Below are 114,857 nucleotides of genomic sequence, written 5' to 3'. Positions count from 1 at the left end.
TTCCTCGAGATCGTCTTCAAACAGCTCATTGACCTGATCGATTCTCACTTTGCCGTCCATGATGTATTCATGATCGGAGACTTTTTCGATAAGCGGTTTTTCGTCTTCATCGAATTCGTCCCTGATTTCCCCGACGATTTCTTCAAGAATATCCTCGGCCGTCACAAGACCAGATGTCCCGCCGTACTCATCCGTTAAGATCGCCATGTGAATCCGCTCCCGCTGCATTTTGATCAGCAGCTTTTGAACAGGCACGGTTTCAATGACTTCAATAACCGGACGGACATAGGCTTCAAGGGACAATCGCTTTTTCTCAGCCTCTGACATCATGAGCATATCCGTAAACAGCTGTTTCGTATTGATCATGCCGATGACATGATCCTTATCGCCTTTATAGACAGGCCAGCGCGTATACTTTTCCTGCAGCATGACCGAAATGGCCTCATCGATCGGCATATCCACCGGGACGGAGGCGATTTCAGTGCGCGGCACCATAATTTCTTTGGCGATCCGATTGTCGAATTCAAAGATTTTATTAACGTATCTATATTCAGACGGATTGATTTCTCCGCTTTTGTAGCTTTCTGATAACAGGATTCGCAGCTCTTCCTCCGAATGGGATTCATCCTTTTCCGAAGCAGGCTTCAAACCGAATAACCCGGTCAGCACTCTGGCTGAGGCATTCAGCGTCCAAATGAACGGGAACATCACAACATTGAAAAAGTGCAGAGGTCCCGCCAGCCACAGTGTCATCTGTTCGGCTTTTTGAATCGCGATGGTTTTTGGGGCAAGTTCTCCAACCACGACGTTCAGGAATGTAATCACTAAAAATGCAATGGCAACTGAAAGAGCGTGCGATACAGCGCCAGAAACATGCAAGCTTTCAAAGACCGGATGCAGCACCTTTTTAACCGTAGGCTCCCCCATCCAGCCGAGTCCGAGTGCTGTAATCGTAATGCCGAGCTGGCAAGCTGAAAGGTATTCATCCAAATCCGACACCACTTGTTTTGCGCGAACCGCCTTTTTGTTTCCTTCAGCAATCAGCTGATCAATGCGGGAGCTTCTGACTCTGACAATCGCAAATTCCGATGCCACGAAAAAAGCGGTTAATGCAATCAGAATCCCGATGATTATCAGACTAACAATATCGTCCATTTAACCTTATCCTTCACAAAGGACAAGGAGTCACCTCCTGATGAATTCAAATTCCCTTAATAAGGCTGATGTGCGTTCTGTAAAAATGACTATGCAGAGGGCCCCATCTAACCACCTCCAAGCCAAATATATACTATTATCTTACTTTATTAAAAAAGAGTCAGTCAAATGTCTAAACTTTAAATCTAACAATATTTTCTCGAATATTTAGATAAATAAAGGTTTTCGCATCAATTTTACGCCTTTTTTTGATCAATTAACTTGTATAAACAGCTTCTAATATATTAAAATGTTTTATAACTATAACGTGATGGTTGAGGAGGGATGCAGATGGGGCAGAGAAATATCGCATTGGCGAATTAGCAGCTGCTGCAGGCGTAACAAAACGGACTGTCGATTATTATACGAATCTCGGGCTGTTAACGCCTGACAGATCATGTTCAAACTACCGTTATTACGATGAAGCCGCTCTCAAACGGCTGAAGTTTATTATGGACTGCAAGCAGCAGAGATTGGCCCTGTCCGACATTAAAGAAAGGCTGGAAAACCAGTTTCCCTCTTCAACTGTGAATGATGATGAAATTGGAAGCCTGACAACGGAAATCGATCATGTCAATGACAATATCTCCGTGATCATAAACAGATTGAAACGGCTGAATCCCGATGAACGGAAGATTCTGAAAAGCCGTCTTTCTCCTGAAAAAATGACGGTCATCCAGTCATTTTTGCTGCTGCTTTAGTTAATCTTTTACTAAACAGGAGGTGTTACCTTCATTCTCACGCTAGAGTGAAGGTCCTAATTGGAAATAGTTAATTTGATTTTTGTTGCTGTATTAATTGCTTTAACAGCATTTTTCGTAGCGTCTGAGTTTGCGATTATCAGAATCAGAAGCTCGCGGGTTGATCAGCTCATTGCTGAAGGAAACAAAACAGCGATTTCGGTGAAAAAAGTCATTACGCACTTAGACGAATATTTATCGGCCTGCCAGCTCGGCATCACTTTGACGGCTCTCGGTCTCGGATGGCTCGGGGAGCCGACGGTCGCCCGGCTGCTTGAACCGCTATTTGTTAAATGGAGCATTCCGAGCTCTGTATCACACATCGTTTCAGTCGTGATCGCCTTCAGCTTGATTACGTTTTTGCATGTGGTTGTCGGCGAGCTCGCTCCGAAGACGCTTGCAATCCAAAAAGCGGAAGCCGTTTCCTTTCTTTTTGCAAAACCGTTGATCTGGTTCTACCGCATTATGTTCCCATTCATCTGGGCGCTGAACGGATCAGCAAGGCTGTTGACGAAAGCGTTTGGCCTTGAAGCGGTTTCTGAAAATGAAATGGCGCACTCAGAGGAAGAGCTGCGAATTATTCTGTCAGAAAGCTACAAAAGCGGCGAAATCAATCAATCTGAGTTCAAATATGTCAACAAAATTTTTGAATTCGATGACCGTCTTGCCAAGGAAATCATGATCCCGAGAACAGAAGTCGTCAGTTTTCCAAATGATATGAAAATCGCCGAGATGATTGACATCACGAAGGCCGAAGGCTATACCCGCTATCCCGTCGAAGACGGTGATAAGGACAACATCGTCGGCGTCATCAATGTCAAGGAAATACTGACGGCCTGCATCAGCGGAGAATGCTCCAAAGAAGACACGATTGAACAGTTTATCAATCCGATCATTCATGTGATCGAAACCGTTCCGATCCACGATCTGCTTCTGAAAATGCAGAAAGAGCGCGTTCATATGGCGATCCTTTCTGATGAATACGGCGGAACGGCCGGACTCGTGACGGTCGAAGACATCATTGAAGAAATCGTCGGCGAAATCCGCGACGAATTCGATATTGATGAAATTAATGAAATCCGCAAAATCGGCGAAAACCACTACATTCTCGACGGCAAAGTGCTCGTCAACCAGGTCAACGATTTGCTCGGCATTCAGCTCGACAATGAGGAGATTGACACGATCGGCGGATGGTTCCTGACGCAAAAATATGACGTCCAAAAAGGCGACATGATCACCGAGCAGGGATTTGAATTCACGATCAGCGAAATCGACGGCCACCACGTTTCATACGTAGAGGTGAAGAAAGCTGCGGAAACGCTGCTCGAGGAAGCGGAATAACATTGTGAACACACCGGAGGATACAATGAATTGTATCCTCTTTTTTTCGCATTTAAAATATGTAACCACTTGATTACATGGCAAAGTTCAATTATGATGTAATCAATCGGTTACATTTTAGGAGGGACTTATGTCAACACAATCTACAAGGGATCGATTAATCCAAGCGGCGCTTGCCCTTTTTAAAGAAAAAGGATATACAGCCGCATCCACCAGAGAAATTGCCCAAAAGGCAGGAGTCAATCATTTAACCCTTTTTAGACACTTCGGAAATAAACAGAATTTATTTCGGGAAAGTGTTATTCAACATGTTGCATCCGGAGATTTTATTGGAGAACTTAAAGCAATACTGACCGGCGATTTACGAGAAGACCTCTCATTGATAGCAAAAGCGTATTTAAAAGAAAACCTGGAAAAAGGGACTGTTTTTTTACTTTACTTTAATGACGCCGTATCTGATAAAGAAGTTTGCGAATTAATCATGGATATTCCCCGCCGTCTCAACCGCTTTTTAGAGGCTTATTTTGCAAAGCTCTACGCCGAAAAAAAAATTTCAGACGGCAACTTTCAAATGTTAAGCCAAATGTTTTTCGGTTTACTGAATCAATATATTATGTTTCAACATTTGCCCGGATTCAAGGAGTCTTTCAATGATCGGATTGATGACTATGTTGAAGAGTGCGTCGATTTATTTTACACAAAACTTGAAAAGGAAGTGCCGTCTTGATTACCTTGCAACCGGTTTTGCACATACCTGCAGTTTCCAAATGGGATGAAAAAATAAACTTGAAGATAAGCGGACTTCAACCGTTTGACATCATTGATATCATCGTTACAGTGAAAGATGAAGCTGACGCAGAGTGGAGATCACACGCTGTTTTTCAAGCGAATAGATTAGGAGAAGTCGCCCCTGCATCAGCAGCCCCACTAAAAGGAACCTATCAGTCTAAAGATCAAATGGGGCTTTTTTGGTCAATGCAGGCTGTTGAATCTTCCTGCTCATTTTACAAAAAATCGGTTCATCCGTCCGTTTACCGTATTGAAGTGAAGCAAAAAGAACGCATCATCTTGAGTAAAGAAATAAAACGAGTGCTGCTTTCTGAAACAGTTGATAGACTGGAAGTAAACGAAGATGGGTTGTGCGGCACTTTTTTTCGCCCGCTTGCCGTTAACCGCCCTCCCGCAATCATTATATTAGGGGGATCTGACGGCGGCCTTGACGAAACAATGGCAGGCATGTTAGCAAATTACGGATACGCAACACTTGCAATCCCTTATTTTCAATACAAACAGCTGCCTAAAAAACTGGTTGAAATTCCGCTTGAATACTTTCAAAAAGCGATCGATTGGCTCGGTCGCCAGGAAGGACTTCATCATCGTCAGATCGGAATATGCGGACGGTCAAAAGGCGGCGAACTGGCGCTGTTAATAGGTTCTCATTTTCCTGAAATCCGCTTTGTCGTTTCTCATGTAGGCGGCGGAGTCGTCTTTCAAGGGGTTGGATTAAAAAAATTCCGGCAGACATCTTCCTGGAGCCTGAACGGCGCACCGCTCGCCTTTGCACCGCTGCCGATGTTTTCGCTTCCTCAGCTGTGGAATATGATGAAACATAAGCTCACAAGACAGCCTCATGCTTTTCTTGATCTTTACCAAAAGGCTTTACGAAAAGTGAAAGATGATCATCCTGCAATCATTAAAGCGGAACTTATTAAAGGTCCTATACTGTTAACTTCAAGCACTGACGATTTAGTATGGCCCTCTGCCTCAATGAACGAGAAAATCGAAGAACGGCTGAAAAAGAACAGATTCTCTTATTCTGTTAAACATCTGTATTTTGAAAAAGCCGGTCATAATATCAGGCCTCCATACTTTCCGACATCCGGAAGAAAAAGCAGAAAAATAGCCTATGGCGGAAAAACTGAATACGATGCCATTGCAGCTCAAACATTTTGGCAGGAACTGCTTTTGTTTTTAGAAAAAGCAACTGCACCCGGCAATTAAAAAAACCGCCTGTCCTCAGGCGGTTTTCGCTTAGAGCGCTGTCTTCGGGTTCGGCCCGTATTGATTTTCCCCTTTTTCACTGTCTTGACAAAGCATAATGAGCAAAATGATCTTTCCAATGAGAGGAATTAAACCGATAAAGATCCAGAATCCGCTTTTCCCTGTATCATGCAATCTGCGGATCGTGACGGCCAAGCCCGGCACAAGGTTGGCGAGCAAATAAACCATTCCTAAAAATGTCTCTATTTCATATTCCGGAAGATGCAGAATGGCTTTAAAAAAACCGTAGATGACCAGAACCATGTATGAGAAAAGGCAAAACAGCCAAAATTCCTTTCGCCTCGCCCTTCCCGTAAATCCTGCATAGTTTTTTATTGCTTTCAAATACCATTTCATGTATGAGCTCCTCCACCAATAACCATAGTTCTAACATACTGCATAAAAAATAAAAACGCTGCTATTTTATCATAAAAATGGAGTGCAAGGTGAATTTTAGAAAAATAAAAAAAACAGCCTCTCTGTGCATGAGAAGCTGTTTTTCCCTGCGTATGTTTGAATTATAGCTGCTCCAGCTTTTTCTCCAAAGCTTTAATACTGTCATTCAAAGCCTCCGTCATTTTGACCAGCTTTTCTTTTGACGAGTATTGAGCGAAATCTTCCTGATTGAGCGGTTCGCCGATGATCAGTTTCATTTTGCCTCTCTTGAAAAGCTCTTTTCCGTTGGAAGGGCCGCTGTATGCAGCCGGCACAAGCGGCGCTTTTCCCATCTGGGCGATCGTGACAGCCCCTCTTTTCAATGGAACGTCTTCAGATGATCTCGTTCCGCTTGGGAAAATGCCGACGATTTTTCCTTCTTTCAACAGCTTGATCGGGGTTTTGATGCTGCTTGGCCCGGGATTTTCCCTGTCGACGGGAAAAGCGTTGATGCTTGAAAGAAAAGAACCGCTTAATTTATTTTCAAAAAGCTCTTTTTTCGCCATGTAATGAATTTCCATAGGCAAAATGCCGACACCCAGTGCGACGACATCCACCCATCCTGCATGTGTGCAGGCAATAACGAAACCTGTGTCTTTAGGAAGATTTTCTTTATTGTATACTTTAATTCCGCCGCGCAAAGAAAGAATCGCTTTTGCAGCATAACCAGTAAATTGATACATATGGCACTTCCTTTATTGATGTAGTCGAATGAGGTTTCCCTTTATTATTATAACAATTTTTTTTATTACCTGGTACTAAAAAATGATTTTTCACAAAAAAACCGGGGAATTTTCCTCCCCGGTTTCCTGACTTTTTCTTTTGTCGGCGGAGCCGTGAATTTTGGCCCGATCTGTTCCGAAACCGTATGCCGGAGCGGTATTAACCAGGTTGATCTCTTGATCAAGCGCGGCATGAATCGTTTGAATCGGCTTCCTCCCTTGGAGCCTCCGATGGCCGATGTTCCGATGACCGCTGCGCGACGGTTCGAGCGATGTTCCGATATGTTGGTGTATTCCATGGCTCTCCTTCTTTTTGTATATCTGATACCATGAAGCCTATAAAATTGAGACTAGGCACGCTCCATACGCCTATTGCATACGTTGATGTTAATAAAGCTAATGAGGAGACCTAAAAACATATGCATCCATATCAATTTCCTTATCACCTTCCTTCGCCTTACAGCGCCGGACGGTTTCACGGATCAGGGTATGCAGGCGCTTTTCGAACACCCGGCACCGAAGAACGTATCGTGTTAAGAGATTATGGACAAAAACCGTTTGCCTCTAACATCAATGAAGCGGCAAAGCAGAACAAAACGTTTCGCACCGCTTTATGGACAGGAAGGCATTTGCAAGTTACCCTGATGAGCCTCAACCCAGGCGAAGACATCGGATTGGAAATGCATCCTCACGTCGATCAGTTCCTTCGTGTTGAACTAGGCAGGGGAATTGTTCAGATGGGGCCGAGCAAACATCATTTGCCATTTAGAAGAAATGTATATGATGACACCGCTATCGTCGTCCCTGCCGGAACATGGCACAATCTCACCAATACAGGCAATACTCCGCTTAAACTTTATTCGATCTATGCTCCGCCCAACCATCCATTCGGCACCGTCCATCGAACGAAAGCCGATGCGCTGGCCGCGGAAGGACACCGCGCTCATGACCGTTACTTTTGACAGACGATCAAAACAGCTTACCCGCACCTCTTAAATGAAGGATATCCTCAAAAAAATAAGCCTTTTAGCATAAAATAAAGATTCATATGCTAAAGGCTTATTTTGTTGCTGTGTTTTATATTTCGGCCGCTTTACATCATGAAGATTAGTTTTTTTGAACGTGTTCAGTTATTATATAGGGTAGATGATTTTAAAGGTAAGAAATTGGAGGAAAAATGAGCCGTGGGCATATTTAGTGCAACTTCAAACCTTTCTTATGCGTTTATAACATAGAGGGGAGAAAAGGCAGTGACTATCGACGAAATTTACCAAATGTATATGAATGATGTTTACAGGTTCCTGCTCTCCATGACGAAAGATAAACATCTAGCAGAGGATTTGCTTCAGGAAACCTTTATGAGAGCTTACATACACATCCATTCTTACGACCACAGCAAAGTGAAGCCATGGCTTTTTCAAGTGGCACGCAATGCGTTTATCGACTATGTCAGAAAGCATAAAAAGGAAGTGACGATTTCTGACGACATGATCGGAAACCTGTTTCAAAACGCGGTGCAAAGCCCTGCTCACCAGGTCGAAATCAAGGAAGTGTTAACCTTATATATGAACCAGCTCCCCGATAACTACCGGGAAGCGCTTACGCTGTACTATTTAAAAGAATTGAACTACAAGGAAGCGTCAAGCTTGATGAATATCTCAGAGGCTAATTTTAAAAGTGTTTTATTTCGTGCCAGACAGCGGCTGAAAGCACTTTACAACAGAGGTGTTAACGATGAATGAAGATTTTAAAAAACGTTGGGAAAAATATAAAAACGGCGAACTTTCCGAATCGGAAATGCTCCGGGTCGAAGAAGAGCTTGAACAGCTTGAAGAATACCAGGACATGCTGGAACAGGAAATGAAAGACGAAGACTGGGATTTGGCGATCAGTCCTGAAAAGCAAAAAGCGATTTTAAGATACGGAAAAAATAAATCATATATGCGGATCTCCACCCTTGCTGTTATTTCTACGCTTATTATTCTGCCGATCTGCACACTCGGCAGCTATCTATACTACGGGTTGGGCGGGCATGAAAGCAAAGGGAATGAACTGGTGCAAACCGCTTCAATGACAGTTGCCGTCACAAACCCGAATATTCAAGTCGATACTGAAGCCCTTGTCAACAAAGTAAAACTCTTTGGAATCGAAACACAGTTCCCGTTAAAGAAGCAAATCGGAAACGTCACAAAAGTAGTTGGAAATGAAGAAGTGGAAATGTTCTTCGATCAGCTGAAGTCTCCGCAGATTCATCAATACAATCAGGAGCTGTCAAATGAAGAACGGCATTTCGTCTACCCTGACGGCATCAAAGAAAAATCAGTGTCCAAAGCCGAGTCGATTTTAAAACAGCTTCCTGACGGCACCGTAACTGAAGCTTTTCTTTCCTTTGAAAGAGCATATCCGACAAAGGAGCTGTATGATCAATTAAAAGGCTATGACATTCGCGTTCTGTGGAATGCGATCGAGACAGAGGGCGATTTAAAAGATCATCCATACGCAGAGCCGATCGGTTTTCCTGGAAAAGATTCAAACCGGATTTTTGAAATTCAGCACCCTGCCGAAAACGGCGAGGAACAGTTTAAAGCGGCGCTTTCCTATATGATCAAGCACAATAAATGGGCTGAAACCATTTCAGGCAGGAAAGACCTGAAGCTTTCCAAACGGCTTGCCTATGTGGAAAAGAACGGTGTGAACGTGTATGGAGCAGTCATTACCGGACCGTCAAAAGAGGTTGAACGGCTGATCAAAAAAGGGCCTGTCAAAGCAGCTAAAGTAGGTGAGGTGGAATTATGGAACTGGTAAGAATCTTTAAGGAGCACAACGTATTTGGATGGGTGTCTGTCGGCACGGCCATTCTGTCCCTGTTCGTCTTAAACTTGGCCATTTTAAGCGACACGATTGCATATTCGTATAAGATGCTTCCTTTTGCGATGGCCGCCGTTCCGCTCGGAATTATCGAGCTGTTCATAAAAAAAGGACGGACCGGTCTCGGATTTCTCGGCGTCGTCCTGAACATTTTCATTCTCGTTTGCGTATGGACCATCGTCTCCATCGATACGAATCTGCAGCTCGGCTTTTAATAACTCCCCGGTTATACCGGGGAGTTTTTCATTTCAGAGCCTTGCGAAATAGGTAGCTCGCTTTTTCATACCCCATTTTCTCTTCGTAAAAACGGTGAGCGTCTGCCCGCTGCAAGCCTGATGATAAAGCGATTGAAGCCAATCCGTTCCCTTTGGCCCACTCTTCAACAGCGCCTAAAAGCTTCTTTCCATAGCCTTTTGAACGGTGTTTTTCACACGTCACCAGGTCCGCTACCCAAACATGACGGCCTTGGTTCAAAGAAACCCTCGGCAAAAAGCCGGCCAAAGCCACCGGAATATCACCGTCGTACAGCGCAAATAACGTGTAGCTTTCAGCCTCCCGAGCTTCTTTGACGAGCTCCAAAAAAGACGTTTCATCCAAATGGGGCCGGAGCTGTTTCATGATCGGATAGACTTCCTTGAGCTCTGTTTCACAATGCAATTCCCTATAATCAAGCAACATCATCATTCCCTTCTGTTGGTTATGAAACTACTTTAACCCGAAAACTGGGCTTTTTAAAATGACCAGTTTTGATAAAATAAAACATACCAGATGAATTGAAAGGGCTGATCGAATGGATATAACCCCTTTTTTAAACCGCAGCGGCAGCGAGCCGCTTTATCAGCAGCTGTACACGTTTTTCAAACGCAGCATTCATTCGGGACACATAAAGCCTGGAACAAAGCTTCCCTCCAAACGAATGCTTTCCAAACACTTAAATGTCAGCCTGACAACTGTAGAACACGCGTATGAACAGCTGGCTGCAGAAGGATATTTGCTCAGCAAGCCTAGAAAAGGCTGGTTTGCGGCTGAAGCGGAAGGAGACTTTGCACAGACTGCGCCTCCTCCCCCTGCCGAAAAAGAACTGGAAGAACATGAGACGGCGGCTAACATGATCGATTTTCACCACGGCCACGTAGACCTCGCGTCATTTCCTGTTTCCCAATGGAAAAAAACGCTCGCCAAAACCGTTGGTGAATCAGGGTACGACCTTTTTCAAAGCGGCCCGCCGGCCGGAGACATTCCGCTGCGGAAAATGATTGCGGTTTACCTCAGAGAATCGCGCGGCGTGGTCTGTTCCCCCGAGCAAATCATCATCGGAGCCGGCACACCGGTTTTGCTGCAGTTGCTGTGCCATCTGTTTCCTAAAGGCACAACCGTCGGATTTGAAAATCCCGGATTTCATCGCTCAAAAACAGTCCTGAAAACCGGCGGCTTCAATGTGGTTCCAATACCGGTTGACGAAAGCGGGATTTCCGTGCAGGATCTTGAACAATATCAGCCGCAGCTCGCATACACCACTCCGTCCCACCAGTTTCCGCTCGGAATGATCATGCCGGTCGGCCGCAGGCTGCAGTTGCTTGACTGGGCAGCAGCGACCGGAGCTTATATCATTGAAGACGATTATGACGGGGAATTCCGCTATGCGGGACAGCCGATTCCTTCCCTGCAAGGGCTTGACCGGAACGACCGGGTCATCTATTTAGGGACTTTTTCAAAATCGCTGATTCCCTCCCTCAGGATCAGCTATATGGTTCTCCCCTTTCCGCTCGTCAAAGAAGGGCTTAACATGGCATCCTTATTTAAACAAACGGTTTCCCGCCATGTACAGCATGCCATTGCTCTTTTTATGAAAAACGGGGATTATCAAAGGCACTTGAATCGAATGAGAACACTCTACCGAAAAAAGCGAAAAACGCTCCTTGATGCCATCAAGCGTGAATTTGGCGGTCATGCCGCAGTCAGAGGAGAGAACGCCGGTCTTCACATCATCCTTGAGGTGAAAAGCGCCCCGAGTGAAGAGTGGCTGACCCAAAAAGCGCTGGAAAAAGGGGTTAAAGTATATCCAGCCTCAGTCTCGTATATGCCCCCCCCTGATACACACGCGGTCCTCCTCGGGTTTGGCGGACTTTCTGAAAAAAGCATCGCAGACTGCATCAAAAAGCTGAAGACTGCATGGTTTAACGGCGGACAGTCTCAAGATTGACCCTGCACAATCGGGCACGGAAAGTCGGATATGGGGATTCTGCTCCTGCTATATTTGTAAACAGAGGAGGTCATCAAATGGATTTGCTGAAGAACATGAATCAAGCCATGGCGTATATCGAAGAACACCTGACGGACAGTATCGACTTTCAAACGGTTGCGAAGCTTTCTTACTGCTCTGAATATCATTTTAAAAGGATGTTTTCTTTTCTTGCCGGGGTTTCGCTGTCCGAATACATCCGCCGCAGGCGGCTTACCCTTGCAGCGTTTGAACTGAAGAACACAAAAAGAAAAGTGATTGATATTGCGGTGAAATACGGCTATCACTCGCCGGATGCTTTTACGCGCGCATTTCAAAAGCTGCACGGCATTACGCCGACAGAGGCCAGACACGATATCAGCACACTGAAAGCATATCCTCCGATGACCTTCCAGTTAACAATTAGAGGAGGAAACGAAATGAACTACCGTATTGTAGAAAAGAAGGCATTCCGGATCGTCGGAATCAAAAAAAGAGTCCCTGTCGTCTTTCACGGAATCAATCCGGATATCGCCTCGATGTGGAAAACTTTAAGCAGTGAAAACATCGATGAATTAAAGGAGCTTTCAAATGTGGAACCGCTTGGACTGATTCAAGCATCAGCGAACTTCTCCGAAGGCAGGATGGAAGAGCAGGGAGAACTTGACCATTATATCGGTACAGCGACAACGAAAGAATGTCCGGACCAATATGAACAGCTTGAAGTTCCGGCCTCGACATGGGCTGTCTTTGAAGCGGCCGGCCCGTTTCCGGACACCCTTCAAAATGTCTGGGGGCGCATTTATGCTGAATGGTTCCCGTCTTCACATTATGAGCAAACGAAAGGGCCGGAAATCCTCTGGAATCAGGATCAAGATATCAGCTCCCCAACGTTTAAAAGCGAAATATGGATACCGGTTCAAAAAAGAACGGCATGTAAGAACTAAATAAAGAACGGGAGGTTCAAACCTCCTGTTCTTTATTTTATCCAGCCGCTACATCCGACGTTTCAACATGCGCTTTTAAAAAGGCGATATATTGATCAGTTGTATCAACCGTCGTGTAAGGCGAGACACTGTAGAATTTCTGGACATAAAGCGGCACTGGCAAACGGCTGTCAGCAGGATAAACGTATGTTTGCTTTTTCGTGCTGCCGAAATAGGTGTGACTGCGGTACCTTCCCAATGTTTCGGCGATTTTCTCATTGTATTTGTTAATATTCCGCACTTCTTCCTCCGTGATGGCGCCGCTGATTTCTTCGTGATAGCGGACATTTCCCGGATAGAAGCGGAATGTCGTCACAGGTGATACATCATTGGTGACGGCTGCATTCGGAAAAGCCTGCAGCAGTTTTTTTCGAAACGCCAGGTTAACCCTGATGTAATTGGCCAAGATCTCCTGGTAGCCTTCGATTCCAAATGCGAGCAGAGAAGCATAAATCGGTATGCTGCTTCCCATTCGCGAACACTCTAGCGTATAGCTCGTATGATAGCTGCCAAACCCTCTGTTGCCGACATAAGGCGTCTCATCCGGATCCAAATCAACAGCCTGCAATGCCTTGCGGTTTTTCACCAAGAAAAGGCTTGTGATATACGGCGTTTGTCCGAGTTTATGAAAATCAAAGACCAAGCTGTCCGCCAGGTGCAAATGCTGAAAATGTTGTTTGTAGCGGGCAAGCGTCTCAAGCACCTCATCTTCAATATGCAGCGGATTGCCGGAGAAATCGTATCCGTTAAAAAAGCTGTACATCCCGCCCATCGCCGTATCGGCATGAATATAAACAGGCGGCAAACCGTATGCGGCCTCTATTTCTTCAGTCACGTTCTTGATTCCGGCCAAATCATCGATGCCAAATGCGTCGGTTGTGCCAAGCGTTGCCAATACATAAATCGGATGTCCGCCTTTTTCAATCACGGCTTGCATTTTTTCCCGCAAATCGGCCAGATCCATCGAATGATCGTGATTCGTCTTGACCTTGATCAAATGGTCCGTCCCGATTCCGGAAGCTTCCATCGACTTATAAAGGCTGAAATGCGAAAGCTCTGAACAGAACGCGTACAGATGATGCGGCGTTCCTTGCTGATTCGCTTCAGGGTACGCGTTTGCGATCGCCAGCCTGAGCGACTGAAAAACGGCTCCCTGCCCGCCCCAGGTTGTAAAACCGCCGCTCTTGTGCCTGTCATAGCCGACAATATCAGAAAGCATCGCCGTGATCTGCACTTCCGTCCTGGCTGCAGCCGTGCCGTCGACATCCCATAAATTGTTTCCGTTTAAAAGAACCATTAAAAGATTCCCGGCGATGCTGGCGTTGTTCGGCAGAGGCGTCGCGTTGGCCACATAATGCCTGTTTAAAAAGCGGTGGCCGTCAAGCAATTTCAATAGCTCTTCAACGCTTTTTTCCGCCCCGAAGCCTTTTTCCGGCAAGACGGCCTCTTCAATGACGCTTTGATAGTAGTCAGATGAAACTTCAGACTCGCGGCCAAGCGTCAGCCGGCCGGGATCCTTCAGCCTGTCCATTCCGGCCAATACCGCTTCAAGCAATGCCAGCAGCTGATACCGCGCCTCGTGATTGCCATCCTCGCTCGGAAACATCTGTTGAAAGTCTAACACCATATTCACCCATCTCCTGATCTTTTAAAATGAAAACACTCCGATTAAATTTAAAAAAACAAGTACAATCGCAAGCGGAACAAGGAAACGAAGAAGATAAAACCACACGATAAAAAAGCCTTTCCCCGCTTTTGATCCGCTTTTCATCTCTTCATATAGATCGTGTTTGGACAATTTCAGCGGAATAAAAATGGAGATAAAGAGCGCGCCAAGCGGCATCAAAATATTGCTGACGACATAATCCGCCGCATCAAAAAACGTCTTCTTAAAAATGAACGGCTCATCAAGCATCCCGTAAGACAAGCAGGAAGGAATGCCGACGGCAAAAATCAAAAGGCCGATCGTCCACGTCCATTTTCCCCTTTTCGTTTGGTCGCCTTTTGTAATGGCCGCAACAATGATCTCGATCATCGAAAAAGCCGAAGTCAAGGCGGCGAATAAAAAGGCCGTCAAAAATCCGATAAAAAACAGCATCCCGAATGGAAGCCGGTCAAAAACTGCCGGCAGAACCGCAAATAATAAAGTCGGCCCCTGATCCGGCTGAAGGCCGAATGAAAAGACGGCCGGAAAAATCGCCAAGCCGGCAAGCAGCGTGACGGCAAGGTTCATGATCACGATCGACAGCGCCGACTTCGGAAGGTTTTGTGACTTTGACAAATAGGAGCTGTACGTCACCATCACAGATACGCCAAGCGTCAGTGTAAAGAAAGCTTGTCCGAGCGCAAAAAGAATCGCCTGCGGCGTCAGGCTGCCAAAATCGGGCACAAGCAGAAAACGCACGCCGTCGATCGCATGCTCAAGCGTCAGAGCCCTTAAAACGAGCGCAATAAATAAAATAAATAATAGCGGCATCATAATCGAACTGACGCGCTCGATTCCTTTTTGCACACCTTTCGCCACGACGAGGATCGTCATGATGATAAACGCAAGCTGCGCTGCCAGTGTCTGCAGCCGATCTTGGATGATCGAACCGAATAGCTCCCCGTATCCGGCCTGCGTGAGACCCGACAATGAACCGGTTACTGCTTTAATGATATAAAGCAAAATCCAGCCGCCGATCACGCTGTAAAACGACAGGACAAGGAAGCAGGCGGCGATTCCGATCCAGCCTGTGATCACCCAAGGCGTCCCTGGCGCTATTTTTTGATAGGTGCCGATAGCGTCCGATTGGCTTTTTCGGCCTAATACAAATTCCCCCAAAAGCAGGGGGTATCCCAGCAGTATCGTAAATAGGACAAACACAAGGAAAAATGCGCCTCCCCCGCTCGTTCCCGCCACATAGGGAAACTTCCAAATCGCTCCCAGACCGATGGCGGACCCCGCGGCGGCGAGAACAAATCCAAGTTTGGATGCCCACTTTGCTGTCATTCTGCGGTCGCTCATTCATACACATCCTTTCTCTTTCTGTTTCTATTATCTCTTACGGGGCAGCTTTTTTGAAAGTGGTCTTTCAAATTCTTATTTTTCCGAAAAAACAAACAGAAAAAAACCGGCTGCCTTACAATAAGCAGCCGGTTGGGATTATGTCGTCACATATCTTCCGCCGTTGATGTGGATCGTCTGTCCTGTCATATAAGAGGAGTCGTCTGAAGCGAGCAGAACATACACTGCAGCGTGTTCAGAAGGCTGTCCGGGCCTTCCCATCGGCGTATCTGTGCCGTGTTTTTCCGTTTTTTCCGGCGGAAAAGTAGCCGGAATAAGCGGCGTCCAAATGGGACCCGGCGCTACAGCGTTGACGCGTATTCCTTTTTTGACAAGGGATGCAGCCATCGAACGGGTAAACGCGACAATCGCGCCCTTTGTGCTCGAATAGTCAATCAGCGCCGGACTGCCTTCATACGCCGTGATCGATGCGGTATTGATGATCGCGCTGCCTTCCCCTAAATGCGGGAGCGCGGCTTTTGTCATATGGAACATGGAGAAAATATTCGTTCTAAACGTTCTTTCAAGCTGTTCGGTCGAAATATCTTCTATCCCTTTTTGCGGATGCTGTTCTGCAGCATTGTTCACGAGAATGTCAAGCCCGCCAAAGTGATTCACCGTTTTTTCGACAGATGATTTGCAATGCGCCTCATCACCGACATCTCCGGGAATCAAGAGGCATTCTGCTCCTTCCTGTTCGATTCGCTCTTTCGTTTCCTCGGCATCCTTGTGTTCATCCAAGTACATGACGGCAATGTCGGCACCTTCTTTGGCGTATGCAATGGCGGCCGCTCTGCCGATTCCGCTGTCTCCTCCGGTAATAATCGCTGTTTTTCCTTTTAATTTGCCGCTTCCTTTGTAGTCGCGGTCTTCCGAGAGCGGAAGGGGCACCATCTTGTGCTCAGCACCGGGTTGTTTTTCTTGTTTTTGCGCTTTCTGTCCATCTGTCTGTCTGTTTGCCGGATTCATTTGTCTCACCTCTTCACCATTGTTTAGTGCTCAGTTACCACGATTCCGGCATCCTTAAACGCAAACGGGCGAGACAGGTTACTTGTCAGGCAGAGGTACGCGGATGAGCCGATCGTCTGTCTGTTTTTTTTCGCCTCTTCCGTCGCCATTGTTCGTAATGAAATACAGATCATCGCCGATCACTTTCACATCTCTGATTCTGCCGTATCCGCCAAGCCACTTGACTACTTTGGCTTCCGCCGGATCGACCTGGAAAACACCCTCTCCCCGCAGCCCGGCCATATAGAGGACGTCCCCTTTCTGTGCTAAACCGGATGGCGCCCGCGTTTTTTCTCCCGAATGTATGAGCGGCGCCTTCATTCCCTGCTTCTCATCGCTTTCTTCAATCACCGGCCAGCCATAATTGGCTCCGGGTTCTATTTTATTTACTTCATCATGTCCAGACTGCCCGTGTTCGGAGCTGTAAAGCTGTCGGCCGATCCATGCGAGGCCTTGCGGATTCCGGTGCCCGAAACTGTATACATAAGACGAGCTAAAGGGCTGATCAGCCGGTATCGTACCATCAAGCTCCATCCTTAGAATCACACCCGCCATCTTTTCAGGCTGCTGGGCCCATTCCCTTTCCCCTGCATCGCCTGTCGTGATGTACAGCTTTTGATCGGGCCCGATCGCCATCCGGCCGCCGTTATGAATCGCGCCTCCAGGCAAATCGGCAAGCAGTTCATCCGTTTCTGTCCAAGTGAGGCGGTCAAGCGTCAATTTTACGATCCGGTTTTTCAGATGGCTCCCGTCTTTGTATGTATGATAAACGTACGCCTCCTGACTGTTTCTAAAATCCGGATGGAGTACAAATCCGAGCAGCCCGCCCTCCCCTTCTTGATGAACGGGCTTTTTCAGCTGAAGCTGCATGCGCTCCTTTTTGCCGTCAGCAATGGACACAATTCCCCCGTTTCTTTCCGTAATGTAAAAGGTCTCGCCAGTATGAGCGATCGTCCAAGGCACATCCAGGCGATCTGCGATGACTTCGGCGCCGCTTCCGCCTTCTTTCGCGCTTGTCGCTTCATATTCAGCATCAAAATCCCGGCCTTCCGTGCATGCACCTAGAAAAAACAGCATGATCAACATCAGGAATCCTTTTTTCATCGTCTCCCCCTTAAAGGACTTTCTTGATGAATACATTCAAGAGCACCGGCATGATTCCCTACTAAACATTCAAAAAATCCTATTAAAAAACACGCGCTTCGATGAGAAGGCGTGTGTCCGCATTACTGTGAGACCAATTCTCCGACATATTTAGCCGATGGCCTGAAAATCATGTTGTTGTCAGCCTGCTCAAGCACATGGGCGCACCAGCCGACCATTCTCGCTGCCGAAAAAGTAGGGGTGAACAATGCGGCATCAAAATCGATCGCCTTCATCACAGCGGCTGCGTAAAATTCGACATTCGTATAAAGCTTGCGGCCCGGCTTGTATTCTTCCAAAAGGCGGATCGCCGTATTTTCAACATGAAGAGCAAGGTCGATATCCCTGTCGCCCCCGGCAATTTCCTCGGCTTTCACCCTTAAAGCCTTCGCTCTCGGATCATGCGTTTTATAGACGCGGTGTCCAAATCCCATCAGTCTCTCGCCTTTTTCAAGCTTTTCTCTTATATAGCTTTCAGCGTGCTGTTTTTCCCCGATGCCTTCCAGCATATCCGTCACCGCAGACGGCGCTCCGCCGTGCAAAGGTCCTTTCATCGTGCCAAGTGCAGATGTGACGGCAGAAACAAGATCGGATTCCGTAGACACCGTAACCCTTGCCGAAAAGGTTGAAGCGTTCATGCCATGTTCCATCGCAAGAATCATGTACGTTTCAAGCGCTTTTTTCTGAGCTTCTGTCGGACGCTTTCCTTTCAGCATGTAAAAATAATTTTCCACAAAACCTAGCTCATCCAGCGGCTGAACAGGCTCTTCTCCATCAGCCAGCCTCTTTCTGAACGCGATAATTGACGGGACGGCCGCAATCAGCCTGAGGGCCTGCTCCATTGTCGGCTTGAACGCAAACGATATGTCCCCGAATGAAGAGACGGCCGTGCGCAGAACCGCCATATCGTCTAATTCGGCCGGAAGACTGCGGATCAATCGCTCGCATGCTTCTGGAAGCACACGAAATGAAGCGAGCAGCTCATTGAATCTGCTGAGTTCAGCTTCCGTCGGAAATGCCCCGTTGAGAATCAGGTAAGCGACTTCTTCAAATGTGGACGAAAGCGCCAGTTCATCAGCATTGTACCCTCTGTAGATCAGCTTTCCTTTTTCACCGTCAATGCGGCTGATGGCTGTTTCAACACAAGTAATCCCTTTTAACCCATGATAAACCATATCAATTCCTCCTTTTTCCTTTGTAAATATTATTATAGTTGATATAATATTTAAAAAATATTGAATTATATTGATGTCTTTGATTAATAAAATTAATCAGGAGGACTGCAATGGATTTTAAATGGCTTCATACCTTTGTCACTGCCGCAAAATACGAAAATTTCAGAAAGACGGCGGAAACCTTATTTATTTCTCAGCCGACCGTCACCGTCCAAATTAAACTGCTTGAAGAAGAACTCGGGTGCCAGCTGTTCACCCGCAAAGGAAGAAGCATTCATTTAACGAAAGAAGGACGGGCTTACCTTCCTTTTGCCCTTCGCCTGTTGGAAGACTATGAATCGAGCATGGCAGAGCTTCACAGAATCAGACAAGGCTACTCACAGACATTGAACTTAGCGGTTTCGCCGCTTATCGCCGATACGATTCTCCCATTTGTATTAAAAAAATACACAGCGCTGCATCCGAATTCGGAGATCAAAGTAAAGATCGCCGAATCAGCTGAAATCGCTCCCCTGATTTCAGCTGGCCATGCAGATATCGGACTAAGCTGCTTAAACGTGCAATCGTCAAACCTGAACTGCTATTCCATGTACAGCGATCCCGTGATTTTGGTTGCCCCTCATGACGGCCGCGCTGCAGAACAAGCGCCGCCGCTCGATGTCGAGGATTTGCTTGAAGAATATTTGCTGTTGACCCACAATCACCCTGAATACTGGGACGACCTCGTCAGGCAGCTGAGGATCAAGTTTCCGTTTGTCAGAACGATGCTCGTAAGCCAGACGCATATTACGAAACGATTTATTTCAGAAGGACTCGGTATATCATTTTTGCCGCTGTCGACTGTGCGCCGCGAGCTGATGGAAGGAAGATTAATAGAGGTGCCGTGCGATTTCATGAAGCTTCCCGTTGCAGGGGGATATGCGATTAGTCTGAAAGATAATGAGAAGGTCGAGCACTTTTTGGCGTTTTTAGCCGAGTTCCGTTTCTAAACGGAAAAAACCCGTTCATCATGATGAACGGGCTTGTCCCTGCAACATTAGAAGCGTTTTGCTCCAAGATAGCGGGGCTTCCAATAGCTGTTTGTCATATCGCTGATCGTTACGCCGTCAGAACCGGCATGAACGAATTGATTGTTTCCGATGTAAACCCCCATATGCGAAGGTCCCGGCTGATATGTCGTGAAGAATACGAAATCGCCTACTGCCGGGCTTGATACGCTCTTCATTGAATTCCAGTATCCGACTGTATTCGTTCTCGCTACATTTGTCTGTTTGTTGAGGATGTACCAGACAAACCCGCTGCAGTCAAATCCTGATGTAGATGTTCCGCCCCATTTATAAGGCGTTCCGATAAGGGCTTTTGCATCAGAAACAAGTTTTGACGTATTCAGCGTTGAAGATTTCTGCGCAGGTGCGCTTGTTTTGCTTGTCCCGCTTGATGCGGAAGGCTTGGTTGTTGATGCTGCTTTTACGCTTTTCGTCCCTTTGACTTTTAATACTTGTCCAATCCGGATTAAATCTGTTTTTAAACCGTTCAGAGTTTTCAGTTCGTTAACAGTCATGCCGTATGTCCGCGAAATTTTCCAAAGGCTGTCTCCTTTGACCACTTTATGCGTAGCTGATGAAACTTTCGACGCTTTTGCAGACGAAGAACTGCTTCCATTGATCGACAGCCTCTGTCCTATGTAAATGATATCGGATTTCAGCTTGTTTTCCTGTTTAATCTTGCTGACAGTTGTGCCATACTTCTTCGAAAAACCCCATAACGTGTCTCCTTTTTTCACCGTTATGGTTTGCGCGGAAGCGGCTCCCGCAAACAAAGTCGATCCTAAAACAACCGCTGATGCTGCTGTTATTACTTGTTTTTTCATGTTGTCCTCCCAATAGCAGAATATTTTATATTTTCAAAGGCGAAAATTAGCAGTTTCATTTTTTTGAGAACGGCTGCTTCAGCCCTTCCTCTGCTTCTATTATAAGGAGGGAATTCCATCAGGTATAGTCTTGACTTACTATGTCAAATTCCTTAATTATTCGTTTTCAAAAAAAGTTTTTAAGGGTAGATAATATTTCATTTACATTTCAAAGGTAACTTAAATACTACATTTTTACGCTTTCCGGCAGCTAAAATTACAATTTTAGAAATATCATTAAATACTTTATTTTACATTTTTATAATGAAGTCGTAAAACTGGGCAAACGTGCATTAATTTGGCATTTCTTTTGAAAGGACGGACGAGTTGAAATCGTTGCGCTTTAAAAGAAAAAAGGCTGCCAAAATGCAGCCTTTATAAATATCTGCGGTGGACAGCCTTTCCATCATAGGAAAACATGACGGGTTTATCTTCGAGCACGGTCTCGACATGCACGCTTCTTCCCCATAGCTGGTGGAGGTAAGGCAGAACTTTTTCAAGATACTTCAAATCGAGTTCGATCCCTTCATACCAATGCTTGATGTATAATTCATTGTTCTTTAAGTAATCTCCGTCCTCAACTGTCAAATAAGGAAATCCTCCGTTGACTCTCATGCTGACAAGCTGATCGCGCACAGCCTCCCAATCCTTGTCGACGATTTTATAATCCCTTCCCTGTTTTTGAAACAAGTAGAGGTCTTCCCGCATCACAAGATCCTTCGTTAAATAGTTCCTGATAAATGAAATGTCTGATTCGATCTCCCTGACTTCAAATATTTTTTCTCTCCCAGAGTTCGGCTCTACCCCCATCTTTTTCATGTCTTCTGTCGGGTTGTTGTAGCGCTCCTCTATGTCCTCAAATATTTTCAATCCGAGATAATAAGGATTGATTCCCGTTTTGGACGGCTGAACCACTCCCGCGTTCAGCTTGGCGAATTCGATCGCTTCACTTGATGTCAGATCAAGCTCACGGATGATTCGCTGATGCCAATAGGACGCCCAGCCTTCATTCATGATTTTCGTTTCAAGCTGCGGCCAGAAATACAGCATTTCCTCTCTCATCATCGTTAAAATATCGCGCTGCCAAGGCTCCAGCTCCCGCGAATGCTCTTCTATGAACAGCAGAATGTCTTTTTCCGGTTTCGGCGGAAACTTTTTTTTCGTCCTTTTCTTCTTCTCTTTCGATCCTTTATGATCCAGTTCCCAGAGGTCGTCATAAGGAGTGGCCGGCGCGCCGGTTTCTTCTTCCTCTTCATCATCTACGCTCCACGACAGCTTCGGCCTCACGAGCGAAGGGTCAATGTGTTCTTCAATCGCCAGCACCGCATCGAGAAATGCTTCGACTTCTTTTGAACCGTGTACCGTTTCATAATGTTTAATCCGCTCTGCTGTCGCCGACATGCTTTCAACCATATCGCGCTTCGTATTTTGAAAACGGCAGTTATTTTTAAAGAAATCACAATGAGCAAGGACGTGTGCGACAATCAGCTTATTTTGAATCAATGAATTGCTGTCCAGCAAAAACGCATAACACGGATCTGAATTAATGACAAGCTCATATATTTTGCTCAAGCCAAAGTCATAGTGAAGCTTCATTTTGTGAAATTGCTTTCCGAAACTCCAATGGCTGTATCTTGTCGGCATCCCGTATGCACCGAATGTATAAATAATTTCAGCAGGACAAATCTCATATCTCATCGGGTAAAAATCAAGGCCGAATCCTTCCGCGATTTCCGTAATTTCTTCAATCGCCCGCTGCAGCTCTTTTTGCTCCCGTATGCTCAATACTCAAATCCCCCCCGGTTGGACTTCTCTTTATTGTATGAGCCGGGTTTTGAAAAGATGAAAGGCAGCTGTCGGATTGACAGCTGCCTTAGATTGCTGACAAAATCCCAAAACAGCTCTTAGTTTTGGGATTTTGTCATCCTTCTTTCAGCGTGATTGAAAACCCTTGCAGTCTAGGAAGGCCGAGCATCGGAGCGGAGCGAATGTTGGAATTCGTGAGCACCGACGCGCAGGACTGACAACGTATGCGAGGGTTTGTCGACACGCTGAGGCAGCTGTCGGTTTGACAGCTGCCTTCTTGAGGTTAGTTCGCTATTTGCATATCAAGAGATGAAGCAAAGCTCTCATAGCGGATGTTTTCCATCGAAACGCCAAGGTTTTGCAATCCTTCAATCACGCTTTTCATAAATGAAAGCGGACCGCATACATAAAATTCGCCATTTGGATCTATCACGACCGATTTCAAAAGCTCTTCATTCACCCGGCCTTTTACAGTATGCTCTTCCGTCGCTTCAGCACCTCTGCTGTAGACGAACAGGAGACGGTTCGCCGGATTGGCGCCGAGCAGCTTCTCCGTTTCTTCCTTGAAAGCGTGATGCCGTTCAGTTTTCGCGGCATGCACGAATGTGATCTCGCGGCGGCTTTCTTTTTGAGCCAACGTTTGCACCATGCTCATGACAGGCGTGATGCCTGATCCGGCGCTAATGAAATAAACCGGACGATCCGTTCCTTCGGAAAGTGTGAAATCTCCGGCGGGAGCGCTCACTTCCAAGCTGCCGCCGATTTCCATGTTCTCATGCAGATAGCTTGATACCTTTCCCACCGGTTGGCCTTCCTCCGCTTCCAATTTGACTGAAATGCGGTAGTAGTCTTTATTCCAAGCATCTGACAAGCTGTACTGCCTTGTTAAGAAATATGGTTCGCCCGGAATTTTAATGCAGACAGATACGTACTGTCCGGGGCTGAAAGCGGGCAAAGCCGTTCCATCGGCGGGCTTCAAATAAAAGGAGGTTATCGTATCGGATTCGACTCGTTTATCCATGATGACAAACGGTTTAAACCCTTCCCAATTTCCATCCTGCTTTTTGTCTTCCTCATACATTTGTTTTTCGACTTCAATAAATACACGGGCGATCTCTTCATAGGCTTCTGCCCATGCCTGGAGAATGTCCTCTGTCGCAGCTTCGCCGAGCACGATTTCAATTGCTTCCAAAAGGTGCTGACCGACAATAGGATAGTGCTCTGGTTTCACATGCAAACTTTTGTGTTTATGTCCGATCTGCTTGACAACCGGCAGCAGGTCTTCGAGCCGGTCGATGTTTTCAGCCGCCTGCAGCACAGTAAAAGCCAAAGCTTTCGGCTGTCCGCCGGTTTGCTGTCGGGACATGTTGAAAATGTTTTTCAATTCAGGGTGGGCATCAAACATCCGCTTGTAAAAACAAGTGGTGATCTCTGTTCCCTTTTCTTTTAAAACAGGGGCGGTCGATTTGACAATTTGCATGGTTTTTTCAGATAGCATAACGCCTGCTCCTCTCCAGTCACTTTAAAAATGTATTTGAAATACATCTTTAAAGGTGCAATAAGATCTTTTTTAAATAGGACTGTTACTTTTGATTAAAGATGTATTTTAGATACATCTTTATACTAGACTTTTAATGGAATTAAAGCAATATTATCAATGAATGTTTTATATTTTTGTAACAATTTCCGCTCGACCCTCATAATCGAAGGCAAATGTGATAAGATAATGGAAACTTGTTTGATTGAGGTCATGCGATGAAATTAACAAATTATACGGATTACTCATTGAGGGTACTGATTTTTCTAGCAACCAAAAACTCAAACGAGCTTGTCAATATTAAAGACATCGCCGATTCTTATTCCATTTCAAAAAACCACCTTATGAAGGTGATTTACGAGCTTGGCAAGCTTGGCTACGTTGAAACGATCCGCGGCCGCAACGGCGGGATTCGTCTCGGAAAAGCGCCTGAACTGATTAATATCGGTGAAGTCATAAGACATACAGAAGATGATTTTAACCTTGTCGAGTGTTTTAACGGAGAAAAAAACCATTGTATACTTTCTCCGATCTGCGGATTAAAGCATGTTTTAAACAAAGCCCTTTCCGCCTATTTGGACGTATTGGACCAATACACTCTGCAAGATATTATCATGAATCAGGACCATATACGTAAATTATTGAGTTGACGAAGGAAACGGTTTCCTTCGTTTTTTTTGCTATAAGGGAAAAATATTGACATTGATGATCGCATTGGTCACCGGATGAAAATACACCTCGGCGTGCGCCGAAAATGATTTGCCTTCTTGATTGACGGTTACCCTGAAGACATCCTTTGTCTCTTCATCATTTACTTGTGTGCGCCCTAAATATTCATAATCCTCGAGCTTTGCGCCTTTGTATTTTTCTTCAAGCGCGCTCCAGGCGATTCTTTCCCACCGTTCAGGTGCATCGAAAACATCTGTTTGAAAGTGGCCTTTCGCCGGGAATGATAAAAGTGTTAATATGCAAAAAAAGTACGTGCAATATCGTTTTTTCATTTCTATTCGCTCCGCATGTATTGTACATACGTTAGCTTGACCGTAAACGGCGAATGTCATGCAGACATTTTTCGCGGTCTGCATATACCATCCTCATATTTCTAGGCCGCCAAACAAGGGAGACCAAGTTTTGCCCGGAGAAAAAAACACCCCGCCACATAAAATAAGCATGACTCCTCAGAAAGAAGGGAGAGTGGCGAAATTGAATTACGCTGATTATGACAAAGCTTTGTACTATACGCACCGGTCGCAGTGGGACAACCTGCTGATCCTGATGGTGCGGACAGAAGACGATTTATTATCAAAGCGGATCGAACATTTTTTGCACGCCTACAATTTTGAAAGAGATGACGCCATTGTCGAAAAAAGGCTTTATGATCTGCTGCAGTATATTGATCACGCCTCATTTTCCGGACATGAACACGAAAACGGCGTGCTTGTCTTTACGTAAAATAAAATAAGCCTGGCGCTCTGTCGGCGTCAGGCTTTTTGAAATTCGGCAAAGAGCAGAAGCTCTTCCATTACATTTTTAATATTGGCTTTGGCTGCTTCAGTAACCGTTTGGTGCTCCTCATCAATATGAATCGGATCGAGCACAAGCTGCTTTGTGATGACGTTCGCATAAACTCCGCGTGCGACAATGCGCATATTGGCGAGCGCGTTCATCCCGCCTTTGCCGCCCCCTGCACAAGCAAAAAGCGCCACCGGTTTGCCCGAGAACTGCTCATTGCTTAAAAAATCGAGTGCATTTTTCAAAGCGCCGCTCATACCGCTGTGGTATTCGGGAGATAATAAAACGACAGCGTCTGCTTCTTTGACCGAAGCTTTCAATTTTTGAACATTCTCCAGCGAGCTTTGCTCTTCGTCTCCGTTGAAAATCGGAAGGATGAACTCGCTTAGATCGATAAGCTCAGCCTGATAAGCGCGGGCGATATAGGAAGCGGCGATCCGCGTTCTGCCCTGTTTTCTCGCAGTTCCGCTAATTACGGTTATTTTCATTTGGTCATCCTCTCCCGTCATTTTGTTGTAGTCCGTGTTTTACTGCAAAAAGCGCGGCTTGCGTGCGATCGGATAAGCCAAGCTTTGAAAGCAGATTGGATACATGGGTTTTTACCGTTTTTTCGCTGATAAATAAAGATGCTGCAATTTCTTTATTGCTTTTCCCTTTCGTAATTTCCAATAAAACATCTTTTTCTCTATTTGTCAATTGATGTATTTTTTCTTTCTCATCCGCCTGTGACACATGGTGAAAGACGTGGGACATGATGTTCGGATCCAATGAGTATCTCCCGCCATAAACTGCGCGGATCGTCTCGACAAGTTCATCAGGCTCGGCGTCTTTCAGCTGATAGGCACAGGCTCCCGCCTGGATGGCGGGAATCACATAGCTCTCGTCCGCATAGCTTGTCAGCGCTATGACTTTGACAGACGGATATTCCTTTTTTATTCGCTTTGTCGCCTCAATGCCGTCCATATCAGGCATTGATAAATCCATTAATACGATGTCTGCCTCACGTTTTCGCAAGACATCGAGCGCCTCGATACCTGTCGAAGCCTCTCCGATAACATCAAAATCGCTTTTTGTTTTGAAGAAAAACAAGAGCCCTTTTCTGACAATATGATGATCATCGGCAATGATGATTTTCACCTTCTCCATCCTGCCTCCCCCTTCTCCTTCATAGGCAAAACCGCCCGGATTTTTGTCCCCTTACCGATTGCGGAGGTGATCAAAAGCGTGCCGCCCGCTTTTTCCGTCCGCTCCTTCATTCCTTTCAGCCCAAGCGTCGGAATGTCCACATTAGGATCGTACTGAAACCCTTTGCCGTCATCTTCGATTTCCAAGACGGCAGACGACTGGAATACATTGATTTTCACTTGTATGCGGCTTGCACCGGCATGCTTTTTGCAATTGTTGAGGGCTTCCTGGCTCAGCCGCCACATCAATTCCTCAACAGAAGGGGGCAGACGGAGCACATCGCTGAGCTTGAAGATTACTTGAAGGCCGAGCACTTCCGCATATTTTTCAAGAGCCGCCGCTAACCCTTCTTCCAGCCCCTGGGGCCTGAGCTGCCAAATTAACGCCCGCATCTCAAGAAGCGCTTCATGAGAAAGATTTTGCATAAACTTGAGCATTTCCCTGATTTCCGGCTGGTCTGTCATTTCCCCCGCCGCTTTAGCGGTCAAGCTGAGCGAAAAAAGCATTTGATTAACGGAATCATGCAAGTCCTGAGCCAATCTGTTTCTTTCGGTCAGCAGCAGGTGTTTTTGCTGTTGTTCAGCAAGCCTCATCCGTTTGATCGCCATCCCGATTTGCAGAGCAACAGCTTCGAGGAGCGCCAGTTCCCCGCGGCTGAAATGAATTTTGCCCGGTGCCGCAACGTTCAGCAAACCGAACCGCTTCTTTTGGTCACTGAGCGGGACGGTTGCATGATGGGTGATGCCTTCCGGATCTCCTGTCTTCTGTTTCATGGCCGTCGTAATCCGCCGGCAGTGGATGATATTTTTCGCCCTGTCCAGCTTTTCGTCCCTGTATTGTTCAAGACAGTAGCAGCTTCCTTCGCATAGTAAACGGTTTTGCCGGTAAGAAAGGGCTTGAGGCAGGCGGGCCGAAGCAGCCAGTTCAAAGCTCCCCTTTTCATCGATCAGAAAAAGCCATGCCGTTTTGAGTCCCGTTAGGCGGAGCAGCTTCTTTAAAACGGCATGGAGCGTTTCCTTTAGATCGTTCCCTTCGTTTAAAGTTTCCGCTATTTCTTTGAGCGTTTTCAGTTTTTCAAACTGTGTGTCTTCCCGCAAAAGTTTCATCCCCTTAAACCGGAGTTTCTTTCATTATACCGATAGTTGATAAAAAAAAGCCCGCCCTCATGAGATGATCTTTTCTAAGACTTTTGACCGAGAAAGGGCAAAGCTCATCCTTAGGCTTTTTCTTCCCAAAACAAATCGTCAAGCGTTTTGTCTAATGCCTTTGCGATCGCGATGCAGAGCTGCAATGTCGGATTGTATTTATTTTTTTCGATCAGCCCGATCGTCTGCCTTGTCACATTGACCCGCTCGGCGAGCTGGGCTTGTGTCAAAGACTTTTCGATCCGGGCGAGTTTGACCCGGTTAACCATATGCTCACCTGCCGTTTTGATTTAATCATCTAATAGATCTTGATTTTTCCGAAAGGAATTGCGCAACGAGATAAAGTTGATCAGAAAATGAAGGAATGCAAACAACATCACCATACCAATAAAGTCAACCCAACTGCCGGGATGCTCTGGTATGCCGGTAAAGAGAAGCGTTAAAATAGCAAATATGAGGCCGGAAGCGAGGCTGAGGGCTGCGATTTCTTTTCTTTTTTTCCGATACGCCGATTGGCCTGCGATCTCCGGATATTCAAATCCCGACAAAAGATAGCGGAGCAAAATCCAGCCTGCATAGACCGCAAAACCGATGGCACTGATGATGTATTCGGATGCAGGTTTTCCTAAAATAAAGCCGCGGATGATCATATCCAAACATAAAATGGCAGCGACAATCGTACCGGCTTCGCTGAAAAATTGCGTCATTTTCTTTTCTATGTATTCATCCCCGATTTTGATCCATTTCATATCAGTCATTCTCTCCTTTCAATATGCAATTTATATATGACCTAATGTTAAATATATATTACATCATTCATCGTCTCTTCACAATAAAAAAACCCGCCATTTAAAGGCGGGTTTTCAGCGATTACGAATTTGAGGTCGCTTTTACAATATCGTCGATTTTTTTCATCACTTCGTCTGTCAATTGATTGAGAAGCGCTTCGCTTTCTTCATTGGTTCGGCCTTTGACCGCGAAATAAAATTTCACTTTAGGCTCTGTTCCTGATGGACGGAGGCAGAACCATGAGCCGTCTTCAAGGAAATATTTCAAAACATTGGATTTCGGAAGGTCGATCGTTTCCCTTTTGTTTTCCTTTAGCAGCGTCCGCTTCCCTGTCAAATAGTCTTCGGCGGATACGACATCTTTTCCGGCGATGGAAAGAGGCGGCTGTTCTCTGAATGTGCTGAGGATGGCTGCGATTTGCTCCGCTCCCTCTTTTCCTTTTAAGGTCAGGGACTTCAAGCCTTCTCTATAGAAGCCGAACGATTTATACAATTCGAGGAGCCCGTCATAAAGCGATTTTCCCTGCTTTTTATAGAAGGCGCATACTTCAACGGCAAGCAGTGCGGCCTGGACGGCATCCTTGTCCCTTGCGAAGTCGCCGATCAAGTAGCCGTAGCTTTCCTCATAACCGAATTGGAAAGCATATTCGCCCGATGCTTCAAATTGTTTGATTTTTTCTCCGATGAATTTAAAGCCGGTCAGCGTGTCGATCGTGTCCAGTCCGAAAGAAGCGGCGATGTCGCGCCCCATTTCGCTCGTCACAATCGTTTTCAGAACGACGCCGTTATCAGGCAGCATGCCTTTCTGCTGTTTTTGCGACAGCAGATAATGCAGGAGCAGCGCGCCGGTTTGATTTCCTGTCAGCACTACGTAGCGGCCTTCTTGATCCTTTACAGCGACGCCGAGCCGGTCTGCGTCTGGATCGGTTCCGATCAGAATGTCGGCTCCATTTTCTTCTCCTAGTCTGATCGCATATTCAAAAGCGGCGTGCTCTTCCGGATTCGGAGAAGATACGGTCGAAAAGTCAGGGTCAGGGAGCTCCTGTTCGGGGACGACTGTGACATGTTCATACCCGAGAGCTTTCAGGCCCCGTCTGACAGACTTGTTTGCCGTGCCGTGAAGCGGGGTGAAGATGACTTTGACTTCGGTCTCCTTTGCCAGATCAGGGTTGACAGAAATCGATGTCAGTTTATCGAGATACGCTTGATCGATTTCCTCGCCGATTATTTTAATCAGCCCTTTTTCGGTTAAAGCAGCTTCATCTCCGGCTTCGATTTCCAGTTCGTTTTCTATCGCATTGACATAGCCGGTGAGTTTGTCGGCATCAGCAGGCGGAAGCTGCGCGCCGTCCTCTCCGTACACTTTATAGCCGTTGTATTCAGGCGGGTTATGGCTCGCCGTGATGACAATACCTGCAAACGCATTCAGTTCTCTTACCGCAAAGGAAAGTTCAGGTGTCGGGCGCAGTTCGTCAAACACGTACGTTTGAACGCCGTTTTCTGCGAGCGTCTTAGCAGCTTCCATTGCAAATTCAGGCGATTTGTGGCGGGAATCGTACGCGATCACAACGCCGCGCTTTTTTGCTTCGCCGCCGTTCGCTCCTATGTATGCGGCAAGGCCCGCCGATGCTTTGCGAACCGTATAAACGTTCATGCGGTTCGGGCCCGGTCCGATCTCACCGCGCATACCGGCTGTACCAAACTCAAGTTTTTTATAAAAGCAATCCTCTAGTTCTTTTTCATTTCCTTCCGCTTCCAAAAGAAGCGCTTTTAATTCGGAATCTAAGTTTTCTTTGTTTCTCCAGCGTTCATAGCTCGTTCTCCAGCTCATGATTACCTCCAATGTTCTAGCTAAGTAATTGCAGCTTTTCTTTTATCATATCGACAAACCGCCGCTTTGTCCAAATTTAGCATGCCAAATGAAAAAAATGAGGCTGCCTGTTCAAGACAGCCTCACGCCGGGCCATTCGATTGATTATTAACGAAAATTCACCAAGGTTATTTGACCTAATAAATCATTTGCTTTCCAGCGGGACAACAGCATCGTGTAGTAGTCCTTCCAATGCCTTGACATGCCGGGCCTTCGTTTCGCCATCCCAGTTCAGCTTCTCGCTCATGTAGTCCGTAAGGCTCTCTTTGTAAGTGCGGACCCAATTGATGTCAAAGAACAGCGCACCGGTTCTGCGGACGAAGAAGTCTGCCGGGACGGCTGCCATTTCTTCCTCGATCCCGTAATCCATTTCTGCTAGTACATGGACAGGGATGCGGCGTTTTGCTGCTTCATCTTTCAGCGATGGAATACGATCAAACAGGCGGTCTGCGTTCGAACCGTATCGTGCGGCGATTTGTTTGGCCGTCTCTTCGGACAGTCCGGCCTCAATCCCTTCGGCTGCTTTCGCTTGAATAAAAGCCTCCAGATTTTTGGAGCCGCCGATATGGCCGCCTGAAATCGGCATCGTTTTTGTTCTGCAAGGCCCGAAGTCTCTGTCGCCCTCTTCTTTTAATCGGTCTCTGACAAGATCGACGATATGCTCAGCCATTTTTCTGTAGCCTGTCAGCTTTCCGCCGGCGATCGTGATCAGTCCGGATTCAGAAGTCCAGATCTCATCTTTTCGGGAAATCTCGGACGGGTCTTTTCCTTCTTCATGAATCAGCGGTCTGAGGCCAGCCCAGCTTGATTCGACATCTTCGGCTTTGATTCCAAGTTCAGGGAACATATAGTTGATTGCATTGATGACATAATCCCTGTCTGCTGTCGTCATTCGAGGGTGTTCCAAATTCTCGTTGTAGACGGTGTCTGTTGTGCCGACATATGCCTTTCCGTCTCTCGGAATGGCGAACACCATGCGGCCGTCAGGCGTATCAAAATAAACGGCTTGTTTTAAAGGAAAGACCGATTGATCAAAAACAAGATGCACGCCTTTTGTATGCTGAAGGTGTTTGCCTTCTTTTGAATGGTCTTTTTCCCGCAGACGGTCGACCCACGGCCCCGCGGCATTGACAATTTTTTTCGCGTAGACGCGGTACGTTTTTTTCGTGAAGACGTCTTCAATGACCACGCCGGTGACCTTGCCGTTTTCATATATAAAATCGCTTACTTTTGCATAATTGACGGCCTCGGCTCCGAATTTAACGGCTTCTTTCATGACTTCGATCGTCAATCTGGCATCATCCGTCCGGTATTCGACATAATAGCCGCCGCCCTTCAGGCCGTTCTTTTTCACGAGCGGCTCTTTTTGAAGCGTTTCTTCGGCAGTCAGCATGCTCCTCCGCTCAGCTTTTTTGACGCCTGCCAAAAAGTCGTACACCCTCAGTCCGATTGAAGTGCTGAATTTGCCGAAAGTCCCTCCCTTATGCATCGGAAGCAGCATCCATTCGGGCGTTGTAACGTGCGGCCCGTTTTCATAGACGATCGCCCGCTCTTTGCCGACCTCGGCTACCATTTTCACTTCAAATTGCTTTAAATAGCGAAGCCCGCCGTGTACAAGTTTCGTGGAACGGCTTGACGTTCCGGCTGCAAAGTCCTGCATTTCGCAAAGCGCCGTTTTCATTCCGCGCGATGCGGCATCCAATGCCGTCCCTGCCCCAGTAATACCTCCGCCGATAATAAACACGTCATACTTCTGCTTTGTCATATTCTGTAAAATGTCGTCCCGTTTACGGCTTGAAAATAATGATTCCATGTTTCATGTCCTCCCTTGTTGTCACGGTAAAAAATAGAAAAAGAGACCACAAACATCCAAAGCGCTGATACTGCTTTGGTGTCTGCGGTCTCTCCTCTTCTCCAACCGTTTCTATTAACTTAATTAGATTGTAACATACATGCAGCTTATTTAAAAGCCCTAGCTGCATTTACAGCTTTCTTCCACCCGTTGTACAGGCTCTCACGCTCTTTTTCTTCCATTTTCGGTTCAAAACGTTTGTCAAGCTGCCACTGGTCTTTGATCTCGGAACGATCGCTCCAGAAGCCGACAGCAAGGCCCGCTAAATAGGCTGAACCAAGCGCTGTTGTTTCATTGATTTCAGGACGTTCTACAGGGACATCTAAAATGTCGCCCTGAAAATCCATCAGGAAGTTGTTTTTGACAGCTCCGCCGTCGACTCTCAGCGTTTTAACCGGGATCCCGGAGTCTTCCTTCATTGCGTCCAGCACGTCTTTCGTTTGATAGGCAAGCGCTTCAAGCGTTGCTCTGATAAAATGCTCTTTCGTCGTACCCCGGGTCAGTCCGAATACAGCGCCGCGGACATCGCTGTCCCAATAAGGCGTGCCTAAACCTACAAATGCAGGGACCACATAAACACCATCGGCAGATTCTGCTCTTACAGCGTATTTTTCACTTTCTTTGGCGTCTTTAAACATTCTCAGCCCATCACGCAGCCATTGAATAGCGGAACCCGCGACGAAGACGCTGCCTTCCAGCGCATATTCCACCTTTCCGTCGATGCCCCAAGCGATTGTCGTCAGCAGGCCGTGCTCTGATTTAATCGCTTTCTCGCCGGTGTTCATCAGCATAAAGCAGCCTGTTCCATACGTGTTCTTAACCATTCCTTCTTCAAAGCAAGCCTGCCCGAACAATGCTGCCTGCTGGTCGCCGGCTGCACCTGCAATCGGAATGTTTTTGCCGAAGAAATGATAATCGACCGTTTCAGCGTATACATGCGATGAAGGCTTGACTTCCGGAAGCATCGATTTCGGCACGCCGAGAATATCGAGAAGTTCATCATCCCATTTTAGGTCATAGATGTTGAACATCAATGTTCTTGAGGCGTTTGAATAATCTGTCACATGCGCTTTTCCGCCGGACATTTTCCAGATCAGCCAAGAATCGATCGTACCGAAGAGAAGGTCGCCGTTTTCGGCTTTCTCCCTTGCCCCTTCCACATGATCCAGGATCCATTTCACTTTCGTGCCTGAAAAATAAGGATCGATTAAAAGCCCTGTTTTTTCTCTGATCGTCTCTTCATAGCCTTTCTCTTTTAATTCCTGGCATATCTCAGCCGATTGGCGGGACTGCCACACAATCGCGTTGTAGACCGGTTTGCCGGTATGTTTATCCCAAACCACGGTCGTTTCCCGCTGGTTTGTGATCCCGATTCCGGCAATTTGTCCGGCTTCGATCCCCGATTCTGAAAGCGCTGAAGCGATCACCGACAGAACAGAGCCCCAGATTTCGTTTGCATTGTGTTCAACCCAGCCAGGGTTTGGAAAATATTGCCGGAATTCCTTTTGCGCAATATGGACGATTTCGCCTGCTTTGTTGAAAACAATCGCCCTTGTGCTTGTGGTGCCTTGATCAAGAGACAAAATGTACTTTTCCATTTTGAAACTCCCCCTTATATGTCTGTTAAGATTGCGTTTTTTTTAAATGTTGACCGATTGATCAACTGCTTGTTTTTTCATATGAATATAGAAACCTAACAATATCACAACTAGTATAACGCTTACAATCCAAAATGTGTTTGTGATATGCCCTTTGAATACGGCGTTGTAAAAAACGCCTGCAAATGAACCGCCAAGCGCCGGTCCTAAAACAGGGATCCACGCGTACTTCCAGTTTGAACTCCCTTTGCCTGCAATCGGAAGGACAAAATGGGCAATTCTCGGCCCCAGATCGCGGGCAGGGTTAATCGCATAGCCTGTTGTTCCGCCGAGCGAGATACCGATCGCCACGATCAGAAATCCGACAACAAGAGGATTCAGTCCGTCAGTAAACTTGTTTGCACCGATCGTTAAAAGTCCGAGAACGAGAATAAAAGTCCCCAATGTTTCACTGAACAGGTTTGCAAATGTATTTGGAATCGCCGGACCTGTCGAAAATACTCCAAGCTTCGCGCCTTGATCCTCGGTTTCTTTCCAGTGCGGCAAGTAGTGAAGAAAAACGAGCACCGCTCCTAAAAATGCGCCGATCATCTGTCCCAAAATATATGAAGGCACTTCTTCCCAAGGAAAATCTCCGACAAATGCCAGCCCCAATGTAACGGCCGGATTTAAATGCGCTCCGCTGATGCCGCCGACGGCATATACCGCCATGGCCACGCCAAGCCCCCAGCCGAAGACGATCACAATCCATCCGGATTGATGGGACAGCGATTTTTTCAAATTAACTCCTGCACAAACTCCAGCTCCAAAGACGATGAGCAGCATCGTTCCGATAACTTCCCCCCAAAATGCTGTCAAGGCTATCCCTCCTAAAATCTATTATGAAGTATTATTCTAATAGATGAACGCCATAAGTTCACCTTCTCCACTGTGTCTAAAAGACCATAAAAAAACACAGCAAACTTTCTTTACATCATACTGAGTAAAGAACTGCTGTGGTCTCCGGGTCTCCGTCACAATGTATTAACTTAGTAAGATCGTATCGTATAGTGAAAGCGTTGTCAATAATTTTTCACATTTTAAATTTTTAGTTCCAGTATTTTTTCCATAAATCAGTGTCTGAGGTGGTGACTGCGGACGCCCCTGCTGCAAGCGCCTGCTCGACGTCTTTTTCGGTACGGATAAACCCGCCCGCAAAGATCGGAATGCCGGTTATTTCTTTGACTTCCCTGATCAATTCCGGCACTACTCCGGGAAGCACTTCTATATAGTCGGGTCTGTGCTTTTTCACCAATTCAATGCTCTTCTTCATGGCGCTTGTGTCTATTAAAAACATGCGCTGGATCGCATACACTTTCTTCTGCTTTGCTTTGGCGATAACGCTTGATCTCGTAGAAAGAATGCCCGCCGGTTTCATTTCCTGGCAAATGAATTCCGCACCGTATTCATCATGCTTAATTCCTTGGATCAGATCGACGTGAACAAACATTTTTTTCCCATGGGATCTTGCCGCGCTGATCACGCCTCCCAGCTGTCCAAGATGGATGTCAAGCAGCACCCCGTATGAAAAAGGGCTGTCCAGGAATGTATCGAACTGCTTCATATTGCGTACCGCAGGTAAAATATTTTGATCGTGAAAACTCATGTTCCATCTCCTTCACTTGCTAGCTTGCTTCTGTATTACACTAATGGAATTTCCGCCTCATTGCAATCCTTTATAAAACAGAAGGCCTCTAAGCGGCCCCGGGCAAATCATTTTACATTTACCTTCATTCATGTCCATAATTTAACACAACCAACTCGAATGGGGGGAATTTTTTTATGAAAGCGATCATCCATGAAGGAATCAAGGGCCTTTCAGGGCTGAAATATACAGACGTTTCCGACAAAACGCCCGGCCCCGGTGAAGTCAAAATCAGGCTGAAAGCAGCCGGGCTGAACCACCGCGACTTGTTCCTTTTTCAGTCCAGAAAGGCAGGCGATGCCCCGTTTATTCCCGGATCCGACGGAGCAGGTATGATCGAAGAGACAGGTGAAGGCGTTCGGGACCTCGCCGTTCATACAGAGGTGATCATCAATCCGAGCATCGGCTGGGAATATACGGATTCCGTTCCGCAAGTGCCGGACATTCTCGGCGGCCCCTCTGACGGGACTTTCGCAGAGCATGTCATCGTCCCGGCGAAGCACGTGTTGAAAAAGCCGGCGCACCTTTCCTGGGAGGAAGCAGGCGTCCTGCCTTTATCCGCTCTGACCGCTTACAGGGCTTTATTTACGAAAGGACATTTAGAAAAAGGCGAACACATTCTCATACCGGGAGCCGGCGGAGGCGTCGCCACAAATGCGCTGCTCATGGCAAAGGCCGCGGGCGCGCGGGTGATTGTAACCTCCCGAAGCGAAGAAAAAAGAAAAGAAGCGCTCCGCTATGGGGCGGACTTCGCAATTGACAGCCGCGGCCTGTGGAAGGAAAGCTTGGATGGGGAACGGGTCGATTTAATTCTCGACAGCATCGGTCCCGCCACTTTTGCAAATTATTTCGATGTCATTAAACCGAACGGAAGGATCGTCATTTTCGGTGCCAGCTCTGGAGAAAGTATCCAGCTTCCGCTGCGCTCGCTCTTTTTCCCGCAGATCAGCATCATCGGCACTTCGATGGGCAGCCTCGAAGAATTTCGGCAAATGATTGATTTTATCGAACGCCATTCCCTTAAGCCGGTGATCGATCAAGTATTTCCTTTATCAGAAGCGGTTCCGGCCTTTAAACGGATGAAAGACGGGGAGCAGTTTGGAAATATCGCATTGCAAATAGACGGGTAAACTCAGGAAACGGCGGCTTCCCTTGTCATCAGCCGCCGTTTTTTAAGCGGTGCAAGCTTCCCTTTGTTATCGCCAGAAAAAAGGCCGCCTGAAAGAAAAATTCAGGTCAGCCCCATAATGAAAGCAGCCACAGCACCACCGGAAGGGTGGCGATGCTGAGCATTGTACTGATAAAAGTCGCGCTTGAAACGATTTCCGGCTTTGTTTCAAACTGTACGGCCATCAAAGTCGTGTTCGCCGCCGTCGGCATGGCCGCCGCCAACACCATGATCTGTTTGACCAGCCCGTCGACCGGAAGAATCAGCGCAAACCCCAGGGCAATGAGCGGAGACACGAATAATTTCAGCAAAAGCGAGTAAGAAATTTTCCGGTATTCGATATGTTGAAAGGAAATCACCGCAAGCTGCATGCCGAGAATAATCATAATCGTCGGAATCGCGGCATCTCCCACCAATTTAATTCCTGTCATTAACTGTTCGGGAATCGAAATATGCCCCAGCTGAAAGCATATGCCGAGCAGCGCACCGTATGCGACCGGCATCCGGATAACCCTCGTCATCACGATTTTAAATCCGCCCGCTTCTGGGCTTCCTTTCGCTGCGTAATACATGCCAATCGTGCTCATGACAAGCTGCTGAAGAACCATCAGCACAACGGCGATATCAAGCCCGGCCGTGCCGTAGACAAGCAGGACGACGGGAGTTCCGTAGTTTCCGTTATTCATGAAAGCGGATGATAAAACGAGAGCGCACCGCTCCTGATTGGAATATCCGTGAACATATGAAATGAGGTAGACAAATAGAATCAAAGTTAAACAGAGGCCGAGACAATAGACAGACATATAAATATAATCCATCGTCAGCTTGTTCTCATAAAACGTATCAAACGCTAAAAACGGAGACATTAAATACAGGGACATTTTCGATAGGTTCTGAATATCAAAATGAAGCAGCTTTTGTCCGATGAACCCGATCGCAAATATCCCGAAAACCGGCAGTAAAACAAACAGAAACTCCATGATGCACCTTCTTTTTATGTATAACCGTTCTCATTAATACTATCAATCATATAGAAAAACCCGTTTGTTTTCAACGGTGTTTCTCTAGGTATTCATCGGATTTTAAATACAGTAAGAGCTCCCACATACCTAACTCCGCTTGGCTAGGTAAATGCAATCTACTTCATGTTCTGGCATGCGGCTGTGAGGAGCAATTTGGTGATCCAACCGGTCAAGACAGGGCACAGAAATCATGGACATTTCCAGGCGGGACATAGGCATCGGCGAATGTCCATATCCGTTGTTCGGTGGTCTAAGTAAAAACCCCTCCACTTTCCGGATCAGTCGTACTGTAGCTGATCTCGGTTCGAATTCTTACGGATTTTTAAACCGTTTGTTAATCATCATATCGCTCAGCCCCTCTCAAATCCGCTTCAACCGAAGCTGCCGCAGGCAAATAAAAACCGCAGACAAAAGAAGACACCAATGCCTCTACTGCCTGCGGGACATACCGCCAATTTCTATTTTTAATCATCTTTTTATAAAAATGGCGTTTTTATGTTTTATCGAGCGGATTTGCCCTTTGTTCATGATACCTGCTTCATTTCTTTTCTGGAGCGGTCTTTCTTAGGATATGCAATAAAATAAATGAGACCGACAAACACCGCTCCGCCGATGACATTGCCGATAAAAGCAGGAATGATGTTTCCGATAAACTGCCCCCAGGTGAATGAGCCTGCAAAAATGGCTGCGGGAATCACAAACATGTTGGCGACAACGTGCTGAAATCCGATGGCCACAAACGCCATAATTGGGAACCAGATGCCAAGGATTTTCCCTGCTCCGTCTTGTGCGCCGAAAGAAAGCCATACCGCAAGACATACAAGCCAGTTACAGCCGATGCCGGAAATGAGAACCTTGCCGAAGCTCATATCTAGTTTTCCTTGTGCAACGGCGATCGTTTTTTCTAAATAAGGGCCTGTTTCAGTCAATCCAACCAAATGTCCGAAAAAGTAAGCAACAAACAGTGCGCCGATTAAGTTCATAATCGTGACGATTCCCCAGTTAACCGCCAATTGTTTTAGTGATATTTTTCTTGAAAATAAAGCCATCGCAACGGACATCATATTCCCTGTGATCAATTCAGCGCCAGCGAGCACCACCAGTATCAGACCGACAGGAAATACGGCAGCTCCGATCAGGCTGGACAGGCTTCCCCATTCTTTCGGCAGGTCGCCGATTACCCTGATATCAAGCAAATAACCAAGCGCGATAAATGCGCCGCCTAAAAACCCCAATACAAGCAGAGACGGCAGCGGGAGCTGTACTTTTTTCATCCCTGCTTCAATTGCTGCATTCGCTATTTCATCCGGTTTTCGAAAAGCCATACTAACTAAACCCCTCCATTATCCCTTCTTTTCTCACAGTTATGGCAGAAAGACAATAAAAAAAGGCAGCACTCAAATAACCTGTGTCAACAGGCGTTCGAATGCTGCCTAACTTGTATGCATACCCATACAACAAAATCAAGCAGAATTAAAATATTGAAAGAGAATATATACAGTTCGTGCATACATTCCATTGCTTTTGTCTTCTATAACTGTAGCAACATCTTATCAAATGTGATAAAAATGTGTCAACCCTGCTGCCGCTTCTCCCTTGCGAATGTATAGTTTCCTTCATACTTGACGAGTTTCCTGCCGTCAAGCCACCAGATGACATTGAAAAGCCGGTCAAGAAAGTACCTGTCATGCGAAACCGCAATAATCGTCCCTTGAAATTGGCTTAATGCTTCTTCAAGCATCTCCTTAGATTCGATGTCCAAATGGTTTGTCGGCTCATCGAGGATCAGCACATTATGATTTTGGTGAACGAGCTGTGCCAAGCGAAGCCGCATCCGTTCGCCTCCGCTTAAATCTTTCACTTTTCGGAAGACGGATTGGCCGAAAAACAAAAACTTTGCAAGCATCATTCTGGCTTCGCCTTCTGATGCAGAAACATGTTCACGGAATTCGGCTAAAACGGTGCGCTCTTCCTCCATTTCACCGACATGCTGAGTCAGATATGCGGCCGATAAATTGCTGCCAAGCTGCACGTCACCGCTGTCCGGCGTTTCCTTTCCGCTGATGATGTTGAGCAGCGTCGTTTTGCCGCTGCCGTTCTCTCCGACGATGGCGGCGCGCTCCTGAAAACGGACATGCATACTGAGATTGTCAAAAAGCTGCCGCTCACCGAAGCTTTTGCAGACATCCTCAAGCCTGACAACATCTTTTCCGCTTCGTTCATCCATGCTGAAAACTAAGTCGATCTTTTTGCGTTCCAGAACGGGTTTTTTCACCTTCTCCATGCGCTCCAAAGCTTTTTCCATACTTTTCGCTCTTCGGTGCAGGCCGTCATTCGGAGGATTGGCGCGATTCGCCCATTCCTTCAGCCGCTTGATTGTTTCCTTCATTTTTTTGATTTTCTTCTGCTGATCCTGATAGTCATGAAATTCTCTCATAAGGCGCTCTTCCCGTTCATCAGCATAGTGTGTATAGCCGCCTTTTGAAAAGTGAAGCTCTCCTTGGTCGATTTCGAGAATCGAAGTAACCGATTCATCCAGGAAATAGCGATCATGCGACACAATGACCGCAGTACCTTTGTACTGCTTTAAAAAAGACGTCAGCCATTCGATCGATGTTAAATCCAAATGGTTTGTCGGCTCATCCAGCAAAAGCAGATCCGGAGCTGACAGGAGAAGCCTTGCAAGACCCGCTTTCGTCCGTTCGCCTCCGCTTAACTCCCGCCACTCGGCATTGAATAGCCGCTCGATATTCAAGCCGTGCGCCACCCGTTCGATTTGCGCGCTGATGCCGTAGCCGCCTTTTCGCTGAAATTCATCCTGCAAAGCCCCGTACTTTTCCAAAAGGAATCTGAGTTTTTCCGCGTCCTTTTCAACCGCCAATTGACGTTCGATCCGGGAAAGCTTCTGCTGTGTGTTCCATAATGATGAAAAAACATCATACAGCAGCTCTTTTACCGTTTTGCTGCCGTCCCATGCGGGATTCTGCTCCAAGAGCCCTGTTGATAATCCTTTTTTCCATGTCACAAGACCTTCATCAGGTTTCATTTGGCCGCTGATCAGCTTCAACAACGTCGTTTTCCCTTCCCCATTTCGTCCGATCAGACCGACGCGCTCCCCTTGGTGCAGGTCCCATGACAGCCCGTTGAAAATCGTATGTCCTCCGTAAGTTTGACCGACATGTTGCAAACTGCATATAATCATCCATCTTTCCTCCGCATCCCGTGAAGAGACACCGAGCATTAAAAAGACGGCAGAGCTTACACCCCGCCGTCAGCATCAGAAAATCCGATTGTGGGCAGATGTCTCTCACTGGTATTTTTTCCAATTGAATGTGTAAAAAAGGGCAGACTGATCCCGTAATACGCATTCCCCGGAAAAAATCGCGCGACAAATATACAGATGGGCTTGCATATCCGTCATGCGCTTACCAGTTTGATTCATCTTTTCCACCTCCTTTTAATAGTTACAATATATGAAAAATAAAGCTGAAAGTCAACAGGAAAAAGCCGGCCTCAAGCGGCCGGCACCCGAATCTGCTATTTTTTATAATGAATCCTGTAGATGTCATGGCGTCTGTCCTTGAGCTGCCGGACCGTTCCGTCCTGCCGCTGTCTTCTGAGAATTTCCAGGTCGACATCGCCGATGACCACCATCTCAATGTTCGGATTGCATTCGCCGACGATTCCATCCCTTGCAAATTCAAAATCTGAAGGAGCGAAAATCGCGGATTGCGCATATTGAATATCCATATTTTCGGTTTGCGGCAGATTGCCGACCGTTCCGGAAATAACCGTGTACACCTGGTTTTCAACCGCTCTTGCTTGAGCGCAGTACCTGACTCGCAAATAGCCTTGGCGGTCTTCCGTGCAGAAAGGGGTAAAAATAATCTTGGCCCCTTTTTCGGTTGCGATTCTGCCTAGCTCCGGAAACTCGATGTCATAGCAGATCTGGATCGCGATTTTGCCGCAGTCTGTGTCAAAGACGCGCACTTCGTCCCCCCTGCTGATGCCCCACCATTTTCGTTCATTCGGGGTAATATGGAGCTTATATTGCTTTTCGATGGTTCCGTCCCTTCTGAACAAGTAAGCGATATTGTAGATCTTTCCTTCTTCTTCAACGAAGTGGGAACCGCCGATAATGTTGACATTGTATTTAACGGCAAGGTCTGTGAACAGGCTGATATAGTCTTCTGTATATTCGGTAATCCGCTGAACGGCCAGGCTCGGTGAGCGCTCTTCCAGAAACGACATCAGCTGCGTCGTAAAGATTTCCGGATAGACGGCAAAATCCGCTCCTGCGTCTGAAGCCACATCTGCATAGTATTCGACTTGGTTGGCGAACTCCTCGAAGGAATGGATCTGCTTCATTTCATATTGAATCACGCATATTCTCACCGGAAAAGCTGATTTGTAATAGCGCTTCGTCTGCGGCAAGTAGTCGACATTATTCCACTCCATCAATGTCGCATATTTGCTTGATGCTCTGTCATCCGGGAGATAGTTCGGGTTGATCCGCATCATGGTGAATCCGTTCAGCAGCTGGAACGAAAGGACCGGATCATATATCTGGTGGTGGATGACCTGTTCGACATACTCCCTCGGCGTCATCTCGGAAGCGTACTTATGATAGTTCGGAATTCTGCCGCCGATGATAATGCTCTTTAAATTCAAGCGCCTTGCCAGATCTTTTCGCGCTTCATAGAGACGGTGGCCGATCTTCATCCGTCTGTATTCGGGATGAACCATGACCTCGATGCCGTACATGTTTAAGCCGTCGGGATTGTGATTCGTAATATACCCGTCGTCTGTAATATCCTGCCATGTATGTCTGTCGTCATATTCATCAAAGTTGATCAACAGGCTTGAACAGGAACCGATCACTTCTCCGTCAAGCTCTGCGCAAAACTGGCCTTCCGGGAAGTGTTCCAAATGGCTTTCCAGATGCTCCCGTTTCCATGGGATCATTCCCGGAAAACAAAGCTCTTGAAGCCCGATGATGCTGTCGATATCTTTTTCTTCAATATTGCGGATGACGATCTTTTTTTCAAAGCGGGAAAGATCCAGTTTTTCGGACACGTCCCATTCCTCCTCTGGCTTTTATGATGGATCGGAGATTTTTTCGATCAGCTGTTCCAGCTCCATTTCCGCCATTGATTCCAGGCGGTGGTCATAATGCTCGAACAGCAGGCTTTTCGTTACTTTATTCGGTACAATGACACATTTCATTCCGGCTCTTTTCGCGGCGATTGATCCGTTGACAGAGTCTTCGAATGCAATGCACTCCTCAGGCTTCACACCGAGGCATTCCGCCGCTTTCAAATAGAGTTCCGGGTTCGGTTTGACTTCCTCAACATCATCGGCCGTTCTGATGCATTCGAAATCATCGTACAGACCGATTTGTTTTAAATGCTGGGACACCCATTTATAATCTGAGCTTGACGCCAGCCCGATTTTTAAACCGAGCTCTTTCGCCGCGGACAAATAAGCTTCCACACCTGGGCGCGCTTTTTCATTTTCCATTCTTTTCGTAAAACGCTCTTGTCTCAATTTCGTTAGTTGTTCATGGTCCAGTTTTTTTTGCAGCTGTTCCTCCAGATAAGAAAACGGCTGGAATCCGGCGGCCGTGCCGATGACATTTCCCCAAACCGACATTGGCAGCTCTGAGCCGTGCTCTTCAAAAATTTCCTGGAGCACTTCATATTCGTGCGTTTCTGTATCTAAAATAAGACCGTCAAAATCAAAAATCACTGCTTTAATCATTGCGCTTTAGCCCAACTCCTTTTGACTGTTTGCACCATTCATTGTATCCTTCTTACCGCTCCTTGAAAAGAGAAGACACTAAAAACCGGTATGTATAAATGAAGAAGAGCCTGCTGTAAGAGGCAAGCTCTTCCGTTCTTACTGAGTCCGTGCCGGAGTGGAAATGTTCGCAAGCGCCTGTCCGGCAGATTCATTGGACAATTCGTTTACCGCCAGATCCCCGAGCGCCAAAATGCCGACTAAATGGTTGTTTTCGACGATCGGGAGACGGCGGATTTGGCTTTGAGCCATCAGCTGTGATGCTTCTTCAAGGCTCATGTTCGGATTTCCTGAAACAACATTTGTTGTCATGACGTTTGAAACAGGTGTCTGTCCGTCCTGGCCTTCCGCTGTCGTTCTGAGCGTGATATCACGGTCTGTGATCATGCCTTTTAATACGCCTTGATCTACGACCGGAATCGCACCTACATTATGGCGGCTCATCAACTCAGCCGCTTCTTGAACCGTTTGATTGGAAGAAATTGTTGCCACTTGTCTAGACATCGCATTGCTGATTGTCGTCAATAGACTGCACCCCTTTCGGTTGTTAGTATGTACAGGTCATGCACATGCTAAAAAGGAAGTTGGCACCATTTCATTGTGTTTTCCGCTTTTTTCTTATATCATCTTTTCATAAAAAGAAGAGCTTTTTCCGATTTGGAACAAGCTCTTTCACTTCAGTTAGCCGGCTTTTTACATCAGCATTTTATTCTCGGTATTCACGATATGAAAGTCGGCAGATGTTAGAGGGAAGTACAGACCGCAGTCATTCAGCTTGCGGCTATTTTTATCGAACAGATCACGGTCTTTGAGCACCCACTTGCGCTTCGCCTTAGTTAATAATGCATGGATCAATTGCAGGCTTGTCATAATCTGAAACGCTTCATCGAGCGTTCCTTTGTATTCATCCTCTTTCAATTGAAGCGCGCCCTGCTTTTTGAGTTCTTTTATTTTTTGTTTATTCAAGTACAATGGAAATATTTGATACAGCTCTGATACAAGCTCTTCGATATAAATTTCTTGTTCTTCAGTTGCTGCCTTTACAATTCGCAAATCGATCACCCTTCATCCCTTGTTCAAATCTCTTCAAACAGAATAGCATACATAAACAATGGGCTGTGGAGGTAAGTGTTTCCTAATTCCTGAACGCTTTTTACAGAAAGGAGCAGTAAAAATGAACCAAAAAAATCACGGCTTATTCTTCAGTGCAGACATACGGCATCACGGCGAACTTTTATATGCATATTTAAAAAGAGAGGCGAAAGCATCGAAGCCTGTCATTCAATACTGGATCGCAAACGAGAAAGTTAAAGTGAATCATAAATCGGTGAATCATAACGTTCGGCTGGAGAGCGGAGACAGCGTGATGATCGATCTCAGAGAGGAGGAAGAAAGCGGAATCGTCCCTGAATACGGGGAACTTCCCGTCCTGTTTGAAGATGATCACATGCTTATTGTCAATAAGCCGGCGGGAATGGCGACTCATCCGAATGAAGCCGGCCAGACCGGCACGCTGAGCAACCTTGTGGCGTTTTATTTTCAAATGAACGGGGAGGAGCGAAAAGTCCGGCACGTCCACCGTCTGGACAAGGATACGAGCGGCGCTGTCGTTTTTGCAAAGCACCGCCTCGCCCACGCGCTTTTAGACGAACAGCTGCAAAGAAAAGAACTGGCGCGGACATATGTAGCCGTAGCGGAAGGGAAATTCAGAAAAAAAACGGGAACCATTTCGGCGCCAATCGGCAGAGACAAGCACCACCCCGTCAGAAGAAGGGTGTCCCATTCCGGACAGCCCGCTGTCACCCATTTTGAATCGAAAGGATATGACAGCCGTCACGATGTTACACTGTGCAGACTTCAGCTGGAGACAGGCCGAACCCACCAAATACGCGTTCACCTTGCAAGCATCGGTCATCCTTTGTCAGGCGACACCTTATACGGCGGTTCAAAGGGGCTTTTTCAGAGACAGGCTCTTCACGCAATCGAGATCAATGTCACCCATCCGATCACAAAAGAACGTGTCACTGTCGCGGCACCGCTTCCGGATGATTTAAAAGACGAAATCGGACGACTGTTCGGCACGGTTGATTAAACGGTAAAAAAGCTGTCCTCGATGGGACAGCCTTACAGATTGTTGACAAAATCCCAAAACGGCTTTTTGTTTTGGGATTTTGTCATCCTTTCAGCGGCTTTGCATAAATAATATAGCGCTCAGGCGCATTTCCGATATAAGAAAACGGATAGCATGTCGTTAACAGCAGCTCTTCTTTTTCACGCTGCAGCGTGATGATGGACGTGTCACTTTGGTCAACAATTTTCGTGTGTGTGATTTCATATTCGAAGCTTCCGTATGGAAGCTCGATTTTCAGCTTATCTCCGATTTCCAGCTCCCCTGTTCTGCGAAAAACCGTATCCCTGTGGCCTGAAAGAACAATTTGCCCGTTTTGTTTTGGATAATAGCTGCCTTTATAATGACCGACGCCTTTTTCCAAATCATCGGGACTGGTCCCTTCAACGATGGGAAGCTCTGCGCCCAGTTTGGGAATATGGAGTATGCCTGCCGCTTCGCCGGCGGCGGGCTTAAATGAAGCGGGCGCCGATGGGTGCTTAGCCGAACGGGCGGATTGACTCGATGCAATGGCTTCTTTTGCTTCAGTTAAAGAAAGATCCGTCTGTCTGTTCATATCGAATATTTTCCAGCCGCCGTATGCAAAAGTGGCAAGCCCCGCTATCATCAGCAGAAACGATAACATCTTGACTTTCATAGTCTCGCAATACCCCTTTTCCGCATATAAAGAATCGCTCCGAACATAAACGTCAGGAAGCCGTATAAAAGGAAACCGCCGTAAGCTGCCGCCGTATCGGGTAGCTTGCGCTCTTCACGCTCGTCTGGCAGAAACGCATCATTTGACAGACCGTCCATCTTCTCCGTAGGCGCATCTGATCCTTCACCGGTCGTCATGCCCGCAACAGGAATAGCGCCGCTCCTTGAAGCATTGCCGGTACCGTCATGAACCGGACTTTCTCCGGTGTCATTGCCGGGTTTCCCCCCATCGCCCTTATCACCAGACGGTTTTTCTTCGTCATTCGGATCAGCGCCTCCGCTTCCGGGTTTTTCTTTGTCATCTGGATCAGCCCCGCGTCCGGGCTGTTCTCCCGGACGCGAATCATCTTCTGCTAATTTTTTGATTCGCCCTTCGGCAGTATAAGCGATCGGTTCTTTAAAGCTTTTGACAAATTTGACTGTGGCTTCGATATCTTCCGGACCTGTGACCGGATTTTTTCCAAGCCTGGAAATCGGCAAATACTTGCTTCCTGAAGCAGATGCCATAAAGTTGTTTACGGTCAGCGTATATGTTTGGTCTAAATCAATCGGTGTTCCGTCTTCAAGAAAAATAGCCGCGGTTTTATTTGTTTTCGGGTCCCATGTATAAGCGAAGCCGCTGATCGAGTAATCCGGGCCGTAAGATGGGGATATTTGCGCGTCTATAATATCGTATAAATCCCTGCCTTTAATTTCAAGCCGGACGAGTACATTGCCGAAAGGCTGGATATTGAACAAGTCTCCCCATGTAATCGTTCCTTTTTTTAAATCTTGGCGGATGCCGCCCCCGTTCATTAATGCGAAATCTGAATTCATCGCTTGCCGCATACCGTCAGCAATCAGATTCCCGAGAGGGGTGTCTCCGTCATTTGAATAGCCGCCGGCCATATCGTGCGCAGCCTCACCGACTTTCTCGCTGATGATCGGCGCAACCATCCACTCATATTTATCCAGTATCTGACCGACCGCCGGATCGGGCTTGAGATTTTCCTGATTCACATATTCGATTTCCGCTTTCTTGTGAACGATGTCTTTCGTTTCCCGGTCGATTTCAAGATCGACGACACCGATTGCCTTCCCGTATTCGTATGCTTGAACGATTAAAATATCATTGACTTGGCCGTTGACCACTTCATGATTGTGGCCGGCAAAGATGACATCGATCTCGGGATCTGCTTTTTTAGCAAGTTCGGCTGATTCGCCGGTCACAACCCCGCCGTCCTGTGAAGCTGTCATATGGGCGAGCACCGCTATTGCCCGGATACCTTTCGCTCTCAGTTCTTTTGCAGCCTGGTTGACGGCCTTTGCTTCATCTGTAAATTCAATTGAGCGAATTCCTTCTGGCATGACCATATTGGCGGCCGCCTGTGTCACAACGCCGATAAAAGCGACAGGCACTCCTTCAACTTCAATAATTTCATATGGAGGAAGAAAGCTGTCCCCGCTTGCCTTCAACTTGCAATTGGCGCAGACAAGCGGGAAATCCTGTCCGTCGTAACCTTTTGTCCCTTTGCCTTCAGGGTGTTCGCCTCCGTTCAACATGCGCAGCAGCTCTTCGGTCCCTTCATCAAACTCATGGTTCCCGACGGTTCCTACATCAAATCCGATTTCCTCCATGACTTCAACTGTCGGCTCGTCCTGAAGCAGGGAAGAAACCGGCGAGCTTCCTCCGATCATATCGCCTGCGTGGACGATCAGCGTGTTTTCCTGCTCGGCTTTTTTCTCTTTGATCAATGATGCTGCATAATCCATCCTGCCGAATGTTCCATCCGTCCGGCCATCGCCGTTTAGATCGAGCTGATATTGCTGATCGATCTTTCCGTGCAGATCATTCATGCTTAACAGGCGCAGCGGAATATTGCCGCTTTGCTCTTTTTTCGAATAGCCCGCAGCTTCCGCTTCTTCAGCCGACGCAAAGAAAATTCGTCTTTCCACCGGAATCTCCCGCCACTTTTCAGGCGCGACATACGTATTTTCCGCAGAGTCTCCGACATGCCGCGTCAGCCCTTTGCCTTGCTCCCTGGCGCGAAATTCAAACGGCATTTCGAGGAGCGGATCAGCGGGATTCCAAATGCCGATTTTATCGCCTTTCGCCTTTTTGACGGCGTTTTGAAACAATTGATAGTCTTCATCACTTCCAACCGGCCAAATGAAGTAGGTTACAGCCATCCCCTTTTGGACAAGCTGCAAATTCGTATTGACGCCGTCTTCAGTGATGACTTGGGCAAGCAGGCGGCCGTAGCTGTCTTTTGCTTCCTTGCCCACTTTCACGGTGACTTTGTCTCCCGGGGCCAATATCGACTGCAAATATTCCTTCGCCTTGTTTCCGTGCTGCAGCTGGTTTTCATCTAATTCATTTTTCGGCTTATGATAAGTTTCGGCTGTATCTATGTTGACATAGCGGACTTTTGTAGATCCGAGAACAGGCTCTTTTAAGTGGATCGTATCCCCGTCGACGACTCGTTCCACAACGCTTTCGTATTCCCCTTCAGCAGCGGGGGGAGGATGCGCGGCGCCGTCTAATTTCCGAAGATCCTCCTGTTTTCTCGGCAGAAGCTGCACCGAATCATAGCGGCTTAATATGCCGGTAATCTCGTACCATTGTCCTTGTTCTATCGAAGCGGCGGCATTCGTTTGTTCCATCACCCTTAGTGTGAGCGGATGATAGTTTTCATCGATCATTGTGATATTATAGCCGCCGCCTGCCGGCGCATCCGGCTTTGTTTCAATAAAGCCTTTCATCCTCACAAGCCGGCCTTCGTATTCAGCTGCGGTTCCCTGATCGAGCACATCTTTAATAGTCAGCGGAACAGGGTCGGGCAGTGCCGCCCCTTCTCCGGTTACTTCAATGCCTGACGGTGCGGGTACGATTTCTGTCAAGCCTTTGTATGTCGTGATTTTCCCCGTGACCGAAACAGACATACCCTCTTTTAGTTCCGGAAAATCGCCTTGCGCAGCGGAATAGATATTGATTCCCGCCGTATCGTCCTGGATAAATGTGGACAGCTTTCCTCCTCCGACAGCCGCCTGATCGGCAGTGACGATTCCTTTGATTTTGACCGTTTCATTTAAAAGCTTGCGCGCTTCGGCTATCGTTTTGGTCTCCGGCTGGGCAGACGGTGCATCGTCTCCGGAAAATGTGATGGATTGAACAGATTTCAAACCCGGGGAATTAAAATATGTAGTGCGTTCGCCTTCGATGATGAGTTTTTTTCCGATGAGATGAGGGTTTGTCTTTAAACCGAACTGGTCTCTGAAAGGTGCGGGTATCTGCACGGGGAGTATGTTCTCAGGTGATGTTTCCTCCTTTTTATCAGCGATTGCGACGTTATAATCGTTAGCGAAATTTCCGCTGAAACGATAATGGCCGCTCGATATTGTGTGCCCGACGACATAGCCTTCAACGGCTGCATGCCCTTCGTTATGCTTAATGGCTTCTTCTACTGAAATCGTTTCTGAAGCGTGCGTTACGTCCGCAAACGGCGTCAAAAAAGACGCAATCATCATAAACGTGATTGTCAAACCAGCCATAAAACGGCTCTTTACAACATTGACCATATATTCGCCTCCCGTTTTTTGCTTCCTGTCAAATTTATCTGATGATTATAAAGGCTATATGATTTTTTTGTAAAAATTTCAAAAAAGAATGAGAATAGGGATGACCGCATTCTCATTCTTTAATCGGAAGCTTCAATTTTACGATCGTTCCTTTTCCTTCTTCGCTTTCGAAATGAATGCTTCCGCCGTGATTTTCAATAATTTTAAATGTAACCATTAATCCGAGACCGGTTCCTTTTTCCTTCGTTGTATAAAATGGCTCCCCAAGCTTTTCTAGCACTTCTTTTGAGATGCCCTTTCCCTGATCTTCAAAGGTGATGAATACGCTGTCTTTTTCAAAATAGGAACGTATCGTAATAAAGCCTTCAGCATCCTCCATCGCCTCGATTGCATTTTTTAATATGTTGATGAAAACCTGTTTCAGCTCATTTGAAACAGCGAGAATCTCAGGTAGATCTCCGCTCAGCTGTTTCTCGATCCTTACGTTGTTCAGCACGGCCTGCGACTCCAATACCATGCAGACATCTTCAACAATCGAGTTGACCTGAACCGGATCAAATGTATTCGATTTCGTTTTGGCCAATACGAGAAATTCGTTGATGATTGCTTCAAGCCTGATGAATTCGGACATCATCACTTCCGCATAGTCTTTTTGATATTTTTTGGATTGGATCATCAGCTGGAGAAACCCTTTCAGAGAAGTGAGCGGGTTCCGTATTTCATGAGCGATTCCGGCAGCTAGCTGGCCGACCGCCGACAGCATTTCCGATTTCATGAGCATTTTTTCAGATCGCTTTTGGTTTGTAATGTCCTCGGATATCAGCATAACCTGCTGAACGTTCCCCGCGCTGTCCTCAACAGGAACAAGGGAGATTTGCTCCCACCTGTCCTGCTGCTCCTCATCCTGGTAATTAAGTTCTCCTGACCATGGTTTCTTTTCAAGGACGCGTTTCCAGAAGCGAGTGAGATCCTCACAGTGAAAATGCTTGCGGTAAATATCAAACACATTGCCGCCGATGATGTCATCCTGATGTTTTCCGAACATCCGGCAAAAGCGTTTGTTTGCATAAGTGACCGAACCGTCGACCGAAGTGATCAATATGTTGGCCGGACTTTGATCTATAGCTTGTGAGCTGATATGCAGCGCCTCGTTTGTCATTTTCAGCTCAGTGACATTCGTGAATGTGACAACAATGCCTTCAACCATGTTTCCCGATGTATAATAAGGGATCATTTTTACGGCATACCAGCCGCCGTCTGGCATTTCAAACTCTTTTACGACCGTCTTGTTTTCATATAGCGTGCGCCTTAAGTCATCGGCATACCCTTCATACTTAAACCTCTCTGTCAGCTTATCGGCAGGTCTTGAAAGGTCCTCGTTTTTCAGGTCGAACATATTGGCGGCTTCTGGAGTAAATAATTTCAATTTCAATTCCTGATCCAAAAAAACTGCGGCGATGTTCGTGCTGGTCAGCAGATTGTTCATATCATTTTTAAGGGTGTTCAGCTCGTTCACTTTCTTTTCAAACGCCCTGTTGAGCGCCGTCAATTTTCTGTTTTCCTCCTGCAGCTTTTGATTTGCGGACACTAAAGCATCGTTGGACGCTTCGAGCTCTTTTACCGTCCGGTACAGATGTTGCAGATGAAGCTGGCCGTCCTCTCCGCCGGATACCGGCGCGTTGGCTGCCCCTTCTTGTGCTTTTTCGATAAACAGCACATAAAGCTTGTGATACTGGCGGAAGAAACATTTTAATCTCAAATGAACAAAGGATAGTTCTCCGCTTAAATAAATCGGGACGTTTTTAAACGATACTTCTTTTTTCTCTTTCTTCGCCCGCTGTAACGCGGCATTGACCTGTACGGATAAGCTCGCGGGAAAAACCTGATGAATGCTGCCTTTTGAGCTTTTCAAATATTGATCAGCACTTTCCGAGGACGCGACAATTTCTCCCCGGTCATTCAGAATCAGACAAGGAAACATATACTTGTCGATCAAGGAAAGATAAATATCATCCAGCCTATGAAAACCACTCAGTTCATTGATTTTTTTATATACTTCTGTTTGCACCTTTGGATACACAGAATCATTACCAAATAAACCTGACTTTTTTCCAACCGTCTCACTTGAGCCCAGCATTATAAAACTCCTCCTTTTCTAAGTGCAAAATCAAAAAGGAAAACACCTTTTTTGCATTTCATGATGATTGGCAGCTGAAATCGTTTACGGAGGGAGAATCCTTTACAGATCACGCAGGGGCAATAAAAAGTTGCAGGCATTAGAAGCCAGATGCTTTCATGCCGATATCGAGCCGGGCATTGCTATTCAATTGTTTTTCGGTCGTTTCTGAACAAAAGGTGCATGAGCACACAGACCGACATTGTCTTTTATTCTTCCGGCAGCCTTTATTTGAATCCGGCCATGTTCCGGCCCTATTGTTTTTCGGATATCAGATATCCATATACTCACCGAATTCCTCTAAACTGCCGGAAACACGCGTGAACTTTTCATCATCGCCCGGCAGATTGTGCTCCGTTTACAAAGGTGCGAGGGATTTCAAAATCGGCCTGAATTTCCTCTCCTAATACTCAGTTTGGCGCCAAGATGACCGTTATCCCCATTTTCGACCAATGATATGATGTGCTGTCTTGAATACAAGACCCCCATAATATTTTCTTCTGAACTAAACTATTCGACGGTTAGAATAAAATCCCTTTAAATCCAGATTATCGATTATTCCTTTTTTGAATAAACATAGCGGCAAAAACGAAATATAATAGTTGAATTACATTTAAGGAGGATACGTTAGAGTGGAACAGCAAAACCAGCCGCAAATGCAGATCAATCAAGGCAATGAAGGTATGCAGCATATGAATCACGGGGGGCACGAAGTGTTCGACATGCATGAAGTGCTGTCCGGAATGATCGGCGTCCTTGAGCAGTATATGATGTTCAGGGAGCATGTCAAAGATCCGGAGCTGCTCGACATTTTGGACAGGCAGCATCGGTTTATTTCGTCTCAGTACAACATTACGACAGAATGTTTCAGAACGGGGCAAAAGCCGAGTCAGGAAACGGCAACGTATATGATGAAAGAGGACCGCAAATTCGTCTACGGTTTAAAAGATGCCCAGCCGAAACAACCGAAGCAATCTGTGCAGGCTATTGATGACGCCTGCATCAGCAGCTTTATGCTCGGCTTGATGAAAACTTGTTGTTCGTCGCTGGCCATGGCGGCTCCCGAAGTGACAAACCCTGTCTGCAGAAGGGTTCTGGCAGACCAGATTCCTCACTATATCGAAATGGCTTATGAAATTTTCCTTTATCAAAACAAACACGGGTACTATCAAGTTCCTCAGCTTGCGCCGCAAGACATGCAGAAGATGACTTCAGCATTCGCTCCGGTGCAAGGTCAGCCGCAAATGCCTCCAAGCGGGCAGCAGAGACCTATTCATTGATCATGAAAACGGCATTGAAGATGAAACTTCAACGCCGTTTTTTTCGCTTCGTATTTTCGTTTAAATTCTTTCTCAAAACCTGTCAACGACTGGCCGACGGCGGCCTTAAATCCGTCTGCAAAACTTCCCCGCTCAGCCGTTTCCTCGATAATGTCGAGGATGACGCCCCTTCCTTTTTTCTCCGCAAGCTCTTCGATCAAATAATAACTTTGCAAATAAATATCGGTTTCATATCCAGTCCGGGCTTTTTGCCATTGCCGGTCGGTCTTCAGCTTGCTCAAGGGGACGACTGAAGGCAAAGTCCGGATTTCTATCGCGTCATGAGCAGAAGCCCATTCAGCTACTCCTTCGTGAAACCAGAGCGGATAAGTTCCCGGGTCGGCATTCAGTTCTCTCAGCTTGACGTGAAAAGCATAATGGGTATACTCATGCACCAGCACCCGTTTGTACAGGAAGACGGCGAATCCCTCGCCGTTATTCAGATGCTTCCTCTCCTCGGGCAAAAGCCCGATCATCCTCATATCGTTTGAATAAAATCCGGTTATATCCTTTAATTTTGAAAATGACTCCATATCATCGCGGTTTGAAAAAAAGATCAAATCAACGCTGTCTTGAAGAGGACTGACAAACAGTTCCCGATTCATATCAGCGGCATCCCGAAGCGTCTCCTTTGTCAGCTCCAGAATCGGCCTATCTTTTTCAGCGTAATAAATGCTGACACTTTCATATTTGACCATTTCCAGCGATTCTTTCAGTTTTTCTTTTTTTCCCGAAAGCACAGCCGCCTCAGGGCTCTCTTGGCTGAACACGACAAAAATGGCCAATAACAGAGCGGATAGAGCGCCCGCCATGATTAAAACAAAGGCTGCTTTCATCTCCCCCGTCACTTATTATCCCTCCATCCGCATCATACTTTTCTGTACTACACTCTATGCGGGATGATTCAGGAAGTGCCCTGTCTGAAAGCAGCCAATAAAAAAAGCCGCGGATTGCGGCTTTTCATTATCTTTGATTCGGAAAAATTCTGTTGATCGTTTCACCAAATTCTTCAAAAAGTCCTTCGATCGGTTCGCCATTTTGAATTCTGTCGCCATAGTTTCTCATCCGGTCAACAAAGTCAGGGTTTGCCGAAACGAACACATTGTTGATGTTATTGTCTGTTTCTTTAACCTTTTTCGAGATTTTCCCTTTCAGCTCATTCGTCAAGTTGCCTTTCGGATTGCCTTTCAAAACGACCGCGACATAAGCGTTGCGGTTTGTCGTAATCACGTTTGCACTACTGACTTCTTTAAGTTCCGCCACTTTATCTGCGGCTTTATCCGCCACTTCCATATTATTGTCTTCACGATTGGCATCGCGGTTGTCTGTCACATTCATTCGGTCATTGACATTTCTGCCGTCATTGACATTCGTAGCGTCGTTATCTCTGTTTGTTACATTTTGAAGCGCATTGTCCTGATTGCGCCGGTTGTTATCTGCCCCTTGGTTTGCCATGCCGCATCCGGCTGTGAACAGCAGCGGAAGGAGCAAAGCAGCAATCGCGCCTTTTTTCATATTGAACATTAAAATTGCCTCCTTTAATGATTTACGTATAGTTTTTTTCTTTTTCGTGTTATTTATTTGTCTAAAATATATTTTTTATACGCTTATTTTGTTATGATCATAACGGACGAAAAAATATCCAAATAAATCCGGAGGTGTATATGAAATGGAAAAAGCGGATAGCATTTTGCATGCGCTGCGCATTAAAGACTTTGCGGTACATCCCGATGAGACTCAGCTTATTTTTGATACAAACCTCAACGGAACATCGAACCTGTGGGCGATGGATCTTCCCGATACATACCCGTACCAGCTGTCATTCTTGAATCAGGACTCAAAAGGAATTGCCTACAATCCCGACGGCTCAATCCTTTATGCTGGTTTTGACAATGACGGAAACGAACAAAGCGGACTGTACAAGCTTTCTTTAAAAAACGGGACGTTCCAATCATTAAACGGAAATCAAACAGACCGCCACTTCGCCCCCATCCCTGTGCAAAACGCAGTTTACTACTCCTCTACAAAGGACAATCCGACATTTTTAAATACATACAGATATGATTGTCTCACTGAAAAAGAAGAGCTTATTTTTGAAGGAAAAGACGGAACTTCAATGCTGTCTGATGTAAGCCCGGGCGAGAAAGCCGTCAGCATACATGTCTACTATGTCAACAGCCATTCTGTCTGTATGGTCCATACAGCTGAAGGCGTGACGACAGGAATCTTCCCGGATGAGACGCTGCCTCACATGGTTTATTCTTCCCATTTTGCATCTGATGATCGGTTATTCGTCACGACAAACTACGAAGCCGAGTTCTCATATCTTGCCTTGTACACTGTTTCATCCGGTATTTTTACGCCGGTGCTTTCGATTGATAAAACTGATTTAACATCCATCCACGCTGACCCGAATGGAACTTTCCTTTATCTCATTGGAAAAAAAGGTGTCAAAGAGGTGATGTATGAGTACAACACAGCAACGGGGCAAAGCCGGCAGATCGATTGCCCTTGCACATCCATTTCGAAAATACACTGCGCCTATTCTGGTACGCTGTACATTCTCGGCTCAACGCCGACCAGGCCGACTAATCTCTACGTATTAACGAAAGGACAGTCAAAATGGCGGCAATTAACGAAACATTCGGTTCCGGGTTTCTCCGAACAGGAGCTGTCTTATCCTGAAGTTGTGACATATCCTTCTTTTGATGGCCTGCCAATAGAAGGACTGCTGTTTAAGCCCTCCCCGGTAGAAGCGAACGGCTGGACGATTATTTGGCCGCACGGCGGACCGCAAGATGCAGAAACCTTTATGTTCTACGATCTCTTTCAACTCGCTGCAAAAATGGGTTACCAGTTATTCGCTCCTAATTTCAGGGGATCAGCGAATTACGGTTATTCATTCTTTAAAATGGTTGAACAAGATTGGGGAGACGGGCCGCGCCTCGATATGACCGCGGGCATCGACTGGCTTATCGATCAAAAGCTTGCAGACCGCGAAAAACTCTTTTTAATGGGCGGCAGCTATGGAGGATATATGTCGCTTTTGCTCCACGGGAGGCATCCTGAGTATTTCCGCGCCGTCGTCGATATATGCGGAGTCAGCAACCTGTTTTCGTTCGTCAAAACCGTACCTGATTTCTGGCAGCCGATGATGGAAAAATGGGTCGGCAATCCGGAGCGGGATTATGAAAAAATGAAAGCCGATTCTCCTGTTACATATCTGGAGAATATGACTCAGCCGATGCTGATCATCCAAGGCGCAAACGATCCGCGCGTCGTAAAGGAAGAGTCCGATCAGGTCGTCGATCAGTTGAGGAACATGGAGCGGAATATCGAGTATCTCGTTTTGGAAAATGAAGGGCACGGTTTTTCCAAAAAAGAAAATAAAATGAAAGTCTACCGCGCCATTTTCGAATTTTTTGAAAAGCACCGCTTATATCACGCGGCCAAGGTTGAAGAATAAAACCGATCATGACTGGGGATGGTATACGTAAAAAGGAGGTTGACCCTTTGTTTAGAAGAAGATCTGGCATCCATCCCGCTGTATTAGTTTTAGGATCAGCTGCATTAACCGCGGCTTTTTCTCCCGAAATCCGCAAAAGATTGACCGGCATGTTCGCGAATGGCATGAGAGGACGGCAGCAAGGAAGCGGCCGCAATCAGACGATGATGAATCCGGCTGACATGATCAAGCAGGCTTTTAATCCGGGAGGACAATCACATGAACACCGCCAGTCAGGCCATACGGCAAATGACCAGCATCAATCAAGCCATATGACTGCTCCGGTGAATGTCATGAACGATCAGGCTGCAGCTCAGACGATGTTCGATGACGATCAAAGCTATTCATAAAAAACGGCCCGCACGAGCTCTCAAGCTGTGCGGGCCGTTTTTCTTTTACACTTCTGCTTCAATGATATTTGTACGGTCTTGGTACGTGTCTTTTTCAAGCTCATTTGTCACTTTGCTCGTGACAAGTCCTGACGTCATGCTGCCGCTGACATTGAGAGCCGTACGCCCCATGTCGATCAGCGGCTCAACAGAAATCAGAAGTCCGGCAAGCGCTACAGGCATGTTTAATGCCGAAAGGACGAGAAGCGCTGCAAAGGTCGCACCTCCGCCGACGCCTGCCACTCCGAAAGAGCTGATCGCAACAACTGCGATAACCGTGAACAAGAATGACGGATCAAGCGGATTTTGGCCGACAGTCGGCGCGATCATGATCGCGAGCATTGCAGGGTAAATGCCGGCACATCCGTTTTGACCGATGGACAGTCCGAAGGATCCGGCAAAGTTCGCAATGCCTTCTGGAACACCAAGGCTTCGCTGCGTTTTAATGTTCAGCGGCAAAGCGCCTGCGCTTGATCTTGATGTAAACGCGAATACAAGAACTGGAAACGCCTTTTTCAAGTATGTGACAGGATTTAAACCGCTGAATGTAATGAGCAGCAGGTGAATGATGAACATGACGATCAGCGCCGCATATGAAGCGATGACAAATTTGCCGAGTTTGGCAATGCTGTCGAGGTCGCTCGTTGCAATCGTTTTTGTCATGATCGCCAATACACCGTAAGGCGTCAACCTCAGAATTAAGGTGACCACACGCATAATGATCGCATACACGGCATCAACCATTTTTTTGAAAAGTTCAGCTTGTTCAGGCTGTTTTCGGTTGACCCCGAGATAAGCGATCCCAAGGAAAGCCGCAAAAATAACAACTGCGATCGTTGATGTCGGTCTTGCTCCAGTAAAGTCTAAAAACGGATTTCCAGGAAGAAGCTCGACAATTTGCTGCGGAAGCGTTTTGGCTTCCATGTCCTGCGATTTCTGTTCGAGTTCCGCCCCTCTCATTGTCTCCGCCTGGCCTTGGTCCACATGGACGGCCTGCAGGTCGAAAGCAAGCGCGGACGCGATACCCACCGCAGCAGCGACGGCTGTCGTCGCGATTAAGAGCCCGATGATCAATCCGCTGATTTTTCCGATATTGTGCGTCAGCTTAAGCTTTGTAAAAGCACCCAAAATCGAGATGAATACAAGCGGCATAACGATCATCTGCAAAAGCTTGACATAGCCGCCGCCTGCGATATTAAACCAATCAGAAGTCTGCGTAATCGTTTCTGAAGACGAACCATATATAAAATGCAAAGCGAATCCAAAAACAATTCCGATTCCCAGAGCGGTAAATACCCGCTTAGAAAAAGAAACATGCTTTTTTTGCATCATATAAAGGAGCGCCATCAGGCCGAGCATGACGATAATATTAATAACAACAAATAATGTCATGATAACAAAAGCACCCCCAGAATTTTTTACATTTAAAAACTATAGTACAACAAACCTGATTGGTCAAGTAGGAATTATCGATGTATTTCAATATATGACCCGGGAAGCAATTGCGCGACTGACATTTTATTCGCCGATGTCTTTTAGAGGAACGAAAGTCGGCAGCTGTGCTCCGTCAAATTCTTTTTTAATCAATTCAGCAGTGTCGTCTGCTTGATACAGCTCGACGATCTTTTTCAAATCTTCGCGATCCCGGTCTTCTGTTCTGGCCGCAATAATGTTGATGTACGGTGTCGCTGTTTCATCTTCCAGTTTGATCGAATCTTTGACAGGATGGAAGCCGGCGTCAACCGCTATGCCGTTGTTGATGACGGATGCAGCGACATCGGCAAGCACGCGCGGCGTTTGCTCTGCGGCCACCGTTGTGATTTTGAGTTTTTTAGGATTTTCTTTAATTGCATCAAGCGTTCCATTTCCGTCAAATCCGTCCTTTAATTGAAGCAGGCCGGCGGACTCCAGCAGAAGCAAGGCTCTGCCCATGTTCGTCGCTTCGCTTGGAACGGCAATTTCCGCGCCGTTTGGTATATCGCCAGGCGAATCATATTTCTCGGAATAAATGCCCATCGGAGCGATGATCGTTGTGCCGACCGGCGATAATTCAAGGTTGCGTTCCTTTTTGAATGCATTAAAGTAGGATATCGTCTGAAAAGCGTTGGCGTCAATGTCGCCGCTCGCCAAAGCCTGGTTTGGCTGAACATAGTCGGAGTATTTGACGATTTCAAGCTTTAAGCCTTCTTTTTCGGCTTTTTTCTTCACAAAGTCCCAAATTCTCGTATCCGTTCCGCTGATGCCGATTTTAATGGTTTTCGCATCAGAGTCTGCCGCGCACCCCGCGATCACTGCCGCAAGCAGCAGGAAGATCACAACACATGCAAATTTTTTCATAATAGCCGTCTCCCTCTCTGTCTATCTTCTTCTCAATTTTTTTGACAGAACGTTTCCGGATGTCTGCAATCCTTGCACTACGATGACGAGAATTGCAACCGTGATGATCATCGTCAGCGTGTCAAATCTTTGATAGCCGTATGTGATCGCCAAATCCCCAAGACCGCCTGCACCAATCGCACCAGCCATCGCCGACGCCCCGACCAATCCGACCGTTGCCACCGTAAAACTCAGCACAAGCGAACCGAGCGCTTCTGGAATCAGAAACCTGAAGATGATCTGTCTCGGAGTCGCTCCCATTGCTTCAGCGGCTTCAATGACTCCCGGATCCACTTCAAGCAGAGAGTTCTCGACGAGTCTAGCGATGTAAGGCCCCGCATAAAAAGTCAAGGGAACAATCGCTGCCGATGTGCCGATCGACGTCCCTACAATCAGCCTTGTCACTGGAATTAAAGCAACCATTAAAATGATAAACGGGACGGACCGGAAAATGTTAATGATCATATTGACAAACGTAAAAACTGCCGGATTCTCAAGCAGATGCCCCTTTCTTGTGACTACCAGCAAAATGCCGAGCGGAATGCCGATCACGCTTGAAAATAAAAGCGAAAAAACCGTCATTTGAATCGTCTGAACCAGTGCGTCAATGATTTGGTCATATGTAACTAGCATGCTTATACCTCCCTGATGCGAATGTTTTCCCTGCGTATATATTCGAGCGCCCGCCCGATTTCACCATCTTCCCCCTGCAGCTCGACCGTCATGCTGCCAAACGGAATTCCCTGAAGCTCTGTAATCGTTCCGTGCAGAATGTTGACTTCTACGTCATACCGCTTTGACACTTGAGAAAGAAAAGGCTTCCCAGAAGATTCGCCGACAAATTGAAGCTGGTAGAGGTGCTTCAGATTTAATTTTTGAATCGATTCAGGTATCTCGTGGTCGATGGCTGATTTGACAAAGCTTTTGGCCGTTTCGGTTTCCGGCGCGGAAAATACGTCAAACACACTGCCGGATTCAATGATTCTTCCTTTTTCAATTACCGCAACTTTGTCGCAGATTTCTTTTGCCACATTCATTTCATGAGTGATTAACAGAATCGTGATGTTATATTGTTCATTGACGCGCTTCAGCAGCTTCAAAATATCGCCGGTCGTCTGCGGGTCAAGCGCTGATGTCGCTTCATCACAGAGCAGAACCTCCGGATTTGTCGCCAGCGCCCGGGCAATCCCGACGCGCTGCTTTTGTCCGCCCGAAAGCTGATCCGGATAATCGCGGGCTTTATCCTCAAGTCCGACAAAACGGAGCAGCTCCGTCACTTTTTTCTTTATGTCGGCTTTCGGTGTTTTAACAAGCGCAAGCGGCTCAGCGACATTAGCGAAAATCGTCTTTGAATTTAACAGGTTAAAATGCTGAAAAACCATGCCGATCTTCCTTTTCACAGTTCGTATCTCAGCTTTCGACAGGGACATTAAGTCTCTTCCGCCGACGAAAACCTTTCCGGCCGTCGGTTTTTCAAGGAAGTTCACACAGCGGATCAGCGTGCTTTTTCCTGCGCCGCTGAAGCCGATGACGCCGTATATTTCCCCTTTATCCACATGAAGGTCGATTCCATTGAGCGCATGGACCTTCTGTCCGCCGCTTTCATAGACCTTTTCAACGCCTTCAAATGTAATCATGATGATCTCCTCCTCTTTTAGGGCTAACAAAAAAGGCTTCCTCTTAAAAAATAAGAAGAAGCCTTTGACGACACAAAGTAAATAGAGTGAGTCCGCTCTCTTCTTATCTTCCAAGCCCGTACGGCTTGTTGGATGTGGCACAGTATTCTGCTGTATGCAGAACCCGCTGCCGAGGTTTCACAGGGCCAATTCCCTCCGCCTCTCTGAATAAGAAGTATAGTTGCATGAAGTTTTACCTAACTTTACAGCTTCTTTGAAATGTTGTCAATCAGATTCGTGAAAATTTCAAAAACTCCCTTTTTACTCATTGTTTTTCACCCTGAGCATTAAATTTCACTTTTTTTAAAAAAATTGTGTTTAGCAGTTGTAATTTCGTTTAAACACTGGTAAAGTAAAGGTAATTATTTTTGTTCGAACTATCTTTAAGAAGAAAGTTTTGTAAGAGTTTTCGTCTTGGAAGTTTGTTTTAGAGCAAGAATAGTGAATTTAAGCGTTATCGCTTTAGGAGGAAATTTCATGCTAGAAGGTAAAGTAAAATGGTTTAACTCTGAAAAAGGTTTCGGATTCATCGAAGTTGAAGGACAAGACGATGTATTCGTTCATTTCTCTGCTATTCAAGGCGAAGGCTTCAAAACTTTGGAAGAAGGCCAATCTGTATCTTTCGAAATCGTTGAAGGAAACCGCGGACCACAAGCTGCTAACGTAACAAAAGCGTAAGCTGTGAACCGCTGATCTTCATACAGGACTGCTGACCGAATGTCAGCAGTCTTTTTATATTTAAAAAAAGCCTGACGCCCGGAAACCGGTGTCAGGCTTTTTTTAAACGTATACCGCTTATGAAGCGATGTCTCTCTTTGTGAATACAACAAAGGCGAGCACATGAAAAACGATAAAATAGACAGCCAGCATCACAATCGAGAATCCCAGCGTCATGTCTGAAACAACCGGAGATCCGTCAAAGTATTGAGTGAGGTCCGTGTTGGCAAACAGGATGTATTTCGCCCAAGCAAATTTCGTCGCGAGCAGGCCTGTCACCGTTCCGCCCATAACCAAAAGGAAAATCGAAATACCTACGGCGAGCGAGCTGTTTCTGAAAACCGCTGAAATCATAAAGGCCATTGTCGCCATCATCAAAAGCGAAATCGAATTCAGCAAATAGCTGCCGGCCAAATGCAATAGCAGGCTTTTTTCTTCAACCGTTCCACCGACATACACCAAGTGAACCTGGCTGCTGTCGCCTGCCCCGAATAAAGCAAGGCCTGTGATCCCTGCGCTTGCGAACAGAATGAAAAGCAAAGCCAATGCGAAAAGCAGGACCGTAAAATATTTTGCCAGCAGGATTTTAAAGCGGCTGATCGGCCTGATGACAAGCAGCTTCACCGTTCCCCAGCTGAATTCATTCGCAACGATTCCCGCCGCCACCGTGATTACAAACAAACCGGCGAGCGAGATGAGCCCGCTCGTATCGCTGATGAAAGACAGAGCTGAATAATCCCCATCTGCCGGTAAATCGTGCTTGATTCGATACTCATTAATTGCGATCGACTGTTCATAATTTTTTTCAAGTGTTGGATTGCTGTTCCCTTTAAGCTGTTCCTTCATGTCCTTATTTTCCTGCGCCAATTCCTTTTTCCAGTCCGTGTTTTGGTCTGTCTCTCCGATCGTCTTTGTGAGAACGCCCAGCCCGATGACAGCTAACAGCAAAATTCCGATCATGACGTATGTGCCTTTTCGATTAAAAATTTTGATCCATTCATTTACGATGAGATTAAACATGCTGAGCTTCCTCCTTATCTGCGGTGATTTCCAGGAATCGGTCTTCCAGCGATTTGTTCACAGCCTTCACTTCATATAAGCGAACACCGCTGTCTGTCAAGTGTTTAATCAAATCAGGCACTTCATCCTTTTGAATGCTGAGCTCTATCCCGCCTTCCGCTTCGTCAACCTTCACCTTTCTGAAAGCAGCCGCTTCCCGTGTGAGAGCCTGGGTGTCGTCCGCTTGAATATAATAGCGCTTCTTCTCATCCCGAGCGGGTCCGTGCACATGCTGAATATCCCGGAGCTTTCCGTTTTGAATAATGGCGATCCTGTCGCACATCAGCTCCATTTCTGAAAGCAGGTGGCTTGAAACGATGACCGCCATTCCCTTTTCTCTCGTCAGCTTTCTTAAATAGTCACGGATTTCCCGGATACCTGCCGGATCAAGCCCGTTCGTCGGCTCATCGAGAATCAACAGCTTTGGATCGTGCAAAAGGCTTTGGGCAAGGCCAAGCCTTTGTCTCATTCCTAACGAATACGTTTTGACCTTGTCGTTGATCCTGTTTTTCAATCCGACGAGCTCGACGATTTCGTCAATTTTCTTTTTCGTCACGCCTTTCGTCATGCGCGCGTATTGCTGAAGGTTTTGGTAGCCCGTTAAAAATTTATAAAGCTCCGGGTTTTCAACGATCGCTCCGATATGCCGTGCAGCCTTTTCAAAGTTTTCTTTTACGCTGACGCCGCACACGGCGATTTCACCGGCGGTAATGCTCATATGTCCGACAATCATCCGGATCGTCGTCGTTTTTCCGGCGCCGTTCGGCCCCAGGAAGCCGAATATCTCGCCTGCCCGCACGTCAAAACTCAAGCCCTCGATGATCTTTTTCCCCCTGATCGTTTTTGATACATTTTTTAATTCCAAAAGTGTTTCCAATGTTTCTCCTCCCGCTTTTTCAATTTTTTTCTTTAATAAACCGTTTCAGCCATTCCAAAAGCGACATTCCGGATTCCTCGCGCAGCTGTTCGACATCCTTTTTTGCTTCAATTCGGCCATTTAAGACGACATCCAATATTTGTTCAATTTCATAGGTGGCGATGGCGATTGTCTGCTTGTCAAGCTCCAAATATGTAAGAAGGCTTTTGACTGTCGACTCCCTCACCATCGGAGACCGGATGGTTCATCAAACAGCACGACCGCTGCATCGCTCGCCAATGTGAGCGCTAGCTTCAGCCTGCCCCGGTTCCCTTTGGAAAGCTTGCCGATTTTTATATCCCTGTCGATTTTTCTTGTCCTTTAACAGGTTCCACGCTTTGTTTATACGGAAATCGGAAAAATTGGTTTCATAATAGTGAATATATCCTTGACCCGAAATGGACGCAGAACATATCAAGCTCTGTTAAATAGAGACGTTCTTCGTCTCCTTTCTGGCTGTTCATCATGAAATTTGAAATCAGCATTTAAAGAAATGCTCCAGAATCTCTGCACTTTCTGGAATAAGCCGCTCTTGATGAACAGCGCCTCGAATAATCCATAAGCATCGTAGATCAACAAGGAAATGTCCCGGATGATTTTTTGATAGCCGAATATTTTCTGAGCGCTCATCTATCGTTCGAAAGAACATCACTCATGTGGAAAAAAACACGCAGCCTAAACAGACAGCGATATTGACGAGAAGCAAATGACGCGGAAAACAGGCTGTTGCTGCTTCGGATCAGAACGTTTCTGACAATCAGCTCGAAAATGAATAAACGGCGCGAAATATCAATTGGTATACAACAGCAATAACGCATTGTTGTTCGAATTTATAACTAAAGCTGCGTCTTCCCTTCCAGACCGAGCTGTATCAGAGTACTGCATCAGTAGTGCGGGGGGAATCGGAAGTAATATTGCAAAAAAAGCGCAAATAAAAAAGCAAACCCGCTGGTGCCCAGCGAATTTGCCTTTAATCCTGTTCCCGTTTTTTCATGGATTTTAATGCGTTTCGGTAATCCATATCGTCCATTTCCGTCTTCTCGGGATATTTTTTTTCCTCTTTTGGTTGTTGAAGTTTTTGCAGGATCGCCCGATAGGTTTGATCATTCATTTCGAACGGATCTTGCTGATCGGCTTTAACCTGCTCAGGCTCTTCTTCTTCCTGAACCTGAGGAATGCCAGCCGCAGATGCAGCTTTATCCTCATGTTCGGGTTTATCCTGAGAAGACGCCGACCGCACATTAAATACCACCAGACCGATAATGACGAGGACAGCAGCGATGATGGTCAGTATAATGGTCATGTCAAATCGCTCCTCACTGTCCTGCTGTAAAGCGGTCTGTCACCTGGGCGACGCGTCTGCCTAAAGCCCGGCCCAGCTCCAGGCCTTCCTCGCCGATCAATTCGTCACTGTCGACAGGACACGTGATGCCTGCACCGTAATAAGACCCGTATAAAGCATTTTCAGGTACATTTCCAGGCAAGCCGACGACCATCATGCCTTGATGAAGCATCGGTGTTATTAAGTTGAGCATTGTCGCCTCAAGACCGCCGTGGGTCGTCGCCGTTGTGCAGAAGACTGCGCCGATCTTATTGATCAGCTTTCCTTCCGCCCAAAGGTAGCCCAGCCTGTCGATCCAAGTTTTTAATCCGGAGCTGATTGTACCGAAATGGCCCGGGCATCCCCAGATGATAGCGTCCATTTCTTCGAGCTTTCTAATATCCGCCTGGCTGACATGATCGATCCGCACGTCTGCAGCATCATGTTCCCCCGCGCCTTCTGCAATGGCTTCAGCCAGCTTTTTCGTATGCTCGCCTTCACTGTCGTAAACAACATAAATTTTCATGTCAGAACCTCCTCATTTTAAGATTCTTTCGCTTCTTTAGGAGCCGGAAGCAATGTCAGCTCCTGCGCTTTGTTCTTCCTGCGCAGCTTGTCTTTTCTGACATCCCTCAAAAACAGGCTGAGAACGAGACCGATGACACAGAACCCGGCCGCCCACATAAACGCGTCATTAATACCCATGACGTTCGAGTTGAGCTGCGCCTGTCCGGTCAAATATTTCACGACATATTGTTGTGCTTGTTCGAGAGATATATGCATCGATTGCGCGGTTGACTGAATCGTTGACTGCAATGTGCTCATAAATGACGGATCAGCCGTATTTGTCTGATCGGCCATTGATGCATAGTGGAATGTCGTACGATTCGTATAAATCGTCGTGATCAAGCTCGTTCCGATCGAACCGCTGATTTGGCGAAGCGTATTCGACATCGCCGTTCCGTGGCTGTTTAGATGCTGCGGAAGCTGGTTCATGCCGGCAGTCATAATCGGCATCATCAGCATAGACATCCCAAACGCCCGAATCGCATAGATCAGCACGATGTACATATACGGCGTATCGATCGTAAGCGTCGTAAATTCGTAGGTCGTCACAACGGTGATCAATAAACCGACAATCGCCAGCGGCCTTGGGCCGACTTTATCAAATAAAATTCCTGAGATCGGCGACATCACAAGCATGACGAGTGCGCCCGGCAGCATAAGAAGCCCCGACTGAAGCGCTGTAAAACCGACCAGGTTTTGCAAATAAATCGGAATCAGGAACATTCCGGCATACAAAGCAACCGTAATGATGGCGTTGATCACGCTTGACAGTGAAAACATATCGTATTTGAACACTCTGAAGTCAAGCATCGGTTCTTTCGATTTCAACTGCTGGATGATAAAAGCGGCAATGCCGATTACACCGATCACAACTGTAGAAAGTACGATCGGATCATCCCAGCCGTCTGAGCCGGCTTCGCTCACGCCATACAGCAACGCCGCAAATCCGACGACTGAAAGAATCGCGCCTGCTGTATCCAATTTGATTTTTTTAGGTTCCGTCATATTTTTAAATAGGAAAAAACCGAAAATGATGACGATGACACCAACCGGCACAAGGCTGTAAAACATGATCCGCCAGCTGTAGTTTTCAATGACCCAGCCGGATAGAGTCGGACCGACAGCAGGAGCAAACATCATCGCAAGGCCAAAGATCCCCATTCCTTTCCCGCGGCTTTCCGGAGGAAAGATAAAGAGAATCGTCGTCATGACCAAAGGCTGAAGTATGCCTCCGCCGACTGCCTGAATGAGGCGTCCGGTTAACATCGTCGAGAAATTAGGCGAAATTCCGCATATCAGCGTTCCGGCCGTAAACAGCAGCATGGCCGTTAAAAACAGGCTCCGTCCGCCGAACCGCATAATCAGAAAGGCTGATAAAGGAATCAAAACGCCGTTGACAAGCATATATCCGGTTGTCAGCCATTGAATCGTTGTGGCGCTCACATTGAACTCTGTCATGAGATGAGGCATCGCCACATTCAGCAGCGTTTGGTTTAAAATGGCCAGAAACAAGCCGGCCATTAATATGATAAGCAGTGACATATTTCCTTTTTTCTGAGAAGCCACTTATGACATCCTCCTTTCGCTCGTTTTTATTTCCCCCGGTTATTTTGAAATTTTCACGGATGCGTTCATTCCCGGCAGCACTTTGTCAGACGGGTTTTTGATTGAAATTTTCACAGGTACTTTCTGCGTTACTTTCGTGTAGTTTCCGCTTGAATTGCTTTGAGAAAGCAAGTCAAATGTTGAGTTTGTCGCATAGCCGATTTCTTCGACATTTCCTTCAAATGTAGTGCCTGAATCACCGTCAACGACGATATCGACTTTGTCCCCTTTTTCGATGTCTTTCAGGTCGTTTTCTTCAATGTTAGCAGTAATGTACAGATGATCCATGTCGATTGTTTTCGCAAGCGTTTGACCGGCTTGTACGATCTGGCCTTCCTTCGCTTCGTTTTTGACAATCGTTCCGTCCATGATCGACTTCACGTCAACCGTTTGTTCCCCTTTGATTTTCGCTGTTTTTTCGTCCTTCGAAACTTTTGATCCTTCTTTCAAATCCCAATCTGCGAGCTTCCCTGATGCAGGCGCCGTAATATCGGCCATCTCGCCTGCCACGTGCGCTTCATCGGTTTTCACATAGCTGATGCTGTCATAATAGAAATACGCACCTCCTGCTAAGATGGCAAGCACGATGATGAGTCCGATAATGTTCGTCGCAATTAAACGTCCTTTGCTCATGTTTTATTTCTCCTTTCATATCCTTATATTTTGGGTGAAGCCGGTTTGAACGGCTCCCTCGGTTTTGCTTTTCCTATTTCCTGCTCAGCAGCTTGCGGGACGTGTACTGAATAAGTTGTTCAAAACTGAGCAAGAAAGATCGGAAACGGTAAATTTGTTTTTACCTCTGCACAACAAAATAAATAGTTAACAAGATTAAATATTAGTTAAAGTAATAAAGAATGTCAATAACCTTGCACTTAAAATTTTGATTTAAATATTTTCCAAACAAAAAACCTCCGGCAGCGGAGGTGGAGAGACCCAAATAAATGAGACAAGGAAAAAACACCCCCTGAATCGTATTAATACAATATGATTCTTAGGAGGGTGTTTTTCTATGGGCACAAGAGTACATTACGCAGAAGAAGTAAAATGGGAAGTAATTAAAATGAAACAAGCTGGAATGACAAACAAAGAAATAATGGAACAACTGGGGATAAAAAATAAGACTCAAATTAAAACATGGATGCGATGGTACAAAACAGGCCAAACCTATCGATTTTCGCAACAAGTTGGAAAACAATATTCCTACGGTAAAGAATCGGAGGAAATGAGTGAGCTAGAAGAATTAAAACTAAAGAATAAACAGCTAGAGGCTCAATTGGCAATTATAAAAAAGTACCAGGAGATCGAAAGGAGTTGGAGCCACGAGTCATTGTCCAAGTTGTAGAAGAACTCTCAGCCACTTTTAAAATAATTGATATTCTTGGAGTATTAGGCATACCTAAGTCAACATATTACCGTTGGAAAAAGAAGTATAAAAAAGTTGAGCTAACTTCATTAGAAGAGCTAGTAATCAAGCTGTGTAAGAAAAACTTCTATCACTATGGTCATCGTAAAATTAAATCCATCTTAAACAGAAAGTATGGGATAAATGTAAACCGCAAAACTGTACAAAAAATTATGCAAAAGTTTGAGATTCAGTGTCAAGTTAAGAAGAAGCGACAAAAGTACATTTGTGGTGAGAGTAATATTATTGTGCCGAACACTCTCAATCGTAATTTTAAAGCAAGCCGATTAAATGAAAAATGGGTAACCGACATTACCTACTTACCTTATGGCTCGACTATGTTATATTTATCAACGATTATGGACTTATATAACAACGAAATAGTGGCTTACAAAATAGGTACGAGCCAAGATATTAACCTAGTATTAGACACATTGAGGGAAGCTGTAGAATTACGTAAACCAGTAGGGTTACTTCTTCATAGCGACCAGGGATCTGTCTATACTTCACATGCATATCAGAATTTGGCCAAAGAAAAAGGCATTACCACAAGCATGTCTCGAAAAGGAAACTGCCATGATAATGCCGTCATTGAATCCTTTCACTCCTCGCTAAAGTCGGAAGGATTTAACGCTCAAAGTAGAGCATCTATATCCAATTCTAAAGTAGTACAAATTGTAAATCAATACATGTATCGATATAATCATGTACGAATTCAGGCAAAATTAAACTACCTGTCCCCACTGGAATACAGGGGACAGGCAGCATAGGTGTTTTTTCTAAGTCTCATTTTAACGGGTCAGTTCAGAGGTTTAATTCAGGTTTTTTCATGTATATTGGTGCCGTTCTTCATTGTTGAAGAAGCTCTTCAGAGCCTGAAAAACATCGGCTTTCTGTTTCAGCACATAATACTTGAATTTTTCATTTTTAATATTTTTGTAGGCTGACATTAAAGTTGAATGTCTGTTGTACTGGTTGACTTCGCCGTAGCAAAATATATTCGCTTTCTCCATAATCTCTCCGACAAGCTTGACGCACCGCGCGTTGTCGGATGTCAGATTATCGCCGTCCGAAAAATGAAACGGATAAATGTTATAGCGTGTCGGATGGTATTTGTCTTCGATCAGCTCGAGGGATTTGCGGTATACAGATGAACAAATTGTTCCCCCGCTTTCCCCTTTCGAAAAGAAATCTTCTTCTGATACCACTTTGGCCTCTGTATGATGGGCGATAAACTCGATATCGACCGTTTCATACTTTGTCCGTAAAAAACGTGTCATCCAAAAGAAAAAACTTCGCGCCATATATTTTTCCCAAACGCCCATCGATCCGCTCGTATCCATCATGGCGAGCACAACGGCTTTTGATTCAGGCTTTACAGAGTCATTCCACGTTTTAAATTTTAAGTCTTCGGGATAGATCGGATAAAACGACGGTTTTCCAGTCATTGCGTTTCGCTTAAATGCGCTGAGCATCGTTCTTTTCTTATCGATGTTGCCCGTCAAACCCGTTTTGCGGATATCGTTGAATTCAATATCTTCGACAACGATATCATCGCGCTCTTTCTGTTCTAAATTCGGCAGCTCCATTTCGCTGAAGAGCGCCTCTTCCAAATCGATTAACGAAACTTCCGCTTCATAATAATCTTCACCGGCCTGATCGCCCGCTCCCTGGCCTTTGCCGGCGCCCCGCTTATCAGAGCCGTCCCTTGCGACGATATCTCCTACTTGGCTGTCGCCGTCTCCCTGGCCGGCATGTTTATTTTTATCATAGTTATAGCGGATTTTATACTCATCCAACGAGCGAATCGGAATTTTGACAATATCTTTGCCGTTGGACATAATGATGCTTTCTTCTGTAATCAGGTCAGGCAGATTGTTTTTGATCGCGTCCTGCACCTTTTTCTGGTGACGCTGTTGGTCATCATACCCTTTTCGGTGGAGGGACCAGTCTTCCTGAGAAATAATAAAATGGCCATTGTCTTTATGGGACATGAATTCCCCTCCTTATTGATAATCCCCTTAAATGGCTTCGGTTTATAGGTCAAAGTCCTGCGGATGCAAGTCTAAAAGTGTTTATTGTTATCTTATGCAGGTGCAAATAACTTTTGACAAACAATTTTGAAAATGGGACAAAAGGACCCGCCCTTCTCCGGACGGGTCTTCAAGCTACCGGTTTAATAAGCTTCCTACATATTTTAAGAGGTCGTTTGCGCTTGTCGAGTTGTAGCCGTGCTCATCAATGAGACGGGCGACGACCTCGTTGATTTTCTTGAGCTGCTGTTCGTCCGGCGTTTTTGTCGACGTCGTGATTTTGACGACATCTTTCAAGTCTGCAAACAGCTTTTTCTGAATCGCTTCCCTGAGCCGCTCATGGGAATTATAATCAAATCGCTTCCCTTTTCTTGCATAGGCAGAAATGCGGATGAGAATTTCTTCTCGGAATGCCTTTTTCGCATTTTCGGAAATGCCGATTTGTTCTTCTATTGACCTCATCAGCTTTTCATCCGGATTCATCTCTTCTCCTGTCAGCGGATCGCGGAGCTTAATTTTATTGCAGTACGCTTCGACATTATCAAGATAATTGTCCATCAGCGTTTTCGCCGACTCCTCATAAGAGTATACAAACGCTTTTTGGACTTCTTTCTTCGCCATTTCGTCGTACTCTTTTCTGGCGGCGGAAATAAAGTTCAAATAGCGCTCGCGGTCTTCTGCCGAAATCGACGGATGCTGGCCGAGTCCTTCTTTTAAAGAACGGAGGACATCGAGCGCATTGATCGACTCCATATTTTTGCGGATGATCGTCGACGAGATCCGGTTGATGACATAACGCGGATCGATTCCGCTCATTCCTTCATCAGTGTATTCTTTTTTCAAATCCTCGACATCGACTGAATTGTATCCTTCAACGCTCTCTCCGTCATACAGCCTCATTTTTTTGACGAGATCAATGTCTGACCTCTTCGGCTCCTTCAGCCTTGTCAAAATTGAAAACATCGCGGCCACTTTTAGCGTGTGCGGCGCAATATGAACATCAGACACATCGCTTTCAGCGATCATTTTCTCATAAATTCTTTCCTCTTCCGATACTTTTAAATTATATGGAATCGGCATGACGATAATCCGCGAATGGAGCGCCTCGTTTTTCTTATTGGATATAAATGAACGGTATTCGGTTTCATTCGTGTGGGCTACGATCAATTCATCCGCTGAGATGAGCGCGAACCGGCCCGCTTTGAAATTCCCTTCCTGTGTAAGCGATAAAAGGTGCCAGAGGAATTTTTCATCGCATTTCAGCATTTCCTGAAATTCCATCATTCCTCTGTTCGCTTTGTTTAATTCTCCGTCGAACCGGTATGCGCGCGGATCGGATTCCGATCCGTATTCGGCAATCGTCGAGAAATCAATGCTTCCCGTCAGATCGGCGATATCCTGCGATTTAGGGTCTGACGGACTGAACGTGCCGATCCCCGTCCGTTTATCCTCTGAAAAAAAGATTCTTTCAACCTTCACGTCTTCTATTCTTCCGCCGTATTCCTGTTCAAGCCTCATCATGTTCAACGGGGACAGGTTTCCTTGAATGCGGATGCCGTATTCATTGTAAAAATCGTCCCGCAGATGCTGAGGGATTAAATGAAGCGGATCTTCATGCATTGGGCAGCCCTTAATCGCATAGACAGCCCCTTCATCTGTAAGAGAGTATGCTTCAAGCCCCCTTTTCAGCATGGTGACCAAAGTCGATTTCCCCCCGCTGACAGGCCCCATCAAAAGCAGGATTCTTTTTCTGACATCAAGGCGTTTCGCGGCCGGATGAAAGTATTCTTCAACAAGGCGTTCCAAAGGCTCTTCAAGACCAAACAGCTCTTTGTCAAAGAAGCTGTATACTTTTTTGCCGTCTTTCTCTTCAATGCCGCTGTCTTTAATCATATTGTAAACGCGGGAATGAGCAGATTGCGCGACAGTCGGATTTTCTCTTACGATTTCCAGATATTCAGCGAAGGTTCCTTCCCATTTCAGACGCTGCTCTTCCTCTCTATACTGTTCAATCTTTTTTAATATATCCATAAGAACCTCCTATATGATGATAAATGCAAGGTGCCAAGTGAATCACTGTTACATTCACTCTATGCGAAGATGTCCCTTTAGATGCTTTTCATATGAAAAATGAAATGTACTTTCCTCGAATTGACAAGGCTGGAGCAAACCATTCATAATAAGAGCAGAAAAGTTCCGTCCGCATGTGCTCCTGCGGAACGGCTCGCCGCATCGGTGCAGATGACAACAAGGGATCAAGGATGAGAGGGGGATTTTAATGAGAACGCTGATCATGATGGGGGTCATCCTCGCGTTTCTCGTATCCATATTTACTGCCGGATACGAAAGCAAACCCGGAAAGTAAAATTAAAAAAGAAAAAAGGATGGCTCACTTTTAAAGCCATCCCTTTTTTCACAACATAACACTGTTTTATTGCTGTTGATCCTCATTTACCTCAGACTTCGGAGATACCCGGTAGCTGCTCTTGTATTCAACTTTCTCAATCTTGCATCCCGGTCCTATATGCACGCGGTTTCCTCTGACCATTCGGGCCGCCGTGTTTTCCAGGTAAATATCGTCTCCTTCAATCGTCCCTGCCGAGAGAGTACCTCCGTTTCTATTAAACAACAGCCCGCGTTTATTGACGATCTTAATATCCGTACCGCCGATATCGCCAATCGAACTGTTTCCGTACTTTAAGCCGATGTCAATCACACCTGCGTTCAGGAGGCCCTTTACATCCAGGCTGCCCGTCAGTTTAAAATCCTCTGCCTCGCAATCGCCTCTTACGTTCAGGGCGCCTTTGACATCGCAAGTGTCAGCCGTCATATTTCCCCCGATATTGATGATGCCTTTCACGGCTGCATCGCTGATCTCGGCGTTCTCAGAAACATCCGCCGTGCCGTATACTCTGGCTTTGTCAGCTTTCAGCCTCCCCCGGATCTCTGTTTCCCCGTGTACACTAAAGCTTTTAATTTTCGCGTCGCCTGACAGTTCGCTTGTACCGTGTGTACTGAATTTTTCGCAATCAATGTTTCCCGTGATCATTCCTTCACCTCTAATGAGAACACGATGGAATGATCCGCCCCCCGCGCTTCCGGATCCGTGTATTTTCAAGTCGTGTTTCTTCATGTCCTATCCCTCCGCTATAATTTCCTTTTCTCTCCGACTTTTGCCGTTTCGGCCACCCGGATATCTTCCTTATACTCAATCAGGCCGATGTCGCAATTTTCGCCGATGATAACCGAATTGCCGCGGACAACTTTTGCGGTCGTATTGGCAAGTTCGATATGATCCCCTTCAATCAGCTCGGCAGACAGCCTTGGAGGAGAAATAAGCTCCGATAAAAACGAGAACAGCTTCGATTGATGTGCAGTGCAGACGATCCTCCGGCAGCCGATTTCTTTCACTTTACTTTCGCCGCCGTGAACCTTAATTTCGATTTGCTCCGCGTTTAACAGCCCGTCGATTGTAAAATAGCCTTCTGCAGAAAAATGTTCCACTTGGCAGTCTTTGCCGATCGACGTTTTTCCGCGAACGATCGCTTCGTCGCCTTTCACATGTCCGCTAATGCCGGCGTAGCCTAAGATTTTAAGCTTTTCTGCTTCGACATCGCCATCCACTTTTGCAGAACCATCAATTCTAACCTTTGAAGCCTCGATGGCGCCGTTTAGTTTTGCATGGCCGCTGATTCTCAGCTCATCCGCTTTTACGTCTCCGTTTACAGTCCCGGTGCCGCTGCAGCTGAACCTTTCGCAGTCAATATCGCCGTTAATCGTACCTTTGCCGTTTAACTCAACCGTTTGATACGCGCCTCCGCCTGAACTGCCGAATCCGTTTATCAATAAATTCTCCATCTTTGATCCTCCAATTACATGAATTTTGTTTTCAATTCTTCACTGCTCGCCGCCAGATTGATGTCAGCGGCTACCTTGACTCCCTTTTCCAACACAATGCTGCCCTCGGCAATCAGACATGTTGCAACGCCGAGCTTCCGGAGCACAAGCAGCCTTCCCTTGTTTTCCGCCTCGTTCGACATGATGACATCCAGCACCATTTTCCCTTCATCCAGGCTGATGTCGCCGGATTGAAGCAAGCCTTCCAGCACATAAGCCGCAAGTGCTTCTGTCAAATTAAATGGATGATCGCGTTTTCCGGTGCATTCTTCAAAAAACGCCATGACCGCTTCTGAAACGATGCCTTTTTTTAGCAGCTCCCCGCGGCTCGCGTTTAGTTCGGTCAAATCGGGCGAAAACATTTCCGCCATCTCATCAAGGGAAAGGTTTTCTTTCATGCTTTGAATGGTTTCAATTCTTTTTAAAATGTCTTCCCTCGGAAAAAACGTTTCTTGTCCGGTGAACGTAGACTTCCGGATAAACCACTCTTCAGGTATTAAATTTTTCCGTTTCCATCTATAGAGCTGTCCGTACGAGATCGAAGTCAAATCCAGCAGCTCTTTTTTTGAAATTAAATCATCCTGAACCATCTGTTTCAGCTCCTTCACACACATTGTAACATAACACTGTTACATTGGAAAACAAAAAAAGAGCCCCTTTTGAAAAAGGGCTCTTTACCTATTAAGTCAAATCTCTGTAATTCTGCTGGCGAAGCGCCTCATACACGAGGATTGCCGCAGTGTTTGATAAGTTCAGTGATCTGACGTGCTCTGTCATCGGCAGGCGCAGACAGCGATCCATGTTTTGTTCGATCAGCTCTTTCGGCAAGCCGTTCGTCTCTCTGCCGAAGACAAAGAAGTAATCTTCGTTTTGATCTGAATAATCAAATGAAGTGTGCGGTTTTTGACCGAACTTTGTAATGAAGAAAAAACGGCCTTCAGGATGGGCATCAAACAATTCATCCAATGAGTCGTGGTAGACGACATTGACGAATTCCCAATAATCAAGACCTGCCCGCTTGAGCATTTTATCGTCGGTTGAAAAGCCGAGCGGTCTGATTAAATGAAGTGTTGTATCTGTTGCTGCACAAGTCCGTGCGATATTTCCTGTGTTTGCAGGAATTTCTGGTTGATATAGTACGACATGCAATGCCAAAGTATTCACCTCTGTTTTTCTAATCCGCTGTTTATTATACCACTCATTTCGATTTTGTCGTATCATCTGATATATGAAAAAACGCATATCGAATCGATGAAGTATAAGCAGGCGAATCTTCGTAAGACCAGTACCTCATCCGGCAGTCGTGCGTTTGCGCGTTCACCAGCGGCATATTGCTTTTATCCTTCGCTGTCACAAGGGCCACGTGGTCAAATCTGCCGTCTCCGTTAAAATCATAGCAGATGACATCGCCTTCGATCAGCTCTTTCGCAGCCGGCTTTTGAACCGCTCGGAGACCGGCTTTTGAATGCTTCAAAAAGGTTCTGAGCGAATGAGCGACAGTCCAGCTGTAGCTCCAGGAATGGTTTTGCATCCACCAGCCCTTGCCTCTGTTCGGATAGCCGCGCATCGGCGCATCTCCGGCCCTTATGCACTGGGAAATAAAGTTTGTGCAATTGTCTTCAAAGTTTTTATAAGCAGGATTTCGTTTATTCCAATACGTTTCAGCATAGCGCACCGCGGCAAGCCGGTCATAGCGGAACGCCCTTCCCAGCAATTCGCGCATATCTTCATCGCCGTTTTCAGGCTCAGGATGAGACTGTGCGGCCGGACGCAGGGCCTCGGAGTCTTTAATGACCATCTGATCATACAAAAGGGCGTTTCTGTCTTCCATATGTTCTTCCATATACATATCATCCCCGTCTTTGCACAAATATGCGGTATGGGTTTGATAGTTCACATGTGACGCGCCGTCTTCATCAAGCCAATGCTCTTTTACAGCCGCTTCTATATTGGCCTTCACGATATGCACGCCGCGTTTTTGAAAAAGCCTCCGCTTCCGTTCAATGACTTCAAAACCTCCGGCATCCCGCCAGTTTGTTTCATCATTGCCGTTAATTAAGTATTGAAGTCTGGCTTTCAGGAGCTGCTCGATGATCTGTTTCAAGGGCTACACCACCATATGTTTGTTAATTCGTTTCTCATCATTAAACATATGTCAGGACAGCCCTCAATTAGTCGCACTCGTTTCTTTTAACAGGCCGATGCCTTTTTGAATTTCAGCTTTTGCGTCTTCATCCTGCTCGTGCGCGAGCGCGCGCTCCAATTCACTCATCACATCCGCTCCGCCGATCTTTCCGACAGCCCATGCGGCGGTTCCCCTGATGACCGGCCGCGGATCTTTGTGCATCAGCTCAATCAGTTCAGGGAGAGCGTCCGTTTCTTTAAAATGGGCAAGTGCGATAATCGCATTTCTCTGAATCGGCTTTTTGCCTCTCCATGAGCCGGCCACGTGGCCGAACTTTTCTTTGAATTCGCGATTCGACATCGTCAGAAGCGGCTTTAAAAGCGGCTTGGCAATCTCAGGGTCCGGCTCCATTTCAGGATGCAGATGAAAATCGACCCCTTTATTTTTCGGGCATACCATCTGGCACGTATCACAGCCGTAGATCCTGTTTCCGATTTTCGTACGGAACTCGTCAGGCAGAAAACCCTTTGTCTGCGTCTGAAAAGCGATGCAGCGCTGGGAGTTGAGCTGCCCAGGCTTGACGAGCGCGCCGGTCGGGCATGCCTCGATGCACTTGTTGCATGAGCCGCATTGGTCTTCGATCCTCTCATCAGGCTCAAAGGGAATATTCGTAATCATTTCCGCCAAGTAAACGTAAGATCCGAATTCAGGCGTAATGATCATGCAGTTCTTTCCGCTCCAGCCGATGCCCGCACGCTCTGCGACAGCTCTGTCTGAAAGCTCACCGGTGTCCACCATCGACTTCGTTCTGACATCGCTTCGCTGTGCTTTCAAAAATTCTTCAAGCTGATCAAGCTTTTCGCGCAGGACATGATGATAATCCTTTCCCCAGGAAGCTCTGCAAAAGATGCCCCTTCGTTCGCCTTTCTTGCTTCTCGGCGCGTCTTTCATTTTTGAGGGGTATGCAAGGGCGATGGCGATAATCGACTTCGCCTTCGGCAAAAGCAGATCCGGGTTCGTCCGTTTTTCAAGATCGGGTTCTTCAAAGCCTGATTCATAGCCAAGGGCCCGGTTCTCAATCAATCGTTCTTTTAATGTTTCAAATGTATCTGCACTGGCGAACCGGATTTTATCAATGCCGATTTGCTGTGCGAATTCGATGACATCCTGTTTCAGTTTTTTCACATCCATCGCGCAGAGCCTCCTTTCTTTGTTTTCGTTTTCGCTCTCTGTATAATAGAGTGTACCATGACACGGGAGTTGAATTAAAATTGGAACTTCGTTTGCAAATTGCGCCTGCTATTTTAAACCGCATTCCTTCATTTAAGGTTGGCGCTGTGTTATATCAAGGTATTGAGATCAACGGCTCCCCGCAAATGCTTAAAGGCCGGCTCCGCCTTTTTCAGGAATCGCTGTTTTTTGACTATGCCGACCGCAGTATCGAAGATGAATCGGCCGTAAAAGAATGGCATGATGCCTTCAGGGAGCTGAATCCGTCTTTTTCAGGCCGGGAAAGCGGACTCGAACGGATGCTGGAAGACATCAAAGAGCAGCGCTTTGTCGAGCCGAAAAATTCGGCGGTTGATCTGAGCCGTTTTTTCTCTCTCAAATATTTGATTCCGGTTCATATATATGACGCCCGGAATTTGAAGGGTCCGATCAAAATCGAACCCGGCGGCCCGGACGAGATCATCACGTTCTCCGATGATGCGGGAGCATTCGGCACGATCACCGAAAACCTCAGTCTTCATCATGCAGGAGCGGACACAAAAGATGCCTTGCAGCTCGTCTTTTTCAGGCCGTCATTATCTAAAGAAGAAGCCAGCCGGCTGCTCGATTCTTTGACAAAAATGTTTGAACAAATTCACGGCGGCAGGCACATTTCAGCCGTCTTTCCGTAAAAACCTGTTCTTGAAAAGAGCAGGTTTTTTATGATGATTTCATACATGAAAAAACGCAATGCTTCGTTTAATCTGAGAAACGAAACACTGCGTTATAAACAGTATGTATGGAGCGGGTGATGGGAATCGAACCCACGACATCAGCTTGGAAGGCTGAGGTTTTACCACTAAACTACACCCGCATATGATCACTAAAAACAACATCATCGTTTTGACTTTTATTATGTTACACGTTTATTAAAATTTCGTCAAGGGTATATTAAAAATTTGTCGAAAAAAAAACGCCGATTTAACATCGGCAGCTTTTTTCCGGACATTGACAGATTACCAGCTGGATTTCTTCACACCTGGAATCTGACCTTTATATGCTAATTCTCTGAACGCGATCCGCGACATTTTAAACTTTCTCATATATCCTCTCGGCCTTCCGGTCACTTCGCAGCGGTTATGCAGCCTTGCTGGCGCCGAGTCGCGCGGAAGCTTGCTCAAAGCTCTGTAATCGCCTTTTTCTTTTAGTTCTTTTCTGAGTTCTGCATATTGTTCAACAAGCTTTTGGCGCTTTTTTTCTTTAGCAATTTTTGATTTCTTGGCCACTCTGAGTATCCTCCTTTATTCCAAAGCGTAATGATTACGATTTAAATTTACCACAACCTGACTGCCGATGCAAATAAAAAAAGCCTGCCTCAGGGAAGCAAGCTCTTTTAAGATTCACCCTTTTTTTTCTGATAAATTGATGAAATCGCAGCCGTTATAATAAAAATGCCGATAAACAGCCCGATCATAATGAAGAAAAAGTTTGGCTTCACCTGGAATGAAAAAGCCGATTCGCTCTCCATGACAAACGACAAACTGTTAAACAAGATATCATTGCTCGTTTGATTTGAAAAAAGGTGATAAAACAAAAGCGCAGCCGCAAGCATCGGAAATGCGAGAAAGCTTGAGAAACTGGCAAAGATTAGTCCCTGCTTTAAAGAGTTTGTATTCATGATGATTTACCTCCAATTCCTCTGATCATCAGCTGTTTCATAATCGACTTTCCGTCACCCATAAACGGAAGCAGATACATCATATGCAAAGCATAGGTGGAAAAGAACAGCAGCACTCCGACGGAAACCGCGTTTTCCTTAAGAAAAAAGACCGTAAACAGCACGCCGGCTATTCCGAGCACACCTGGAACAAGCGGTCCCAACGCCGTAATCCAAATCGACCTTTTATCATGCAGCGACATGACAGGGCGGACAAATTTGACTGACATCATATCAGCCGCTAAAAACCCCTGCGGGCCGTTCCTGCCGGCAGCTTTCCGGTGCGCGATGCCGTGCACCACTTCATGAAGCGCCGTTCCGGTAATCAACCCGAAATAGACGACGGAAAAATAAGCCGCGATGCCGACGATCGATCCATCCGGAACAACGGTGTACGCTGCAAGCGACAACATCAAAAAGACGAGCCAGAACACGATGATTTTCTTAGAAATCACTTGCAGAAACTTTATGTACAACAGCAGAAACGAATCAGAATGGCTTGAAAACCTCTCCTTGTAGCGGATATGATACTGGCTGAAGAATTGATAAAGCACTCCCGCAAAAGACGGGCCCTCTCCGTACCTCCAATTGATCAAATAACGGCGGTTGAGCCCTGTCAGCAATTCGTGCAAATCTTTCTGCAGCACCTCTTCCCTGACATTAAACACACCTTTGAGAGCTTCGGCAATCTCCAGCTCGTCTTTTTTCCCGTCGACTTCCTTCAGCATTTGATAAGCAGTCGGATTAATGGGAAAATCAGCATCAAGATCATGATCTGAAATATGCTTCCGATTCAGTGTCACATGCTCTGGGAAATAGGGAATTTTTTTGATTCCGGCCAGCGAGTTCAACATATTAATGATCATAATGGTACCTCCATTTAAACCCTCCGTATAAAAGCAGGATCAGCAGTAATTCAAGGCACGGTATGAAAAACAGCAGCGCTTCGCCCGTGACGTTATCAACCGCATAATTCACGATGAAAAACAGCGGAATCAAAAAGAGCAGGAGCATTCCGAAAGAGAAGATCCCCATATAAGGGTTGTTTCGGTCAAGCGGAAAAATAATGCCCGCTAAATAGAACATCGCAATCGAGTTTAAGATCACAGCAACCGTCTTTAAAAAGACCGGAAAGCTCTCCGGGAAAGTCCACGTCAGCACGGAAAACAAAAAGAGCTGAATGAGGCCGAGCATACAGAGCCCGAGATATTTTGACCACAGTACCGTTGCCGTTTTTAAATGAAGCGCCTTATACATCTGCATCATCCGCAGATCGTTGCCAAATGAATTGAAGGCGATGATACCTGTCACGCCTCCCAGAACCAAATAGCTCTCACCGGTAAATCCAAACTGAAACTTGTATTTCAAAAAGCATAGAGCCAAAAGCAAAAAAATGAAGTTTAAAATATTTTCTTCATTTCGGGCTTGAGACTTTATTTCTTTCACCGCCAAAGACAGCGGCTTTGATGACGGGATTTTAATAAATGAAAACAGTTTAGATGATTTTTTTTCAGTGAGGATCGGCACAACATTCAGCGACATAAAAGAGGCCGTGACTGCTGCTGTCAAGATCAGCACAATCGGAATGACGCCGGCATCCGACGCCTGACCGTTCAGCATGAGAAACAGCGGCGCTGCAAAATATGTCAAATGATAATCAAAAGACGAATAAGCGTTCTGAATGTTTCCAAGATCGAATGATGTGATTCCGTAAAACACGGCTAACACGACAAGGACAAACATTGAAAAAAACTTTTGCAGCGGAAAGCCGAATTTTAAAATCAACATATACACCAAGTTATAGACAAGATTGAGAAGCGAAAAGAAAAAGATGATCTGTACAAAAAGAAGTGCAAAAAACGCAAAAGCAAACCAAAACCCAACACCGCTGGCGACAAAGTTCGGAATCAGCAGAATGAAAATCATAAACAGGACAAGAAATGAAACCGCTCCGGCAAACGGGATGAAATATCCGAGGCTTCTCTGGAAGGCCGTCAGCGGAAACCAGCTGAGCTGCATGGAAAAGCTGTGCTGCTCTGGCGTCCTTACTTTAAATAAAATGAAGAAAACAAATGTAAAAATCGACGCGTTCATAAACATGGAAATCACGAACAATCCGAGAGAACGAACTTCGCCGTTCAGAAACGCGCTTAAAAACATGCCTGTAAAACTGTAGCCGATGATGCTTCCCATCGTTACCGCCAAAAGCAAAAAAAGCACGGCGATCGCTTTTTTTGTACCGGTATTAAAGAGCTTGCCCATTTCCTTCTGCCACATTTTCAGCATCATTTTAGAAATTTCGAATGATTTGATCAAAATGAGCACCCCTATCACTCAGCATCGAAGCTTTTAAGAATACTTCTTCAAGTGAATCGCTGTTATATTTAGCCTTCAATTCTTTCACTTTTCCTTCATCCATTTTGACGCCTTTTGATAGAATTGCTATCTTATCGCACAGTTCTTCCGCAGAAAGCATGTCATGGGTGGCCAGCAGTATCGACCCTTGCGTGGCCGCATAGCGCTTCATCAGCTTTTTCGTATTGATGACCGCTTCTATATCGAGCCCGCGAAACGGCTCATCCATAATGACAAATTCGCTCTCCAGCATAAAAGCGGCGATCAGCTGCGTCTTTTTTTTCATTCCGTGCGAGTACGTTTCAATCGGCTCCTGCAAAGCCTCTTTCATATCGAAAAGCTCGATTAATTGTTTCCGTTTTTCATTTGATGTACAATGATACATAGAAGATACAAAATCCAAATATTCTGCGGCTGAAAGGGCGTCCGGCAAAAGGAGTTCATCGGGAACGTAGGCGAATTTCTGCTTGAATTCCGCCGTCGTGTTCGGCAGGTCATCCAACAGAATGGTTCCTTCGGTAGGCGTGATGATTCCTAAAATGGAGTTAATGATCGTCGTCTTCCCTGAACCGTTCGGACCCGCTATCGCGACGATCTGGTTTTTTTCGATTTTTATATGAAACCCGCTAACGGCAGTCACATTGTTTTTATATGTTTTAGACAGATGATCTATTATAAACATAATGCCTCCAGGGTATGATTAATGTCAGGAAAAGCTTAACCGCCCCCCACAGACGGTTAAGCCTCATCAAATATGTCTTGTTGTTGTGAACAGATACTTAAGTATGGCTATTTCCTACATTCGATGCTGACCTGCAAACCGCTGACCCATTTGACGGATCCCGTGAAGCTGCCGTTTCCGTTAGCCACACACCATACAGCGGCGCCAAGAACAACAGTTGCTCCAAGTGCCAAAAGCACTGCAACAAACACCAAGAACCAAGCCTGATCTTCGATCGACGGATTGACAGAATAGTCAACCTGAGGTGCTGCGTATGTCATTTTTCCCCCTCCTTTCTATCAAGTAACCAAAGAGTAACATATCCAAAATCATACTGAAATCTATGAAATTTCCTATTTCATAAACACTACGTTCCAACTATTTATTTAAGGATCTCTTGGTTTTTCAATCTAATGTCCCACCCTTTTCGGCTTGAATGAGAAAATTTAAGCCCCGTTTCCATTTTACGAAGCCTGTATAATCTATTTGTCTTATTTTCCCTCCTTCTTTTTCTCTTATTTTTTCTCTTTATAAATCTCGCGCCATACAAGGAGTTCGAGAAAAAAGAACTGGATAATAAGCCCTTTCTTCTCCCGGAATCCAGAAGCCAAAATACCCTCAAAGTCCTTTTTTTAAAAAAACGAGATGATTCTATTTTATCTATTCCATTTCTGTTATTTTTATGTATAAATTTAAATGTTGCCGTTACAAACCTGCCGATCCTAGATCAAAAGATATTGATTACATTGTAAAAACAAGTTAACATTATGTCAAATCTATTTAACAATATGTCAAATATACTATATAAACGAAGAATTGCAGGTGGTAGGATGAACAACAGGGTAAGAGAATTGAGAGCAAGATACGGGTATTCACAGGAAGCCCTTGCAAAGGCGATCGGGGTTACAAGGCAGACGGTTGCGGCCATTGAAAAAGGCAATTACATACCGTCGCTTCTTTTGGCTTTGAAAATTTGCAAGGAATTTCAATTAAAAATGGAAGACGTATTTTGGCTAGAGGGGGACAAAAACGAATGAATATGATAACACGGACTTTCTTTCACATCCTTCTGTTCGGACTCGCATGCTGGACGTTTATAACCTTTTTCCACACATCGGAACAAATTGCCAAAAGCCTGAAAACAAACGATTCAGAGCTTCATTTTGTGTTTAATCTGATTCCCATCCTTCTCTTTGGGCTCGTCCTTTCGATTTACACATACTTGGAGAAAAAAAGCGGTTCACGCAAGCAGCGCTTTATGCTCGTCCCCGACGAATTTAAAGAGCAGGATGAAAGAGAGCAGATGATTACCGCAAAAGCATGCAGAACATCATATATCGTGCTGTATGTGGCGATGCCGGTCGCAGCGCTTTTATTGATCTTTTATCCGTTTTTCCAAGTCAGGATTCCGTCTTTTCCGATTATCGTCATCTTTATGCTGATCATTATTCAGCATCTTTCATATATGTTTTCATTTTATAAAAACAGATAAAAAACTCCAGAATGTCTGGAGTTTTTTTATTTAAACGGTTTTTTCTTTTTGCCTCGACGGAAAATGGTCATTTCCGATGACTTCGCCTGATGCTTTACTTTGAAGTTTCGTTCGAAACGGAAGGAGCGGAAAAACCTTTTCTGCAAAATGGTACGCTTCTTCAAGATGTGGATAACCTGAGAAGATAAAGGACTCAATGCCGATGTCGGCGTATTCTTTTATTCGGCTGGCTACCGTTTCCGGATCACCGACGAGCGCTGTTCCCGCTCCGCCTCTGACCAGTCCGATCCCCGCCCAAAGATTCGGGCTGATCTCAAGATTGCTTCTGTTTCCCTGGTGAAGCTGAACCATCCTCTTTTGTCCTGATGAATCCATCCGTTTCATCGCGTTTTGGGCTGCGGCAATCGTTTCATCCTCCAAGCGGCTGATCAGTCTATCCGCCGCCTGCCAGGCCTCTTTTTCCGTTTCCCTGACGATCACGTGCAGCCTGATTCCAAAACGGACGGTTCTCCCTTCTTTTTCAGCCTTCTTTTTGACAGATTGGATTTTTTCTTTGACGAGATGAGGCGGCTCTCCCCATGTCAAATAGACGTCCGCGTGTTTGGCGGCAGTCTCCTGCCCGGCCTTTGACGAGCCGCCAAAATAGATTGGCGGATGAGGCTGTTGGGCGGGCGGGAAAAGCAAGCGCCCGTTTTCAGTCTTCAGGTGTTTCCCTGAGTAGCTGACGGTCTCGCCTTTTAAAAGCGACCGCCATATGTCGAGAAACTCATTTGTCGCTTCATACCGTTCATCATGGCTGATAAACAGGCCGTCGCCGGCTAATTCATACGGATCACCGCCGGCGACCACATTGATGAGAAGCCTGCCCTCTGCAAGACGATCGAATGTCGAAGCCATCCGCGCCGCAACCGACGGCTGCATCAAACCGGGTCTTACAGCGACCAAAAACTTCAGATTTTTCGTGACTGACGCCAGAGCGGCTGCGGTAATCCACGGGTCTTCGCACGATCTTCCCGTCGGAAGAAGAACCCCTGTATACCCAAGCCTGTCAGCCGCCTGCGCCACCTGCTGAAAGTAGGTGTGATCTGCGGCTCTTCCTCCCGTGTTTGTACCAAGATAACGTCCGTCGCCATGAGTCGGAATAAACCATAAAATGTCCAAAAAGATCTCCCCTTTACTTTTTGTTTCCTTGATAGCTGTTTCTCCAGCCAAGGCACTTTTTTTCCAGAATTCTGACGAATGAATCCGTCAGCTTGCCGACGGCGGCAAAAATCAAAATCCCGACAAACACCTTATCGGTTTGCGAAAACTGTCTGGCATCCATAATCATATAGCCGACTCCAGCGCTTGATCCCATCAGCTCGGCAACAACAAGGCCCAGCCACGATACGCCGAGCGACAGGCGGATGCCTAAGAGAATGTTCGGGAGCGATGCAGGAAGAATGAGCTTTGTCACCTGCTTCAGCCAATGGAACTCCAATACCCTCGCCACATCGAACAGTTTCGAATCGACGCCCCTGATCCCTGAAAATGTGTTGATATATACCGGGAAGAAAGCCCCAAGAGCGATCAAGAGCACCTTTGACAGCTCATCGAAACCGAACCATAAGATAAACAGCGGCGTGACGGCGAGATGCGGAACGGTTCTCAGCATTTGCAGAGAAGGATCGAGGTAATCCTCGGCAATTTTCGAAAACCCGATTACAAGCCCCAGCAGGAGCCCGAGCCCGGCCCCCAGGAAAAAGCCGAGCGCGGCGCGCTGAATGCTGATGCCTAAATGAGTGAAAAGCTCTCCTGATACGATAAAATCCCGAAATGTAAGCAATATATCTAAAGGAGCCGGAAGCACGGTTTTTGATATGAGCTCCAATGACCCGACAAGCTGCCATAATAAAATCAACATGACGGGTAATACAAATCCCTTCCCCCATGCCAGCCGAAAAGCGGCCGGTCTCAGTTTTGCGCCTGTTTTCGGCTGGATCGAGGGGGTGCTTGATGAAACAGCTCTCATTTGTCATCTCCTTCTTTCAGCGCTATTTTTATAAATGAATTGTCGACCACTTCTTTTACATCAATCTCTTTGTTAATCGCTTTTAATTTGTATTGAAAATCGGCGGTCTCCTGCTGTGTTTGAATGATGCGGTCTGTGATCGGCTCATTTAACGGTTCGGTGTTATTCAGCACGTTTTCAACGACCTCTTTGTCGAGGTTTTTAATTTTTGCGTACGCTTCAACCGCTTCTTTCTTATGGGTTTTCTGCCATTTCACGGCCTTGTCATACACCTTCAGAAAACGAATCACCTCATCCGGATGCTGTTCGGCGAATTTGCTTCGTACAAGCGTAAAACCCGGGGAATACTTGTCGATTTGTTCCCCGTCAACCAATATGTCCGCGTCACTTTTGATCGTTTTAAGAGACAAAAACGGCTCCCAAATCGACCAGGCGTCAATCGCTCCGCTGTCAAATGCCGGCATGGCTTCGTCAGGCTGAAGCTGAATGATGTTGACGTCTGTTGGCTTCAGACCCGCTTTATCGATCACTTTATACAGGAAATCGAACCCGCTGCTGCCTTTTGCCACCGCCACCTTCTTTCCTTTCAAATCTTTTATGTCATCGATTCCGCTCCCTTTTTTCACAAGAATGCCGTTCGCCTTTAAACCGTCTTGAGAAAGGCCGATTTCTTTAAAATCAATGCCAGCCGCCTGCCCTGCGATCACCGGTGAATTTCCGACTTGGGAAAAATCGAGTTTATCCGCGGCAAGACCTTCAAACTGCGGCGGACCGCTTTGAAACTCTGTCCATTTCACTTTAATTCCTTCTTTTGCGAACTCTTTTTCAAACCAGCCTTTTTCTTTCGCAAGGAGCAACGGGCTTAAGCTTTGCTGCACTCCGATGTTGATCTCTTTTAAATCTCCGCCCCCTTCACTTGATTTGGCTGCTGAACAGCCCGCAAGAAGCAACAGGCAGCCCAGCACATACAACGGCCATTTTTTCACGTTTTTCCGCTCCTTTCTGCTCAAATTCCTGAACCTTCCTGAAAGCTGAATGTTTCCGTTGTCTCGAACTCTTTCAGCACCTTTTGTCTAATTGTTTGAAAAACGGGCGATGTTCTGCTGCGCGGAAAAGGCAGATCGACCGGAATCAGCTTGTGGATTCTCCCCGGCTTTGCCGTAAGAATTGCGATCCGGTTGGCTAAATACACCGATTCGTCAATATCGTGCGTCACGAGGATCATCGTCATCTTCTTTTCTCTCCAAATGTCTGTCAGTACATCCTGCAGATGCTTTCTCGTAAAGGCGTCCAAGGCACCGAAGGGTTCATCAAGCAGCAAAATCTCAGGCTCCCTGAGCAAAGCCCTGGCAATCGCGACCCGCTGCGACATTCCGCCGGACAGCTCGCGCGGGTACTGTTTCTCCGCACCTTTCAGCCGTACCGTTTCAATCAATTCATCGACTTTTTTTTGCACTGCTGGTTCTTTCAGGCTTAAATCTGCGGCGATATTTTGCTCAACCGTCATCCATGGAAAAAGCCGATGCTCCTGAAAGATGAAGCCTTGCTGAATCCCCGGGCCCTTGATTTCTCTTCCTTTCATGCTGATTCGTCCTTCATAATCCCCGTCAAGACCGGCAGCGATTTTTAAGAGCGTACTTTTTCCGCACCCGCTCGGACCGATGACAGTCAAAAATTCGCCGTTTTCGACCGTAAGCTTCACGTCTTGGAGCACGCTTGTTTTAAAGCTGCCTTTTCCAAATGCTTTTTCATTCACACGAATTGATAAAGACATCTTGTTCTCCTTTCTTTTCTAAAACTGAAAATAAAAAGCTCTTATCCCAATTGAGATAAGAGCCTTCGGTTGACCGATCAGCGCTGATGGAATTTTCCGAAATATTAAATAACATACTAATTCATATTATTCCGACCTGTCAACCCTATATTATAAAAAAACAGATGAAAGGTTCCCCTTTCATCTGCTGTATTGCCCGCTTTTAACTGTAAATGCTGCCGCCTGCTTTTTTAAATTCCTTCGCCTTCTCTTCCAATCCTTTTTGGATAGCCTTTTCTTCATCAAGGTTGTTTTCCTTGGCGTAGTCGCGAATATCCTGGGAAATCCTCATGCTGCAAAATTTTGGCCCGCACATTGAACAAAAGTGTGCCGTTTTGGCGCCTTCCGCCGGAAGGGTTTCATCATGGTATTCAAGCGCTCTTTCCGGATCGAGCGACAAGTTGAACTGATCCCGCCAGCGGAATTCAAAGCGCGCCTTTGAAAGCGCGTCATCGCGGATTTGCGCGCCGGGGTGCCCTTTCGCAAGATCAGCCGCATGGGCCGCGATTTTGTATGTTATGACGCCTTCGCGGACATCGTCTTTGTTCGGCAGTCCCAAATGCTCCTTCGGCGTCACATAGCAAAGCATGGCCGTTCCGTGCCAGCCGATCATCGCCGCTCCGATCGCCGATGTAATATGGTCGTAGCCCGGTGCAATATCGGTCGTCAGCGGACCGAGCGTGTAAAACGGGGCCTCTTTGCAAATCTCCATCTGCTTGTCGACATTCTCTTTGATTTTATGCATCGGCACGTGTCCCGGTCCTTCGATCATTACTTGAACATCATGCTTCCAGGCGATTTCCGTCAGCTCGCCGAGCGTTTCCAATTCGGCAAATTGGGCCTCATCATTCGCATCGGCAATCGAGCCGGGACGAAGACCGTCTCCGAGCGAAAATGCGATATCGTATGTTTTCATAATCTCGCATATCTCTTCAAAATGGGTGTACAGAAAGCTTTCCTCATGATGAGCCAAACACCACTGCGCCATGATCGCCCCGCCGCGGGATACGATTCCGGTGACGCGCTTTGCTGTTAACGGCACATACCGGAGAAGGACGCCGGCGTGAATCGTGAAATAATCAACGCCTTGCTCAGCCTGTTCGATCAATGTATCGCGGTAAATGTCCCAAGTAAGATCTTCCGCGACGCCGTTTACTTTTTCAAGCGCCTGATAAATCGGGACTGTTCCCACAGGCACCGGACAGTTGCGGATGATCCATTCTCTCGTTGTATGAATATCTTTACCTGTGGACAAGTCCATCATCGTATCAGCGCCCCAGCGGATCGCCCATGTCATTTTTTCCACTTCTTCTTCAATCGAAGAGGTGACAGCGGAATTGCCGATGTTGGCATTGATTTTGACGTGGAAGTTGCGGCCGATAATCATCGGTTCGCTTTCCGGATGATTGATGTTTGACGGAATAATCGCCCGTCCGCTTGCCACTTCATCACGAACAAATTCGGGGGATACGTGCTCTCGGATCGCGATAAATTCCATTTCGGGCGTAATGATCCCCTTTCTTGCGTAATGCAGCTGCGTGACATTTTGCCCTTTTTTCGCGCGCAACGGTTTTCGTTTCAATCCTGGATAGCTGTGACTCGCTTTCTCTTTGCTTTTGTAGCCGTTATCCTCCGGCCTTATTTCTCTGCCTTCATATTCCTCGGTATCGCCGCGCTCCCTGATCCAAGTCGCCCGCAAAGGTTTCAGCCCCTTGAGTATATCAACGTCCGCATTGGCGTCCGTATAGGGACCGCTCGTATCGTAGACGCGGACAGGCTGATTTTCCTCGTCGCCAAACGAACCCGTCGTCGGACTTAAAGAAATTTCTCTCATCGGCACTTGAATGTCAGGACGCGACCCTTCGACATACACTTTCCGGCTCCCTGAAAAACTTGACATGATCGAGATGTTTGTTTGCTGTACTGACTCCTGTTTCATGTAAAAATCCTTCCCCTCTAAAAAATTGATCAGGACGAAACTCCGGAACAGCACCAGCACAAAAAACCAGGCTCATATGTTGAACCTGGTTTTACAGTCAGTAAAATCGCTAGAAGACAGACGGACCATACCCATTCCCCATCTTCTCTCGAATCCTTTTTACTTCCCCACGCTGGTACGAACCAGATCAGGTCCAAAGGGTTAAGAAACGCGTGTCTCTCTCTCAGCCCGCATTCGGGCACCCCTAGTAAAGCTATTAAATTCGTGATTATCGTATCACAACCCATTATGAATGAAAAGGGAAAGTTAAAATGATTCCGAAAAGAAAGATAAATGAGTCGTTAGGACTACGAAAAAACTGACAAAGGAGCCGGCTGTCAGCCGGGCTCCTCTCAATCATCAAGTTATAAATTGCGATGCAATATATGAAGGATTTCCTTGAGCTCACCAGCTGCGATCTGCCCCGGTGCTGAAGCTTTCTTTGCTGCGCCGAACGTCATTGCTGAACCGAATACCTCGCCCGCCAAGCGGCTGATGATACCTTTGCCGGCCATTGACATCGTAATAATCGGCCGGTCTGCATAATTCTCATTCATCGTGCAAGTGGCTCCAAGCAGACGCAAGACATCAGCCGGGGTTTCCGGCATCACCGCGATTTTAGGCAGATCAGCCCCTAATTCCTGGGCTTTTCGCAAACGGGAAACAATTTCTTCTGCAGCTGGTGTCTTTTCAAAATCATGATTAGATATAATCACGGACACTTCATGACCATGTGCTGTTTCCACCAGCGCTTTCACTTGCTCTTCGTCATTGAACAGCTCGATATCAATCACATCGGCAAGCCCTGTTTTAACAACCGCTTCATTTAAAGAAAAATATCGCGCTGTGCTGATCTCTTTTTCTCCGCCTTCGGCGGCGCTGCGGAAAGTGAAAATGAGCGGAGTGTCCTTTAAAAAGCCGCGGATTTCCGCCAATGCCGCGCAGACTTGATCAACGTCATCTACATCTTCATAAAAATCAGCACGCCACTCCGCAATATCGGCATCAAGCGTTTGAAAATAAGCCGCTTCTTCTTTTAATTGGGCAAGGTTTTTTCCGACAAGCGGCACACAGATTTTTGGCCGGCCTTCACCCAATGTAATTCCTCTGACCTTCACCAGTTTCTTCAATGTTTCAGCTCCCGTCTTTCTGTATTCGAATTTCCTTTATCAAATCACTGTGACTACCGAATGTCAACTGTTCGTGCAAGTAAAATTTTTTATGCGAACCACTGCATATTCTCCGCTCTTCATTTTATTGCACAAGTATGCTGACCTTCAATAGCTATAACATAGAGGCCCGCCAATCGGAAGCTTTCTAACTGGAAGAAAGGACGATGCTGCCATAGACCAAGAAAAAACTGCCCTTCGGATCAAGGGCAGTTTTTAGAGCCTTGCTATTTAATGCGTGATGCGACTGAACATTTCTTTACTAACGATAACATGCTTCAGTTCTGCTTCCGACGCCTTGGACGAGACGCCTCCTGCGAGCCGTTTGAACTTTAGCTTTCCAACCTCTCACCGTTTTGATGATGGAGCATTGTCAGTTTTTCCGGGAGCGGCATTGAAAATCGAATTAGCCAGCAACCGATATTGATGCTGCGGATGATCGTCATTGGTTAAATCGTTAGCGAAAACAGTTAAGTTCTTGTTGTGATCTTTATACGTGAAGGCCATAATCTTCCCTTTGGCAGCATCATAAGCGATAAAACCGACATCAGATAACACTTTGTGCACGATTTCTTAAACACATCCCCATTTCTTAATATTTTCAAATTGTAATAAGAGAAAAGACGATACAAGGGTGAGGGGTCTTAGCTGGATTTCATTTATAGATAAACAAAGGCCTGTAGAACTTTTGGTTCTACAAGTTTCCTCGGACTCTGGTTCAGCATGAACTCATCCACTGCATATTCCTCTCGACAGGCTAAAATCCTGAAGGAGCTGCCTCTCGGTTCCTTCAGGCAACATGTTGAAGACCGCCTATCTCAGTCTCGCCGGTCCCGTGACGGGTCCCAAATTGCTGAATGCCCGGTCAAAGCGTCGCATCGCTGTCTCGAGCGGACCGGTAGGAAGCCGTGCAATCAGCCACCCTGTCACCGTCGCCACGGCCGCGACGAACAGATCACCGAATGGAATTGCCCCGATATCATACTTGGCCCCCGAGATTTCAAGAGCCCATATGACAACAAACTGAGCTGCATACATCGTCAACGCTACACGTCCGACTCCCGCGAACGGCTTTAGCACTGCAGAAATCTTCTGCGGCACGAGACATACCATTCCTAGAACCAGAAAGGCAGCCCCAAGCCCCAGCATCGTCTGGAAAGTTGACGCACTGTGCGGAGCTATCGAAAGAAGATTGTGCCAAAGCGGCGGTGCCACGTTGTGCGGCCAGATTGCATACTGATCCGGCTCGGCGCCGGCGGTGCCTTGAACACTTACGAGCCATTCTTCGAAGGAACGGCTCAGCCAAGGAAGAACGAAAACGCCCAATAACTTAGAGACGATAAGCATGACTGCGCCGCTGCTTACTAGCGAAAGTGCCGTACGCATCCTGGTCAGATCAAAGCGCCCGATTGCCATACCGGCGACGAAAGCGGGTGCAAGTGCGAGCGCCGACATCGGGCCGCCTGCAATATCGCCAAGCAAGTTTGCTCCCGACAGGACGCTCCCTCCGAGAATCATCAGCGGCGGGCTCACCGCAAGCAAAACAGCTGCTGTTGTAACGAGCACACGCGTCGAACGGCGAATCAGCACCAATGCCAGCACAAAAAGTGCAGCATAAGCCGGCAAAATCACCCCGAACGGAGTATTCAGCATGATGAGCAGATATCCTATCATATCGATAAATACCGCGCGGGCAAGCATCCGCGTCCGAAATGCGGCCGGCTCCATTCCTCTGTCCATCATGCGCCCGGCCATGATCGAATAGGAGATTCCGCCGCAAAGCACAAATAGAAGCGTCGTATTCCCGGAAACGATCGAACCGTTCGTTTCGTTCAAGGCGAAGTGCTGCAAATACATCCCGATGACCGCCAGTCCCCGTGCTGCGTCAAGTGCCACAATACGCCCTTTCCCCCGCGATTTTTCACGCACGATCTTCTGTCCTTCTGCTGAGTCCCGGGTGACAATTTCAACGAGTGCACCGTCCTGAAGCGGAGTTGATAAATCTACAAGCTTTCCGTTTAATTTACCTGCAACCGCATGTTCCAGACCGCAGCTAATGGAAGCAGCAACATCTTCAATACTTGCTTCCTCCTCAAATTCTCTGACGGACCCGTCAGGCAGTTTAATGCGAATTGACAACTGTATTCCTCCTCAAAAAAAATTAATCCTTTTCCTATATTTAGGTGAAGCCATGCTGTATTCAATATAGCGGGCAGATGTCGCTAAAGTTTGATCAACTTGTAAACAAAACGTAAAAAGGCGGTCGGAGGATCGGAACACATCATTGGTATAAAGAAAAGCACCTTGTCGATGACAAGGTGCTTCATTCTTACTGACTTACTGAGTGTGATCTTGATTGAATGGACTTCAATGAAGGGACAACTGTTTGAACGGTATGCATCATTTCACGGTGCGCTGAATGAAGAGTGAGAGTGCGGACAACAGTTGGTCATTGCGTTTATGTTGGCGGCTCTCCGCTTTGATGAGGAATAAACAAAAAGAGCATTCCTTGTGTAAGGAACGCTCTTTCGTCGTTTGGCAATACGATGATGATTAGTGATACCGGTGGTCGGGGTCGAACCGACACTCCCGAAGGAACACGATTTTGAGTCATAAAGTTCCTTGTTTTCATCTTTAAATTATCGTTAAATGCAGTGATATTAAGTAATTCTTACAGTTAATTGTAAGTGTATTATTTTGGCTGTTCACACGATTTATTTAACACAGTTCATTATAGCAATAACTTAACTGTATATCAATAAAAATTAGAGGTTGCTTTTTTATTTGCAACCCCTGAATTCTGTGTTATTTATTTTTAGCATACCTCTTTTTCTAACTCATTGAAAAATTCAATTCCTCTAATTTCCTCCGCTACAATGAAGAATTTTGCTTCTTTGTCATTTATAAATTCTATTAGTTTCATTTGAATTAAATCCGTAAATATTTTTAGATAATATCTGTCAGGTTTATCAAAATATTTTGTTGCATTAAAAAACACTTCTAATTCATTAAAGCTATATATCATATCAAATTCATGATAAGTGTATAGTACATCAAATAGTAAAGTTAAGTGTTCCTCTTTCAAATTGTATTTTGCTTTTAATTCTTTAAGTTTCATTTTTATTCTCTCCTTTTTGATTTAGTTTTGTCATTACAATTACGAACTTGCATTTTTGTACAGAAAAAGGACATTTAAAATAAAAATTTTTGAAAACTACCTGTACCAGCTACCTATTTTATGGACAAGTATATTAGACAGGTTAAAGTACCTGTTAACTGATAGCTGATAAATTACATTGAATAATCTCCTAGTGGGTTGGCTTTTTGCCTTCCCTTTTTTATTTACTTTAAAAATGAAACTTTATTGCATATCAACTAAAAGAGGTGAACACATTGGAACGATTACCATACGGACAAATTGAAATTGTGGATTATCGCTATATCAAACACGTTCGGTTAATTAGAAATAAAACCCTTAAAGAATTTGAAAGGTTTATGGGTGTAGACAGCACCGTTATTTCACGTTTAGAGAAAGGACAAATAAAATTCTCACCACTCTATCAAGAACGCTTTAAACTGGCGTGTAAAAAGCTAAGAGTGTCGAATGGAACTGGTTAGTATTAGAAAGCTGTTAGAAATGAAAGAACAAAGGGGGTACAAGTAACCAAATGATTACTATTGCACTATTATTGGCTGTTAAGGTGGCGACAACTTTAGCAGAAAAGAAAGAGCCTGAGATTTACATTTATCACACTACTGAGGGGGAAAAGGCACTATGGCTGTAAAGAACATATTTAAAGAAACTGAAAAGGTATTGAAAGAGTACAAGGCACAGGCTGAGGAATTTAACAAACAAGAACAGGAATTAAACGCTGAACTGGTGGCACTAAATGACGAGTTAACAGCGATTATGTTAGACATTGAAACAGCTAGTATTACGGAACGCGTTTACTTTAAGATACGTTCTAAAGAAGTTAACTCAAAAACAGAAATCATTAACAAGCTATTAGAGGAATTGGACGAGGAACGAACAGAACTAAAGTTACAATTCACGCCTATTCTTAAAGAGGCACAAGCCAATGACAGAAAAGGAAATGTAGAATATAACGCTACTGAGATTGTAGAAAAGTATCGTTATTTAATGCTTACTGAAATAGCAGAACTAGGTAAGGAAATGCAAAGTCAATATTATGCTGTTGCCCCTGAGGTAATGGATATATTTGACGATAGCACAGTTAAGGAAGTTCACCCTAGAATTTATTATTCATTCAATCAAGACCAATATAAACCCTCTTTACAGTGGTCTAATGAAGCTGTTGTTCACAAGAATGAAATCTTCTTAGCTAAGGACGGTAGAACACCTGACAATCTAAAACAACCTAAGGACGTGAAATAATATGAATTTAACTAGCAAAGTAAAAGCACATATCTTAGAGGAATTAAAGAACGGTAATACTGAGGTTTTAAAAGGCTTACCACCTGTTCTAGCTTTACAGTATGGGTTAGCTATGCAGAATGAATCAGGCTATAAGGAACAGTCACCTGTTAACGATAACGAGGTTAGTAAGTCACTGGTAAACCGTCTTAATGATAGTGACACTAAAGAACGACTAACTAAACAGATTGAACAGGAAAAAAAGGAACGTGCTGTAAAGGCTGAACTAGCTAAAGAAATTACTAAAGAGGTCACTGGTAGTTAATCCAGTGGCTTTTTTTCTTGCTTTAAAAACAACTATAAAAGGTGGTCATTACATTGAATAGAGAACAATTTGAAACTAAGTTAAATGAGGTCTATAAAGGTGCTGTAAAGCCTTTAACAGCTTATTATAATGAACGTGCTGTAATGGTTTATAAGTGTAATGATTGTGGGGTTTCTTTCTTCGGTAAACCTAATCATATGGTAGGTAAGAAACACCAGCAACACCTTTGTAATATGCCTTATGGTGACAAGGACGGTACAAGGCTTGACCACGTTGGGGGCAAAAATAAACCTAGGTCTAATAAAAGCGACAATAAGAAATTAGAAAAGCAAATAGAGGAACTTATATGGAATGATTATAGCTATCAACAAATAGCTAAGGAATTAAAAGTAAACCCTGATATTATTAAGGACTACTTTAAGTCTGAGGGTTTAATAGATTAAGGGGGCTAGTAATTTGGTATTAAGATTACACGCCACTAGCATTAGAGGGCGTAAAGCATATAAGGACGACACTGACACCATTTATTTAGAATGTACTAGCGGTAAATCAATTAAGCCTGACTACACTTTTCAAAAACAAAGTAATGGCTTTTTAAACAGGCGTTATAATTGCTATGATTGTAGAAGTGTACAGAATAAACTTTATAGACTAAAAGAGGCTAAAGCTAACTAGAATGACAGCTTTTAGCCTTCCTTTTTATTTGTCCATTTTTAATGCCTGTTTTATTCCCTTATCACAGCCAACACCATAACCATTTTTATAGGCTAACTTCATTATTTCAATTTCTTCCTCAGTTAAATTTCTGTCTAAGTAATTCTCAATATGATTCTTTGTTGCTAAAGTCATATCTCCTATTGGTCTTGAATTGAAATGGTTATTGTATAGCCAATCTAAGAACTAGATTCGTTCCCCATTCTCCATGTTCTTCATTAGTTCTATCATTTGATTTTCTGTCATTTTTGTCATTGATATACCCCCAAAAAGTTTTCAAAAATCCCACAAAAATTTTTATAGCTACTTTACCATTTTCATTATAACAAAAACCTTAACCACCCTTACTGTAAAACGACCTGAGACTAATCGAGTAATACAATCACCCACCTAATGAAAGATAAATCGCTTAGAATTACAATCTCAGACACGTCTGTTTGACTGAATGGTGTATTTAGGGTAGCTAGTAACCTTGTGACAAAAAGGTTTTAAAAATGGTGCATATATTTTACAGACATCAGACCGACCCTATATAGACCCCCACCCCCTGTATATACCCTTCCAGCATATACCATTGACAAATAAAATAATTTGTGTTATTTGCCTCTATCCTTATTTTATTATCATTCGTTTCGTTTCTTTCTTCTTTCTTTCCTTGCTGTTATCCTGACCTCGTGACTGTGCTGTGTGGCTGTTCTCTTTCCTTGTGTCGCTGTCCTATCTCTTTTCCTTCCTTGCCCCCTATCCCCTGTCCTTTACTGTGGCTGTGTGACTATCCTGTGGACTGTGTGAGGGTGCTGTACTGTCTTAGCTATTTAACCACCCTATACCTCTTTCTTTAGTAACAGCCTTACAGTGTGCTTTACGGTGTACCTCATTTATTATTTAGCAATCCTATACCCCTGTTAAATAGTGCCCCCCTTATGACAGTTACATTTGATAGTACCCCACCCCTTTATTTTCAGGTACTAGCTAACCACTATTGAATGTGTACAGTTTTGATTGTTTGATAATCTATATAAAAAAACACCAACAATTAAGCTGGTGTTTTTTTGGTCTTATAAAAAATTTGCTGGTAGAGGAATTTGTAATTTCTTGTTTACTTTCATTCCACCGAATTGCGTAAAGTGAGTAAAAAAATCCTTCCCTGTTACAAGATAAAACTTTGTTATAACTACCTCATCATTTTCTACTTCCCCAAAAAAAATGGCGTAACGTACGTCACACATACGAACATTTTGGGTGTTAATCTGTGGAATATCCAAAATACCCTCATTACTAGGTAAAAATAAACCTAAGTCAATTGTAGGTGAAGTTTGTAATTTTACTTCTAATAATTGGTGCTTTACATCAGGAAACTTGCCATCATCTTTAAAAGAAGAATATCCTAATGCTTCACATACCAGACCATGTAGAAAACCGCCACGATTTCTTTCTTGAAGGGCACCCATATAAGGGAAACTTTTGCCTACTATTGTTTGCAAATGATGATATATTTTATTTATAGGCATTAGTTCGCCTAATGTTGGGTATTCAGTAGGTGACGTATGTCGGTCAAAACCACTGTAAGTAGAGATAATGTCCTGTATTTCATGGGTATCTGTATCGGATAAAAGTTTAACATCATCAGGTATTCCCACTAATCTAGCCTGATATTTCTGAGTTAGTTTCCCTGTTTTGTCTAATTCTGATACTATATCACCAGTCACAACTTTAATTTTTGTTATAATATCTTCCTCAGATATTCTTATTAGTACATAGCGACGGGAAGGCGAAACTTCTTCATTCCATATTTGCAAGTTATTAGATTTCTGAGTATATACATCAAAGTTTTGGCACAAAAAGCGAGGTTGTGTTTTCTTGAATGATGTTGGTGGTATATATCCTAATGCTTTACAAACTTCTTCTTTTACAATTTTAGAACGTGTTCTTAATGGTAGTCCTTCCAAGTTAAGTCCTACTAAATGATAACTTAATAATTCCTCTAATTCACTGGAAGGTATCCAGTAATTTGTATCACCTATTGGAACAGGGTCATAAATGGTTAAGTCACTTGATGAAATATTATCTTTAATTTTTTGGGCTAATGGTGATAACATATAAATCAATCCTTATTATTTGGTTTTTCCGCTAAAATATCGCTTACAGATACCTCTAGTGCGTCAGCGATTTTTTTTAGATTTAAAACAGTAAGATTTCTTTCTCCCCTTTCTATTCCACCGATATAAGTACGGTCTAAATTAGATTTGAAGCCTAACCTTTCTTGTGACCAGTCTTTTTCAACTCTAAGCTGTTTGATTTTCCTTCCTAAAGCATTAAGAAACTGCTGTTCTTCTTTCTTTTCCATTGGTGAGAAATGTTTTTTGTCCATACCTTAATTATCCAACCTTCACCATATAAAATCGACAGACTATAAGTATCACTTTGATGATAATAAGTATCTATTCGGTGTTAATAAGTATTATTTCAGATATGGTGAAATTTAATGAGATAGTGTAAAATGAAATGTAAGATTTATTGGAGAGGTGTAAAATGACAAAAAGTTTAGCTGAAAGAAAAGAAACAGGTTCTCACTATACGTCCAGCTATTTATCAAAATATATGGCTAAAAAGCTACTAAAATATGCTGAATTTGACGGTTCTGGAGAAAGGCAATCCATATTAGACCCTTCTTGCGGTGACGGTGAGTTACTGAAAGCAATATGTAATGAAATTGGCACTGAAAATTTAGAAGTGATTGGAATGGATACCGATAAAGAGGCTGTTCATAATGCAAGTAATTCTTTAAGTGCCTCAAATAATAGTAATATTCACCTTTTTAACAACGATTATTTAGAACTGTTTGAAGGTGACACCGAGTATGATTTATTCTCGGAAATTAAAAAAAGAGAGGATTTCTGGTGTTCGAAAAATGAAGAGGACGGATTAAAGAAAGTCGATATGATAATAGCTAATCCACCTTATGTCCGTACACAAGTTTTAGGGGCAGATAAGGCACAGGATTTAGGAAGTAAGTTCAACCTGAAAGGAAGGGTTGATTTATACCATGTTTTCTTAGTAGCTATGACGAAGCACTTAAAGGAAAATGGCTTACTTTGTGTCATAACTTCTAATCGTTATTTAACAACTGCTGGTGGTAAAGACATTAGAAAGTTTTTAGATGAAAATTACGAAATTCTAGAGGTAATTGATTTAGGGGATACAAAATTATTTGAAGCTGCGGTATTACCAGCAATCTTTATAGGGCGGAAAAAGTCAAAAGATGAAACAAAGAATAATGATAAGGTAAAGTTTTTCCGTATTTATGAAAACCCAACTATTGAAACAGCGGAAGAATGTAGTTCTTTATTTGAAATACTATCAAAAGAAGGTTCTGGATTTTTTGAGGCTGATAAAAAGAAATATGAGGTTACAGTAGGGTTTTTAAAGGTGCCAGAAAATCCTAAGGAACTTTGGGTAATGGCGTCTAAAGAAGATAATGAGTGGTCTGATAAAGTAAAATCTCGTGCCGAATATTTCTTTAAAGATGTTTTTCATGTAAGAGTGGGTATTAAAACAACAGCGGACAAGGTTTTTATTAAGAATAACTGGGATACTTTAGAGGATTTCATGATACCAGAAAATGAAGTGTTAAAACCTTTAATATCCTCAGATTATACAAGTAAGTGGAATTTGCCTAATGAAGTGGAAAATTTAAAGATACTATATACACATGAAGTTAAGAATGGTAAAAGACAAGCTATTGATTTAGAAAAGTACCCAAAGGCTAAAGCATATTTAGAAAGCCATAAAGAGGTTTTGGCTGGAAGGAAATATGTAATAAAGGCAAAGAGAAACTGGTATGAAATATGGGTTCCCCAAAATCCTGACGCATGGTCATTACCTAAAGTAGTATTCCCTGATATTAGTTCCGAACCAAAATTTGCTATTGATACTAACGGATATTTAGTTGATGGGAATTGTTATTGGCTGTCTTTAAAGAATGATGAAAATACAGATTTATTATATCTAGCTGTGGCGGTAGCTAATTCAAAATTTATGACCAAATTCCACGAAATCGAATTTCAGAATAAATTATATGCAGGGCGAAAAAGATATTTAACTCAATATGTAGAAAATTATCCATTACCAGACCCTAATTCAGTTCACTCACAAAGGTTAGTAGAATTGGCAAAAATACTAACTACTAATGGATTAAGTGAAGAAGAAATAAAGACTTATGAAACAGAGATAGAAACCGAGGTTCAACAGGCTTTTGGATTTTAATGTAAAACACCCTTTTCTGTTAAGGGGTGTTTTTTGTTTTGTCTATACCTTTGCAGTTAAACAGTACATTTAAAGAAAAATTGCCTTGATATAATAGTCTAAAAAGGTACACGTTTTTGACCGTTGTAAGAAACAACAATTCGTCGTCTATGTTGCGTATTTCGTATCTGCCGGCAGTACAATCGAGTTTTATGCTAGCACCCCCGCCCGGAAATAAAAAAGGCCGCTGCTCCCCGTCTTTGCTTTCGCGAAGATAGGAAACACCGGCCGGTCCGTATGATCCGTAGTATTCAGTTTCCGTTACAATGCAGAACATCTATGCGCCCCCCTTTTTTCATAGACGATCTTCGCTTCTTCTTCGTAAGCCCGATATTCTAGCACCGCCCGCGAGATGTTTAGGTCACGGATAAGGCCGGATGATCGGCGTATGATTTCTCCCGTTTCTGCTCTAACTGTGATCGCCTCTGACGGTTTTACATAGATAAATACGTCATACAAGCAAATACCCCCTTGGACATGGTGATATGAACAGATTTCCGTTGAAAATGAAACGAAATAAGCCCTCGAAATCTAGTCTTAATAGGAATAGTCGCATCGACTTAAAAACCGCCGGCTGCGTGGCGCTGTTCAATCGGAATTTTAAACTGGACGCCTATGAGCCTATCGTTTTTAAAATAGTCGGCTAAGATAACCCAATCCTTTTTATATCGCTTCACGCGCCGAATCAATTCCTTGTCTTCTGTATAACCGCATAGCCACCCTTTGCCGAACTTCCAAAGATCATTATTTGTCATCATAAAAACCTCCACATAAAAAAGACACCCTCCGCCCTGGTAACGAGCATTATCGGATGTCTTGTTAATGTTATTTATTTGAACAGTACCTTTACCGAGTCTAACTCTTTTGCTGGACCACCAAAAACAACGTTAGGATTTACAATCACTATCTTTTTTCTTTTGTCGTTAGGATCGGGCGGCAACCAAAAAACCGGCTTACCGTTCAGCTTAATACTCTCTAAGGTCTGTCTTAATTTATTGGAATCTTTATAATCAAGTAAGGCGGCTAGTTTATCTAAGTGCATTTTGTTAAGTCGTTCCGTGTCCGTCTCATCTGGATTAAAACATACGATATTTGTTTTCAAATTCAAAAACGTAAGAACCATATAGACAATAGATAACTTTTTTGCCGCCCTGCCGCTATAATTCTCGTACAGCTCTCGGATTGTCTTTCGGTACATCTTTATTCGGGAAGTTTCGGCAGGTTTTCCTCGGACTTTTCCGCGATGGAATAGAAAAGGAGTTAACTCGATAACACCTTCGTCGTTTTCTTTAAGAATCTCAGACGCCGTCATCCTCTTATAAAAATCTCGAAAATTATTGGCGCTCAAGCCGAGAATCTTTTGGAGGCCGGACTTATCGATCTTACGTCCGTTGTCATGAGAAAGTTGCTGATTCTCAAACCCAACAAATGTAGCGATGAACATCAGGCGCGCAAGGTCCGGTTCTTTGACAGTTGTATAATCGTCTAGGAACGATTTGCACGTTTTGTAAAAAGCCCACGTAAAGCCGCCATTCTCAGCGTCATGCCCTCCCGCATTTCTTGTAATTCTATAGCCCTCATTCGAGCGTCCTGATGTTTTAGGGGCCACCTCAAAGTAATCCGAGACGTCGTTCCCTTCTCTATCGTAAATTCTCCCATCTTCGAGCTTTCCGTTCTCTTTCAAGTCAAAAAAACGTTTTTTTGACCTCGGTGTTAGCCCTTTCCAAGCTCTTTGTTCATCCAGCAGACTTCCCATCTACGAACATCCCCCTTAATAGTTGAATGGTTTCCATCTTTTGATCATCTAACGAAAACGCTTCACTCACTTTTTTAATAGTTTTATCAGTGACACTTCTTTCTCCCCTCTCGATCATAGTAATCAATTGGCGCGAACAGCCCAAGCGGTCAGCAAATTCGGTTTGCGTCATCCCTTAAGCGAGACGAATCATCCGTATAGTATTTGGAGTCATTTTCATCTTCCCTTCTATTTGTTTTCATTTGGACACATATTCGGCAAATAAAAAATGCACCACACCCAAATTGAGTGGCGCAGAATCCTTCTCATAATGTATAGACAACTAAGAGCAAATTTTGTAGGGTTAAATTCGGTTTTATCGAAAAAATTTTTTCGCCCTCTATAACATAAGACAGCATTTCGGTACACTTTGTAACAACCGATCTATATTAACGCAATATTATCGTTGTCCCTTCGTAGTAATAACGCTCTCTACTACGTAAGACAGCATTCGAAGGTGAAAGCGGAAGTCCCAATACCCTTCCATTAAGAAAGACAGCATATCGGTAGGAAAGTCACTATATTATCATTATGTTGCTCCCTCTCAATACGTATAGACAACTACGGAGGCAAAAGTGGAATCCCCTTATGTTACAGGTCCTCACAATACATAGATAACTGCGGCCATTTTTTATGCGGTCTAAGTAGATTTTGTTCTCATAATGTATAGCCAACTAAGAGCAGATCTTACAAAAAAATAGATTTAATTCTGATGGCGAGTTTAAAATACCCTGCTTTTTTGGTCATTTACCCTGCTTTTTCGGTGCTCATCGAATCGTCCATAACTCTTAGAGTACCAACGGATGCAGCCATTTTTGTTTGATCCAGGATATATATATCAGTCATATTACTTATCGAAAACAAAACGCAACAATTAGGCTACAGATAGAAATTCAAAACCTAGCGCCCTCATTCGCTTACGCTCATTCGAACGCGCCATTATTTTTTAAAAGAAATTAATCGCGATAGAAAATAAATGAATATCCGCGTCCAACGAAGCCACGGATTAAGTGGCGAAGTTGGACGCTAGATCTTACTTCTCAGCGTCATACCATCACGGTATGAAACGTATGTTACACGTCCTTCTATTACGTAAGACAGCATATAGACGTAAAGTATGCGTATTTATCGTTAAGACATCGCAATTACTTTCGATAGGTTATCGGACTTCTTTCCGTATGTTTTAAAACCTAGCGGCCACTCCGTCGCTAACGCTCCTCCGTGTCCGCGGATATTATTAAGACCTTATCGCGATACAATTATTTATACAATATACATGATTGCGTTTCTGCGGGACGGAGTGAAACGTAGTTCCCGCTAGTCTTCGGATTCAGAAGATTAAGAAGTGATTGCGGACTCAAAATCGCTGTATCCCTTGCGGCTGTAAGCATGAACCCCATTTTCGCATGTACGAATAAAGTCGTGTTTTTGGCCGATTTGTACGAATCACGTCGTGTTCATTCTCAATTACGTTATTCTAATTGAGAATATAACGATAATCATCCGACCTCTCACCGCCATATTGATCGTATTATTATTAATGCAAACGTATAAATATACGAAGAAATAGACGCCAATCATTCGTCAGCGTCTTCGATTCTCACCTCTGTTATATATACGGCACAAGCGCGCGCTCCAACTCGGTTCTTTCCTTCCTCAACGCAGACCTTTCGTTGTGCAGCCGTTTGTTTTCGGCGCAAAGCTGGGCCAGGCGTCTTTTTATTCGCAGCTCATCGTCACTGGTCGCCCCTATTAAAGCCAGCCGACGCCTAGCAATCTCGTAGCTGTTCGAATGGAAGTCAACCTCAACCTCAACCTCGCACCATTTGCGATGAACTTCGTCCCTTTTCGAAAGCAAAGCGTTACGTGTCGCTTCTTTCAACGAATGCAGAGCATCATCAGACAACGCGTGCGGAGACTGAAGCGCATAGTCGGCCGGGAAAACATCTAAGATCGTGCCATTTTCCGCAATGACCAGGCGCACCTGTTCGCGGGGATTATCATAAACGGACTGGCTGCCGCTAGTTGATTCTAGCGACCAGACGAACGAGGCACCTTGAGCATACTTCGGTAATACGTTTTGTGCCTGCGTTTTTGAAAGGCCGAGGCGCGCCATTGCTTTTTTAACTGCCGCTTTAGAAACTGTATACTGCATCATCGTGAACCCTCCCCTAGTGAAAAACCAATTCGAACAAAATCTGCAAACGATATATTTGCGAGCTCAGAAACATCGATTTTGCGGAGGTCTGCGTCGACCTTTGACGTGTCTACCATAAAAAAACGAGGATAGTTGTTTTCGTAAAGATGGTATCCATCGCTCTTTTTTTCTAATCGGTCAGTATCGTAAAACACCAGTCCGTCATCCGAATACATTCCAACGACGTCGGCCGCGATTAACCAGGCGTCCGAAATTTCGTGTATTTCCTGTTTTGTATCGAACGTTTCCCCGTGATAATGCAGCTTTACTGCCTGCGGTTGAAATGTATCCGTCATGCCGACCGCACCTCCTTACCGAACAGCTCTCTCGCTGCCGTGAGGCTGATTTCGGCGCAGCCTGCGAATGCTCTCCGGGATACTTGCGGCAAGAGTGCGGTGAATTCCTCCGGGTTTAAGTTAGCGAATTGATCGTCTGATCCTGCGGGATAGACATTCCACCACCCAACAACAGTCCTTCTATAGTAAACGTTCATTCTCCGACTACCTCCTTTAGTTGTCCGCCAAGATGAGCCAACAGCTCGATCGTATTCATATTCGCAATAGTTTCGAGATCCATCTCCGAGTCAGAGACGTACGGTAAATCGTAAATCAATTCCGCACGCTGACCGATTTCTAAACCGTGAGGACCTTGATATAGTCGATAAAGGTTAAGCCACTCCTCATCTATATAAAGTACATAATCGCGACCTACGTTTAAGACATCTACCTGTTCGCGGCTTTCTTCGCCGGTATCCGAATAAATAAAAACGAAATCCACGGTCATTTTCTTCGGTTGCTCCCATGCGTCAATCCACGTTAATTCGCTCATAGCGTCTCCTCCTTCTTTTGCGCCAAGAATAGCATGAAATCGAGTACAGACATTTTCGCGATCTCTACGGTTGTTAAGCCGAAATTAAACCCGACAGGAAATTCGAGTGGAAGATCGTACAGGACTTCGCACTTTTCGCCGATTTCCCATTCGCCATCTTTGCCGCGCATCCTATAAAGCGTGAGATAGGCTTCGTTCACTTCGAGCGCGATATCGGCTCCAAGATGCAATACTTCGGTAGGCTCTCGATAATCGACGTCTCCCGTTTTCGGATCGTACAGGACGAAATCCACGGTTAGGACTTCCCAATGATGGTTGGAAATTTGGTTATTCAATTCTATAACTCCCCTTTACTTCTGAAGTAAAACTCGTTGGGTTAATAATATTACTTCAGGAGTAAAACGTCAAGAGTTTTTCAGATATTTTTCAAAAAATATTTTACTACTGGCGTTTTACTTGTATAATACGATTAGAATCAAATTCATGGAGGACTGTTGAAATGGGTTTTAGATTTAATTTGAACAATATACTGGACGAGTTAGGAATAACTAAGAACAAATTAGCTGTTGAGGCAAAAGTACGGCCGGCAACTATTGGGGATCTTTGCGAGGGGAAAACCAAAAGATTAGAACTTGAAACAATTGAGAAGATCTTAAATGTATTAAATGACATCTCACCAACTAAGACATACACAATAGATGACATTATTCTTTACAAGTCGGATATACAGGATTAAATTCAGATGATGTTTGAAGAAGAAAAACAAGAGTGGCTTCTTTTTAAAGAAAGAAAGTTAAACGTCCGGGTGTTCAAGGTTAATTCTACATATGAGGTGCATGCATCGATTATCGGAAAAGGTACATACACAGCTCGCGGCCTTGAAAAATGGTCGACTATTGCGGAAGCTATTGAGGGCATTAATAAAAAGTAAATACACAACATTAGAAGAAAACAAAAGCCCGACTCGATTTGAGCGGGCTATCTATTTTTCAATTTTAGTTTTTTCGATCTCATCATCATAGATGGTATAGGACTGTATCTCCTTATTAGGAGGATCATATATTCCTTGGAATTTGCTTTCCTTATCTCCGTTTAAATATCCTTCTACCCTGATACCCCCCATCGGACTTATGTAGTAGTCGTCAGAAAAACTAACATCTTTAACACCTCTGTAATTTTCATACAAAAACTTCTCCATATGTTCTTGAGCTTCTTTAACAAAAGCAATCTCTTTTTCTTTTTGATCATGCTGATACTTCATAATAAATCCTCCAACTGCTATAATTATTAAAATAAGGATAATTATGTACTTTTTCTTTTTCAAAGAAACCAACCCTTTCATACCCTAATTTTACAAAAATAAAGAGGCGATGTATATGACCAACGACATAAAAGTGCCAAATGTATCAGATAAAACTTATTTCATTCTTAATAGAGAGGCCTACGACCGCGAACGGTTGGACGATCTAATGAAGTCTGGAAAACCAATACAAACCGAAAAGAATTCGTATTGGTACGTAGAAAAAATTAAAAGGGATAACGATACAGGACTCGATGCGGTTGTTGTATCGCAGGGCAAAAAAACAAAAGACGGCAAGTGGGTCAAATCAGATAATCCCGAAAACGTTGTCGTAGCCTTCGCGGGAACAGATCCTAAGAGCCAATTCTTCCAGGATGTTATTGACGCTGACGGCGGGAACGTTGTAATGGGAATTGACCCGAAAAAGAAGGAACACTACATAGTCGAAAAAGATGCGAAAGATACTTCTAAAACACTCGGAAAATATAACGGAACTCCGACACAAGACTCGATGCTTAGCACCGGTAACTACAAGTTAATTACAAAAACGTCCCAAATCGGGCAAGCTGACGATCTGGTGCGGGAAGTTAAACAAAAGTATAAAGGCACCTCGACGGTTATTTCAACCACCGGACACTCGCTCGGCGGCGCAGAGGCTGAATATAGCGCGGTCAACAACAATGTCTATGCCGTAGCGTTTAACAGCCCTTCAATCGTCCACCTACACTCTGAGGAGCAGCAAAAGAAAATTAATAACGGCGAATATGACCGGTCCATAAAATCGATTATCAATCCGGATGACATGGTCGGGGCCGGCTGGTGGAACGAATATGACCGGCACAATGGAACGACAATTTATACGAAGGACCCTGAATTATCAAATGCGGTGCGCGAGGCGAGAATGCAGGGCGATGTATTCCAACAAATCGGGCAAAACGCTGGGTATTTCTTTCAGACCGCAATCTTAGGAATGCCTGATACGCATTGGGTCGGGAGTAATAATTTCACCTTCGACAAAAACGGAAACGTTCAAAATATAGAGGGCGATGAACTCGTTTATGACAAAAATTTAAAAGCGATGCTCCCACCGGAAGTTGCCTCCGGAAGTGGCGCAATTAAAGTAACACCCGAAGTTGCCAAGCAGCTCGCGCAAAAAGTAAATGCGATCATCGATGACTTGCGGACGATGAAACGGGAAGCCGAAAACGCTTATCAGGAACACGACGCCGAGATCAACGACCTGAAACACGATACCTACCGTCAGGTCGGCCACGGTTTATACGACAAGCTGACACTCGAGGATGTAAACAATACGCTGAAAAACCTGGCGCAGTCGTTTGACAAAAAAGGCAATCCGCTATTTTACGATGTTCATGCCGAAAAAGCGTACATCGCCTCATTAAAAAATACGATTTCAGATTTAGAAGACATCAGCGGGTACCTTGCGCAGATCGCAAAAGATTTTAAATCGAAAGACAAAATGCTGGCAAATTGGCTTAAGCTTTAGGAGATGACATAATGGAAAATTTCAATAAACTCGCCTCACTCAACAACTTAAACGGTGATCAAGAAGATACGCTCCTCATACGACGCAATCAGCTTCAAATGCTGAAAACGGGCATGAGAGTAACGGCCGCAACTAAGCTTGAAGGCATTAAAACGACACTAAGACCGAAGTTTAAAATAGACGATATACAAAAAGAAATGAACAGCGTTTATTCATCGCTTCTCTACAGCTTCGAAGGAAAAGCGCAAGAGGCGCTTGCTCAACGAATTAGCCAAAGCGCCCAGCAGCTTATTAACACGGAGCAGGACGGAGAGAGCTTTGTGAACGGATTTAAGACGAGATAGAGGCGCCAGTGACGGCGTCTTTCTTTTTGCGCAACAGCATGGACTCCGTGACGATTTAGACGCCCATAAACGCTGATTTAACGGGCTTTTGAAATGCAGAATCGAAGGGGCCACTATATTTGTATTCAATCGCCAATTTTGACGTCCTAAACCGTCATGACCCTCCGAGTTCAAAAAATTGCACGCTAGTTCCGAACGGCAGATGAGGCGGGATTGAGTGGGCGGCCTGGGGGCGGGCGCAAGCGAAAACTTTCGTTGAATAAAACATTCATCGTTTTGCATATCGAATGTAACTCAATCTGTTTTTGTTACATTGAATAATCGAACGAAACGTTGATATAACTGCGTTCGCTGGTCGATGTCTATCGCAATCAACCGAAGTTTCTTTATGCACATTTTAAACCGCATTAAATCAACGATCAGGATTGCGTCTGGTGCCGGTTGATATGAATAAGATCGTGCATATAGGACCGGTATTGCTGCCGTTGGTCAGGCAAGTCGATGCAACATCGTTTCTACTTCCAATGAGTCTGACGGCCATAGATGCGTCATGCAACGCCGATATACAAAGCGTTCCGTCTATTCGTAGGCTATCGTTATATGTTGCGCAGTGTAGTGCCGCACCCCCTGAGTTTTGGACGGTCGCCCCCGCCCGGCACGTCTCGCTGATGTATGCGGCTATACCTCGATCGACTCATATGCCGCCTCTATCTCATCGGCAGTAATTCCAATATATTTCAACGTCTCGCGCTCGCTTGAGTGGTTGAGCATCGACATAATAAGGGTGATATTAACGCCGTTCTCATACAGGCGATAACCAAACGTCTTACGAAGCGAGTGCGTGCCGATGCCGCCAATCTTATCGCTGATGCCGACTCGTTCTGCTGCGTCGTTTAAGATACGATACGCTTGCACACGGCTGATCGGCTTTCCTCCGCCTTTTCGGCTGGCAAATACGTAATCGTCATCTGCTGATTCGTCGCCTATATGTTCTTTGATCTCGTGTTTAACTGACGAACTAAACGTAATCTTACGCTTTTTCTTGCGTTTTTGCTCCGTGATGATTAACGAATCTTGGCCGCGAAGATCCCCGGCTTTAAGCGTTAATAAATCGCTGATACGCAGCCCAAAAGCGGTGCCGAGCGTCAATAACAGACGGTTGCGACCGTTCAGGGCGTTCTTCAGTTTATTAAAATCGCGTTTTGACTTAATCGGGAATACTTCGTTTGCCATGTAAAGCACACTCCTTTTGTTATTCATTCGTTTGATTGTCGCAAATTGGGACGATTAAATTACACCTCGAGGAACGTCTACCGACTAATTCAGCGGTACGAATTGATTAGCGCAAATTGCGCTGAACAAGCTGATCTCCTCGAAGACCTCCCCGTCTCATTAACGTACGAAATCGCACGCCCGTCCGCAGAGTCAACCGAACCGAAACGACGTCCTGTCCTTCTGTTTACCGGTTAGGAACGCGTCAACTCATCAAAACGAGTTTCATATAGGCGGTCTAGCAGCTGATCCAGCACGCCGTTATAATAGCCGGCAAGATTCCGAATGTGCTTGCGCTTTGTCGCAATAAACGTCTGACGCACCGCATGTAGGCCGATTTCTTCTAGCGTATCGGAATCATAAGCGCCTTTTAAAAACGACGTATGCGCAAGGTAAATACCGTATAGCCGATTCGTCAGCTTCCGATCGCTTACAAACGATTCGACCGCAGCTTTAAACGCGCTATACGTATTACGTAGTAATTTATTTACGCTTTTAGAAATAACAGTTTCGCTTGTGCTTTTCGATTCTTCAGGCGTTTCCTCCGTAAGCTTGTCCGCTGTCGAGCGGAGTTGCATTTGCGGAGTAGCATCGCCATTATCAGCCGGCAAAATCACGTACATATTGGCGCCGTTGCCGCCGGATACCGGCCGGAATTTCGTTTCCTTGCGGATGATGCCGCAGTCTACTAGCCGCTTAATTGCCCGGATGACTGTGGTGCGGTGCCGGCCGATCAGATCCGCGATCGATTGCAGCTTCAAATACGCGACGCCCGGCGTTTTGCAGGCATGACGCGATAATACCTTCAGAACCTCGATTGCGGCAGGCGTCAGGTCGGATTTATTGCGGTATATATGCGAGCGGATGGCGTCGTTAAGCGCGTCCACAGAACGGAAAGACGCCATTTTAGCGGATTCTTTCGTGTACATTCGGTTTTCTCCCCTTGGAGACGTACCGACCCATATCGGAAAATTAGGCGCACTCAAATAAGCGTTGACTGGAACGCTTTTTTTCGATAAGATAGACGTAGGGTGGACGTGCTATCTATCGGAATTTATTTCCGACGGGTGGTCGTCTTTTTTTTTGTTTTTATAAGTTGTTGAGCGGCGAAAATTCTTTGTGACGATCATAAACATCAGAAGCATAAAGATTGACGTATACTCGAACCATTTCCATCGTTGAATGCCCGAGTATCTTCTGTAGTTCAAACACGCCAGCTCCATTCATAACTGACATTTTAGCGAATGTGTGTCTCAAAGTATGCGGGCTGCATCTTACGCCTTTAATTTTTGCCTTTTTACCGTATTTCCCAACTAACTTTTGTAAAGCACCCCTCTTCATTGGAGTCCCATCGATTGTTACAAATAAATGATCTGTTTCACATGTTCCACGTATCTTTAAATACCTTCTTAATTGCTCCTTCATCCTTGCTTGTATGGGTACATATCTATGAAAGTGGTTTTTTGTTTCTCTAATAAAGATGGTTCCTTCACTTAGCTTTACATCTTCAACCAAAATCCCCACAGCTTCACTTAGTCGTATTCCTGTTTCCAATAACAACAGCATATATGTGTAATCACGAAGACCGGTGAAAGTACGTTTGTCAGGAGCGTTCAATAGCTGCCGAAGCTGTTTTAAAGAAAATGTCTCTATATTGCCCTTCCGTTCCCTTAGTAGCGGATATTTCTTCATTGGATTATTCGCGATATATTTATTCTCTTCCAGATATCCGAATAAGGCTCTCATAGATCGCAAACGTGTATTAATGGATCCATTTTGTCTACCGGATTCTTTCAAATAATCGACATACTCATCAATATCAGTGCGCACGATCCCTGAAATTAAATCACCCTTTTCCTGCTGCACAATCCAATTACGAAAATGATTATTCTCGCGATGATAATATGTGATCGTATCCTTTCGCAAACTCTTTCGCTTCGCGTCAGCCAGGAAAAGCTTAATGGCACCGTCTATTGTTAAAGTGTTGTATTCGATCGGCTCAACGGCGATATCCACCTCGCGGGCGTTCAAACGATTACTTCTTCGTTTAGACATAAAAAAATCGCCTCCCTTCTGTTTAAAGGAAAGCGATAGGCACACGACCATTTGCCGTGACGTTTAACGCAAAAAAGCGACGATAAAACAGCGATTAATACGCCGAAATACCGTCGCTTTTGCATTCATTGATACCGGTGGTCGGGGTCGAACCGACACTCCCGAAGGAACACGATTTTGAGTCGTGCGCGTCTGCCAATTCCGCCACACCGGCATGTGTGTGATCAATGGTGCCGAGGGCCGGACTTGAACCGGCACGGTAGTCACCTACCGCAGGATTTTAAGTCCTGTGTGTCTGCCAATTCCACCACCCCGGCACGGGAAATAAGGCGACACCCGGATTCGAACCGGGGATAAAGGTTTTGCAGACCTCTGCCTTACCACTTGGCTATGCCGCCATCATTTAAGATTTGGAGCGGAAGACGGGATTCGAACCCGCGACCCCCACCTTGGCAAGGTGGTGTTCTACCACTGAACTACTTCCGCATTTTAACTAATATTCATCTTATCATATGCAGGATGATAAAGAAAGATGAAAACTGGGCTAGCTGGATTCGAACCAGCGCATGACGGAGTCAAAGTCCGTTGCCTTACCGCTTGGCTATAGCCCAATATTAAGGGCGATTGATGGGAATCGAACCCACGAGTGCCAGAGCCACAATCTGGTGCGTTAACCACTTCGCCACAACCGCCATAAATTGTGAATTAAAATTGGCAGGGGCAGTAGGAATCGAACCCACACCGGAGGTTTTGGAGACCTCTGTTCTACCGTTAAACTATGCCCCTAAAAACATGGTGGAGGGGGACGGATTCGAACCGCCGAACCCTGAGGGAGCGGATTTACAGTCCGCCGCGTTTAGCCACTTCGCTACCCCTCCAAAACAGTGCCGGCCAGAGGACTTGAACCCCCAACCTACTGATTACAAGTCAGTTGCTCTACCAATTGAGCTAGACCGGCAAATGGTGGCTCGGGACGGAATCGAACCGCCGACACACGGATTTTCAGTCCGTTGCTCTACCAACTGAGCTACCGAGCCTCTATTTAAATGGCGGTCCGGACGGGACTCGAACCCGCGACCTCCTGCGTGACAGGCAGGCATTCTAACCAACTGAACTACCGGACCATTAATGAGTAATTTGGTTGCGGGGGCAGGATTTGAACCTGCGACCTTCGGGTTATGAGCCCGACGAGCTACCGAACTGCTCCACCCCGCGATAATATGATTTTCATAGAAATGGTGGAGGATGACGGGATCGAACCGCCGACCCTCTGCTTGTAAGGCAGATGCTCTCCCAGCTGAGCTAATCCTCCGAAGTACAGGACCTACAAGTGCATGCGTTGCAGCAGGACGTTGCGATCTTAGCATGCCTTCCTTTAAAAAGCTTTGGTGTAAACCTGATACTTTTCAGCGTGCTGTCCAAAAAAGAATGGTGACCCGTACGGGATTCGAACCCGTGTTACCGCCGTGAAAGGGCGGTGTCTTAACCACTTGACCAACGGGCCAGATGTATTTAAAGTGGCGGAGAGCAAGGGATTCGAACCCTTGAGACGGCGTTGGCCGCCTACACGATTTCCAATCGTGCTCCTTCGACCACTCGGACAGCTCTCCAATAAATGGCTCCGCAGGCAGGATTCGAACCTGCGACCGATCGGTTAACAGCCGATAGCTCTACCACTGAGCTACTGCGGAATAATGCCTGCCTGGCGATGTCCTACTCTCGCAGGGGGAAGCCCCCAACTACCATCGGCGCTGAAGAGCTTAACTTCCGTGTTCGGCATGGGAACGGGTGTGACCTCTTCGCCATCATCACCAGACAATTTAGTGACAAAGATCATTATACTATGTATTTGAAAAAATGCAAGTGCATTTTTTGAGAAATTATTCTCTCAAAACTAGATAACGGGCAGACGAGGCCCACAGGATGTGGGTCATGCAGGCGTTGCCACACGATGTGGCGTATTTAGCCAGCGTTCACTTATTTTATTAGGTTAAGTCCTCGATCGATTAGTATCTGTCAGCTCCATGTGTCGCCACACTTCCACCTCAGACCTATCAACCTGATCATCTTTCAGGGATCTTACTTCCTTATAGGAATGGGAAATCTCATCTTGAGG

118 protein-coding genes, 17 tRNA genes, 2 rRNA genes and 2 riboswitches (2 of these 139 only partly in view) are annotated in these 114,857 nt (G+C 45.3%); of the genes, 32 read left to right on the top strand and 105 right to left on the bottom strand.

Annotated elements, in window-relative coordinates:
* Positions 1-1,155: the 5' portion of a hemolysin family protein gene (locus tag H7F26_RS11635; protein WP_003180145.1), read on the bottom strand. Its footprint begins 219 nt before the window's first position; only the first 1,155 of its 1,374 coding nucleotides appear in the window; it begins with the start codon at positions 1,153-1,155; its stop codon lies beyond the left edge, outside the window.
* A gap of 314 nt (positions 1,156-1,469) precedes the next feature.
* On the opposite strand from H7F26_RS11635, the gene H7F26_RS11630 reads away from it, so the two are divergent.
* The 4 genes from H7F26_RS11630 (at position 1,470) to H7F26_RS11615 (ending at position 5,276) form a co-directional block, all read left to right on the top strand.
* Positions 1,470-1,895, top strand: a complete 426-nt coding sequence (locus H7F26_RS11630; RefSeq protein ID WP_003180143.1) for a Cu(I)-responsive transcriptional regulator — start codon at positions 1,470-1,472, stop codon at positions 1,893-1,895.
* A gap of 60 nt (positions 1,896-1,955) precedes the next feature.
* Entirely contained in the window at positions 1,956-3,275 is a 1,320-nt protein-coding gene (locus H7F26_RS11625) for a hemolysin family protein (protein ID WP_003180141.1), read from the top strand.
* Positions 3,276-3,405: 130 nt separating this feature from the next.
* Positions 3,406-4,002 carry a TetR/AcrR family transcriptional regulator gene (locus tag H7F26_RS11620; RefSeq protein WP_003180139.1) on the top strand — a complete coding sequence of 199 codons (597 nt, stop codon included), beginning with the start codon at positions 3,406-3,408 and terminating at the stop codon, positions 4,000-4,002.
* Positions 3,999-5,276 (top strand): acyl-CoA thioesterase/bile acid-CoA:amino acid N-acyltransferase family protein, encoded by a 1,278-nt coding sequence (locus H7F26_RS11615; protein ID WP_009328975.1) that lies wholly within the window; start codon positions 3,999-4,001, stop codon positions 5,274-5,276. The genes H7F26_RS11620 and H7F26_RS11615 overlap by 4 nt, the downstream gene beginning before the upstream one ends.
* A 30-nt stretch (positions 5,277-5,306) precedes the next feature.
* On the opposite strand, the gene H7F26_RS11610 is transcribed toward H7F26_RS11615, so the two are convergent.
* Positions 5,307-5,672 carry a DUF805 domain-containing protein gene (locus tag H7F26_RS11610; protein ID WP_003180132.1) on the bottom strand — a complete coding sequence of 122 codons (366 nt, stop codon included), beginning with the start codon at positions 5,670-5,672 and terminating at the stop codon, positions 5,307-5,309.
* A 161-nt stretch (positions 5,673-5,833) separates the two neighbouring features.
* On the bottom strand, positions 5,834-6,433 hold the full coding sequence (locus H7F26_RS11605; protein ID WP_003180131.1) for a lysophospholipid acyltransferase family protein: 600 nt from the start codon (positions 6,431-6,433) through the stop codon (positions 5,834-5,836).
* A 458-nt stretch (positions 6,434-6,891) separates the two neighbouring features.
* Between H7F26_RS11605 and H7F26_RS11600 the strand changes: the two genes are divergently transcribed.
* The 4 genes from H7F26_RS11600 to H7F26_RS11585 all read left to right on the top strand — a co-directional run bounded on the left by H7F26_RS11600 (position 6,892) and on the right by H7F26_RS11585 (position 9,555).
* Positions 6,892-7,434, top strand: coding sequence for a cupin domain-containing protein (locus H7F26_RS11600; protein WP_003180129.1), 543 nt, complete (start codon positions 6,892-6,894; stop codon positions 7,432-7,434).
* A 288-nt stretch (positions 7,435-7,722) separates the two neighbouring features.
* Complete coding sequence (gene sigM, locus H7F26_RS11595; protein ID WP_011197692.1) at positions 7,723-8,214, top strand: RNA polymerase sigma factor SigM; 492 nt, start codon at positions 7,723-7,725, stop codon at positions 8,212-8,214.
* The gene (locus tag H7F26_RS11590; RefSeq protein WP_017474242.1) at positions 8,207-9,277 is read left to right on the top strand and encodes an anti-sigma factor; all 1,071 of its coding nucleotides are present in this window, start codon (positions 8,207-8,209) and stop codon (positions 9,275-9,277) included. Before sigM ends, H7F26_RS11590 begins: the two co-directional genes overlap by 8 nt.
* Positions 9,265-9,555 (top strand): hypothetical protein, encoded by a 291-nt coding sequence (locus H7F26_RS11585; RefSeq protein ID WP_003180123.1) that lies wholly within the window; start codon positions 9,265-9,267, stop codon positions 9,553-9,555. The genes H7F26_RS11590 and H7F26_RS11585 overlap by 13 nt, the downstream gene beginning before the upstream one ends.
* Positions 9,556-9,583: 28 nt before the next feature.
* Here H7F26_RS11585 and H7F26_RS11580 read toward each other — a convergent pair whose 3' ends face one another.
* Positions 9,584-10,018 (bottom strand): GNAT family N-acetyltransferase, encoded by a 435-nt coding sequence (locus H7F26_RS11580; RefSeq protein ID WP_025808232.1) that lies wholly within the window; start codon positions 10,016-10,018, stop codon positions 9,584-9,586.
* Between the two features lie 112 nt (positions 10,019-10,130).
* Between H7F26_RS11580 and H7F26_RS11575 the strand changes: the two genes are divergently transcribed.
* Both H7F26_RS11575 and H7F26_RS11570 read left to right on the top strand, forming a co-directional pair.
* Positions 10,131-11,543, top strand: a complete 1,413-nt coding sequence (locus H7F26_RS11575; RefSeq protein ID WP_003180120.1) for a MocR-like pyridoxine biosynthesis transcription factor PdxR — start codon at positions 10,131-10,133, stop codon at positions 11,541-11,543.
* A gap of 77 nt (positions 11,544-11,620) precedes the next feature.
* Positions 11,621-12,508 (top strand): AraC family transcriptional regulator, encoded by an 888-nt coding sequence (locus tag H7F26_RS11570; protein ID WP_003180119.1) that lies wholly within the window; start codon positions 11,621-11,623, stop codon positions 12,506-12,508.
* A 37-nt stretch (positions 12,509-12,545) separates the two neighbouring features.
* Here H7F26_RS11570 and H7F26_RS11565 read toward each other — a convergent pair whose 3' ends face one another.
* The 5 genes from H7F26_RS11565 to H7F26_RS11545 all read right to left on the bottom strand — a co-directional run bounded on the left by H7F26_RS11565 (position 12,546) and on the right by H7F26_RS11545 (position 18,919).
* Positions 12,546-14,174, bottom strand: a complete 1,629-nt coding sequence (locus tag H7F26_RS11565; RefSeq protein WP_003180118.1) for a pyridoxal phosphate-dependent decarboxylase family protein — start codon at positions 14,172-14,174, stop codon at positions 12,546-12,548.
* 21 nt (positions 14,175-14,195) lie between these two features.
* Positions 14,196-15,554 carry a sodium-dependent transporter gene (locus H7F26_RS11560; protein WP_017474243.1) on the bottom strand — a complete coding sequence of 453 codons (1,359 nt, stop codon included), beginning with the start codon at positions 15,552-15,554 and terminating at the stop codon, positions 14,196-14,198.
* A 138-nt stretch (positions 15,555-15,692) separates the two neighbouring features.
* Positions 15,693-16,562, bottom strand: coding sequence for an SDR family oxidoreductase (locus tag H7F26_RS11555; protein ID WP_009328981.1), 870 nt, complete (start codon positions 16,560-16,562; stop codon positions 15,693-15,695).
* Positions 16,563-16,640: 78 nt separating this feature from the next.
* Positions 16,641-17,705 carry a PQQ-dependent sugar dehydrogenase gene (locus H7F26_RS11550; protein WP_003180115.1) on the bottom strand — a complete coding sequence of 355 codons (1,065 nt, stop codon included), beginning with the start codon at positions 17,703-17,705 and terminating at the stop codon, positions 16,641-16,643.
* A gap of 122 nt (positions 17,706-17,827) precedes the next feature.
* Complete coding sequence (locus tag H7F26_RS11545; RefSeq protein ID WP_003180113.1) at positions 17,828-18,919, bottom strand: citrate synthase/methylcitrate synthase; 1,092 nt, start codon at positions 18,917-18,919, stop codon at positions 17,828-17,830.
* Positions 18,920-19,029: 110 nt separating this feature from the next.
* Between H7F26_RS11545 and H7F26_RS11540 the strand changes: the two genes are divergently transcribed.
* Positions 19,030-19,908, top strand: coding sequence for a LysR family transcriptional regulator (locus H7F26_RS11540; protein WP_003180112.1), 879 nt, complete (start codon positions 19,030-19,032; stop codon positions 19,906-19,908).
* A gap of 47 nt (positions 19,909-19,955) precedes the next feature.
* On the opposite strand, the gene H7F26_RS11535 is transcribed toward H7F26_RS11540, so the two are convergent.
* From H7F26_RS11535 to hmpA, 3 genes are all read right to left on the bottom strand, one after another.
* Positions 19,956-20,789: a C40 family peptidase gene (locus H7F26_RS11535; RefSeq protein WP_003180111.1), complete on the bottom strand. Its 834-nt coding sequence runs from the start codon at positions 20,787-20,789 to the stop codon at positions 19,956-19,958.
* Positions 20,790-21,203: 414 nt separating this feature from the next.
* Complete coding sequence (locus H7F26_RS11530; RefSeq protein ID WP_003180109.1) at positions 21,204-22,613, bottom strand: SpoVR family protein; 1,410 nt, start codon at positions 22,611-22,613, stop codon at positions 21,204-21,206.
* A 304-nt stretch (positions 22,614-22,917) separates the two neighbouring features.
* Positions 22,918-24,132 (bottom strand): NO-inducible flavohemoprotein, encoded by a 1,215-nt coding sequence (gene hmpA / locus H7F26_RS11525; RefSeq protein WP_003180106.1) that lies wholly within the window; start codon positions 24,130-24,132, stop codon positions 22,918-22,920.
* 257 nt (positions 24,133-24,389) lie between these two features.
* On the opposite strand from hmpA, the gene nsrR reads away from it, so the two are divergent.
* Positions 24,390-24,821, top strand: a complete 432-nt coding sequence (gene nsrR / locus H7F26_RS11520; protein ID WP_003180105.1) for a nitric oxide-sensing transcriptional repressor NsrR — start codon at positions 24,390-24,392, stop codon at positions 24,819-24,821.
* Positions 24,822-24,851: 30 nt separating this feature from the next.
* Here the strand turns inward: nsrR and H7F26_RS11515 are convergent, their stop codons facing one another.
* On the bottom strand, positions 24,852-25,172 hold the full coding sequence (locus H7F26_RS11515; RefSeq protein ID WP_011197686.1) for a YqzG/YhdC family protein: 321 nt from the start codon (positions 25,170-25,172) through the stop codon (positions 24,852-24,854).
* A gap of 202 nt (positions 25,173-25,374) precedes the next feature.
* On the opposite strand from H7F26_RS11515, the gene H7F26_RS11510 reads away from it, so the two are divergent.
* Entirely contained in the window at positions 25,375-25,623 is a 249-nt protein-coding gene (locus tag H7F26_RS11510; protein ID WP_003180102.1) for a YhdB family protein, read from the top strand.
* Positions 25,624-25,652: 29 nt separating this feature from the next.
* On the opposite strand, the gene H7F26_RS11505 is transcribed toward H7F26_RS11510, so the two are convergent.
* The 10 genes from H7F26_RS11505 to H7F26_RS11460 form a co-directional block, all read right to left on the bottom strand.
* On the bottom strand, positions 25,653-26,171 hold the full coding sequence (locus H7F26_RS11505) for an NADPH-dependent FMN reductase (protein WP_003180101.1): 519 nt from the start codon (positions 26,169-26,171) through the stop codon (positions 25,653-25,655).
* A 4-nt stretch (positions 26,172-26,175) separates the two neighbouring features.
* Positions 26,176-26,829: a response regulator gene (locus tag H7F26_RS11500; protein WP_003180099.1), complete on the bottom strand. Its 654-nt coding sequence runs from the start codon at positions 26,827-26,829 to the stop codon at positions 26,176-26,178.
* Positions 26,817-27,965, bottom strand: a complete 1,149-nt coding sequence (locus H7F26_RS11495) for a GAF domain-containing sensor histidine kinase (RefSeq protein WP_017474245.1) — start codon at positions 27,963-27,965, stop codon at positions 26,817-26,819. The genes H7F26_RS11500 and H7F26_RS11495 overlap by 13 nt, the downstream gene beginning before the upstream one ends.
* Positions 27,966-28,084: 119 nt before the next feature.
* On the bottom strand, positions 28,085-28,282 hold the full coding sequence (locus H7F26_RS11490) for a helix-turn-helix transcriptional regulator (RefSeq protein ID WP_003180095.1): 198 nt from the start codon (positions 28,280-28,282) through the stop codon (positions 28,085-28,087).
* A gap of 21 nt (positions 28,283-28,303) precedes the next feature.
* A complete protein-coding gene (locus H7F26_RS11485; protein WP_003180094.1) occupies positions 28,304-28,762 on the bottom strand; it encodes a DUF6773 family protein in 459 nt (152 codons plus the stop codon).
* Positions 28,763-28,883: 121 nt separating this feature from the next.
* The gene (locus H7F26_RS11480; protein WP_003180092.1) at positions 28,884-30,632 is read right to left on the bottom strand and encodes a phospho-sugar mutase; all 1,749 of its coding nucleotides are present in this window, start codon (positions 30,630-30,632) and stop codon (positions 28,884-28,886) included.
* A 184-nt stretch (positions 30,633-30,816) separates the two neighbouring features.
* The gene (gene glpD / locus H7F26_RS11475; RefSeq protein WP_009328987.1) at positions 30,817-32,484 is read right to left on the bottom strand and encodes a glycerol-3-phosphate dehydrogenase; all 1,668 of its coding nucleotides are present in this window, start codon (positions 32,482-32,484) and stop codon (positions 30,817-30,819) included.
* Positions 32,485-32,630: 146 nt separating this feature from the next.
* On the bottom strand, positions 32,631-34,121 hold the full coding sequence (gene glpK / locus H7F26_RS11470) for a glycerol kinase GlpK (protein WP_003180088.1): 1,491 nt from the start codon (positions 34,119-34,121) through the stop codon (positions 32,631-32,633).
* A gap of 42 nt (positions 34,122-34,163) precedes the next feature.
* Positions 34,164-34,979, bottom strand: coding sequence for an MIP/aquaporin family protein (locus H7F26_RS11465; RefSeq protein WP_003180086.1), 816 nt, complete (start codon positions 34,977-34,979; stop codon positions 34,164-34,166).
* A gap of 229 nt (positions 34,980-35,208) precedes the next feature.
* The gene (locus H7F26_RS11460; protein WP_003180084.1) at positions 35,209-35,766 is read right to left on the bottom strand and encodes a glycerol-3-phosphate responsive antiterminator; all 558 of its coding nucleotides are present in this window, start codon (positions 35,764-35,766) and stop codon (positions 35,209-35,211) included.
* 176 nt (positions 35,767-35,942) lie between these two features.
* On the opposite strand from H7F26_RS11460, the gene H7F26_RS11455 reads away from it, so the two are divergent.
* Positions 35,943-36,935: a quinone oxidoreductase family protein gene (locus H7F26_RS11455; protein ID WP_003180082.1), complete on the top strand. Its 993-nt coding sequence runs from the start codon at positions 35,943-35,945 to the stop codon at positions 36,933-36,935.
* A gap of 106 nt (positions 36,936-37,041) precedes the next feature.
* Here H7F26_RS11455 and H7F26_RS11450 read toward each other — a convergent pair whose 3' ends face one another.
* The 7 genes from H7F26_RS11450 to H7F26_RS11420 all read right to left on the bottom strand — a co-directional run bounded on the left by H7F26_RS11450 (position 37,042) and on the right by H7F26_RS11420 (position 44,856).
* Positions 37,042-37,953, bottom strand: a complete 912-nt coding sequence (locus tag H7F26_RS11450; RefSeq protein ID WP_003180080.1) for an AEC family transporter — start codon at positions 37,951-37,953, stop codon at positions 37,042-37,044.
* A 566-nt stretch (positions 37,954-38,519) separates the two neighbouring features.
* On the bottom strand, positions 38,520-39,320 hold the full coding sequence (locus H7F26_RS11445; protein WP_003180078.1) for a formate/nitrite transporter family protein: 801 nt from the start codon (positions 39,318-39,320) through the stop codon (positions 38,520-38,522).
* 248 nt (positions 39,321-39,568) lie between these two features.
* Positions 39,569-41,197, bottom strand: a complete 1,629-nt coding sequence (gene abc-f, locus H7F26_RS11440) for a ribosomal protection-like ABC-F family protein (RefSeq protein ID WP_009328990.1) — start codon at positions 41,195-41,197, stop codon at positions 39,569-39,571.
* Positions 41,198-41,532: 335 nt separating this feature from the next.
* The gene (locus tag H7F26_RS11435) at positions 41,533-43,071 is read right to left on the bottom strand and encodes a bifunctional GNAT family N-acetyltransferase/carbon-nitrogen hydrolase family protein (RefSeq protein ID WP_003180073.1); all 1,539 of its coding nucleotides are present in this window, start codon (positions 43,069-43,071) and stop codon (positions 41,533-41,535) included.
* Between the two features lie 21 nt (positions 43,072-43,092).
* A complete protein-coding gene (locus tag H7F26_RS11430) occupies positions 43,093-43,755 on the bottom strand; it encodes an HAD family hydrolase (protein ID WP_003180071.1) in 663 nt (220 codons plus the stop codon).
* 138 nt (positions 43,756-43,893) lie between these two features.
* On the bottom strand, positions 43,894-44,298 hold the full coding sequence (locus tag H7F26_RS11425) for a CBS domain-containing protein (protein ID WP_369878925.1): 405 nt from the start codon (positions 44,296-44,298) through the stop codon (positions 43,894-43,896).
* 189 nt (positions 44,299-44,487) lie between these two features.
* A complete protein-coding gene (locus H7F26_RS11420; protein WP_003180066.1) occupies positions 44,488-44,856 on the bottom strand; it encodes a YhcU family protein in 369 nt (122 codons plus the stop codon).
* Between the two features lie 112 nt (positions 44,857-44,968).
* On the opposite strand from H7F26_RS11420, the gene H7F26_RS11415 reads away from it, so the two are divergent.
* Complete coding sequence (locus tag H7F26_RS11415) at positions 44,969-45,886, top strand: RluA family pseudouridine synthase (protein WP_003180064.1); 918 nt, start codon at positions 44,969-44,971, stop codon at positions 45,884-45,886.
* A gap of 82 nt (positions 45,887-45,968) precedes the next feature.
* Here H7F26_RS11415 and H7F26_RS11410 read toward each other — a convergent pair whose 3' ends face one another.
* From H7F26_RS11410 to H7F26_RS11400, 3 genes are all read right to left on the bottom strand, one after another.
* Positions 45,969-46,559 carry a class D sortase gene (locus H7F26_RS11410; protein ID WP_003180063.1) on the bottom strand — a complete coding sequence of 197 codons (591 nt, stop codon included), beginning with the start codon at positions 46,557-46,559 and terminating at the stop codon, positions 45,969-45,971.
* A complete protein-coding gene (locus H7F26_RS11405) occupies positions 46,556-50,176 on the bottom strand; it encodes a DUF6359 domain-containing protein (RefSeq protein ID WP_185855178.1) in 3,621 nt (1,206 codons plus the stop codon). The genes H7F26_RS11410 and H7F26_RS11405 overlap by 4 nt, the downstream gene beginning before the upstream one ends.
* Positions 50,177-50,288: 112 nt before the next feature.
* Positions 50,289-52,313, bottom strand: coding sequence for an ATP-binding protein (locus H7F26_RS11400; protein ID WP_003180059.1), 2,025 nt, complete (start codon positions 52,311-52,313; stop codon positions 50,289-50,291).
* Positions 52,314-52,984: 671 nt separating this feature from the next.
* Between H7F26_RS11400 and H7F26_RS11395 the strand changes: the two genes are divergently transcribed.
* Positions 52,985-53,632: a spore coat protein gene (locus tag H7F26_RS11395; RefSeq protein ID WP_003180057.1), complete on the top strand. Its 648-nt coding sequence runs from the start codon at positions 52,985-52,987 to the stop codon at positions 53,630-53,632.
* Here H7F26_RS11395 and H7F26_RS11390 read toward each other — a convergent pair.
* Both H7F26_RS11390 and H7F26_RS11385 read right to left on the bottom strand, forming a co-directional pair.
* Positions 53,626-54,519 carry a gluzincin family metallopeptidase gene (locus H7F26_RS11390; RefSeq protein ID WP_003180055.1) on the bottom strand — a complete coding sequence of 298 codons (894 nt, stop codon included), beginning with the start codon at positions 54,517-54,519 and terminating at the stop codon, positions 53,626-53,628. The two genes, H7F26_RS11395 and H7F26_RS11390, sit on opposite strands and share 7 nt — an antisense overlap.
* Positions 54,520-54,634: 115 nt before the next feature.
* Entirely contained in the window at positions 54,635-55,195 is a 561-nt protein-coding gene (locus H7F26_RS11385) for a YhcN/YlaJ family sporulation lipoprotein (protein ID WP_003180053.1), read from the bottom strand.
* A 145-nt stretch (positions 55,196-55,340) separates the two neighbouring features.
* Here H7F26_RS11385 and H7F26_RS11380 point away from each other — a divergent pair, with 145 nt between their 5' ends.
* Together H7F26_RS11380 and H7F26_RS11375 are read left to right on the top strand one after the other, a co-directional pair.
* Positions 55,341-57,137, top strand: coding sequence for a S9 family peptidase (locus H7F26_RS11380; protein ID WP_003180052.1), 1,797 nt, complete (start codon positions 55,341-55,343; stop codon positions 57,135-57,137).
* Between the two features lie 47 nt (positions 57,138-57,184).
* Positions 57,185-57,526 carry a hypothetical protein gene (locus tag H7F26_RS11375; protein WP_003180050.1) on the top strand — a complete coding sequence of 114 codons (342 nt, stop codon included), beginning with the start codon at positions 57,185-57,187 and terminating at the stop codon, positions 57,524-57,526.
* A gap of 45 nt (positions 57,527-57,571) precedes the next feature.
* On the opposite strand, the gene H7F26_RS11370 is transcribed toward H7F26_RS11375, so the two are convergent.
* From H7F26_RS11370 to H7F26_RS11355, 4 genes are all read right to left on the bottom strand, one after another.
* A complete protein-coding gene (locus H7F26_RS11370) occupies positions 57,572-58,960 on the bottom strand; it encodes an L-cystine transporter (RefSeq protein WP_025805528.1) in 1,389 nt (462 codons plus the stop codon).
* A gap of 123 nt (positions 58,961-59,083) precedes the next feature.
* Entirely contained in the window at positions 59,084-59,902 is an 819-nt protein-coding gene (locus H7F26_RS11365) for a MetQ/NlpA family ABC transporter substrate-binding protein (RefSeq protein ID WP_003180047.1), read from the bottom strand.
* 21 nt (positions 59,903-59,923) lie between these two features.
* Positions 59,924-60,574 carry a methionine ABC transporter permease gene (locus tag H7F26_RS11360; protein WP_003180045.1) on the bottom strand — a complete coding sequence of 217 codons (651 nt, stop codon included), beginning with the start codon at positions 60,572-60,574 and terminating at the stop codon, positions 59,924-59,926.
* Between the two features lie 2 nt (positions 60,575-60,576).
* Positions 60,577-61,578, bottom strand: coding sequence for a methionine ABC transporter ATP-binding protein (locus H7F26_RS11355; protein WP_003180043.1), 1,002 nt, complete (start codon positions 61,576-61,578; stop codon positions 60,577-60,579).
* A 100-nt stretch (positions 61,579-61,678) separates the two neighbouring features.
* A riboswitch (SAM riboswitch) is annotated at positions 61,679-61,792 on the bottom strand.
* A 302-nt stretch (positions 61,793-62,094) separates the two neighbouring features.
* Between H7F26_RS11355 and cspB the strand changes: the two genes are divergently transcribed.
* A complete protein-coding gene (gene cspB / locus H7F26_RS11350; RefSeq protein WP_003155376.1) occupies positions 62,095-62,295 on the top strand; it encodes a cold shock-like protein CspB in 201 nt (66 codons plus the stop codon).
* Positions 62,296-62,412: 117 nt separating this feature from the next.
* Here cspB and H7F26_RS11345 read toward each other — a convergent pair whose 3' ends face one another.
* From H7F26_RS11345 to H7F26_RS11315, 8 genes are all read right to left on the bottom strand, one after another.
* Positions 62,413-63,354: an ABC transporter permease gene (locus tag H7F26_RS11345; RefSeq protein WP_003180041.1), complete on the bottom strand. Its 942-nt coding sequence runs from the start codon at positions 63,352-63,354 to the stop codon at positions 62,413-62,415.
* Positions 63,347-64,270 carry an ABC transporter ATP-binding protein gene (locus H7F26_RS11340; protein ID WP_003180039.1) on the bottom strand — a complete coding sequence of 308 codons (924 nt, stop codon included), beginning with the start codon at positions 64,268-64,270 and terminating at the stop codon, positions 63,347-63,349. Before H7F26_RS11340 ends, H7F26_RS11345 begins: the two co-directional genes overlap by 8 nt.
* A gap of 19 nt (positions 64,271-64,289) precedes the next feature.
* The gene (locus H7F26_RS11335) at positions 64,290-64,499 is read right to left on the bottom strand and encodes a hypothetical protein (protein ID WP_003180037.1); all 210 of its coding nucleotides are present in this window, start codon (positions 64,497-64,499) and stop codon (positions 64,290-64,292) included.
* Positions 64,493-64,567, bottom strand: coding sequence for a hypothetical protein (locus H7F26_RS22235; protein ID WP_350314102.1), 75 nt, complete (start codon positions 64,565-64,567; stop codon positions 64,493-64,495). Before H7F26_RS22235 ends, H7F26_RS11335 begins: the two co-directional genes overlap by 7 nt.
* A 712-nt stretch (positions 64,568-65,279) precedes the next feature.
* Positions 65,280-65,612: a hypothetical protein gene (locus tag H7F26_RS11330; protein WP_003180034.1), complete on the bottom strand. Its 333-nt coding sequence runs from the start codon at positions 65,610-65,612 to the stop codon at positions 65,280-65,282.
* 13 nt (positions 65,613-65,625) lie between these two features.
* The gene (locus H7F26_RS11325; RefSeq protein WP_003180033.1) at positions 65,626-66,156 is read right to left on the bottom strand and encodes an NAD(P)H-dependent oxidoreductase; all 531 of its coding nucleotides are present in this window, start codon (positions 66,154-66,156) and stop codon (positions 65,626-65,628) included.
* Between the two features lie 17 nt (positions 66,157-66,173).
* A complete protein-coding gene (locus H7F26_RS11320) occupies positions 66,174-67,739 on the bottom strand; it encodes a DHA2 family efflux MFS transporter permease subunit (protein ID WP_202604285.1) in 1,566 nt (521 codons plus the stop codon).
* A gap of 63 nt (positions 67,740-67,802) precedes the next feature.
* The gene (locus H7F26_RS11315) at positions 67,803-68,435 is read right to left on the bottom strand and encodes an HlyD family secretion protein (protein WP_003180031.1); all 633 of its coding nucleotides are present in this window, start codon (positions 68,433-68,435) and stop codon (positions 67,803-67,805) included.
* A gap of 376 nt (positions 68,436-68,811) precedes the next feature.
* Here H7F26_RS11315 and H7F26_RS11310 point away from each other — a divergent pair.
* Positions 68,812-69,974, top strand: a protein-coding gene (locus H7F26_RS11310; protein ID WP_085959889.1) for an IS3 family transposase whose coding sequence is annotated in 2 segments (ribosomal slippage) — positions 68,812-69,088 and positions 69,088-69,974 — 1,164 coding nt in all. Because the reading frame shifts where the segments join, the coding sequence is not laid out codon by codon here.
* A 57-nt stretch (positions 69,975-70,031) separates the two neighbouring features.
* Here the strand turns inward: H7F26_RS11310 and yhbH are convergent.
* The 8 genes from yhbH to queG all read right to left on the bottom strand — a co-directional run bounded on the left by yhbH (position 70,032) and on the right by queG (position 78,450).
* Positions 70,032-71,198 (bottom strand): sporulation protein YhbH, encoded by a 1,167-nt coding sequence (gene yhbH, locus H7F26_RS11305; RefSeq protein ID WP_003180030.1) that lies wholly within the window; start codon positions 71,196-71,198, stop codon positions 70,032-70,034.
* Between the two features lie 174 nt (positions 71,199-71,372).
* On the bottom strand, positions 71,373-73,268 hold the full coding sequence (gene prkA / locus H7F26_RS11300) for a serine/threonine protein kinase PrkA (protein ID WP_009328994.1): 1,896 nt from the start codon (positions 73,266-73,268) through the stop codon (positions 71,373-71,375).
* A gap of 400 nt (positions 73,269-73,668) precedes the next feature.
* Positions 73,669-74,370: a hypothetical protein gene (locus tag H7F26_RS11295; protein WP_003180026.1), complete on the bottom strand. Its 702-nt coding sequence runs from the start codon at positions 74,368-74,370 to the stop codon at positions 73,669-73,671.
* Positions 74,371-74,384: 14 nt separating this feature from the next.
* Positions 74,385-75,095, bottom strand: a complete 711-nt coding sequence (locus tag H7F26_RS11290; RefSeq protein WP_003180023.1) for a polymer-forming cytoskeletal protein — start codon at positions 75,093-75,095, stop codon at positions 74,385-74,387.
* Between the two features lie 14 nt (positions 75,096-75,109).
* Positions 75,110-75,724 (bottom strand): YhbD family protein, encoded by a 615-nt coding sequence (locus H7F26_RS11285; protein WP_003180021.1) that lies wholly within the window; start codon positions 75,722-75,724, stop codon positions 75,110-75,112.
* Positions 75,725-75,815: 91 nt separating this feature from the next.
* The gene (trmL, locus tag H7F26_RS11280) at positions 75,816-76,298 is read right to left on the bottom strand and encodes a tRNA (uridine(34)/cytosine(34)/5-carboxymethylaminomethyluridine(34)-2'-O)-methyltransferase TrmL (protein WP_085959525.1); all 483 of its coding nucleotides are present in this window, start codon (positions 76,296-76,298) and stop codon (positions 75,816-75,818) included.
* 34 nt (positions 76,299-76,332) lie between these two features.
* Entirely contained in the window at positions 76,333-77,238 is a 906-nt protein-coding gene (locus H7F26_RS11275) for an amidase domain-containing protein (protein WP_009328996.1), read from the bottom strand.
* A gap of 63 nt (positions 77,239-77,301) precedes the next feature.
* Positions 77,302-78,450 carry a tRNA epoxyqueuosine(34) reductase QueG gene (gene queG, locus H7F26_RS11270; protein ID WP_003180014.1) on the bottom strand — a complete coding sequence of 383 codons (1,149 nt, stop codon included), beginning with the start codon at positions 78,448-78,450 and terminating at the stop codon, positions 77,302-77,304.
* Between the two features lie 80 nt (positions 78,451-78,530).
* Here queG and H7F26_RS11265 point away from each other — a divergent pair, with 80 nt between their 5' ends.
* Positions 78,531-79,160 (top strand): hypothetical protein, encoded by a 630-nt coding sequence (locus H7F26_RS11265; protein ID WP_009328997.1) that lies wholly within the window; start codon positions 78,531-78,533, stop codon positions 79,158-79,160.
* Positions 79,161-79,268: 108 nt separating this feature from the next.
* On the opposite strand, the gene H7F26_RS11260 is transcribed toward H7F26_RS11265, so the two are convergent.
* The 7 genes from H7F26_RS11260 to H7F26_RS11230 form a co-directional block, all read right to left on the bottom strand.
* Positions 79,269-79,342, bottom strand: a tRNA-Gly gene (locus H7F26_RS11260).
* 142 nt (positions 79,343-79,484) lie between these two features.
* Complete coding sequence (gene rpsN, locus H7F26_RS11255; RefSeq protein WP_003180010.1) at positions 79,485-79,754, bottom strand: 30S ribosomal protein S14; 270 nt, start codon at positions 79,752-79,754, stop codon at positions 79,485-79,487.
* A 107-nt stretch (positions 79,755-79,861) separates the two neighbouring features.
* Positions 79,862-80,146 carry a hypothetical protein gene (locus H7F26_RS11250; RefSeq protein WP_011197680.1) on the bottom strand — a complete coding sequence of 95 codons (285 nt, stop codon included), beginning with the start codon at positions 80,144-80,146 and terminating at the stop codon, positions 79,862-79,864.
* Positions 80,143-81,051: a PqqD family protein gene (locus H7F26_RS11245; RefSeq protein ID WP_026699457.1), complete on the bottom strand. Its 909-nt coding sequence runs from the start codon at positions 81,049-81,051 to the stop codon at positions 80,143-80,145. The genes H7F26_RS11250 and H7F26_RS11245 overlap by 4 nt, the downstream gene beginning before the upstream one ends.
* Complete coding sequence (locus H7F26_RS11240) at positions 81,041-82,510, bottom strand: hypothetical protein (protein WP_011201596.1); 1,470 nt, start codon at positions 82,508-82,510, stop codon at positions 81,041-81,043. Before H7F26_RS11240 ends, H7F26_RS11245 begins: the two co-directional genes overlap by 11 nt.
* A complete protein-coding gene (locus H7F26_RS11235; protein WP_003180002.1) occupies positions 82,476-83,222 on the bottom strand; it encodes an ABC transporter ATP-binding protein in 747 nt (248 codons plus the stop codon). The genes H7F26_RS11240 and H7F26_RS11235 overlap by 35 nt, the downstream gene beginning before the upstream one ends.
* A 107-nt stretch (positions 83,223-83,329) precedes the next feature.
* Positions 83,330-83,542 (bottom strand): hypothetical protein, encoded by a 213-nt coding sequence (locus tag H7F26_RS11230; RefSeq protein WP_003180000.1) that lies wholly within the window; start codon positions 83,540-83,542, stop codon positions 83,330-83,332.
* 549 nt (positions 83,543-84,091) lie between these two features.
* On the opposite strand from H7F26_RS11230, the gene H7F26_RS11225 reads away from it, so the two are divergent.
* Together H7F26_RS11225 and H7F26_RS11220 are read left to right on the top strand one after the other, a co-directional pair.
* The gene (locus H7F26_RS11225; protein WP_003179999.1) at positions 84,092-84,298 is read left to right on the top strand and encodes a helix-turn-helix transcriptional regulator; all 207 of its coding nucleotides are present in this window, start codon (positions 84,092-84,094) and stop codon (positions 84,296-84,298) included.
* A complete protein-coding gene (locus H7F26_RS11220) occupies positions 84,295-84,753 on the top strand; it encodes a hypothetical protein (protein ID WP_003179997.1) in 459 nt (152 codons plus the stop codon). The genes H7F26_RS11225 and H7F26_RS11220 overlap by 4 nt, the downstream gene beginning before the upstream one ends.
* A 30-nt stretch (positions 84,754-84,783) precedes the next feature.
* Here H7F26_RS11220 and ssuD read toward each other — a convergent pair whose 3' ends face one another.
* The 9 genes from ssuD to H7F26_RS11175 all read right to left on the bottom strand — a co-directional run bounded on the left by ssuD (position 84,784) and on the right by H7F26_RS11175 (position 94,842).
* Positions 84,784-85,914 carry an FMNH2-dependent alkanesulfonate monooxygenase gene (ssuD, locus tag H7F26_RS11215; protein WP_003179995.1) on the bottom strand — a complete coding sequence of 377 codons (1,131 nt, stop codon included), beginning with the start codon at positions 85,912-85,914 and terminating at the stop codon, positions 84,784-84,786.
* A gap of 13 nt (positions 85,915-85,927) precedes the next feature.
* Entirely contained in the window at positions 85,928-86,764 is an 837-nt protein-coding gene (locus tag H7F26_RS11210; RefSeq protein WP_017475002.1) for an ABC transporter permease, read from the bottom strand.
* Positions 86,761-87,750 carry an aliphatic sulfonate ABC transporter substrate-binding protein gene (locus H7F26_RS11205; RefSeq protein WP_035334153.1) on the bottom strand — a complete coding sequence of 330 codons (990 nt, stop codon included), beginning with the start codon at positions 87,748-87,750 and terminating at the stop codon, positions 86,761-86,763. Before H7F26_RS11205 ends, H7F26_RS11210 begins: the two co-directional genes overlap by 4 nt.
* A 20-nt stretch (positions 87,751-87,770) precedes the next feature.
* On the bottom strand, positions 87,771-88,538 hold the full coding sequence (locus tag H7F26_RS11200; protein ID WP_124932226.1) for an ABC transporter ATP-binding protein: 768 nt from the start codon (positions 88,536-88,538) through the stop codon (positions 87,771-87,773).
* Between the two features lie 202 nt (positions 88,539-88,740).
* Positions 88,741-90,516 carry a phosphomethylpyrimidine synthase ThiC gene (thiC, locus tag H7F26_RS11195; protein ID WP_017474999.1) on the bottom strand — a complete coding sequence of 592 codons (1,776 nt, stop codon included), beginning with the start codon at positions 90,514-90,516 and terminating at the stop codon, positions 88,741-88,743.
* A 147-nt stretch (positions 90,517-90,663) separates the two neighbouring features.
* Positions 90,664-90,772, bottom strand: a riboswitch (TPP riboswitch).
* Positions 90,773-90,920: 148 nt separating this feature from the next.
* Complete coding sequence (aroD, locus tag H7F26_RS11190; protein ID WP_017474998.1) at positions 90,921-91,685, bottom strand: type I 3-dehydroquinate dehydratase; 765 nt, start codon at positions 91,683-91,685, stop codon at positions 90,921-90,923.
* A 387-nt stretch (positions 91,686-92,072) separates the two neighbouring features.
* Complete coding sequence (locus tag H7F26_RS11185) at positions 92,073-92,291, bottom strand: hypothetical protein (protein ID WP_003179982.1); 219 nt, start codon at positions 92,289-92,291, stop codon at positions 92,073-92,075.
* A 246-nt stretch (positions 92,292-92,537) separates the two neighbouring features.
* Positions 92,538-93,863, bottom strand: a complete 1,326-nt coding sequence (locus tag H7F26_RS11180; protein WP_009329004.1) for a TGS domain-containing protein — start codon at positions 93,861-93,863, stop codon at positions 92,538-92,540.
* Between the two features lie 676 nt (positions 93,864-94,539).
* Complete coding sequence (locus H7F26_RS11175; protein WP_017474996.1) at positions 94,540-94,842, bottom strand: hypothetical protein; 303 nt, start codon at positions 94,840-94,842, stop codon at positions 94,540-94,542.
* A 275-nt stretch (positions 94,843-95,117) separates the two neighbouring features.
* Between H7F26_RS11175 and H7F26_RS11170 the strand changes: the two genes are divergently transcribed.
* The 4 genes from H7F26_RS11170 (at position 95,118) to H7F26_RS11155 (ending at position 96,867) form a co-directional block, all read left to right on the top strand.
* Positions 95,118-95,342: a helix-turn-helix domain-containing protein gene (locus H7F26_RS11170; RefSeq protein ID WP_017474995.1), complete on the top strand. Its 225-nt coding sequence runs from the start codon at positions 95,118-95,120 to the stop codon at positions 95,340-95,342.
* A gap of 157 nt (positions 95,343-95,499) precedes the next feature.
* Positions 95,500-96,120: a hypothetical protein gene (locus H7F26_RS11165; RefSeq protein ID WP_017474993.1), complete on the top strand. Its 621-nt coding sequence runs from the start codon at positions 95,500-95,502 to the stop codon at positions 96,118-96,120.
* 1 nt (position 96,121) lies between these two features.
* Entirely contained in the window at positions 96,122-96,424 is a 303-nt protein-coding gene (locus tag H7F26_RS11160) for a hypothetical protein (protein WP_017474992.1), read from the top strand.
* Positions 96,425-96,477: 53 nt separating this feature from the next.
* Positions 96,478-96,867, top strand: coding sequence for a hypothetical protein (locus H7F26_RS11155; RefSeq protein WP_017474991.1), 390 nt, complete (start codon positions 96,478-96,480; stop codon positions 96,865-96,867).
* A 256-nt stretch (positions 96,868-97,123) separates the two neighbouring features.
* Here the strand turns inward: H7F26_RS11155 and H7F26_RS11150 are convergent, their stop codons facing one another.
* The 3 genes from H7F26_RS11150 to H7F26_RS11140 all read right to left on the bottom strand — a co-directional run bounded on the left by H7F26_RS11150 (position 97,124) and on the right by H7F26_RS11140 (position 99,509).
* Complete coding sequence (locus tag H7F26_RS11150; RefSeq protein WP_017474989.1) at positions 97,124-97,273, bottom strand: hypothetical protein; 150 nt, start codon at positions 97,271-97,273, stop codon at positions 97,124-97,126.
* Between the two features lie 923 nt (positions 97,274-98,196).
* On the bottom strand, positions 98,197-99,237 hold the full coding sequence (locus H7F26_RS11145; RefSeq protein ID WP_017474988.1) for a hypothetical protein: 1,041 nt from the start codon (positions 99,235-99,237) through the stop codon (positions 98,197-98,199).
* 5 nt (positions 99,238-99,242) lie between these two features.
* Positions 99,243-99,509, bottom strand: a complete 267-nt coding sequence (locus tag H7F26_RS11140) for a helix-turn-helix domain-containing protein (protein ID WP_017474987.1) — start codon at positions 99,507-99,509, stop codon at positions 99,243-99,245.
* 161 nt (positions 99,510-99,670) lie between these two features.
* On the opposite strand from H7F26_RS11140, the gene H7F26_RS11135 reads away from it, so the two are divergent.
* Positions 99,671-101,404 carry an Eco57I restriction-modification methylase domain-containing protein gene (locus tag H7F26_RS11135; RefSeq protein ID WP_017474986.1) on the top strand — a complete coding sequence of 578 codons (1,734 nt, stop codon included), beginning with the start codon at positions 99,671-99,673 and terminating at the stop codon, positions 101,402-101,404.
* 19 nt (positions 101,405-101,423) lie between these two features.
* Here the strand turns inward: H7F26_RS11135 and H7F26_RS11130 are convergent, their stop codons facing one another.
* The 9 genes from H7F26_RS11130 to H7F26_RS11090 form a co-directional block, all read right to left on the bottom strand.
* A complete protein-coding gene (locus H7F26_RS11130) occupies positions 101,424-101,720 on the bottom strand; it encodes a hypothetical protein (protein WP_017474985.1) in 297 nt (98 codons plus the stop codon).
* Positions 101,721-102,003: 283 nt separating this feature from the next.
* Positions 102,004-102,201: a hypothetical protein gene (locus tag H7F26_RS11125; protein ID WP_200906527.1), complete on the bottom strand. Its 198-nt coding sequence runs from the start codon at positions 102,199-102,201 to the stop codon at positions 102,004-102,006.
* Positions 102,202-102,272: 71 nt separating this feature from the next.
* Positions 102,273-103,199 carry a hypothetical protein gene (locus tag H7F26_RS11120; RefSeq protein ID WP_017474982.1) on the bottom strand — a complete coding sequence of 309 codons (927 nt, stop codon included), beginning with the start codon at positions 103,197-103,199 and terminating at the stop codon, positions 102,273-102,275.
* Positions 103,180-103,317 carry a hypothetical protein gene (locus tag H7F26_RS21970; RefSeq protein ID WP_229118254.1) on the bottom strand — a complete coding sequence of 46 codons (138 nt, stop codon included), beginning with the start codon at positions 103,315-103,317 and terminating at the stop codon, positions 103,180-103,182. The genes H7F26_RS11120 and H7F26_RS21970 overlap by 20 nt, the downstream gene beginning before the upstream one ends.
* Before the next feature lie 1,530 nt (positions 103,318-104,847).
* Complete coding sequence (locus H7F26_RS11110) at positions 104,848-105,396, bottom strand: hypothetical protein (protein ID WP_017474981.1); 549 nt, start codon at positions 105,394-105,396, stop codon at positions 104,848-104,850.
* Positions 105,393-105,731: a hypothetical protein gene (locus H7F26_RS11105; RefSeq protein WP_017474980.1), complete on the bottom strand. Its 339-nt coding sequence runs from the start codon at positions 105,729-105,731 to the stop codon at positions 105,393-105,395. Before H7F26_RS11105 ends, H7F26_RS11110 begins: the two co-directional genes overlap by 4 nt.
* On the bottom strand, positions 105,728-105,928 hold the full coding sequence (locus H7F26_RS11100; RefSeq protein WP_017474979.1) for a hypothetical protein: 201 nt from the start codon (positions 105,926-105,928) through the stop codon (positions 105,728-105,730). The genes H7F26_RS11105 and H7F26_RS11100 overlap by 4 nt, the downstream gene beginning before the upstream one ends.
* On the bottom strand, positions 105,925-106,263 hold the full coding sequence (locus tag H7F26_RS11095; RefSeq protein ID WP_017474978.1) for a hypothetical protein: 339 nt from the start codon (positions 106,261-106,263) through the stop codon (positions 105,925-105,927). The genes H7F26_RS11100 and H7F26_RS11095 overlap by 4 nt, the downstream gene beginning before the upstream one ends.
* Positions 106,260-106,598: a hypothetical protein gene (locus H7F26_RS11090; RefSeq protein WP_017474977.1), complete on the bottom strand. Its 339-nt coding sequence runs from the start codon at positions 106,596-106,598 to the stop codon at positions 106,260-106,262. Before H7F26_RS11090 ends, H7F26_RS11095 begins: the two co-directional genes overlap by 4 nt.
* A 164-nt stretch (positions 106,599-106,762) precedes the next feature.
* Between H7F26_RS11090 and H7F26_RS11085 the strand changes: the two genes are divergently transcribed.
* Positions 106,763-106,999, top strand: a complete 237-nt coding sequence (locus tag H7F26_RS11085) for a helix-turn-helix domain-containing protein (protein ID WP_017474976.1) — start codon at positions 106,763-106,765, stop codon at positions 106,997-106,999.
* Positions 107,000-107,005: 6 nt separating this feature from the next.
* Entirely contained in the window at positions 107,006-107,194 is a 189-nt protein-coding gene (locus H7F26_RS11080; protein ID WP_017474975.1) for a hypothetical protein, read from the top strand.
* Between the two features lie 51 nt (positions 107,195-107,245).
* Here H7F26_RS11080 and H7F26_RS11075 read toward each other — a convergent pair whose 3' ends face one another.
* Positions 107,246-107,587, bottom strand: a complete 342-nt coding sequence (locus H7F26_RS11075; protein ID WP_017474974.1) for a DUF1433 domain-containing protein — start codon at positions 107,585-107,587, stop codon at positions 107,246-107,248.
* 52 nt (positions 107,588-107,639) lie between these two features.
* On the opposite strand from H7F26_RS11075, the gene H7F26_RS11070 reads away from it, so the two are divergent.
* Entirely contained in the window at positions 107,640-109,070 is a 1,431-nt protein-coding gene (locus H7F26_RS11070) for a lipase (protein ID WP_059261014.1), read from the top strand.
* Between the two features lie 11 nt (positions 109,071-109,081).
* A complete protein-coding gene (locus H7F26_RS11065) occupies positions 109,082-109,414 on the top strand; it encodes a hypothetical protein (protein ID WP_017475019.1) in 333 nt (110 codons plus the stop codon).
* A 678-nt stretch (positions 109,415-110,092) separates the two neighbouring features.
* Here the strand turns inward: H7F26_RS11065 and H7F26_RS11060 are convergent.
* The 21 genes from H7F26_RS11060 to H7F26_RS10960 all read right to left on the bottom strand — a co-directional run.
* Positions 110,093-110,647 (bottom strand): tyrosine-type recombinase/integrase, encoded by a 555-nt coding sequence (locus tag H7F26_RS11060; RefSeq protein WP_017475018.1) that lies wholly within the window; start codon positions 110,645-110,647, stop codon positions 110,093-110,095.
* A gap of 233 nt (positions 110,648-110,880) precedes the next feature.
* Complete coding sequence (locus H7F26_RS11055; RefSeq protein WP_059261013.1) at positions 110,881-111,615, bottom strand: helix-turn-helix domain-containing protein; 735 nt, start codon at positions 111,613-111,615, stop codon at positions 110,881-110,883.
* Positions 111,616-111,775: 160 nt separating this feature from the next.
* Positions 111,776-112,741, bottom strand: coding sequence for a tyrosine-type recombinase/integrase (locus H7F26_RS11050; protein ID WP_017475016.1), 966 nt, complete (start codon positions 112,739-112,741; stop codon positions 111,776-111,778).
* Positions 112,742-112,873: 132 nt separating this feature from the next.
* Positions 112,874-112,955, bottom strand: a tRNA-Leu gene (locus tag H7F26_RS11045).
* 14 nt (positions 112,956-112,969) lie between these two features.
* Positions 112,970-113,058, bottom strand: a tRNA-Leu gene (locus H7F26_RS11040).
* A 10-nt stretch (positions 113,059-113,068) separates the two neighbouring features.
* A tRNA-Cys gene (locus H7F26_RS11035) sits at positions 113,069-113,139 on the bottom strand.
* A gap of 13 nt (positions 113,140-113,152) precedes the next feature.
* Positions 113,153-113,227: transfer RNA gene (locus H7F26_RS11030), tRNA-Gly, on the bottom strand.
* Between the two features lie 53 nt (positions 113,228-113,280).
* A tRNA-Gln gene (locus H7F26_RS11025) sits at positions 113,281-113,352 on the bottom strand.
* An 8-nt stretch (positions 113,353-113,360) separates the two neighbouring features.
* Positions 113,361-113,433 (bottom strand) — tRNA-His (locus H7F26_RS11020).
* Between the two features lie 20 nt (positions 113,434-113,453).
* Positions 113,454-113,527, bottom strand: a tRNA-Trp gene (locus tag H7F26_RS11015).
* 7 nt (positions 113,528-113,534) lie between these two features.
* Positions 113,535-113,619: transfer RNA gene (locus H7F26_RS11010), tRNA-Tyr, on the bottom strand.
* Between the two features lie 7 nt (positions 113,620-113,626).
* Positions 113,627-113,699, bottom strand: a tRNA-Thr gene (locus H7F26_RS11005).
* A 3-nt stretch (positions 113,700-113,702) separates the two neighbouring features.
* Positions 113,703-113,778, bottom strand: a tRNA-Phe gene (locus H7F26_RS11000).
* A 10-nt stretch (positions 113,779-113,788) separates the two neighbouring features.
* Positions 113,789-113,865, bottom strand: a tRNA-Asp gene (locus H7F26_RS10995).
* 14 nt (positions 113,866-113,879) lie between these two features.
* A tRNA-Met gene (locus tag H7F26_RS10990) sits at positions 113,880-113,956 on the bottom strand.
* Between the two features lie 21 nt (positions 113,957-113,977).
* Positions 113,978-114,053, bottom strand: a tRNA-Val gene (locus H7F26_RS10985).
* A 117-nt stretch (positions 114,054-114,170) separates the two neighbouring features.
* Positions 114,171-114,245 (bottom strand) — tRNA-Glu (locus H7F26_RS10980).
* A gap of 14 nt (positions 114,246-114,259) precedes the next feature.
* A tRNA-Ser gene (locus H7F26_RS10975) sits at positions 114,260-114,351 on the bottom strand.
* 6 nt (positions 114,352-114,357) lie between these two features.
* A tRNA-Asn gene (locus tag H7F26_RS10970) sits at positions 114,358-114,432 on the bottom strand.
* Between the two features lie 9 nt (positions 114,433-114,441).
* A 5S ribosomal RNA gene (gene rrf, locus H7F26_RS10965) occupies positions 114,442-114,557 on the bottom strand.
* 170 nt (positions 114,558-114,727) lie between these two features.
* Positions 114,728-114,857: ribosomal RNA gene (locus tag H7F26_RS10960) — 23S ribosomal RNA — on the bottom strand (it continues 2,801 nt past the right edge of the window).

The organism is Bacillus sp. PAMC28748, from assembly GCF_014250415.1.
Lineage (GTDB): Bacteria > Bacillota > Bacilli > Bacillales > Bacillaceae > Bacillus > Bacillus licheniformis.
The sequence above is the reverse complement of the archived record's forward strand: the minus strand, read 5'-3'. Positions and strand labels throughout refer to the sequence as shown.

Coding starts and splice junctions, on each gene's coding strand:
- yhbH (WP_003180030.1), bottom strand. CDS start 71,198: ATGTCCCATAAAGACAATGGCCATTTTATTATTTCTCAGGAAGACTGG.
- nsrR (WP_003180105.1), top strand. CDS start 24,390: ATGAAATTAACAAATTATACGGATTACTCATTGAGGGTACTGATTTTT.
- H7F26_RS11575 (WP_003180120.1), top strand. CDS start 10,131: ATGGATATAACCCCTTTTTTAAACCGCAGCGGCAGCGAGCCGCTTTAT.
- H7F26_RS11600 (WP_003180129.1), top strand. CDS start 6,892: ATGCATCCATATCAATTTCCTTATCACCTTCCTTCGCCTTACAGCGCC.
- H7F26_RS11415 (WP_003180064.1), top strand. CDS start 44,969: ATGAACCAAAAAAATCACGGCTTATTCTTCAGTGCAGACATACGGCAT.
- H7F26_RS11210 (WP_017475002.1), bottom strand. CDS start 86,764: ATGAGAGCTGTTTCATCAAGCACCCCCTCGATCCAGCCGAAAACAGGC.
- H7F26_RS11555 (WP_009328981.1), bottom strand. CDS start 16,562: ATGAATCCGGCAAACAGACAGACAGATGGACAGAAAGCGCAAAAACAA.
- H7F26_RS11585 (WP_003180123.1), top strand. CDS start 9,265: ATGGAACTGGTAAGAATCTTTAAGGAGCACAACGTATTTGGATGGGTG.
- H7F26_RS11590 (WP_017474242.1), top strand. CDS start 8,207: ATGAATGAAGATTTTAAAAAACGTTGGGAAAAATATAAAAACGGCGAA.
- glpD (WP_009328987.1), bottom strand. CDS start 32,484: ATGGAATCATTATTTTCAAGCCGTAAACGGGACGACATTTTACAGAAT.
- H7F26_RS11550 (WP_003180115.1), bottom strand. CDS start 17,705: ATGAAAAAAGGATTCCTGATGTTGATCATGCTGTTTTTTCTAGGTGCA.
- H7F26_RS11445 (WP_003180078.1), bottom strand. CDS start 39,320: ATGGCTTTTCGAAAACCGGATGAAATAGCGAATGCAGCAATTGAAGCA.
- H7F26_RS11120 (WP_017474982.1), bottom strand. CDS start 103,199: ATGGGAAGTCTGCTGGATGAACAAAGAGCTTGGAAAGGGCTAACACCG.
- H7F26_RS11140 (WP_017474987.1), bottom strand. CDS start 99,509: ATGGACAAAAAACATTTCTCACCAATGGAAAAGAAAGAAGAACAGCAG.
- H7F26_RS11125 (WP_200906527.1), bottom strand. CDS start 102,201: ATGATGACAAATAATGATCTTTGGAAGTTCGGCAAAGGGTGGCTATGC.
- H7F26_RS11355 (WP_003180043.1), bottom strand. CDS start 61,578: ATGATTACATTTGAAGGCGTTGAAAAGGTCTATGAAAGCGGCGGACAG.
- H7F26_RS11235 (WP_003180002.1), bottom strand. CDS start 83,222: ATGTTTATAATAGATCATCTGTCTAAAACATATAAAAACAATGTGACT.
- H7F26_RS11220 (WP_003179997.1), top strand. CDS start 84,295: ATGAATATGATAACACGGACTTTCTTTCACATCCTTCTGTTCGGACTC.
- H7F26_RS11430 (WP_003180071.1), bottom strand. CDS start 43,755: ATGATTAAAGCAGTGATTTTTGATTTTGACGGTCTTATTTTAGATACA.
- H7F26_RS11245 (WP_026699457.1), bottom strand. CDS start 81,051: ATGATCATTAATATGTTGAACTCGCTGGCCGGAATCAAAAAAATTCCC.
- H7F26_RS11405 (WP_185855178.1), bottom strand. CDS start 50,176: ATGGTCAATGTTGTAAAGAGCCGTTTTATGGCTGGTTTGACAATCACG.
- H7F26_RS11165 (WP_017474993.1), top strand. CDS start 95,500: ATGGCTGTAAAGAACATATTTAAAGAAACTGAAAAGGTATTGAAAGAG.
- cspB (WP_003155376.1), top strand. CDS start 62,095: ATGCTAGAAGGTAAAGTAAAATGGTTTAACTCTGAAAAAGGTTTCGGA.
- H7F26_RS11500 (WP_003180099.1), bottom strand. CDS start 26,829: ATGGAGAAGGTGAAAATCATCATTGCCGATGATCATCATATTGTCAGA.
- H7F26_RS11290 (WP_003180023.1), bottom strand. CDS start 75,095: ATGGAGAATTTATTGATAAACGGATTCGGCAGTTCAGGCGGAGGCGCG.
- H7F26_RS11450 (WP_003180080.1), bottom strand. CDS start 37,953: ATGGAGTTTCTGTTTGTTTTACTGCCGGTTTTCGGGATATTTGCGATC.
- H7F26_RS11485 (WP_003180094.1), bottom strand. CDS start 28,762: ATGAAATGGATCAAAATCGGGGATGAATACATAGAAAAGAAAATGACG.
- H7F26_RS11345 (WP_003180041.1), bottom strand. CDS start 63,354: ATGTTTAATCTCATCGTAAATGAATGGATCAAAATTTTTAATCGAAAA.
- H7F26_RS11580 (WP_025808232.1), bottom strand. CDS start 10,018: ATGTTGCTTGATTATAGGGAATTGCATTGTGAAACAGAGCTCAAGGAA.
- H7F26_RS11540 (WP_003180112.1), top strand. CDS start 19,030: ATGGATTTTAAATGGCTTCATACCTTTGTCACTGCCGCAAAATACGAA.
- H7F26_RS11060 (WP_017475018.1), bottom strand. CDS start 110,647: ATGGCAAACGAAGTATTCCCGATTAAGTCAAAACGCGATTTTAATAAA.
- H7F26_RS11160 (WP_017474992.1), top strand. CDS start 96,122: ATGAATTTAACTAGCAAAGTAAAAGCACATATCTTAGAGGAATTAAAG.
- H7F26_RS11100 (WP_017474979.1), bottom strand. CDS start 105,928: ATGAACGTTTACTATAGAAGGACTGTTGTTGGGTGGTGGAATGTCTAT.
- H7F26_RS11130 (WP_017474985.1), bottom strand. CDS start 101,720: ATGTTCTGCATTGTAACGGAAACTGAATACTACGGATCATACGGACCG.
- H7F26_RS11545 (WP_003180113.1), bottom strand. CDS start 18,919: ATGGTTTATCATGGGTTAAAAGGGATTACTTGTGTTGAAACAGCCATC.
- thiC (WP_017474999.1), bottom strand. CDS start 90,516: ATGAAACAGGAGTCAGTACAGCAAACAAACATCTCGATCATGTCAAGT.
- H7F26_RS11460 (WP_003180084.1), bottom strand. CDS start 35,766: ATGAGTTTTCACGATCAAAATATTTTACCTGCGGTACGCAATATGAAG.
- H7F26_RS11135 (WP_017474986.1), top strand. CDS start 99,671: ATGACAAAAAGTTTAGCTGAAAGAAAAGAAACAGGTTCTCACTATACG.
- H7F26_RS11455 (WP_003180082.1), top strand. CDS start 35,943: ATGAAAGCGATCATCCATGAAGGAATCAAGGGCCTTTCAGGGCTGAAA.
- H7F26_RS11560 (WP_017474243.1), bottom strand. CDS start 15,554: ATGAGCGACCGCAGAATGACAGCAAAGTGGGCATCCAAACTTGGATTT.
- H7F26_RS11385 (WP_003180053.1), bottom strand. CDS start 55,195: ATGTTCAATATGAAAAAAGGCGCGATTGCTGCTTTGCTCCTTCCGCTG.
- H7F26_RS11505 (WP_003180101.1), bottom strand. CDS start 26,171: ATGAAAATAACCGTAATTAGCGGAACTGCGAGAAAACAGGGCAGAACG.
- H7F26_RS11285 (WP_003180021.1), bottom strand. CDS start 75,724: ATGGTTCAGGATGATTTAATTTCAAAAAAAGAGCTGCTGGATTTGACT.
- H7F26_RS11400 (WP_003180059.1), bottom strand. CDS start 52,313: ATGCTGGGCTCAAGTGAGACGGTTGGAAAAAAGTCAGGTTTATTTGGT.
- H7F26_RS11570 (WP_003180119.1), top strand. CDS start 11,621: ATGGATTTGCTGAAGAACATGAATCAAGCCATGGCGTATATCGAAGAA.
- H7F26_RS11325 (WP_003180033.1), bottom strand. CDS start 66,156: ATGAAAATTTATGTTGTTTACGACAGTGAAGGCGAGCATACGAAAAAG.
- H7F26_RS11145 (WP_017474988.1), bottom strand. CDS start 99,237: ATGTTATCACCATTAGCCCAAAAAATTAAAGATAATATTTCATCAAGT.
- hmpA (WP_003180106.1), bottom strand. CDS start 24,132: ATGCTATCTGAAAAAACCATGCAAATTGTCAAATCGACCGCCCCTGTT.
- H7F26_RS11490 (WP_003180095.1), bottom strand. CDS start 28,282: ATGGTTAACCGGGTCAAACTCGCCCGGATCGAAAAGTCTTTGACACAA.
- H7F26_RS11055 (WP_059261013.1), bottom strand. CDS start 111,615: ATGTACACGAAAGAATCCGCTAAAATGGCGTCTTTCCGTTCTGTGGAC.
- H7F26_RS21970 (WP_229118254.1), bottom strand. CDS start 103,317: ATGATCGAGAGGGGAGAAAGAAGTGTCACTGATAAAACTATTAAAAAA.
- H7F26_RS11605 (WP_003180131.1), bottom strand. CDS start 6,433: ATGTATCAATTTACTGGTTATGCTGCAAAAGCGATTCTTTCTTTGCGC.
- H7F26_RS11175 (WP_017474996.1), bottom strand. CDS start 94,842: ATGAAACTTAAAGAATTAAAAGCAAAATACAATTTGAAAGAGGAACAC.
- prkA (WP_009328994.1), bottom strand. CDS start 73,268: ATGGATATATTAAAAAAGATTGAACAGTATAGAGAGGAAGAGCAGCGT.
- H7F26_RS11080 (WP_017474975.1), top strand. CDS start 107,006: ATGATGTTTGAAGAAGAAAAACAAGAGTGGCTTCTTTTTAAAGAAAGA.
- H7F26_RS11095 (WP_017474978.1), bottom strand. CDS start 106,263: ATGAGCGAATTAACGTGGATTGACGCATGGGAGCAACCGAAGAAAATG.
- H7F26_RS11425 (WP_369878925.1), bottom strand. CDS start 44,298: ATGTCTAGACAAGTGGCAACAATTTCTTCCAATCAAACGGTTCAAGAA.
- H7F26_RS11065 (WP_017475019.1), top strand. CDS start 109,082: ATGGAAAATTTCAATAAACTCGCCTCACTCAACAACTTAAACGGTGAT.
- glpK (WP_003180088.1), bottom strand. CDS start 34,121: ATGGAAAAGTACATTTTGTCTCTTGATCAAGGCACCACAAGCACAAGG.
- H7F26_RS11360 (WP_003180045.1), bottom strand. CDS start 60,574: ATGCTAGTTACATATGACCAAATCATTGACGCACTGGTTCAGACGATT.
- H7F26_RS11110 (WP_017474981.1), bottom strand. CDS start 105,396: ATGATGCAGTATACAGTTTCTAAAGCGGCAGTTAAAAAAGCAATGGCG.
- H7F26_RS11150 (WP_017474989.1), bottom strand. CDS start 97,273: ATGACTTTAGCAACAAAGAATCATATTGAGAATTACTTAGACAGAAAT.
- H7F26_RS11620 (WP_003180139.1), top strand. CDS start 3,406: ATGTCAACACAATCTACAAGGGATCGATTAATCCAAGCGGCGCTTGCC.
- abc-f (WP_009328990.1), bottom strand. CDS start 41,197: ATGATTATATGCAGTTTGCAACATGTCGGTCAAACTTACGGAGGACAT.
- H7F26_RS11105 (WP_017474980.1), bottom strand. CDS start 105,731: ATGACGGATACATTTCAACCGCAGGCAGTAAAGCTGCATTATCACGGG.
- H7F26_RS11250 (WP_011197680.1), bottom strand. CDS start 80,146: ATGAATACAAACTCTTTAAAGCAGGGACTAATCTTTGCCAGTTTCTCA.
- H7F26_RS11515 (WP_011197686.1), bottom strand. CDS start 25,172: ATGAAAAAACGATATTGCACGTACTTTTTTTGCATATTAACACTTTTA.
- H7F26_RS11070 (WP_059261014.1), top strand. CDS start 107,640: ATGACCAACGACATAAAAGTGCCAAATGTATCAGATAAAACTTATTTC.
- H7F26_RS11050 (WP_017475016.1), bottom strand. CDS start 112,741: ATGTCTAAACGAAGAAGTAATCGTTTGAACGCCCGCGAGGTGGATATC.
- H7F26_RS11200 (WP_124932226.1), bottom strand. CDS start 88,538: ATGTCTTTATCAATTCGTGTGAATGAAAAAGCATTTGGAAAAGGCAGC.
- H7F26_RS11565 (WP_003180118.1), bottom strand. CDS start 14,174: ATGGTGTTAGACTTTCAACAGATGTTTCCGAGCGAGGATGGCAATCAC.
- H7F26_RS11410 (WP_003180063.1), bottom strand. CDS start 46,559: ATGAAAGTCAAGATGTTATCGTTTCTGCTGATGATAGCGGGGCTTGCC.
- H7F26_RS11330 (WP_003180034.1), bottom strand. CDS start 65,612: ATGACCATTATACTGACCATCATCGCTGCTGTCCTCGTCATTATCGGT.
- H7F26_RS11320 (WP_202604285.1), bottom strand. CDS start 67,739: ATGTCACTGCTTATCATATTAATGGCCGGCTTGTTTCTGGCCATTTTA.
- H7F26_RS11480 (WP_003180092.1), bottom strand. CDS start 30,632: ATGAGCTGGAGAACGAGCTATGAACGCTGGAGAAACAAAGAAAACTTA.
- H7F26_RS11535 (WP_003180111.1), bottom strand. CDS start 20,789: ATGAAAAAACAAGTAATAACAGCAGCATCAGCGGTTGTTTTAGGATCG.
- H7F26_RS11085 (WP_017474976.1), top strand. CDS start 106,763: ATGGGTTTTAGATTTAATTTGAACAATATACTGGACGAGTTAGGAATA.
- H7F26_RS11230 (WP_003180000.1), bottom strand. CDS start 83,542: ATGACATACGCAGCACCTCAGGTTGACTATTCTGTCAATCCGTCGATC.
- H7F26_RS11335 (WP_003180037.1), bottom strand. CDS start 64,499: ATGGTGAGGGAGTCGACAGTCAAAAGCCTTCTTACATATTTGGAGCTT.
- H7F26_RS11225 (WP_003179999.1), top strand. CDS start 84,092: ATGAACAACAGGGTAAGAGAATTGAGAGCAAGATACGGGTATTCACAG.
- H7F26_RS11365 (WP_003180047.1), bottom strand. CDS start 59,902: ATGAAAAAATTTGCATGTGTTGTGATCTTCCTGCTGCTTGCGGCAGTG.
- H7F26_RS11295 (WP_003180026.1), bottom strand. CDS start 74,370: ATGAAGAAACACGACTTGAAAATACACGGATCCGGAAGCGCGGGGGGC.
- H7F26_RS11315 (WP_003180031.1), bottom strand. CDS start 68,435: ATGAGCAAAGGACGTTTAATTGCGACGAACATTATCGGACTCATCATC.
- H7F26_RS11610 (WP_003180132.1), bottom strand. CDS start 5,672: ATGAAATGGTATTTGAAAGCAATAAAAAACTATGCAGGATTTACGGGA.
- queG (WP_003180014.1), bottom strand. CDS start 78,450: ATGGATGTGAAAAAACTGAAACAGGATGTCATCGAATTCGCACAGCAA.
- H7F26_RS11380 (WP_003180052.1), top strand. CDS start 55,341: ATGGAAAAAGCGGATAGCATTTTGCATGCGCTGCGCATTAAAGACTTT.